We start from the raw sequence: 102947 nt of genomic DNA on the forward strand, positions 1-102947 counted from the left end.
GAAGTTCCGCCGTACGGTGGGCACTTCCGCCTACGAGGAGGACGTCGCGGCCCTCGGCGACGACCTCCCGGCCCGTCGGCAGGTCGTGGAGAACTGGCTGGGCGCCTACACCGAGGCGACCGGGGCCGACGTCACCGACCTCGCGGAGGCCGTCGCGATCGAACTGTGCTCCGGCCTCGCCCGGTACGAGTGTGCGGCGCGGCTCACCGAGCGGGTCGAGGGACTGCTCGGCAGCCACCCGCGTGTCGAGCGCCGGTCGATGACCGTACGGATCGACGAACTGCTGGCCCGCGCCCGGCACTTCCGTGCGGAGGTGGCTCCGGGGTTCCGCGCGTGCCAGCAGCGCAGGGCCGCCCTGGCGGCCGCCGAGCGGGACACGCTGCGGCTGGACGAGCACCGGCCGCGCGTGATGCCGGCGTTCGTGCGCAACCGCCTCATCGACGAGGTCTACCTGCCGCTGATCGGCGACAACCTGGCCAAGCAGCTCGGCACGGCCGACGAGTCCCGGCGCACCGACAGCAACGGGCTGCTCCTGCTGGTCTCCCCGCCCGGCTACGGCAAGACGACGCTCATGGAGTACGTCGCCGACCGGCTCGGCCTTCTCCTGGTCAAGGTCAACGGCCCCGCGCTGGGGCATGCGGTGACCTCGCTGGATCCCGAGGAGGCGCCGAACGCGACGGCCCGCCAGGAGGTCCAGAAGATCAATTTCGCCCTGGAGGCAGGCAGCGACGTCCTGTTGTACCTGGACGACATCCAGCACACCTCGCCCGAGCTGTTGCAGAAGTTCATCTCCCTGTGCGACGCGCAGCGCCGCATGGAGGGCGTGTGGCGGGGCGCGACCCGCACCTACGACCTGCGCGGGAAGCGCTTCGCGGTGTGCATGGCGGGCAATCCGTACACCGAGTCGGGGCAGCGGTTCCGGATCCCGGACATGCTCGCGAACCGTGCCGACGTGTGGAACCTCGGTGACGTGCTGACGGGCAAGGAGGACGTGTTCGCGCTGAGCTTCGTCGAGAACGCGCTCACCTCCCACCCGCTGCTCGCTCCCCTGGCCGGCCGCGACCGGGCCGAACTGGAGCTGCTGGTCCGCCTCGCGTCCGACGACGCGACCGTGCGTGCCGACATGCTCGGCCACTCCTACGCCCCGGCCGAGCTGGAACAGATCCTGGCGGTCCTGCGGCATCTGCTGACCGCCCGGCGCACGGTCCTCGCCGTGAACTCCGCGTACATCGCCTCCGCGGCGAGCAGTGACGAGACCCGCTCGGAACCGCCGTTCCGGCTCCAGGGCTCCTACCGCGACGTGAACAAGATCGTGGAGCGGATCAGCCCGGTGATGAACGACGCCGAGCTGGCGGCCGTGATCGAGGACCACTACACGGGCGAGGCCCAGACGCTGACGACAGGCGCCGAGGCGGCCCTGCTCAAGCTGGCGGAGCTGCGGGGAACGCTGACCGGGGAACAGGAAGCGCGCTGGGAGGAGATCAGGACGCGGTACGTGCGCGCCCAGGCCCTCGGCGGACCGGACGGCGACCCGCTGACAGGGGCCGTCGCCGCTCTCGGACTGCTCGCCGACCGGTTGGCGGCGGTCGAGTCCGCGATCACGCGGGCCGCCGACCCGCGCCACCTCCTGGCGCGGCCGCAGGGACGCCACGCGGCTTCCCCGCCGGGGCCGCCGGGGGCGTCGCCGTCCGACGGCTGGGCCGCGGCATCCGAGTGACCACCCACTGCGGGGCCGTGGCCGTCGGACGGCGGGCCAGGGCGGCGGAAGCCGCGTGACCGCCCGATGCCGGGGCTTTCCGGCAGCCCGGCAGCAGGCCGCGGGCGAAGTTGTCCACAGGCTGCGGAGGACGCGGGCGACATCCGCTTTCATTGAGGGCATGAGCGACGCACACACCACGCCCGACATGCCCGTCAGCCCTTCCGTGCCCGACTGGGAGAAGCGGTTCCGGGCGCCGCGCGTCTCGCTGCCCGACTGGGCGGAGGACGCACCGGACCGTTCCCTCTTCGTCTCGAACGCGACGGGGACGTACGAGCTGTACGCCTGGGACCGGTCGACGGGCGAGCAGCGCCAGGTCACCGACCGGCCGAACGGCACGACGGACGGGATACTCACCCCTGACGGCGAGGCCGTGTGGTGGTTCTCCGACACCGACGGCGACGAGTTCGGCATCTGGATGCGACAGCCGTTCCACGGCGGGGACGACGTGCCCGCCGCGCCCGGCCTGGAGCCCTCCTACCCGGCGGGTCTCGCCATCGGCCGGGACGGCACCACCGCGGTCGTCGGCCGTTCCACCGACGAGGACGGCACGACGATCCATGTCGTACGGGAGGGCTCGGCGCCCGTCGAGATCTACCGGCACCGTGAGTCGGGCGGGGTGGGCGATCTCTCGCACGACGGCTCGCTGCTCGCGATCGAGCACACCGAGCACGGCGACGCCATGCACTCCGCGCTGCGCGTGACCCGCCTCGACGGCAGCACGGTCGCCGAGCTGGACGACACCCGCGGCGGCACGGTGGAGCTGGGCCTCGAGGTCCTCGGCTTCGCGCCGGTCGACGGCGACAGCAGGCTGCTCGTCGGGCACCAGCGGCGCGGCCGGTGGGAGCCGATGATCTGGGACATCGCCTCCGGTGAGGAGACCGAGCTCGGCATCGAGCTGCCGGGCGATGTGAACGCCGAGTGGTATCCGGACGGTTCCGCGCTGCTGATCGCGCACAGCTTCGAGGCACGCGGCGAGCTGTGGCGCTACGACCTGGCGACGCGCGCACTGACCCCGATCGAGACCCCGCCCGGTTCGGTCTCCGGTGCGACGGCAAGGCCGGACCGCACCGTGGAGTATCTGTGGTCGTCGGCGGCCCAGCCGCCGAGTGTCCGCTCGACCGCCGGCGGCGTGGTCCTCGACCCCCCTGGCATGAAGGCGCCCGCCTCGGTGCCGGTCGAGGACGTCTGGGTCGAAGGCCCCGGCGGCCGTATCCACGCCCTGGTGCAGAAGCCGGCCGGTACGGAGGGACCGCTGCCCACCGTCTTCGAGATCCACGGCGGCCCGACCTGGCACGACAGCGACTCCTTCGCGGCGGGCCCCGCCGCCTGGATCGACCACGGCTACGCGGTCGTCCGTGTGAACTACCGGGGCTCCACGGGCTACGGCCGCGAGTGGACGGACGCGCTGAAGCACCGCGTCGGTCTGATCGAGCTGGAGGACATCACGGCGGTCCGCGAGTGGGCGGTCGGCTCGGGCCTCGCCGACCCGTCGAAGCTGGTCCTGGCGGGCGGCTCATGGGGCGGCTATCTGACCCTGCTGGGCCTCGGCACCCAGCCGGAGGCATGGGCGGTCGGCCTGGCGGCGGTCCCGGTCGCCGACTTCGTCACCTCGTACCACGACGAGATGGAGAACCTGAAGGCGCTGGACCGCACGCTGTTCGGCGGCAGCCCGGAAGAGGTGCCGGAGCGTTACGAGGCCTCGTCACCGCTGACGTATGTGGACGCGGTCCGGGCCCCGGTCTACATCTCGGCCGGCGTCAACGACCCGCGCTGCCCGATACGGCAGATCGACAACTACGTGGACAGGCTCGCGGCGCGCGGCGCGGTCCACGAGGTGTACCGGTACGACGCGGGGCACGGCTCCCTCGTGGTGGAGGAGCGGATCAAGCAGGTGCGGCTCGAGATCGACTTCGCGGAGAGGCATCTGAAGGGGGCGGCGACGCGGCGGTGACCTGACGGGAGCGGCCCGGTCGGCGGCCCCGGCACCAAGAACGGCCGAGGTGTTCCGTACCGTGGAGGGGTGTACCGATTCCTGCTGACGCCCCGCTGGTGGGGGATCAACGTCTTCGTCCTGCTGGCGATCCCGTTCTGCATCTTCATGGGCTCGTGGCAGCTGGGCAGGTTCGAGGACCGCGTCGACTCCCACCGTGAGGCGGAGCGGAAGCCTGGAGCGGACCAGCAGCAGGCAGCGCCGCTCGACGAGCTGCTGCCCGTCGACAAAGAGACGTCGGGCCGGCTGGCCACGGCGTCGGGCCGGTACGGCGAGCAGTTCCTCGTCCCCGGGCGTGAACTCGACGGCAGGCGCGGCTCGTACGTGCTGACGCTGCTGGAGACGGACAGCGGCCGGATGCTGCCCGTGGTTCGCGGCTGGATGCCCGAGGGCGGCCGGGCCCCGGCCGCTCCGGCGGGCGAGGTCACGGTCACGGGAGCGCTCCAGGCCTCCGAGTCGTCGGGCAGCGACGGGGTGCACGCGGCGGGCGGTCTGCCGGCCGGGCAACTGGGCATGATCAGCGCGGCGTCACTGGTGAACCTGGTGCCGGACAAGGTGTACGACGCGTGGGTCACTCTGTCGACGGCGGACAGCGGCCTGACGGCCGTGCCGGCGTCAGCGCCGGAGAACAGCGGCCTGGACCTCAAGGCCTTCCAGAACCTGGGCTACACGGGCGAGTGGTTCGTCTTCGCGGGCTTCGTGCTCTTCATGTGGTTCCGCCTGGTCCGCCGGGAGGCGGAGGCGGCGCGGGACCGGGCGCTCGGTCTGGATCCGGAGACCGCCGTCTGACGATCCGGTCGGCCGCATCGGCCGCATGGTCCCGGCCGGGAGGCCCGGGCCGCGCGATCCTGGCAGGTGCCGGACCATCGGGCCACCGGCGCCGAGCTGCCGACCTGCCGACCCTTGGACCACCGGGCCACCGGGCCACCGGCGCTGACCTGCCCGGCGGTCCTACCCGCCGAACCTGCGCACCGACCTGCCCGACTGCCCGGGCCCGCGACCTCCGGCGGATGCCCGGCCCACCGGCGCTGACGACCTGCCCGCCGCCCGGCCGGCGGCCCGGCGGACCCCGGTGGTGGCGCCACCTGCCCGGCCCGGCGGCCCGGTCAGCCCTGAGCACGTGCCCGGCCCGGCGACTTCTCCGCGCAGCCCGAGCGGGCCCGGCGGCACGGGCGTCACTGGCCCGTCAGCACACCTGTGTGGTAGATCGTTCCGGCACACGCGTTCGGGACGACCGACTGTCCGTACACGCCGCCGCCGAGCGCCGTGAAGGTGACCGTCACGCTGCCCTCCTTGACGCCGTCCTCCGTCACGAGTTGCGGCTCGACCGCGCTCCCGTCGCTGTCGCCGGTGCCACCGCCCTGACCGCCGCCGCCCCCTGAGACGTCACCTTCGGTGGGTGAGGGGTCGGGCGAGGGTTCCACGGTCGGGCAGGTGTCGGACGGGACCCAGGCGAACTTCATCGCGAACGACTCGGACGCCATCGCGACCGCCACGTCCGTGTCCGTCGGGGACGGGTCGGGCAGACCGCCCGCCGCGTCGCCCGCGACGTGACGCACCACGCTGATGCGCGTCTGGTCGGCCGCGCCGGACGCCTGGAAGCCGATCGTGGAGCGACCGATGATGCAGTCGGTGGCCGAGACGTTGGTGACGCGGAAGGTGCCGTACACCTTGCCCTCGCCGTCCGGTCCGCCCGTCTCCGTGGAGACGCTCAACTGTCCGGCCTCGCAGGTCTGCACCTCGCCCACGGCGGGCGGCTGGACCGCGCCGGAGCCGCCGTCACCACCGCCGGTGGGCTGCGCGACCGGCGGGTTCGCTCCGGCGCTCCGACCGGGCGGCACGGCCGGTCCGGTGCCCTGCGTGGGCCCCTTGGTGCCGTTGTCCCCGCCGGTGACGCCCGGGGCGTTGCCCGTGCCGCCCTGTGCCTGTTCGCCGTGCCCGGCGTTGACCGGGTTCGCGCTGTCGCTGCCGCTCGACTTCGCCACGTGGACGAAGGCGGGGACGGCTGTGCAGATCAGCAGTGCCGCCGCGGCCGCTCCGACGAGTGCCTGCCTCTTGCGGGCCCGCCGCGCCGGTACAGCCCGGCGCAGGTGGTCCAGTGCGCCGGCGGAAGGCTGGATGTCCTCGACGACGCCGTGCAGCAGCCGCCGCAGCGCGTCCTCGTCGGTCCCGATCTCCGCGCCGAGGTCATCGGTCGGCCCGTTGTTCACAATCTCGTTCCCAGTCCGGTCGTCAGACGGCCCGTCCGGCCCGTAATGCCCAGAGCTCTGTTCGTGCTCACGTTCGTGCTCGTGCTCGCGTTCGTGCCCGCTCATTTGGTGGCCTCCATGGCGACGCGCAGCGCCGCGATCCCCCGTGAGCCGTACGCCTTCACCGAACCGAGTGAGACCCCGAGGGTCTCGGCCACCTGCGCCTCGGTCATGTCGGCGAAGTATCGCAGCACCAGTACCTCGCGCTGCCGCCGCTGAAGCCCGCGCATCGCCTTGATGAGCGCGTCCCGCTCCAGCTGGTCGTACGCGCCTTCCTCGGCGCTCGCCATGTCGGGCATGGGCTTCGAGAGCAGCTTGAGGCCGAGGATGCGCCTGCGGAGCGCGGAGCGCGAGAGGTTGACCACGGTCTGCCGCAGGTAGGCGAGCGTCTTCTCGGGGTCACGCACGCGCTTGCGCGCCGAGTGGACCCGGATGAAGGCCTCCTGGACCACGTCCTCGCAGGAGGCCGTGTCGTCTAGGAGCAGCGCGGCGAGACCCAGGAGCGACCGGTAGTGGGCGCGGTAGGTCTCGGTGAGGTGGTCGACGGTGGTGCCCGTGGCCATGGTGTCGTCAGCACCCTGCCGCTGGGACGGGACGCGGGACGTCCGTGAAGCGGGCATGGGAGCGATCACCGGCATGCCGCCGGCCGGGCGGGGTCGGCGGAGCGGGCGCACTGCTGCGCCGCGTACCGGGACCCTTGCGATGTCGAGAACCTCTGCCACGCCAGTTGGACACGCTTCCCCCCGCCAGGGTTGTACGCGTACGCCACCGCTTTTGACGGTGGACCGTATGCCCGCATGCGCACCGCTCTTCCCCAATGCCCCATTTGTTGCAGCACCGCGCCGAGGTGCCCGCAAAGACGCTTCTCGCCCAACTACCGGTTGCAGTAAGGGAGAAGCGAACTATCAAACATGCCGATGCCCCAGTTCAAGTGGTACAGATTTCGACTTCCTCACAGGGCGTCCACAGATCCTACAAAGGAACCCCACGGAATCATGTCGTTTTTACTGCTGGGACCACGAGGTTACGAGATCGTCCCGGCGCTCCTGCGGCCGCCCGCCCCTGAGCCGTACTCGGCGGCCACGGCCTCCGCGATCTGCGCCGAGTTGAGGGCCGCGCCTTTGCGGAGATTGTCACCGCACACGAACATCTCGAGGCCGCAGGGGTCGTCCGGCGACCGCCGCACCCGCCCCACCCATGTCGGGTCCGTCCCCACCACGTCCGCGGGCGTGGGGAAGTCGCCCGCCTCCGGATTGTCGTAGAGGACGACACCGGGAGAGGTCGCGAGGACCTCGTGCGCCCGCTCCACCGTGATCTCGTTCTCGAAGCGGGCGTGCACCGACAGCGAGTGGGTGGTGATCACCGGCACGCGTACGCAGGTGGCCGCGACCTTCAGCCCCGGCAGATCGAGGATCTTGCGGGTCTCCGCCCGCAGCCCCAGCTCTTCGGAGGACCAGCCGTCGTCGGCGAGCGTCCCCGTCCAGGGGACCACGTTGAGGGCGAGCGGCGCCGGGAACGGCCCGAGGTCGTCGCCCACCGCCCGCCGCACGTCTCCGGGTCCGGTGCCCAGTTCCGTGCCGGCGACCATGGACAGCTGCTTGCGCAGGGAGGCCACGGCGTCCCGTCCGGCCCCGCTGACGGCCTGGTAGGACGAGACGACCAGTTCCCGCAGCCCGAACTCGGCGTGCAGCGCGCCGACGGCCGGGATCATGGCGAGCGTGGTGTCGTGCGGACCGGCGACGATGCCGCGCGGGCGCACCCGCACGGCATGCGGGTTGACCTCGGGAACGACCAGCGGGACGTCAGGGTCGGCCCGGAAGGCCGGCGACGCGTCCACGACGACCGCGCCCTTGGCGACGGCGACAGGCGCCCAGCGCTCCGACACGTCGCCGGGCACCAGGAAGAGCGCGACGTCGATGCCGTCGAAGACGCTCTCTTCGAGCGCCAGGACCTCGCACCGCTCCCCGCGCACGGCCAGCTTGCGGCCGGCCGAGCGCGGGGAGGCGGCGAGTCGGATCTCGCCCCAGACGTCCGCGTGCTGGGACAGGATCTCGAGCATCACCGCGCCGACTGCTCCGGTCGCACCGACGACCGCGAGCGCCGGCTTGCGGTTCATCGCCCGGTGCCGCCGTAGACGACCGCCTCGTCGGAGTCGGAGTCGAGCCCGAAGGCGCTGTGCACGGCGCGGACGGCCTCGTTGACGTCGTCGGCGCGGGTGACCACCGAGATGCGGATCTCGGAGGTCGAGATCAGCTCGATGTTCACGCCCGCGTCCGACAGTGCCTCGAAGAACGAGGCGGTGACGCCCGGGTTGGTCTTCATACCGGCGCCGACCAGGGAGATCTTGCCGATCTGGTCGTCGTAGCGCAGCGAGTCGAAGCCGATCGAGCTCTTCGCCTTCTCCAGGGCGTCCATGGCCTTGCGGCCGTCCGTCTTGGGAAGGGTGAAGGAGATGTCCGTCAGCGCGGTGGTGGCCGCGGAGACGTTCTGGACGACCATGTCGATGTTGATCTCGGCGTCCGCGATCGTGCGGAAGATGGCCGCGGCCTCGCCCGGCTTGTCCGGCACCCCGACGACCGTGATCTTCGCCTCGGAGACGTCGTGGGCGACTCCGGAGATGATGGCGTGCTCCACCTTCTGATCCCCTTGCGGTTCGTTGCTGACCCAGGTGCCCCGCAGTCCCGAGAAGGACGAGCGGACATGGATCGGGATGTTGTATCGGCGTGCGTACTCCACGCACCGGTGCAGGAGCACCTTGGAGCCGGAGGCGGCGAGCTCCAGCATGTCCTCGGAGGAGATCCAGTCGATCTTCCGGGCCTTCTTCACGACCCGCGGGTCGGCGGTGAAGACACCGTCGACGTCGGTGTAGATCTCGCAGACCTCGGCGTCCAGCGCGGCGGCGAGGGCGACGGCGGTCGTGTCCGACCCGCCCCTGCCGAGCGTGGTGATGTCCTTCTTGTCCTGGGACACACCCTGGAAGCCGGCGACGATGGCGATGTTGCCCTCGTCGAGCGCCGTGCGGATCCGGCCCGGCGTCACATCGATGATGCGCGCTTTGTTGTGGACCGAGTCGGTGATGACGCCGGCCTGGCTGCCGGTGAACGACTGGGCCTCGTGGCCCAGGTTCTTGATCGCCATGGCCAGCAGGGCCATGGAGATCCGCTCTCCCGCGGTCAGCAGCATGTCGAACTCACGCCCGGCAGGGATCGGGGATACCTGCTCGGCGAGATCGATCAGCTCGTCCGTCGTGTCACCCATCGCCGACACCACGACGACCACCTGGTGGCCGTTCTTCTTGGCATCGACGATTCGCTTGGCGACCCGCTTGATGCCTTCGGCATCGGCTACGGAGGAGCCTCCGTACTTCTGCACGACAAGGCCCACGTGCGCTCCTCGTTCGGTCTTGTGCAGTCACTACTGCGGTCGGCTCAGTCTATCGAGCGGCCGCGGATCGCCCCTGTGATGTCACATGGTGAGATGTCCCGCTCACCAGGTGATCATCCGGAAGTCCCGGAGGGGCGCCCGCGGCCGTTCGGACTGGCTACTGCCCAAGGGGCGGGGAGCTACGCGAAGGTGTGGGCCGGCTCACACGCGCCGGGGGAGGATGCGGCTGCCGAGACCGGACAGTGGGCCGGGCCGAGGCCGGTCAGTGGGCCCGGCGCAGCTCCGGCGGGCCGAGGATCTCCTCGACCATGACGCGGCCCGCCTCCTCGGCCAGCGCCTCCTCCGTCAGGTCCTCGTCGGTGTCGAGGCCGTCGAGCTCGGCGAGCGGCTGGTCGAGCCGGACGTGTGCGACCAGGGACTGGAGGGCGCGCAGCGTCGCCGAGGCGGTCGGCCCCCAGTTGGAGAAGTACGAGAACTGCCACCACCACAGGGCCTCCGAGGTGCGGCCCGCCCGGTAGTGGACCAGCCCGTGGCGCAGGTCCATGACGATGGCGGCGAGGCTGTCGGAGATCCGCGACGGGACCGGCGCCTTGCGCGGCTCGTAGGGGTCGAAGACCTCCGAGAAGACGTCCACCGGGTCGAGCATCGCCGCGAAGCGCATGCGCAGGTCGTCGACGTCGGCGTCCGGGCCGGTGTCCGGCTCGTACCGCTCGTCCGGGACGATGTCCTCATGGGCGCCGAGACGGCCGCCGGTCAGCAGCAACTGGGAGACCTCGAGCAGCAGGAACGGCACCGCGCTGTCCGGTTCGTCGCCCTTCGCCACCTCTGTCGTGGCGACGATGAAGGACTCGATCGAGTCGGCGATCTGAACCGCGAAGTCGTCCGGGTTCTGGTCCACGGCGTGCAGCATGGCGTCAGACATCGAGCAGTCGTCTCCCCTCGAAGGCACGCCCGAGCGTGACCTCGTCGGCGTATTCCAAGTCTCCCCCGACAGGGAGTCCACTGGCCAGCCTCGTGACCTTCAAACCCATCGGCTTGATCATTCTGGCGAGGTACGTCGCCGTGGCCTCGCCCTCCAGATTGGGGTCCGTGGCCAGGATCAGCTCGGTGACCGTGCCGTCCGCGAGGCGGGCCAGCAGCTCACGGATCCGCAGGTCGTCGGGGCCGACGCCCTCGATGGGGCTGATGGCCCCGCCCAGGACGTGGTAGCGCCCTCGGAACTCACGCGTGCGCTCGATCGCGACGACGTCCTTCGGCTCCTCGACGACACAGATCACCGAGGGGTCGCGACGCGGGTCGCGGCAGATGTTGCACTGTTCCTGCTGGGCCACGTTCCCGCAGACCGCGCAGAAGCGGACCTTGTCCTTGACCTCGAGGAGGGCGTGCGCGAGCCGGCGCACGTCGGCCGGCTCCGTCTGGAGGATGTGGAAGGCGATCCGCTGCGCGCTCTTGGGACCGACGCCGGGCAGCCTGCCCAGTTCGTCGATGAGGTCCTGAACCACGCCTTCGTACAACGGAACGCCTCTCCTTGGAGTGCTTGCTGCTTACGGTAGTTGGTGACCGAGAGGTAGGGGAGACGTATCTCCGGACGTCTCAGAAAGGCATGCCCGGCATGCCGCCCAGGCCCTGGGCGAGCGGTCCGAGCTTGTCCTGCTGAAGCTGCTGCGCGTTCTCGTTGGCGGCCTGGACGGCGGCGACGACGAGGTCGGCCAGGGTCTCGGTGTCCTCCGGGTCCACGGCCTTGGGGTCGATGACCAGGCCGCGGAGTTCACCGGAGCCCGTGACGGTCGCCTTCACGAGTCCGCCGCCGGCCTGGCCCTCGACCTCGGTCCGCGCGAGCTCTTCCTGGGCCTTCGCCAGGTCCTGCTGCATCTTCTGGGCCTGCTGGAGCAGCTGCTGCATGTTGGGCTGGCCACCACCGGGGATCACGGTCACTCCTGGCTGCATCGACGACTGGGAATCCCGTACGTCCGGACGCTCCGTACGTTTCGGTACACCTGAGCCTACGTGCTCGCCCAGCAGGGTGCCCTACCCGCTTCCGGCAACTCTTTCGAGTGAGCGGCGGAGGCATTTCGGGGGCTCCTCTACCTGACCAGGACCCCCGTGTGGGCGGCAATCCGGGGATCGGGAGCCCATAGCCCTCCATTCGGCGGTATGAAGGGGCTGCGCCGCATCGGGACGCATGCGCGCCACCAACGTCACGCGGTGTAGCGTCAGCACCTTTTCAGCACCTTTTCGGACCTGATAGTCAGTCCTGGTCGTCAGTCCTGGTCGTCAGCAGAGCGCAGAGGAGTGCACCGGTGAGCCAGCCGGAGATGCAGCCCGGGGGGCCGGCCCGCGGGGAGGGCGGCGAGGTGCCGCTGGGTGACCTGACGGCACGGCCGTTCCCCCTCGGGGACTGGGGCGAGCCCGCGGCCCGCCTCGACGAGCTCTACCGCTGGGTCGAGGCGGACGCGCTGCGCACCGTGGACTGGTATCTGTCCGACCGGGTCCGCAAGCGCCGGGCCGCGCGTCTGCTGCGCCTGGGCACGGCCCTCGGCGCCGTCGCCGGAGCCGCCCTGCCCCTGCTCGACCTCGCCGGCGCGCTGGGCCGGGCGGCGCCCTGGGGCTACCTCTCGCTGCTCCTCGCGGCGGCATGCCTGGCCTGTGACCGGTACTTCGGCCTGACCGCCGGCTGGATGCGGAACGTGGCCACCGCGCAGGCGGTGCAGCGCCGGCTCCAGGCGCTCCAGTACGACTGGGCGTCGGAGAGCGTGCGTGAGGTGCTGGGCCCGGCCGAGGGCACGGCGAGCGAGGCCGCGGAGCGCTGCCTCGGCGTGCTCCGCCGCTTCTCCGAGGACGTCTCCGACCTGGTCCGCTCGGAGACCGCGGACTGGATGACGGACTTCCGGCCCGGTCCCGCCCCGCTGCGGCTGCACTCCGCGCCGCCGCGCGCGGCGACGGACGCCCATCCGGCCCCCGGCGTCATCCAGGGCCGCTTCCCGCTTCCCCCTGTCTCCCGCCCGAACATGCCGCGACAGCGTCCTCCGGAGCCGCCGCGCTGACGCACGAACTCACCGGCGTTCTCCTGGGCGCGGGTGAGGGGCCACGGCGTGCGGCCCTGCCGGTACGAGGTGCCCGACAGTCGTCGGGCACCTGTCCGGCGTCCTGGCCGTCCGGGGCCGCGGACGGTCGCTCAGCTGAAGATGATCATCGAGCCTTGTCCGAGACTCCGCGTCGCCGCCGCGTGGAGCCCCAGCCACACATGCCGTTCGCGGGCGAACGGGCTCTCGTCGTACGGGATCGGGCCCGCAGGCTCCTCCAGTGCCGTGGGGCGCTCCGGCGGCTCCGGCGCGGCCGGCGGGTTCGCCGGGTCGATACCGATGGACGGGGCCACGTACTCCAGCTCGCGCAACAGGCCCTGTGTGGAACCCAACGGGCCGCCGCCCTCGAGGAGTTCGTCGTTGAAGAGCGGGTTGGCGAAGTCGACGGGGACGTAGGCGCCGGCGTGGTCGTAGTGCCACACCAGGTGCGACTGCTGTGCCGTCGTCTCGAACATCTCCAGCAACTGCTCGTAGTCGCCGCCCAGTTCGTCGACCGGGGTCACTGCGAGCCCGCACAGCTGCAGCAGATAGGCGCGCCGCAGGAAGTGCAGCGCGTCGTAGTCGAAGCCGGCGACCGGCGCGACATCGCCGGACAGGCCCGGCATGTAGGCGAAGACGGGCACCGTCGGCAGGCCCGCGCCGGTCAGCGCCTTGTCGTAGGCGGCGATCTCTTCGGCGAAGGGGTTGTCGGGGCTGTGGCACAGCACGTCGACAAGGGGGACCAGCCACAGGTCACAGGCCAAGGGAGGGCTCGCTCTCAGCAGTTCGGGCACGGGTGGTGCGGTCGAGGGTCGTGGACGGGAGGAGGCGGGGACGGCGGCTCCGAGGTGGAGAAAACGTGAAGAAGGACGATTGTCGGGACAGCGTAGTGCCGCCGGCGCGGCGCGCGAAGGGTGCCGTTCGAGACGGTTCGGTACGTTCCGGTACCCCCTTGTCACTCCTCTCCCACGACCCATACCCACACCCCGGCCGCCCTCTCCCCCGGCCGGCCCGGCAGTTTCCGCACGGCTTCGCACAGCGGGGCGCTCATCCCTCGCGCCGCGTCTGCCTCTTTCGTTGCTCCATGCGCTCCGCCCAGGCCAGCGCGTGGTCGTCGTAGGCCCGGATCTCGGCGCGGACGCCGGCCGCGTCGCCGCGGGTCACCGCGTCGACGATGTCCTGGTGGCCGCCCCAGAGCCGGTCGGGCAGCTCCGCTTCCACGCGCAGGAACGGTACGGAGAACACCCACGCCTGCACCCGCAGCCGGTGCAGGAAGTCGCAGAGGTAGCGGTTGGCGACGAGTGCGCCGAGCTCACGCCAGAAGCGCAGGTCGTAACCGATGAGGATGTCCAGGTCGCCGGAGCGGGCCGCCCGCGCGGCCTCCTCCGCCCGGCGCCTTACGGACAGCAGGGCCTGCGGCGCCGGCGGCGAGGGCCTGCTCCGCGTGACATGGCCGAAGATCGCGTCCACGATCAGCGACCGGGTCTCGACCATGGTCCGGAAGTCGTCGAAGCTGAACTGGTGCACCTTGAAACCGCGGTGCTGGTCCGAGTCGAGGAGGCCTTGGGCGGACAGATCGACGAGGGCCTCACGCACGGGGGTCGCCGAGACGCCGTACTGGTCGGCGATCTCCCTGACGGTGAACTCCTGCCCCGGCTGCATCCGCCCCGCGAGCACCTCGTCACGCAGCGCGTCGGCGATCTGTTGCCGCAGGGTGTTACGGGTGACGGCACTCGGGTTGCCGTTCCCGCCACCGCCGCCGCTGCCGTAGCCGGGCATCGTGGGCTTCTCCTTCGCCTTCGGTCCCGGACACGATAGGCCAGGGGTGAAACGGCCGGTACGCGAGCGGCGTACGGTCCGGAGCGGGAGGGGAGGCGAGGTCCGGGTGCGCGAGATGTTCGAGGCGGCCACCGGCGACGGCCCGCCGGTGTCAGGGCACGGCAGGGCGGCTGAGGTGCGGACGGCGTTCGAGGGGCTGCTCCAGATCCGGCGGGTGACGAACACCACGGGCGGCGAGGCCGTGCCCGCGCCGTGGGAGCTGATCCGAACGGTCCGCGCGGTGGCGCTCGCGCTGGAGGCCTCCGGCTTCCCGCCCTCCGCCGTCCACGACGAGCGGCGCACGGCCACGGGCTACCGCGTCCGGCCCGGCGAGCGCCCGCAGACGGTGTACGTCGAGTGGCTCGGCCCGCCGGGCAGCGGTGCCGTCCATGAGGAGGAGGACCGGCTCAAGGCGTGCGCCGAGGTTTTGGCGGGACTGGGCTGGGAGGGGCTGCTGTACCGGGGCCCCAAGAAGCGGAGGTTCCTCGAGGTCGAACCGGCGGCGTGAGGGGCTGGTGACGGGTCACGGCCGGCCGCGGCAGGCCCTGCCTGGGCGGGCAGGGGCCACCGGGGTGCCGAGCCCCCTCCGGCCGGCCGTGGCCGGCCGGAGGGACGCAGGGCGGGCCTCAGACCGTCCACTCGTCGGCGACCGACAGCGCCGCGTCCAGCGCGGCCAGGCCCTCCTTCGCCTCGGCCTCGCTCACGTTGCACGCGGGGACGGCGTGCGTGCGGTTCATGTTGATGAAGGGCCACAGGCCGTTCTTCTTGCAGGCCGCGCCGAACGCCGCCATTGCCGCGTTCGCCTCGCCGGAAGCGTTGTAGGGCACCAGTGGCTCGCGGGTCCCGCGGTCGCGGACCAGTTCGAGCGCCCAGAAGACGCCCAGGCCGCGCACCTCGCCCACCGAGGGGTGGCGCTCTGCGAGCTCGCGCAGGCCCGGACCGAGCACGGTCTCTCCGACGAGCGCCGCGTTCTCGACGACCTTCTCGTCCGCCATGACCTGGATGGTGGCGACGGCCGCCGCGCACGCCAGCGGGTGGCCGGAGTAGGTGAGTCCGCCGGGGTAGGGGCGCTTGTCGAAGGTCGCTGCGATCTCGGCGGAGATCGCCACACCGCCGAGCGGCACGTATCCCGAGTTGACCCCCTTGGCGAAGGTGATCAGGTCGGGCACCACATCGAAGTGGTCCGCGGCGAACCAGGCGCCCGTGCGTCCGAAGCCCGCCATGACCTCGTCGAGGACGAAGACGATGCCGTACCGGTCGCAGATCTCGCGGACGCCCGCCAGATAGCCGGGCGGCGGCGTCATGATGCCGGCCGTGCCAGGGATCGTCTCGAGGATGATCGCCGCGATGGTCTGCGGGCCCTCGAAGGCGATGGTGTCCTCCAGGTGCGTCAGGGCGCGGGCGCACTCCTCCGCCTCCGTCGAGGAGTAGAACGGGGACCGGTACAGGAACGGCGCCCAGAAGTGGACGACGCCCGCCGTGCCGTTGTCGCTGGCCCAGCGGCGCGGGTCGCCGGTGATGTTGACCGCCGTGGCCGTGCCGCCGTGGTACGAGCGGTAGGCGGAGAGCACCTTCGGACGGCCCGTGTGCAGACGGGCCATCCGGATCGCGTTCTCGACGGCCTCCGCGCCGCCGTTGGTGAAGAAGATCTTGTCCAGGTCACCGGGGGTGCGCTCGGCGATCAGCCGGGCCGCCTCCGAGCGCGCTTCCACGGCGAACGCGGGCGCGAAGGTGGCGAGCTTGCCGGCCTGCTCCTGGATCGCCGCGACGACCTTGGGGTGCTGGTAGCCGATGTTGGTGTAGACGAGGCCGCTGGTGAAGTCGAGGTAGCGGTTGCCGTCGTAGTCCCAGAAGTAGGACCCCTCTGCGCCGGCGACGGCGAGCGGGTCGATCAGGCCCTGGGCGGACCAGGAGTGGAACACATGGGCGCGGTCGGCTGCCTTGACGGCAGCTCCGGTCTGCGGGTCGGCATGAGGGGTCATGCGGCTCAGCGTAAGGAACCGCCGGTCGGAGCCGACATGGCCACGTTGTATGGCCCCGGCCGCTTATCTGGGCAGGGTGTCGCCCCTTCCGGGCACCTGCGATGATTGACAGCATGCTGTCGTCATGACAGGCTGCTGTCACACACAGAGGAGCAGGACACGCGTCAAGGAGGGCACCATGACCCGCGGGACCGTTCATCTGGCCGTCTACGACACCTACGCCGACTGGGAGACGGGGCACACCACCGCCCATCTCACCCAGAACGGCTTCACCGTGAAGACGGTCGGCCTCACCACGCACCCCGTCACCACCATGGGCGGTGTCCGCATCCAGCCCGATCTGGCGCTCGCGGACCTCGACCCGGCGGACAGCGAGCTGCTGATCCTCACCGGAGCGGATTTGTGGGACACCGGCGACGTCCTCTCGCCCTTCGCCACCAAGGCCCGCTGGTTCCTCGACGCGGGCGTCCCCGTCGCGGCGATCTGCGGCGCGACCGCCGGTCTCGCCCGCGAGGGCCTGCTCGACGACCGCGCCCACACCAGCGCCGTCTCGTTCTATCTGGCCGCCACGGGCTACAAGGGCGGCGACCGCTACGTCGACACGGACGCCGTCACCGACGGCGACCTGATCACCGCCGGCCCGACCGAGCCCGTCGCCTTCGCCCGCGAGGTCTTCGCCCGCCTCGGCGTGTACGAGGGGGAGAAGCTGGACGCCTGGTACCGGCTGTTCCACGACTCGGACCCGGCGGCCTTCGAGGTCCTGAACGCATGAGGCCGGCCCACCACCCCCAGGACCTGCTGACCCGCACGGCCCTCGGCGTCTTCCGGCTGAACGGGCAGTTCATCACCGTCTCCGACCGCCTCGCCAGGGAGGCGGGGCTGACGGCGGCCCGCTGGCAGGTCCTCGGCGCCGTGGTGCGCGAGCCGCAGTCCGTGGCCGGGATCGCCCGCACGATGGGCATCACACGGCAGAGCGTGCAGCGCATCGCCGATGTGCTCGCCGAACAAGGGCTGGCCGAGTACCGGCCCAACCCGGCCCACCGGCGCGCGAAGCTGCTGCACGCCACGGAGGACGGCCGGGCCGCGATCAAGCAGATCGACCCCGGTCACGCACGGCTGGCGAACCGGCTGCTCGATGCCCTCGGACCGAAGGAGTTCGCGGAGACCGTGCGGGTGCTGGAGCAGCTGTCACGGGCGATGGACATCATCGACGCCGAGGACACGGCCGGCGGCGCGGCCGTCCTTGCGCCCGGTCCTGAAGCCTGAAAGCCGGAAGCCTGACAGGAGCGCGCCGGGCCGGGGCCCCTCCGAACCGCCCGGCGGCGTTCCGCGCGGACCGCTGACCTGTGTGGCCCCCGGCGCGCCCACTATCCTCGATCCGTCGAGCATTTCGGTACGGGGGAAGGGCCGCGCGGCGATGGAGCAGCTGGCACCAGGGGATCCACATCACATCGGCGAGTACCGGATCCTGACCCGGCTCGGCGCGGGCGGCATGGGCACGGTGTATCTCGCCCGCTCCGACCGCGGACGCACCGTCGCGGTGAAGCTCGTGCGGCAGGAGCTCGCGGAGCAGGAGGAGTTCCGTAACCGCTTCCGGCTCGAGGTCCGGGCCGCCCTGCGCGTCGGCGGGAGGTGGACGGCGCCCGTCCTCGACGCGGACACGGAGGCCCCGGTCCCCTGGGTCGCCACCGGTTACATCGCCGGGCCCGCGCTGCACACCGTCGTCTCCGGCGAGCACGGACCGCTGCCGGAGCGCAGTGTCCGCCTGCTGGCCTCCGGCCTGGCGCACGCGCTGACGGACATCCACACGGCCGGCCTGATCCACCGCGACCTCAAGCCGTCGAACATCCTGCTCACCATCGACGGGCCGCGTGTCATCGACTTCGGCATCGCCCGCGCGTTGGAGACGGTCGCCGACGGCGGCCTCACCCGCACCGGCGCGCTCGTCGGCTCGCCCGGTTTCATGTCGCCCGAGCAGGTCCGGGGCGACCGGATCACCCCGGCGTGCGACGTCTTCTGTCTGGGATCCGTACTCGCCTACGCGGCGACGGGCCGGCTCCCGTTCGGCTCGGCCGCGAGCGGCGGCCACGCACAGATGTTCCGTATCGCCCAGGAGGAACCGGACCTGACCGGGGTCCCCGAAGCTCTGCTCGACCTGATCCGCGACTGTCTGCGCAAGGAGGCGGAGGAACGGCCGACGGTGGAGGAGATCCTTCGCCGCACGGCCGCCGACGCGGACGGCGAGCCGTGGCTGCCGGGGGCACTGATCGCTCAACTCGGCCGCCACGCGGTTCAGTTGCTGGACGCCGAGCAGCCGCAGGCGCCGGCACAGCCGCCGACGATGACGGCGCCGCCTCGCGCGATACAGACGCCCCCGCCCGCTCCGGCGCCGATGCCGGCCGCGGTGCCGCACACACCGCCCGGACCGGTGTACGGCTATCCGCAGCCGTACCACGCCGCCCCGTACCACCCGGGCCCGTACCCGCCCGGGCCCCATGCCCCGACTCCGCCTCCGGCGCCACGGCGCGGCTCCCGTGGCGGGACCCTGGCCCTGATCGCCGTGGCGCTGGTCGTCGCCCTCGGCGCGGGCGGCTCGGTGTACGCGTTCATGTCCAAGGACAAGGGCAAGCGGACGACCGCGGACCCGAAGCCCTCCTCCACGTCCTCGGCCCCCACCTCTCCCCCTGCCTCCTCCGGCACTCCCGCGCCGACCGGCACGCCCACGACCGCCCAGAGCGCGGGCGACGTGCCGCAGGAGTACGTCGGCACCTGGCGGGCGTCCTTCGAGACGTCGGACGGCACCAACACCCGGATCATGACGATCACCCAGGGCGCGACGGGCGAACAGGTCATGACCCTGAGCGGAACGGGCCCCAACTACGACTGCCGCTGGTCGGCCGCCCTCCGTGCCCCGGGCCCGCCGCTCGAACTCGCCCCCACGGTCGTCACGTTCGGCGACCGCGTCTCGTGCGCCCCGGGCCAGTGGAGCCGGTTGAACATGCCCGACGACCGCACCGTCGTCCGCGAGCTCGTCGGCTCGACCGGTGAGCCGCTCACCTACACCAAGACCGGCTGAGAAGGGCACCACGACGGCCGCGAAGGGCTACGGCGCGGTCCTGCGCCGGGCCCGCAGCGGCCGGGGTCAGCCCCAGCTCGCGCTGTGGAAGTTGCGGTACTCCCTGCGCTCCTGGGCCGACACGAGCCACCGTGCACCCAGCAGTCCGGTCAGGCTGAGGCCGATCAGACCCGCACCCAGGGCCGGGTTGCCGAAGTCGACGATCGAGCTGACCGCCCGCGATCCGAGGCCCTCCACGGACCGTGGCGGCGGTGCGGGTGCCGGCGGGGCGCCGCCCTCCGACTCGTTGCCCGCCCCGCCGGGGGCGGGCGGGCCGCCCGTCAGGTCGACGCCGAGCTTCTCCATGGCGGTGGTCACCGGCTGGAAGTAGGTCGTGCCGCCCGTGGTGCAGTCCCCGTCGCCTCCCGAGGTGACGCCGAGCGCCAGCCCCTCGGAGAACAGCGGCCCGCCGCTGTCCCCGGGCTCGGCGCAGACCGTGGTCTCGATCAGTCCGGTCACCGTGCCCTCGGGGTAGTTCACCGTCGCGTTGACGGCAGTCACCTCGCCGGAGCGGAACCCGGTCGTGCTGCCGCTGCGGAACACCCGCTGCCCGACGGCCGGTTCGCCGGCCCCGACGATCTGTACGCCCCTGCCGCCGCCGATGTCCACGACGTTGGTGCGGTCCACGACGTCGACGTCCTCGTAGCGCACCAGGGAGTAGTCGTCGCCGGGGAAGCTGGCGGCCGTGGTGGTACCGACGAGTTCGTCGCCCTGACGGTCCCGGAACCAGGTGGAGTCCTCCGGCCCGCAGTGCCCCGCCGTCAGGATGAAGATGTCCTGGCCGTTGGTGACGTTGAACCCGGCGGTGCACCGTCGCCGGTCCCCGAAGACCGCGGTGCCGCCGCTGACCCTGGTGGTGAAGGTCCCCGTGGTGCGTTCCATGCGGACGAAGCCGCCGATCTCCTCCGCGAGGCCGGACATGCGCGACCAGTCGCCGGCGGAGACGGTGCTGTCCGCACGCACGGTGATGCTGTTGGCCGCGTAGTCGACCGCCCATGCGGTACCGGGCACCCGCGGTGCGGAGCGCAGGGTCTCGGTGGCCGAGCGGAGCCGCTCCATGCTGTGGCGCACCACTTCGGCCTCCGCGCCGGCCCGCCGTACCTCCTCCGCGGCCTCCTGATCGGTGACGGCGACGACCGTCTTCCCGTCGGGGCCGGTCCAACTGCCCGCGGTACGGGCCGGGCCGAGCCGAGACACCAGCCCGGCCGCCGGGTCGTCGGCGGCCCGTGGATCAGCGGCGGGCGGCGGTCCGGCGGCAGGCGGCTCGCCCGCCATGGCGCCGGAGACCATCAGCCCGCCGCTGAGCAGCCCGACCACGGCGGCCAGCCGCACGACCCGCTGGAGTTTCCGTCGTACGCCCCTCCGTCGTGCGTGCATCATGCGCGGCCCCAAGGTCGTAACGAACGGCTTCGCCAGTGCCATGGGGCCCCGGACGCCGAGGCCCCCGTCCTCAGTACGTGCCGCGGTACCGGACCGTTCAGCCGACGCCGCTACAGGGTCATCGAGTACACGTAGCGGTTGCTCTCGTACTCGTTGACCGACCACAGGACACCGGCCCGGGCGTCATGGCTCAGATCCTCCGGTCCTTCGGCCTGGTGCCAGGCGAAGGCGGCCGGCGGGTCACCGACGGCCTGCTTGCGCCAGGTCCGGACGGTCCCGTACCGATCCGGCCCGTCACTCGCCGACAGGTAGTAGGTCCCGGAGACGCTCACCGCGCCCTGCACCTGACCGCCGTGCCGGATCCGGTCACGGGCGACGGACCTGATCAGCCCGCCCGGACCGGCGGGAGCCAACGCGCCCGTGGCCGGGTCGAGGTTCCAGCGGACCACGCGCGAAGACGTCTCGAGCGGGCTCCTGAACTCACTCACCACGAGGGAATGCGGACGGGTCGTGACATCCACCGCCACCTGCGAGTAGCGCTGCTGCACCTCTACCTGGTTCGGCGCCACATGGTCGTAGGCGCGGCTCTGCGGCAGGACGTACTTGTAGCGACAGGCGTAGTACTTGCCCTTCCAGTAACCGCACGTGTCCCTCCGGCCGCCCGTCGCGACCTCGAGCATCTCGTCGGTGTTGAAGACGCGCAGGCCCTTGACGGTGTCCGCGATGTAGAGGCGGTTGCCGTACCAGGCGATACCGCCGGCGTGCAGGGTCGCGGGCCGGAAGGTGAAACGGCGCCCCTGCACACGAGGTTCGACGAGCAGCACGTGCCGGTACTTCGGCGCGGTGGGGTCCGACAGATCCACGATGCTGATCCGCGCCCCTTGGTCCTGCTCATCCGCGCGGGCGTACCAGGAGACCATGAGGACGTTCGGGTCGGTTCCGCCGGCGGCGGTGTAGCGGTTGCTGATGCCCTGGGGACGCCAGTACCTGGTCTTGAAGTCGTTGGCGATGCTGTCCTCCTCACCCGCGCCCTGCCACTGGAACGAGGTGCGCAGCCGGGGCAGGCTCGCTCCCGGCCAGTCCGGCCGCGCGGGCCGGCCCTCTCTGTTGGTGTCGGCCAGGATGTCGTCGAGCGATGCCCTGCCCAGTCCGTGGCGCTCCTCGGGGCGTTCGCTGTCCGCCATGAGGAGGAGTCTCTTGATCACGTCCGGGTAGCTGGTGCCGGATCCGTTGGCGCGGGTGCGCATGCGCAGGTCGAGCGGCATCGGATCAGCGGCTTCCGCCGCCTGGGCGCCGTGCGGCAGCAGCAGGCCGCCGACGGTGGCGGCCACCGGTGCCGCTGCCATGCCCCGCAGAATGGTTCTCCGTGTGGTGTCCATGACGATGGACCGTAGGAGCGGACGGGCGGGGCCGTCCCGCCTGTGGCTGTCCGGGACATGTCCCGGACAGCCGGAGCCCACCCAGGTTCTCCGGCAGCCTCAAGCCCGTGGGCACAGAGGGGAGTTGACCATGGCACGGGCCGCGTGTGCCTCGTTGTGGGAAAATCCGGGCGTGGATGCCCTGTTGCCCGAAGACCCCACCCAGATCGGCCCGTTCCGGCTGCTCGGACGGCTCGGCGTCGGCGGGATGGGCCGGGTCTACCTCGCCCGCTCCGCGGGCGGCCGGACCGTGGCCGTCAAACTCGTGCGGGCGGAGCTCGCCGCGCAGGACGAGTTCCGGCGCCGGTTCGCGCGTGAGGTCGAGGCGCTGGAGCGGGTCGGAGGGGCCGGGACCACGCCCGTCATCGCCTCGGACACCGCGGCAAAGTCGCCCTGGGTGGCCATCGGATACGTACCGGGGCCGTCGCTGAGGAGCGTCGTCGTCGACCAGTACGGGCCGCTGCCGGCGCACTCCGTACGCGCCCTGGCCGCCGGACTGGCCGACGCGCTCGGGCACATCCACGCCGCCGGGCTGCTGCACCGGGACCTGAAGCCCTCCAACATCCTGCTCACGGTCGACGGCCCCCGCATCATCGACTTCGGCATCGCACGCGCCGTGGACACCGTCACCGACGGCGGGCTGACGACGACCGGGGCGGTCGTCGGATCACCCGGTTTCATGTCGCCCGAGCAGGTTCGGGGCGAGCGGCTCACGCCCGCGTCGGACGTGTTCTGCCTGGGCGCCGTGCTGGCGTACGCGGCCACCGGGCGCCCGCCGTTCGGGTCCGCGGACAGCGGGGTGCACGCCGTGCTGTTCCGTATCGCCCACGAGGAGCCGGACCTCGCCGGGCTCGCGCCCGAGCTGGAGCCGCTCGTACGGGGCTGCCTGAACAAGGACCCGGCCGCCCGGCCGACGGCCGCTGAGCTGGCGAGTGTGTCCCTTCCTGACGAACCGTGGCTGCCCGCCGGCCTGCTGGCCGGGCTGGGGCGGCACGCGGCCCGGCTGCTCGACGCGGACGGGGACCCGACACCCCCGACGCCGGTGACCGTGCCGGCCGCGCCGCGCAAGCGGCGGCGTGCCCCGCTGGCCGCCGCGGCCGCGGTCGTCGTCCTCGCCGTCGCCGGCACGTTCGCCGCCCTGCAATGGAAGGACCGCGGCGGGACGGACGACGGGGCGGGCGGCGCGGGCGGGACCGGCACCCCTGTCGCGTCGGGCGGCGGCACCGGCGATTCCGGCGGCATCGTTCCCGACGACTTCCTCGGCGCCTGGGAGGGTGTCCTGAGGGGCAGTGCCGACGCGCCGTACGAGACCGGACGGATCGAGATCACCCAGGGCCGGGCCGGCGAGAAGACCGGCGTGTACGTCCACGTCACCGGCGAGCGGCTGTGCATGGGGCGCTCCACGCTCGTCTCCGCGGACGCCGACCGGATCGTGTTCGGCGAGAGCGACGTCACCACCAGCGTGCCCGAGAAGCGCTGCACCCCCGCCGCGCACCAGACCCTGACCGTACGGTCGCCCGAGGTGCTGGAGTGGACGTCGGGGGACGTCAGTGCCACGTTCCACCGGTCGAAGAACGGTCCGAAGGCCGTGCCGTCCGCCTTCGTCGGTCACTGGCGGCAGAAGTTCGACGTGCTGGACGCCCCGCCGGACTACGAGGACCCCCGTTCCTTCGAGATGACGGTCACCCAGGGGCCGGTCGGCGCCCCGCTCGTACGGTTCAGCGAGAACTATCCGCGCACCGACGACGAGACCGGCGAGGAAACCGGCGGCCTGGTGCACTGCGAGAGCACCGCCGTGCTCGGCGGCGTCGGCGACCTCGTCGTCCTCGGGCCGCCGCAGTTGGAGGAGGGTTCCGACCCGGAGTGCACCCCGTCGGAATCGGCGCAGAACCTGCGCGCCGACCGCTTCGAGGGCAAGGAGCGCCTCCTCATGTACGGGATGAGCGCCGACGGAGAACCGGCGGAGTACGTCCGCAGGTGAGCCATGGGCGGGCTCACCCCTCGTACGGGTACACCCGGGTGACCTTGCCCTTGAGGTCGGCGTCCAGATACCCGCTCGCGCCGTACTCGTCGGACAGGTAGACGCCCAGGCCGAGCGGTGTGCCGAGCGTCGTGCTGGGCTCCCGGGCCACCAGATAGCGGGTGGTCGGGTCCTTCACGTTCAAATCCTTGCGGGCCCGCTCGAGCAGGGCGGGCACCACGTCCCAGTCGAAGTCGTCCAGGCTGAACGGACGGTCCCCGCTGGAGAGGGTGCCGCTGATGATGCCCTTCTCCGCACCCTTCCCGACGCGGTAGATCCAGCTCTCGTACCGCCTGTCGTCGCCGTCGACCATCACGTCGGCCGACACGTGCTCCGGGTACACGGTGAGGCTTCCGACCCGGTCCGTACCGGTCTTGGCCTTGATGTCCGCGACCGCCGTACGGATACCGTCCGGCGTCAGCAGGTCGACCTGCTCGGCGCTCTTCGACGGCGTCGGGCTCGGAGGCGTGGGCGTGGGGGTCCTCTTCCCCGTGACGGCCGGCCCCGACGGCTTCGCCCCCGCTTCCCCGCCCTTATCGCCGTCGGGCAGCAGCGCCCACACCAGTACGCCGGCGAGCACCGTCGCGGTGATCGACGAGCCGATCGCGATCCGGCGGCCCAGCCGGGCCCGCCGCACCTCCTCACGGCGGGCGGTCTCCTCACGTTCCACCATCCCCAGCGCGTGCTGCCGCAGCGCCGACACCGCGGCCCCCCGCGGCGGGACGGCGTCATGGGGCCCTGGGGTGGCAGGAGGGGACAGCCGGTACGAGGTGGGCACCGCGTCCACAGGCTCCGCGACCTCGGGCCCCGCGGCTACGGGTTCGGCGTCCACCCGCTCCGGCGGACGGCCCTCCACCACCTCGGCCAGCATCCGGTCCACCGCCTCCGGGCCGGGACGCGCGGCCGGGTCCTTGACCAGCACCGCGGCCAGCACCGCCGCCAGCGGGCCTGCCTGACGCGGCGGCGGAAGCTCGTCGTTGAGGACGGCCGCGAGTGTGGCGAGCGTCGAGCCCCGGCGCAGCGGGTGGTGCCCCTCGACCGCGACGTACAGCATCATCGCCAGCGACCACAGGTCCGAGCCGGGCCCGCCGTCGTCCCCGGAGATGCGCTCGGGGGCCATGTAGTCGGGCGTGCCGATGACGGACCCGGTCACCGTCAGGGCGGTCGACTCCCGGATCGCCGCGATCCCGAAGTCGGTGAGCACGGGCCGCCCGTCGGGCCGCAGCAGTACGTTCGCGGGCTTCACGTCCCGGTGCTGGATGCCGGCGTCGTGCGCGGCCCGCAGCGCCGCCAGTACCTCCCGCCCCAGCCGGGCGGCTTCGGCGGGCGCCATCGGCCCCTCCGCGAGCCGCTCCGCGAGCGACCCGCCGGTGACCAGTTCCATGACGAGCCACGGATAGGTGTCCTCGCCGCCGTCCACGACGTGGTGGATCGTCACCACGTTCGGATGCTCGACCCTGGCCAGAGCGCGCGCCTCCCGCAGCACCCGCGCCCGCAGCATGCGGGCCGCCTCCGGGTCGTACTCCGCGAGCCCTGGATCGGGCGGCCGCACTTCCTTCAACGCCACGGCCCGGTCCAGCACGACGTCCCGCGCCCGCCAGACCGTCCCCATACCGCCGCCGCCGAGCCGCCCCTCCAGCTCGAACCGCCCGTCGATCACCCGTCTGCCGGGCCCCCCGTCGCTCATGGCGGGAGCATAAGGGACACCGGTGACGCCGGACGGCGTGGCACCGCACCGGCCACGTGCCCCGGCTGGTGCGACGCGGCCGGGCACGGAAAACCCCCGGACGCGGATCCACGGCGAAAGCGCTCGGCCCTCGCCGCGGATCTGCCCCTCGGGGGTTTCCCAGTGTCCCGCGAACGTCCTACAGGAACGAGTTGATCTCGATGGTCTCGGTCCGGCCGGGGCCGACGCCGATCGCCGAGATCGGGGCGCCGGACATGTCCTCCAGCGCCTTCACGTACGCCTGCGCGTTCTTCGGCAGGTCGGCGAAGGTCTGCGCCTTGGTGATGTCCTCGGACCAGCCCGGCAGCATCTCGTACACCGGCTTCGCGTGGTGGAAGTCGGTCTGGCTGTACGGGAGCTCCTCGACGCGCTTGCCGTCGATCTCGTACGCCACGCAGACCGGGATCTGCTCCCAGCCGGTGAGGACGTCCAGCTTGGTGAGGAAGAAGTCGGTCAGGCCGTTGACCCGGGTCGCGTAGCGCGCGATGACCGCGTCGAACCAGCCGCAGCGGCGGTCGCGGCCGGTGGTGACGCCCCGCTCGCCGCCGATGCGGCGCAGCGCCTCGCCGTCCTCGTCGAACAGCTCGGTCGGGAACGGTCCGGCGCCGACACGGGTCGTGTACGCCTTGAGGATGCCGATGACCCGGCTGATCTTCGTCGGGCCCACGCCGGCGCCGGTGCAGGCGCCGCCCGCGGTCGGGTTCGAGGAGGTGACGAAGGGGTACGTGCCGTGGTCGACGTCCAGCAGGGTGCCCTGGCCGCCCTCGAAGAGGACGACCTTGCCCTCGTCGATGGCGTTGTTCAGGATCAGCGTGGTGTCGGCGACGTACGGCCGGATCTGCTCCGCGTACTGGAGCATCTCCTCGACGATCTTCTCCGCTTCGATCGCGCGGCGGTTGAAGACCTTCGTCAGCAGCTGGTTCTTGGTGTCGAGGGCCGCCTCGACCTTCTGCATCAGGATCGACTCGTCGTAGAGGTCCTGGACGCGGATGCCGACGCGGTTGATCTTGTCGGCGTACGTCGGGCCGATGCCGCGGCCCGTGGTGCCGATCTTGCGCTTGCCCAGGAACCGCTCGGTCACCTTGTCGACGGTGACGTTGTACGGAGTGATCAGATGGGCGTTTCCGCTGATCAGGAGCTTGGACGTGTCGACGCCGCGGTCGTTCAGCCCGCTCAGCTCGGAGAGCAGAACCGCCGGGTCCACGACGACGCCGTTACCGATGACCGGAGTACATCCCGGCGAGAGGATTCCGGAAGGGAGGAGATGCAGCGCATACTTCTGGTCGCCGACGACAACCGTGTGGCCGGCGTTGTTGCCGCCCTGGTAGCGCACCACATAATCCACTGATCCACCGAGCAGGTCGGTGGCCTTTCCCTTGCCCTCGTCACCCCACTGAGCACCGAGCAGCACAAGTGCGGGCACAGGCGTACACCCCTTCCGGGCGGGGCAAGACCAAGGTCAGGGGGCCGGAGCCGTGCCTGAGTCCTGGGACAGGTTGCCCCGGAATAGACGAAGCCCCTGGCGCAATAGCGCAAGGGGCTCTTGCACAAAGATGCTACCCGAGGAAGGACCGAGGTGTCGGATCCCGACCAGCTGCTGGTGGTCATCGACCCGGTCGCCCGCCGAATGGACGGCGAGTCCGTGCGCATCGCGAAAGATGTGCTGTGCGGCGGGTCGGAGGCGAAAATCTGTCTTCCCCAGGGCCCGGAGGAATTCGCCCGGGCACTCGCCCGGAGGGGTTCGCGCAGGCCGGTGGTGGTCGGCGACGACCGGGCACTGCTGAGGGCCGTGGCCCTGCTGCACCGGGACCGCTCGCTGGGCGACGGCGTGCTCGCGCTCGTCCCCGTGGGTGCCTCCGTACGGCTCGCGCACTCCCTCGGCGTCCCCGCCGGGGCGGTCGCGGCGGCCAGGGCCGTCCTGGACGGGACACCGCGGCGGCTGGACCTGCTCGTGGACGAGAGCGACGGGGTGGTCCTGGGCGACCTGGCGATCCCGGCGGCCCGCCCGGCGCCGCTTGTGGACGGCGCCTCGGTGTGGACGACGGCCCGCTCCCTCGTACGCACCCTGGTGCGCCCCGCCCCTTCCGCCGCGCCGGTCCGCACCCACCGGCTGCGCGTGGAGGCGGACGGGGTCCTGATGTGCGACTTGGACCGCCCCGTCGAGGACGTGACCGTCCGTGCCGGCCCGGGCGGCCGCGCGGAGGTCGTCGTACGCCACGGCGCGACCGCCGAGCCTCTGCGCGCGAGCGCCCTCTCCATCACGGTCTCCGGCCCGGACTTCCGCTACCGGGCCGACGCGCACGTCACCGGCCCGGTGAGGACGCGGACGTGGACGGTGCGGGCGGGGGCGTGGGGGCTGACGCTGCCGGTGGCGGCCCCGGCGGGCTGACCCCGGCGGACCCCGACGGGAGGAATGGGACCGGCCAGGTCCGCGGGCGCCCGGCCTGCTGACGCCGGCAGCCGACCGCGGGCAGACGTCGGCCGACAGCCGATGGGCCAGCCTCGGCGGACGCCCGTCGGGCTCGGTACACAGGCGCCCTGCGGGCCGACGTCGGGCGGACGGGCGGGTGTCGGCGGGCCGACGTCGGGCGGACGCGCGGGTGTCGGCGGGCCAAGGTGCGCGGGCGCCCGACCAGACGGACGTGGGCGGGCCGAGGTGCACGGCCCGGCGGAACGGACGTCGGCGGGCCGGGCAGGGGCGGCCACCCGCCCGCGCCGGGTCAGGCCGCGCCGTAGAGCTGGTCGCGGTGCTCGCGCCAGCGCTCCATGAGCAGGGCGAGCTCCTTCTCCAGGAACTGGAAGAACTCCAGCGTCTCGGACATCCGGCGACCCGCGCCCGTCTCGGGGCCGAGGCTCACCACACCCTCCCGCAGGGTGTGCTCCCAGCGCTTGAGGATCTGGTCCCGGTTGGTGAGCGCCTCGTACCACTGGTTGCTGTGCACGCGGTAACGGTCGCGGCGGGAACCCGGTTCCCGCTCGCGGGAGACCATGTTGACCTGGGCGAGGTAGCGGATCGCCCCGGAGACCGCGGCAGGGCTGACCTGGAGCTGCTGCCCGAGCTCGGCCGAGGTCATCACGCCCGAGTCCGAGGAGAGCAGGGCGGCGAAGACGCGGGCCGGCATCCGGGTCATGCCCGCTTCGACGAGCTGGGCGGCGAAACGCTCCACGAATGCGGACACCGCGTCGTCGTCGCGCGGCCGCTGCGCTGCCGTGGTCTGTTCGGTCACCACCGGATCATCTCCCCTTGTCACGGTCCTGACCCGAGTTTATACGCTTCCTTAACTTCACAAATTTGTGAATTCAACGTACGTTCTGAACCATGACGAAGGCCATCACCGTCTGCGGACTCCACAAGTCGTTCGGGCGGACACGCGCGCTGGACGGCCTCGACCTCGCGGTCGAGACCGGTGAGGTCCACGGCTTCCTCGGGCCCAACGGCGCGGGGAAGTCGACCACCGTCCGGGTTCTGCTCGGGCTGCTGCGCGCCGACTCGGGCGCGGCCCAGATGCTCGGCAAGGACCCCTGGCGCGACGCCGTGGAACTGCACCGGCGCCTCGCCTACGTCCCCGGTGACGTCGAGCTGTGGCCGGGGCTCACCGGCGGCGAGGCCATCGACCTGCTCTGCCGGCTGCGCGGCGGCATCGACAAGCGGCGCCGCGACGAACTCGTCGAACGGTTCGACCTGGACCCGACGAAGAAGGGCCGGGCCTACTCCAAGGGCAACCGGCAGAAGGTGGCCATCGTCGCCGCGCTCGCGTCCGACGCCGAGCTGCTGCTGCTCGACGAACCGACCGCCGGTCTCGACCCTTTGATGGAGGTCGTCTTCCAGGACGTCATCTCAGAGGCGAAGGCCGCGGGCCGGACCGTGCTGCTCTCCAGCCACATCCTGGCCCAGGTGGAGAAGCTCGCCGACCGGGTCAGCATCATCCGGCAGGGGAAGATCGTGCAGTCCGGGACGCTGAGCGAGATGCGGCACCTGACGCGTACGACGGTCGAGGCGGAGACGGCCCGCCCGGTCAGCGGCCTGGCCGAACTGCCGGGCGTGCACGACCTGCGGACCGACAGCGGGCGGGTGAGGTTCGCCGTCGACGGCGATCAGCTGGACGGTGCGATCCGCAGGCTCTCCGAGTTCGGCGTCCGCAGCCTCGTCAGCCACCCCCCGACGCTCGAAGAGCTGATGCTGCGCCACTACGGCGACGAGCTGGGCGCGAACGGACACGGCGCCGCAGCCGACGGCACGCCCCGCCTCGCCGACGACGGAGCAGCCCGATGAGCACGGCCACCGCCACCGAGGCGCCCACCGCCTCCCGCACCGCGGACGGCGGCAACGCGCTCGCCGGCACGATCGGCCTGCTCCGCTTCGGTCTGCGCAGGGACCGCGTCCGGCTGACCGTGTGGATCCTCGCGCTGGTCGTCGGCACCGTGTCGACGGCGAGCAACTACAAGACGCTGTACGCCGATCCGGTGGACCGTGCCGCGGTCGTGACGACGATGGACGGCCCCGCCGGGCTCGCCATGACAGGACCGCGCCACTACCTGGACGACTACAACTTCGGCGCGATGCTGGGCCACCAGATGCTCGGCTTCATGGCCGTGATGGTCGGCCTGATGAGCGTCCTGATCGTCACCAGGCACACCCGCAACGAGGAGGAGACGGGCCGCGCGGAACTGGTGCGCTCCACCGTCGTCGGACGGCACGCGCACCTGGCCGCGGCGCTCGCCCTCGCGGTCCTCGCCAATGTGGTCCTCGCCCTGCTGCTCGCGTTCACCCTCGGCGGCATGGGCATCGAGGGCATCGACACCGGCGACTCGCTGCTCTACGGCTTCGCGCACGCCGCCGTGGGCATCACCTTCGCCGCCGTCGCCGCCGTCACGGCGCAGATCACCGCGCACACCCGAGGCGCCTTTGGCATGGCACTCGCCGTCGTCGGCGTCGCGTACGTCCTGCGCGCGGCGGGCGACGTGGGCGGCGACGGGGCGCTCGCCTGGCTGTCGCCGATCGGCTGGGCACAGCGCACGTACGTGTACGTCGACAACCGCTGGTGGCCGCTGCTGCTGTGCCTGGTGCTCGCCGTGCTGTGCGCCGCCGCGGGCTTCGTGCTGTCCACCCGGCGGGACGTGGGCGCGGGCCTGCGGGCGTCGCGGCTCGGCGGCGCGGTGGCGTCGGACGCGCTGGGCCGGCCGTTCGGCTTCGCCCTGCGGCTGCACCGCGGCATGCTGACCGGGTTCGGCGCGGGCCTGTTCCTCATGGGCGTGATGTACGGGTCGATCCTCGGCGACGCGGAGGACATGCTCAAGAACATCGACCAGATCCAGGAGGCGCTCAAGGAGGTCGGCGGCGCCTCGGTGGCGGAGTCGTTCGCCTCGATGGTCATGGTCGTGCTCTCCGTCGTCGCGGCCGTGTACGTGGTGATGGCGGCGCTGCGGCCGCGCGCCGAGGAGACCGCGGGCCGGGCGGAGCCGCTGCTCGCGACCGGGCTGTCCCGTACCCGCTGGGTGAGCAGCCACTTGGCCGTGGCCATGGCGGGCGGCACCGCGCTGCTGCTCCTGGCCGGGGTCGGCTTCGGGATCGCGGGCGCCGCGTCGGCGTCCGACGCGGGGCTGTTCCTCGACCTGGTGACCGCGGCGCTCGCCTACGCGCCGGCGCTGTGGGTCACGGTCGGCGTCGCCGTCGTGCTCTTCGGCTGGTTCCCGAGGGCGAGCGCGGCGGCCTGGATCGTGCCGGTGTACGCCTTCGTGGTCGGGTACCTGGGGCAGTTGCTGCAGTTCCCCGGCTGGATGAGCGACCTGTCCCCGTTCGGGCACGTCCCCCAGCTGCCTGCCGCACCGATGAGCTGGACCCCGATGGTGGTGCTGACGCTGGTCGCGGCGGGACTGGTGGGGGTGGGCCTCGAGGGCTTCCGCAGGCGGGACCTGGAAACGAAGTAGCGGCGCCGGCGGTGGCGACGACCGCGGCGTTTCCCCACCCCGCCCCTCCCCGAGACCGGGGCGAGCCCCGGGCCCCACCGGCTCCGCCCGGACCCGCCACCGCGCTCCGCGCGGTGTTTTCGGGGGCTCTGACCCCGGACCCCGCGCCTCAATCGCCGGCGGGGCTGGAAATACCTCCGCCCGGCGAGGCTGATTTCGTGCAGCGAAATACAGCCCGCCTGGGGGCACCTTCCACGGCCGCCAGGCCGAAGGGGGAGATCGAGGGCACCGGGCGAAGCGCGGTAATGGGGTCTGCCCGCCACGCGGCGGAGCCGCACATCGGCACAGCGGGAAGGGGCGGGGAGGGGAACAGCCCCGCGCAGTGGTCGGCCCGACGTCACAGCTCGACCCGCAGGTCCTCCAGGCCTCGGATCACGAACCCGCCCTTCCACCGCGGCTCCGCCGCGAGGCGCATGGTCGGGCACCGACGCAGCAGTTCTCCGAACGACGCCGCCAGTTCGATGCGCGCGAGCGGTGCGCCCAGGCAGTAGTGGATGCCCGCGCCGAAGCTCACATGCGGGTTGTCCGCGCGCGACAGGTCCAGCGTGTCGGGGCGGTCGAAGCGGGCCCCGTCACGGTTCGCGGAGCCGAACAACAGTGCCAGTTCCGAGCCGCGCGGCACCACGACGCCGTCGATCTCGATGTCGTCGAGCACCCAGCGTTCGAAGAGCTGGAGCGGGGTGTCGTAACGCATCAGTTCTTCCACAGCTGTGGACAACAGTGAGTGGTCCGCCCGCAGCGCCGCCAGTTGGTCGGGATGGCGGAAGAGCGTCCACCACCCGTTGGCCGTCGTGTTGACGGTCGCCTCGTGGCCCGCGTTCAGCAGCAGCACACAGGTGGAGATCATCTCCTGCTCGCTGAGCCGGTCACCCTCGTCGTGGGCGGCGATGAGCGCGGAGACCAGGTCGTCGCCCGGCCGCTCACGCCGCACGGCGATCAGCTCCCGCAGGTACGCGCTGAATTCGGTAGAGGCCCGCACCGCCCGCGCCGCCGTCTCGTCCGACGGGTTCAGCTCGTACATCCCACAGATGTCGGCGGACCAGGGCCGCAGCAGCGGCCGGTCGGACTCCGGGACGCCCAGCATCTCGGCGATCACGCCCACCGGAAGCGGCTCGGCGACCTCGGCGAGCAGGTCGCCGCCGCCCGCCTCCTTGAAGTCGGCGACCAGGCCGGCCGCCAGCCGCTGTACGACCGGCTCCAGCGCCTGCACGGTCCGCGGGGTGAACGCCTTGGTCACGAGCCGCCGGATCCTGGTGTGGTCCGGGGCCTCGAGGTCCAGCAGACCGTGGTCGTTGAGGGTGTGGAACGGCTCGTGCGCGGCGGGCGGCGGAGTGCGGCCGAACTCCTCGTGGGTGAAGCGGTGCAGATACGTCCGCCCCAGCCGCCGGTCCCGCAGCAGCGCCGACACGTCCGCGTGATGCGGCACGAGCCACTGCCGTGTCGGCTCGTACCAGTGCACCCGGCCCCGCTCCCGCAGTTCCGCGAAGGCGGGGTAGGGGTCGGCCACGAACTGGGGGGACCAGGGTTCGAAGAGCGCGTCCATGCCCGGACGCTAACCCTCCCTACGAGGGTGTGACCAGCCTCGCCTCGTACGCGAAGACCGCCGCCTGGGTGCGGTCCCTGAGCCCCAGTTTCACGAGGACCCTGCTCACATGCGTCTTGATGGTCGACTCCGCGACGACCAGGTGCGAGGCGATCTCGGCGTTCGACAGGCCCTGCGCGATCAGGACCAGGACCTCGGTCTCGCGCTCGGTCAGGTCGGCGACCTGGGTCATCGCGGCGGGGCGCGGTGTCTCGGAGAGCTTGGAGAACTCGGTGATCAGCCGGCGGGTGACGGTCGGCGCGAGCAGCGCCTCGCCGGCGGCCACCACGCGGACGCCGTCGGCGAGCTGCCGGGCGGAGGCGTCCTTCAGCAGGAACCCGGAGGCTCCCGCGCGCAGCGCCTGGTACACGTATTCGTCCAGGTCGAAGGTGGTGAGCACGAGCACCTTGGCGCCGCCGTCCGCCGCGACGATCTCGCGGGTGGCGTCGATGCCGTTCAGCTCCGGCATGCGGATGTCCATCAGCACCACGTCGGGGGCCAGTTCGGCGACCTTGGAGACGGCTTCGCGGCCGTTGACGGCCTCGCCGACGACCTCGATGTCGGGCATGGCGTTCAACAGGACCGAGAAGCCCTCGCGGACCATGATCTGGTCGTCGACGATGAGCACACGGATCGTCATGACGTCTCCTCGGCGGGGATGGCGGCGACGGGGATGAAGGCGGTGACCTCGTACCCGCCCTCTTCTGTGGGCGCCGCGGTCATCTCACCGTTCAGCATCGTCACACGCTCCCGCATGCCGGTGATGCCGTGTCCCGCTCCCGGCGAGGCCTTGACCGGACCCTGCGGCGGCGTGTTGACGATCCGCAGGCCCAGACCGCCGAGCACGTAGGAGACCTCGATCTTCGCGGTCGAGCCGGGTGCGTGCCGGAGCGCGTTGCTGAGCGCCTCCTGGATGATCCGGTACGCCGACAGCTCGACGCCCTGCGGCAGCTCGCGCACCGCTCCCGTGACCGTCTTCTCGGTCTCCAGGCCCGCCTCGCGGACGTTGGAGAGCAGGTTGTCGAGGTCGGCGAGGACGGGCTGGGGCGCGTCAGGGGCCTGGTAGTCCTCCGCCCGTACGACGCCGAGGATGCGGCGCAGTTCCGTGAGCGCGGCCACCGCGTTCTCGCGGATCGTGGCGAACGCCTTCTCCAGCTCCTCCGGCGGGTTCTCCACCCGGTAGGGGGCGGCCTCCGCCTGGATGGCGACGACCGACATGTGGTGGGCGACCACGTCGTGCAGCTCGCGGGCGATGGTGGTGCGCTCCTCCAGCAGGGTGCGCCGGTCCCGCTCGGTGGCGGTGACCGTCTGCTGGGCGGCGACCTCCTGCTTCGCCTCACGGCGGACCAGGATCATGCTCACCATCAGCAGCAGGACCGCGGAGGCGAACAGCATGGGCGCCGCGCCGGGACCGTAGCCCCGGCTGATCACCGTGTCGGCGAACATCCCGTACGCAGCGGTGACCAGCCACATCCAGCCGGCCGTCCGGGGGCGGGTCCGCAGGGCCACCACGATCATCACGGTCAGATGGGACAGGAACCCGGCGGGCGCCCAGGGCCAGTCGTTCCAGGAGCCCAGCACCGCCACGAACGGGGTGCTCACGATCGACACCCACCAGGCGCCCACGGGCCTGACCAGGGTCATCACGACAGCCGCCGCGGGGACGAACCCGCCGATGACGAAGGCGAGGCCGCCCTCGTCGTCGGCGTAGGCGAGCAGCAGTGTGAACAGGGCGAGGAACAGCACCACGGCGTGCGGCAGCCACACCGCGCCGCTGCGTATCCGCTCACCCGGCAGCCGGCGGACCAGCGGCCCTTCGGCGCTCAGCGGCGGCAGCGGCCGGTAGGCGAACGCGTCGTGGAAGAGGTCCTGGCGGAGGCCGCTGAGCGCTCCTTGGGCCAGGTCGTATTCGGGGCTGCGGGTCTTCTGGGTCACGTAATGAAGGTAAGCGGGCGTGATGGCCCCGGTCGTCAGCATCACTGCGGATCCTGGGGCGTCCGCCTTGAGTACTACCTGGTGGGGCCGGGGTTTCAGTAACCGGCGGGACGAACGAGGCCCGTCTCGTAGGCGAAGACCGCCGCCTGGGTGCGGTCGCGGAGCCCGAGCTTCACCAGGACCCGGCTCACGTGGGTCTTCACGGTCTGCTCTGCGACGACCAGCGCGCCCGCTATCTCCGCGTTCGACAGGCCCTGCGCGATCAGCGACAGCACCTCCGTCTCGCGCTCGGTCAGGTCACCGATCCGCTCCTTGAGGGGCGCGCGGGGTGCACCGGTCGTACGGGAGAACTCGGCGATCAGCCGCTTGGTGATGTTCGGCGAGAGGAGCGCGTCCCCGCCCGCGATCACTCTGACCGCGTTCGCCAGTTCGTCCGCGGATGCGTCCTTCAGCAGGAAACCGGACGCGCCGGCGCGGAGCGCCTCGTAGACGTACTCGTCGAGGTCGAACGTGGTCAGCACCAGCACTTTTACGCCGGGGAGGTCGGCGGTGATCCGGCGGGTGGCCTCGATGCCGCCGAGTTCGGGCATCCGGATGTCCATCAGCACGACGTCGGGCAGCGTCTCGGCGACCTTGGTGACGGCGTCGAGGCCGTCGACGGCCTGGCCGACGACCTCGAGGTCCGGCTCCGCGTTCAGCAGCACCGTGAAGCCCTGACGGACCATCATCTGGTCGTCGGCGATCAGGACCCGGATCGTCATGTCGGCTGCTCCGTGGGTAGAAGGGCGGTCACTTCGTAGCCACCGCCCGGGGTGGGCCCGGCGGCGAGGTCGCCGCCCAGCATGGCGGCACGTTCACGCATCCCGAGCAGCCCGTGCCCGGCGCCCGGGGACGGCGGCGCGGGTGCGAGCGGCGCTGCGTTGACGACCTTGACGCGCAGTCCGGGCGCGGTGTGGGCGAGCTCTATCCTTACGGCCGTACCGGGCGCGTGGCGGATCGCGTTGCTCAGCGCCTCCTGCACGATGCGGTACGCGGACAGTTCCACGCCCGGCGGCAGCGGACGCACCTCGCCGGTCGTGGCGCACCGCACGGTCAGTCCGGCGGCGCGGGCGTTCTCGACGAGGGCGTCGAGGCGGGCGAGGGTGGGCAGCGGGGCGTGTGGGGTGGTCTCCGCCGCTTCCGGGTTCTCCGAGCGGAGGACGCCCAGCACCCGGCGGAGTTCGGTGAGCGCGTCGAGGGCGTTCTGCCGTATGCCCGCCAGGTTCTCCCGGAGTTCGTCCGGCGGGTCCTGCACCAGGTGCGGGGCGACCTGCGCCTGGATCGAGATCACCGACATGTGGTGGGCGACGACGTCGTGCAGTTCGCGCGCGATCCGGCTGCGCTCCTCGAGGACGGTGCGGCGGGTGCGCTCCTCAGCGGTGAGCACCTCCTGCTCGACGAGCCGCCCGCGTGCCTCGCGCATCCCGCGCAGCGCGGAACCGAGGACGACGGCGACGGTGAAGACGACCGCGGAGAGCGGCACCGACGAGGTGTGCGGATGGTCCCCCGACATCATCTCGGCGGCGAGCCCCAGCAGCACGCTGAGCACCAGCGCCTCGACGGCCACCCGGGTCCGCACCCGAAGGGTCAGCAGCAGCAGCACCAGGGCGTGCGCCAGCATCCCGGTGAGCGGCCAGGGCCACGGCCCGTCGGGCCCGAACCCGTACGTCTTTCCGAACTCGGCGCCGAGCGCGGTGACCGCCATGGACAGCCACCAGCCGGCCACCGGCCGGAACATGGCGAGCACGACCGCACCGACGAGGGCGACCGCGAGCGGCACCGCGTTCGGGGGCGCCATGCTGTAGCCGCCGACGAGGTGGTCCCCGTGCGCGACGCCGAGGACGACCGCGACCCACACCACGACGACGTGCGGCAGCCGGCGCAGCCACCGTGGCCCGCGCATGGGAGGCAGCGGGTCATGCCCCTGGGCGCCCAGGTCGCCGCGGAGCGCACGCGCGGCGTCCGTCAGGGCGGTGCAAAGGACACGCCCGGCGTCCCTGAGGGCGGTGCGGGCGGCCGTCGTCTTCATCGGCCCCACCCTAGACATGCGTCCTGCTCCTCCTCGCGGGGGCCGACCTGCGCACCACGGTCGAACCGCGACCGCGCCGCCTCTGCTCGAACGTGCCGGGCCGCCTCTGCTCGTACGTACGGAACGCGGCCAGGCACACCGCGAGCGCCGCGGCGAACACCGGCAGCCAGGCCGTCCGGGCGGCCACCCACGCCGGGCCGTCGGGGACGGTGTGCAGTCCGGGCAGGGGCGCGCCGGCGAGCAGCCCGAGGGCGGTGACGGTCATCAACGCCGTCTGATGCCACAGGAAAACGGTCATCGCCGACAGGTTCAGCAGGGCGACGGCCGCCCAGAGCACGGGCCGCCGCATCGCCCGGCGCAGCGGGCCGAGCAGCAGCAGCGCCGCGCCGCACTGCGCGAGGCCGAAGGTGACGGCCGCGAGCGTCGGCGGGTTCAGGTTGGAGACGGCCGCTCCCGGAACGCCGACCATGGACGCCGGGTATCCGGCCCACGCCACGAGCCCGGCGGTCGCGGCGGCGCCTGCCCCGAGCAGCGCCCATCCGGTGGCCCGGCCGCGCAGTCCGCCGCGCGCCCACGTGGCGCCCAGGCAGTACGGGACGAGCCAGCCCGCCGCCACATTGATCCAGCCGAGCGAGGCGGGCGCGCCGAAGCCGAACCGGAAGAGGTCCACGTGCAGCACCACCGCCAGCGGCCACAGCGGATGCAGCCGCGCCACGAGAGGGGTCGCGGCGGTCAGCGCGGCGAAGACCAGCAGGAACCAGAGGGGCGACAGGACCAGCGTCAGCAGGGTCCGCAGCGTCCCGGGAGCCGTCCCGCCGGCGAGCATCGCCACCGCGGCGACCGTCCACAGGGTGAGGACGGCCACGACGGGCCCGAAGAGCCGGGCGAGGCGACTGCCGAGCCACTGCCGGTAGCCGGTCCCGAGGGCCCGCGCACGGGCGTGGCTGCGGGTGGCCACGTATCCGCCGACCAGGAAGAACACCGCCAGGGTCTGGAACGCCCAGGACACGGGGGCAAGTCGGGGCAGGTGCGCCAGAGGGCTCGTCCCCTGCAGCGCCCCACCGTCGCTGACGAGCGCGGTGACCAGCCAATGCCCGAGGACGACTCCGAGTACGGCGATCGCGCGCAGCGCGTCGACGGCCCGGTCCCGTCCTGGTGGGGTCGCCGCGTCGATGCGGCGCGCGAGTTCACGCACGGGTCACCTCGCCGGTGCGGCCCACGGCGATGAGCGCGAGGTTCCCCAGGGCGGTCGTGCCGGGCTTCAGATAGTCGCTGTGCCCGCCGTCGCCGGCGTCGAAGACCCGGGCGCCGAAGGCGGCGGAGACCGGGTCGGCGCCGAGACCTACGTCCGTGCCGGGAAGTTCGAGCCGCACATGGGGCACGTGCGCGATCCAGTCGTCGTCGCCCCGCCCGGCCCAGACGGTGGCAGGCGTCCGCAGGTCGCGCACCGAGTCGGCGCCCGTGCCCGGGCTGCCGTAGAGGGCGATGTCGTCGACGTCGAGCCGGTGCGCGGCGCGTGCGCACACGACGGAACCGTACGAGTGGCACAGCAGCGACAGCTCCGCATGCGGCAGCGCCGTACGCAACTGGCGGACGAACGAGCGCAGTTGTGAGACACCGTCGTCCGCCCGGCCGGTCGTCAGCACATCGGTGCCGACGGTCGCGGGGGTGGCGTAACCGAGCCAGGCGACGACCGCCGTGCGTGGCCCGCCCACCTGCCGTACTGCGTCGTGGAGCGCCACGGCCCCGGCGCGGAAGCGTGCGTAGGTGTCGAGGTCGGTGTCGGAGCCGGGGACGAGGACGGCGACCCGGTCGGCGTGGGCGAGATCCCCGAACACCTCGGCGCTGCGGCCGCCGTCCCGTCCGTCGAACGTCAGGAACTGCCGCCCGCCCGCCGCCATTTCCCGCAGCGAGGCCGCCCGTCCGCGGTCGCCGTGAGCGGCGGCGGCCCGCGCTGCCGCACGGATGTTGTCGCGGTTTGTGCTGAACCGGTCCTCCAGCCGCGGGAGTTCGCCGAAGGTCAGCCTCCCGACGGCGGCGGGCGGCGGCGCCGGGACGGCGGAGGGCCGGGCCGCGGCCGACACCGGAACGGCGACGGCGGCGGTGACGAGGCCGGCGAGCAGAGTGCGCCGAAGGCGGGACGCCATGGGGTTCCTTCCGGTCCGGATCGCTGTGTCAGGACCAGAAGTTATGAAGCGGGGCCCGTCACCCGCGTCCCGCCGAGGAGCGCACCTGCGGCGTAGCTCTCAGGTATGACGGGTACGGGCAGGGCCGCTCAGGAGACCCTGCCGTACCCGTGCCGCGTCAGCTCCGGAAGGTGTCCGCGTGCTCCTCGGCCCACTCGGCGAAGGTCCGGGCCGGCCGCCCGGTGACCTTCTCGACGGTGTCGACGACGGTACGGCCGACGGGCGGTGTGTTGCCGTACGCCTCCAGCAGGAAGCCGATGACGTCCTCCGGCTGCCCTGCCGCCTTCCACTGCTCGACCGCCTGCTGCTCGCTCAGTTCGACGAGCCGGATCTTCCTGCCCCGGGCGGCGGCGAGCGCGTCGACCTTGTCCTCCAGCGTCAGCACCTGGGGGCCGGTGATCACGTACTCCTGCCCCGCGTGTCCGTCCTCGGTGAGGGCGACCGCCGCGACCGCGCCGATGTCGGCCTCGTGGACCATGGCGCTGAGCCTGCCGGCGAACGGTTCGCGCACCTCGCCGTCGGTGCGGATGCCGTCGGCCCACTCCAGGGCGTTCGCCATGAACTCCACCGGCATCAGCACCGTCCAGGCGAAGTCGCTCTCCCGGACCGCGTCCTCCAGCAGGCTCGGGCCGCCGCCGTGCAGCACGGTGATCCGCCGCACGCCGGCCGCCTTCGCCAGCTGAAGGATGCGCGGGCCGGTCTCCAGCGGCGCGAAGTAGGGGCCGCCGAAGGTGATCAGGTGCAGGCCGGTGACGCCCTCCAGGGCGGGGGCCAGGGTCTCGGCATCGGTGAGGTCGCCCCGCACGACCTCGACGCCGTCGGGGAAGTCGGCCTTCGCGGGGTCGCGGGTCAGGGCACGGACGGACTGTCCACGGCGGAGAAGCTCCGCGACCACCTGGCGGCCTACTGTTCCGGTTGCTCCGGTCACGAGATTCGTCATGGGAAGAACGTATGAACCCTTGCGGTCAGCTTCTGTCCGCAAGGGTTCAACGAGCCCGGTCGGGCTCTTTCCACAGGCTCACCAGGCCAGTTGGGCGATCTCCTCGGCGACCACGGCGCACGCGTCGGCCGCCGGGTCGATCAGCGGGAAATGCCCGACCTCTTCGAGGAGCGTCCATCCGACGGTCTCGCCCGCCTTCGCCGCCGCGTCCACGAACGCCTCCGCGACGGCCGGCGGCACGACGACGTCCGTACGGCCCTGCACCACGACCGTCGCGATGCCGGTCGGCAGCAGGACGGCAGGATCGCCGTGCGGGGCGCGCTCGTCGTACTGCGCCTCGCCGCCCAGCAGTTGCCGTACGGCGCCGCCGCACACGCCCAGCTCCACGGCCGCGTCGAAATCGGCGATCGGGGCCAGCGCGACGACACCGCGCAGTGGCGGCGGCGCGGCCAGCCGCCACGGCGAGCCGGCCGGCAGGACGTGCCGGGCGGCGGCCCACAGCGCGAGGTGGCCTCCGGCGGAGTGCCCGGTCACGACGGTCCGCCGCGGGTCGGCCTGCGGCAGCGCCTGCCGCGCCAGGTCCGGCAGGGCGTCCATCGCGGCGGCCACGTCGTCGAACGTCTCCGGCCACCGTCCGGCGACCGGCCCGTCCCCGCGCTGGCCAGGGATCTCCCGTCCGCGGCGGTACTCGACGTTGGCGACGGCGAGCCCGCGGCGCGCCAGGAAGTCGGCGAACGGCGTCACATGCCGCCGGTCGTACGGCGCCCGCCAGGCGCCGCCGTGCAGCACGACCACCAGCGGCACGGTGGCGTGCCCGCTGCGCGGCGCGTAGAAGTCGACGACCTGGTCGGGATGCTCCCCGTAGGCGACGGATACGTCCGGCGCGACGGCAGGATGCGACATCGCCGACGCTTCCTCGGCGGCGTCACGGGCGACGGGGTCCGGCATGTGCTGCTCCAACAGTCCCGTGGGGGTGGCCTGTTCCACCTGACCAGCGCGGACGCTACCAGCTTCGCCCACGGCCGGCGGCGCCCCGCCCGCGGCGGCTCCGACGACCGGAGCCACCCCGGGAGACTGGGCGTCCCCCGGGGTGGACCGGGCTCAGCCGGCGAGGACCTCCGCCAGGACGCGCGCCGCGCGCTCCGTGTCGGCGAAGCCCACGTACAGCGGTGTGAAGCCGAAGCGCAGGACGTCCGGGCGGCGCAGGTCGCCCACGACGCCCCTGGCCGTCAGGGTCTCCATGACCCGCGGCGCGTCCTCGCACCGCAGCGCCACCTGGCTCCCCCGCTCTGCGTGCTCCGCGGGTGTCAGGGACGTGACCCGTCCGGCCGGGACGTAGGCGTCGACGCACTCCAGGAAGAAGTCCGTCAGCGCCAGGCTCTTCGCCCTCACCGTCTCGATCCCGATCCCGTCCCAGACCTCGAGCGCCGCTTCGAGGGCCAGCATGGACAGGATGTCCGGTGTGCCAACCCGGCCGCGGGTCGACCCGTCGGCCGCCTCGTAGCCGGGCGTCATGGCGAACGGGTCGGCGTGCGACGTCCAGCCGGGCAGCGGCGAGTCGAAGGACGCCTGGTGGCGCTCGGCGACGTACAGGTACGCGGGCGAACCGGGCCCGCCGTTCAGGTACTTGTAGGTGCAGCCGACGGCCAGGTCGACGCCGTGCGCGTCGAGTCCCACCGGCAGGGCGCCCGCGCTGTGGCACAGGTCCCAGACCGCGAGGGCCCCCGCGTCGTGGACGGCCGCCGTGAGACCGGGCAGGTCGTGCAGCCGGCCCGAGCGGTAGTCGACATGGTTGACGAGCGCCACCGCCGTGGTGGGGCCGAGTGCCGACGTCAGGTCGGCCGGATCGACGGGAACGATACGGCGACCGGTCATCCTGGCCGCCGAAGACGCTATGTACCCGTCCGTCGGGAAAGTCGTCGCGTCGACGAGGATGTCCGTCCGTGCCGGGTCTTCGTTCAACCGTACGGCGCCCACGACGGCCTTGAAGACGTTGACGCTCGTGGAGTCGCCGACCACGATCTGCCCGGGCGCCGCGCCGACCAGCGGCGCGATCCGGTCACCGATCCGCTCGGGCGCGCTCCACCAGTCGCCTTCCGTCCAGGAACGGATACGCAACTGCCCCCATTGCCGGTTCACCACATCGGCGACGCGGTCGGGGACGTGCGCGGGCAGCGCGCCGAGCGAGTTGCCGTCGAGGTAGACCGCCTCGTCGAGGGCGAACAGCTTCCGGGCACCGGCCAGTTCGTCTGCGGCGTCGAGCGCCGCGGCCCGCTGGGCCAGGGACTCAGACATGGCTGCGCGCCGTCCACAGCTCGGGGAAGACGTTCTTGCGGGCACGCTTCTCGAGCCACGAGACACCGGCGGAGCCGCCTGTGCCGACCTTCGAGCCCATGGCCCGCCGGGTCGCCACCAGGTGGTCGTTGCGCCATCGCCACACCAGCTCGCCGACGTCCGTCAGCGCCTCGCCGAGACGCACCAGTTCGGTGTCCTGGTCGTCGCCGCCGTAGACCTCGGCCCAGACGTGCTCGACCGCCTCCGACGGCTCGTACTTCTGCGCCAGGTCACGCTCCAGCACCTCGGCGGGCACCGCGTACCCGCGGCGGGCGAGGAGCCGCAGCACCTCGTCGTAGAGGCTCGGCTCGTGCAGGGCCTTCTCCAGTTCCGCGTGGACGCGCGGGGCGCCCCGGTGCGGCACCAGCATGGAGGCGGACTTGTCCCCGAGCAGGAATTCCATCCGCCGGTACATCGCCGACTGGAAGCCGGAGCCCTCACCGAGGGCGTCACGGTAGGCGTTGAACTGCGCGGGCGTCAGGTTGGCGATGGGCTTCCAGGAGGCGTTGAGGGCCTCCAGCTCCCGTACCGACCGCTTCAGCGCGTCCATCGCCACGGGGATCCGGTCCTCGCGCAGGGCGCGTGCAGCGGTCTCCCACTCGTGGACCACGACGGTGAACCACAGCTCCATGACCTGGGTGGTGACCAGGAAGACCATCTCGCCCGGGTCGTCCGACCGCGGATGCTGGAGGTGGGTGAGGACGTCCGCCTGGACGTAGTCCTCGTACGGCGTGGTGCCCGCGAAGTCCAGATTCGGGGCGGAGTCATGTGACATTGCTGTCTCCTCGACATCCGGGTAGCGGTCCGCCCCTTCCTGTTCGGTGTGGGCCCCGGTCCCCACTCGCATCATAAGCCGAGGATCACACCGGCGGTCCGGAGAGATATGTCCCGTCGTCGTCATAGGGCCACGCATTGGAGAGGCAGCCGTTCAGGCCCTTGATCTGCTGCATCATCACCGGGGCGGGTTCACCGGGGCCGGGACAGCCCATGTGCTGCCGGATGCCGATCTCGTGCCCGACCTCGTGGTTGATGATCAGGTGCCGGTACTCGGCGGGCGTGCCGGCGAACGTCGGGGAGCCCAGCAGCCAGCGCCGCAGGTTCACCACGACGCCCTCGGTGGTCTCGCAGTTCAGCTCACCACGGGTGTTCAGACCCACGGCGAGGCAGAGCTTGTCCGCGGTGGCCGGTGTGGCGATCCTGATCACGAAGTCGGCGTTCGAGGACACCAGCTGGAAGCGGCCACGGCCGTTGCCGGCCCAGCCGCGCGGATGGGCCAGGATCTGCTGGATCTCGGCGGCCGCCTGCTGGGCGGACACGTCGATGCCGTCCTCGACCTCCACCTTGTAGCGGCGCAGCGTGCCGGTGCCGGTCGCCGTCCCTGACGACTGGGCGACGGTGAACGTGCCCGGCCCCGACGCCGGCACGCTCGGCGGCTTGTTCTTGGCCGAGGGGGAAGGTGACGGCTTCGGCTTCGGCTTCGGCGAACTGCTGGGGCTGCGCACCGGCGAGGGCGAGGCCGACGGCTCCGGTGCCGGGTCCTTCGACATCAGCGGCGCGAGCTCGGCCTGGTCGGCCGCCTGGGCGGGGGGCGGCCCGCCGCTCCAGTGGGCGAGGGCGGCACCGGCGCCCACCGACATGAGGGCGAGGCAGACGCCCAGCAGAAGTATCGGTCCGGTCGGACGGCGTCGGCCCGTGTTCCGGCGGCTCCGTCTGCGGCTGCGCCCGTTGCGGGCGGCGGCACGCTGGCCCAAGACAGATCTCTCCCCTGGTCGGCCGGTGTTGGGGGGAGAGGAAGGTGGGGGCCTCTCACCGGCTGTGATCCCTGAATCGGCAGTGTGTGCGATCGTACCGGCCGCGGGCCGGCGACCCTGGTTCCAGGTCGCCGGCCCGCGGACCCGGTCACGGCGGGGGCAGGCCCCTGCCGTGACGGTTCAGCCCAGCGTGTCCGCGGCGGTCTGTGAGGAGTCGCGCAGGAACGTGGTGCAGCGCTCGTGCTCCTCCTTCTCGCCGATCGCCCCGGCGGCACGGGCCAGCGCGTTCAGGGCGCGCAGGAAGCCGCGGTTGGGCTCGTGCTCCCACGGCACCGGGCCGTGGCCCTTCCAGCCGTTGCGGCGCAGCGCGTCGAGGCCGCGGTGGTAGCCGGTGCGCGCGTAGGCGTACGACTCGACGACGCTGCCCCGCTCGAAGGCGTCGTCGGCCAGCTGCGCCCAGGCGAGCGAGCTGGTCGGGTACTGCGCCGCGACCTCGGCGGCGGGGGTACCGTCGGCCAGGAGTTCACGCGGTCCGGGCTCGTCGGGCAGGTGGGTCGGGGGAGGTCCCCCGAGCAGGTTCTCGTGGATCGACATGGCCCCCAGTCTCACAGGTCGGGCGGTGTTCCGTGGCCACCGGCCGAAGGACGGCCGCGACGGGTCCGAGAGCGGTTCAGCGCCTCTGCTGTGCCTGCGGCTCGAGCGGCGGCGCCGCGACCCCGCAGTTGACCTTGCACTCCGGGTGGCACACGTCCGCACCCTTCGGCGGCACCCGCACCGTCCCCCAGGCGATCAGCGCCCCGGCCACCAGGACCCCCGCGCACATCGGGATCGCGAGCCGGAACGCCTCGTCGAACGCCGTCGCCGAGCGGTACGCCTCGGGGCCCATGCCGGCGAGCAGCGGCAGGGCGGCCACCGCGATCAGGCCCGCGGCACGGGCCGCCGCGTTGTTGATGCCGCTCGCGATGCCCGCCCGGCCGATCTCCACGGACGCGAGGACCGTCGAGGTCAGCGGGGCGACCAGGGTGACCATGCCCAGGCCCATGACCACCAGGGCGGGCAGCACGTCGACCAGGTACGACGCGTCCTCGCCGACCCTGAGCATCAGCATCATGCCGACGGCGCAGAGCAGCGGGCCGACGGTCAGCGGGATACGCGGGCCGATGCGTTCGCCCAGCTCCCCGGAGCGGGCGGACAGCAGCAGCATCAGCGCGGTGGTCGGCAGCAGTGCCGCGCCCGCGCCGAGGGCCGTATATCCGGCCACGACCTGGAGCTGGAGCGCGACGAGGAAGAAGAAGCCGCCGAAGGCCGCGTACACGCACAGCGTCACCAGGTTCACGGCGGTGAACTGGCGGATCCGGAACAGCGACAGCGGCAGCATCGGCTCCGCAGTACGCCGCTCGACCAGCACGAACACGGCTCCCACGCACACGCCGGCGAGCCCCGCCCACACGCTCTCTTCGATGAGCGCGTAGGTGACGAGCCCGAGCGCCGCCGCGCACAGGGCCGCGCCCAGGACGTCGAACCGGCCGGTCGCCCTCGGGTCGCGGGACTCCGGTACGTGGCGCAGCGCCACCGGGACACACAGGACGGCCAGCGGCACGTTGAGCAGGAACACCCAGCGCCAGCCCGGCCCGTCGACCAGCCAGCCGCCGACGAAGGGTCCGATCGCCGCGCCGACGCCGCCGAGCCCCGACCACAGACCCACGGCCCGCGAACGGTCGTCGGGATGGAAGCTCGCCTGGATGAGGGCCAGCGACCCAGGGGTGAGGAGGGCGCCTCCGATGCCCTGGAGGGCGCGGGCGGCGACCAGCACGCCGCCGCTGGGCGCGATCCCGCAGAGCAGGGAACCCACGGCGAACCAGACCACGCCGAGGACGAAGATCCGGCGGCGTCCGTAACGGTCGCCGAGTGCCCCGCCGAGCAGGATCAGCGCCGCCAGCGTCAGCATGTAGGCGTTGACGGTCCACTGGAGGACGCCCAGGTCGGCGTCGAGGTCCCTGCCGATGCGGGGCAGTGCCACGTTGACGACGGTGGAGTCGAGCAATGCCATGCCGGACCCGAGGACGGTCGTCAGGACCACCCAGCGGCCGGTGGCGGATGCCAGCCTGATGTCCCCCGGACTCGTGCCCATACGGGGATCATCGCAGCCGCTTCACGACGCTACGACCCGGAGACCCGTACCCCCGCCGTGGCCCCGCGGGCTCCCTGGGGCGTCAGGTGACGCGGCCGAGCGCCCGGATCAGGGCGTCCGCGCCGCGTTCCGCCTTGCTGCGCGGACAGCCGACGTTCAGACGGACGAAGCCCTCGCATCCGTAGACCGCTCCCGGCATGATCGCGACCTTCTCCCGTTCCACGAGCTCACGCTGGAGCACCGCGTCCTCGGTGCGGGAGCCGATGCCGAGCGGGCGAAGGTCGATCCAGGCGAGGTAGCCGGCCTGCGGCGGTTCCCAGCCGAGTTGCGGGAACGCCGCGTCGAGCCGGTCGGCGAGCATCCGCAGATTGCCGGCCACATAGGCGTTGAGGTCGTCCAGCCATGGTCCGCCCCGGCGGTAGGCGGCGATGTGGGCGGTCAGCGACAGCACGGCGGGCGACGCGAGGCCCTCGCCGGTCTCCATCCGGCGCACGAACTCGGCATGGTCGGCGGGGTCGCCGACGATGCCGTACGAGCCGCTCAGGGCGGGGAAGTTGAACGCCTTGGTGCCGGAGGTGATCAGGGCCCAGCGGCCGGTGCCGTAGCGGGTCCAGGGCAGGTGCACCCCGTCGCGTACGAAGTCGGCGTGGATCTCGTCGCTGACGACCGCGACACCGTGCCGTGCGGCGAGCTCGGCGGTCCTGCTGAGCTCGTCGTGCGTCCACACCCTGCCGGTGGGGTTGTGGGGCGAGCAGAGCACCAGGACCTTGCTGTCGGGCCGGGCGAGCTGCCGTTCCAGTGCCTCGTCGTCCCCGACGGGCACTGGGCGCAGATCGCGGCCGAGGCCGGTGATCGCCTTGATGAAACCGTCGTACGTGGGGGTGTGGACGACCACGCCGTCGCCGGGTCCGGTCCACATCCGCAGCAGCTGGGAGAGCTGGTTCAGCACGGAGGGCGCGTACACGACCCGGTCGGTGTCGATGTCCGTGCCGTACCGGACGGCGAACCAGTGACGGATCGCGGAGAGGAAGTCCTCGTTCCGCCAGTCGGTGTAGCCGAAGACGCCGTGCTCGACCCGGTCACGGAGGGCGTCGAGGACCACGGGAGGGGAAGCGAAGTCCATGTCGGAGATGGTGAAAGGCAGCAGGCCGTCGGTTCCGAACCGGTCGGCGACACCGTCCCACTGCACGCTCCAGGTGCCCCGGCGGTCGACGACCGCGTCGAAGTCGAAGCTCACGATTCCCCTCCCCTGTGGACACACCACGGGCCCGGCGCCCGCGAGGGGGTACCGGGCCCGTGGCGAGGCAGATACCTACTTGATCTTGGTGCCGGTGGAGCGCAGGGCCGCGCAGGCCTCCGTGACACGGGTGGCCATGCCGGCCTCGGCCAGCTTGCCCCAGGTGCGCGGGTCGTAGGTCTTCTTGGAGCCGACCTCGCCGTCGACCTTCAGGACGCCGTCGTAGTTCTTGAACATGTGGTCCGCCACCGGACGCGTGAAGGCGTACTGGGTGTCGGTGTCGAGGTTCATCTTCACGACGCCGTTCTCCAGGGCCGTGGCGATCTCCTCCGCGGTCGAGCCGGAGCCGCCGTGGAAGACGAAGTCGAACGGGTCGGCCTTGCCGTACTGGGCGGAGACACCTGCCTGGAGGTCCTTCAGCAGCTCCGGGCGGAGGACGACGTTGCCCGGCTTGTAGACGCCGTGCACGTTGCCGAAGGACGCGGCCAGCAGGTAGCGGCCCTTCTCGCCCAGGCCCAGGGCCTCGGCGGTGCGCAGCGCGTCATCGACGGTGGTGTAGAGCTCGTCGTTGATCTCGTGCGAGACGCCGTCCTCCTCGCCGCCGGTCGGAGTGATCTCGACCTCGAGGATGATCTTCGCGGCGGCGGCCTGCGCCAGCAGCTCCTGGCCGATGGCCAGGTTGTCGGCGAGGGTCTCGGCCGAGCCGTCCCACATGTGGGACTGGAACAGCGGGTTGCGGCCGGCCTTCACGCGCTCGGCGGAGATGTCGAGCAGCGGACGTACATAGCCGTCCAGCTTGTCCTTCGGGCAGTGGTCGGTGTGCAGCGCGACGGTGATGTCGTACTTGGCGGCGACGATGTGCGCGAACTCGGCCAGGGCGACGGCGCCGGTGACCATGTCCTTGCTGTACTGGCCACCCAGGAACTCGGCACCGCCGGTGGAAATCTGGATGATGCCGTCGCTCTCGGCCTCCGCGAAGCCACGCAGTGCGGCGTGCAGGGTCTGGGACGAGGTCACGTTGATGGCGGGGTAGGCAAACTTGCCTGCCTTCGCCCGGTCAAGCATCTCGTTGTAGACCTCGGGAGTCGCGATGGGCATATGTCCGCTCCTTGTGATGTGCGGGTATGTGGTACGGGGGGCCGGGGTGCGTCCCCGGTGAACCCAGTGCCCTGACCTTGGGCGACGTCATCGTCGCGGCCTATCTTTCCAGACTCCCGCCCCGGGTCCACCATGCCTGCCCTGCCCGCATGGCGAAGGGGCGTGCTGTTTCACGTGAAACAGCACGCCCCTCGGAATCTCCGCAGCTCAAGCCATGATCAGGCGAGATCGAGCTCATCGAGCGAATACGCGTTGATGTACGTCAGGCCCGCCTCCGCGATCTTGGGGGCGGCGCCGCGCTCCACGATCACGGCCACAGCGACGACCTCGCCGCCGGCCTCCCTGACCGCCTCCACGGCGGTGAGCGGGGAACCGCCGGTGGTCGACACGTCCTCCACGACCAGGCAGCGCCGGCCCTTCACGTCCGTGCCCTCGATCCGGCGCTGCATGCCGTGCGCCTTGCCCGCCTTGCGGACGACGAACGCGTCCAAGCGCTTACCGCGCGCGGCGGAGGCGTGCAGCATCGACGTGGCCACCGGGTCGGCGCCCAGCGTCAGACCGCCCACGCAGTCGTAGTCCAGGTCGGCGGTGGCGTCGAGCATCACCTGACCGACCATCGGCGCGGCCTCGCCGTCCAGCGTGATCCGGCGCAGATCGATGTACCAGTCGGCCTCGATGCCCGATGAGAGGGTCACCTTGCCGTGCACCACGGCCTTGTCCTTGATCTGCTGGAGCAGCTCAGCACGCACGTCAGTCATGGGGCTCAGCTTAAGGGCGCCGGTCCCCCGGCTCAGAGCCGCCGCCAGCTCCAGGTCGTCGCGATCTCCAGCGGCTCGATCGGGGTGACGAGCAGCGGATGGGTGTTGAGACCGTTCGGCGGGCCGGACTGCGGCTCGACACAGACCGCCTCGGCCTGCTCGTCGTAGATCACGACCCACTCCGCCGGGCTGCGGACGATCAGCTCCAGCCGGCCCGGCCAGGTCAGCGTGACGTCGACGCCGTCGGGCATACCGAAGCAGTCGTCCCACGGGCCCGGGAGCGGCGTGATGCGCTTGCCGGTCGGCAAGTGGTCCTCACCGCGCTCCTCCTGCCACTCGGGCGTGAAGTCGATCCGTACGTCCTCGCCCCCGTCTCCGAGGTCGCGCAGGAACCAGGGGTGCCAGCCCGCCTGCGCGGGGAACGACGTTCCGTACGTCTCCACGCCCATCCTGATGGTGACGGAGTCGTCCGCCAGCTCGAACGTCTGGGTGACGCGCCCGGTGTACGGCCACGGGTCGGCGAGGTCGTAGGTGAAGGCGGCCTCGCTCGCGCTCGCCCGCGCGGTACGCCAGACGGTGTCCCGGCCGGTGCCGTGAATGGCGTGCGGCGGCGCGTTGAGCGGCAGTTGGTGCGGTACCCCGCCGTTGCTGAACTGCCCGTCCCGGGTGCGGCCGCACCACGGCACCATGGGGAACGAGCCGTACCGCTCGCCCTGTCGCAGCACTTCGGTGCCGCCGATGCGCAGGCTTCCGATGCGGCAGCCGTTTTCCGGATGCACGGTCAACTCGACGTCACCGGCGGCCAGCCGGATACTCTGTTCGCTACTCACACCCCGACATTACGGCGTGTCACCTACGGCGGCGCAGCGCCCTGCCGACCACGACCGCCGACGCCAGTGCGAGGGCCGCGGCGGGTGCGAGCCACCGCAGGGTGTCCCCGGCTGAGGAGGCGTCGGGAGCCGGGGTGGGTGCGTAGCGGCCACGCGGCGGCGCGTGGTCCACCTCCTCGGCGCTGCGGCCGATCATGGTGCGCCGCGCGTGGGCGGCCTCGGCGGGCCCCGCGTCCGGCAGGCCGGACAGATCGTCGAGTTCCTCGATGCCGTCGATGTCGTCCACACCGTCCAGGTCGTCCGCGCCGTCGACCTCGTCGAGGTCCTCGAACTCGTCGTCGGCGTCGGCGTCGGCACCGAGCGACGGTGGCGGTACGGGTGCCTCGAAGACCGAGCCGCCGGCGGCGGGCGCGTCATCCGCACCGGCCAGGTCCTGCACGTCGCGCCCGGCGGCGTCCGCGGGGTCACCGGTGGCTTCCTGAGGTTCCGGGGCCGGAGCGGCACCGTCGCCCGCGCCTTCGGCGCGCTCCCCGGGCTGCGGGTCCTCGAAGGCCGCCGCGGCCAGCGCTTCCGCGAAACGATCGAGAAGCCGGTGGGCCGCCGACACCTTCGCACCGGCCGCGAGGTCGGCCAGTCGGCCCTCGGCGCGCGCGGAGCCGGTGAACGTCACCGTCGTGCCGCCGTCGGTCGGCGCGGGACGGATCGTCAGCGTGACCTTCACCGAGCCGCCGCCGCGTGCCTCCGCGCCCTCGCCCTCGACGGCGAAGGCACCGCCCCGCTCGTCGTCCTGCTCCGTGATGTGCAGCGCGCCGCGGTAGGTGATGGTGTGGCCGGCGACTCTGACCTTGAGCCGCCCCGACAAGGGGCCCGCCGACTCGTCTGCGTCCTGCTGGAGCCCAGGGACGCAACGGGCGACCCGGGCGGGGTCCCGCAGCGCACGTCGGAGGGTCTCAGCCGGTACCGGAACGAACACCTCATGCTCCATGGAAGCCGAGCCTACTCAGCACGGCCCGTCACGTCTGCCTTTCCCGCGCGCGCCCGTCACGTCCGCGTCTTCGCCGGCCCCCGCGAGCGGCCCCCCGGTCCCGTCCGCGACGGTGACCGTCAGCGCGTGTAGCGGGGGTGGACCAGCGTCGAGGGCATCAGACCCGTGAGCCGGGTCCGCTCCGCCGCGAACGTGTCCTGTGCGAGCGTGTCCTCGACCTCCGAGCGGAGCCGTGGCGCGTCCGCGCCGATACCGAGCCGGGGTGCGCTGCCTTCGGCCGCGATCAGCAGTCCCCAGTCGGTGGCCGCTTCCGCTCCCGCCCTGAACCGCGCCGGGCCGCCCGCCGCACCGGTCTCCGCCCCGCGGACCCGGTAGGCGGTGGTGCCGAAGCCGGCCGCCCGCAAGGTCGTCTCGACCGTCCAGTACGTACGGGGCCGCGCGGTCGGCCCTGCGTGGACCACGAGCCGACCACCGTCCGCCAGGACCCGCCGGGCCAGCCCGTAGAACTCGAGCGAGTAGAGCTTGGTACTCGCGGTGATGCCCGGGTCGGGCAGGTCGGAGACGATCACGTCGTACGTGCCCTCGTGCTCACGCAGCCAGGAGAAGGCGTCCGCCGTGACGACCCGCGTCCGTGGGTCGTCGTACGCGTGGTCGTTCAGATCGGTGAGCGCCGGATCGCTCCGGGCCAGTTCGACGACTCCGGGGTCGAGCTCGACGACGGTCAGCACCCGGACATCGGCGTACCGAAGAACCTCGCGTGCTGCCAGCCCGTCGCCGCCGCCGAGGATCAGCACCCGTTCGTGCGGACCGCGCATGGCGGGGTGGACGAGCGCTTCGTGGTACCGGTGCTCGTCCTGGCCCCGCACCTTCAGCCGGCCGTTCAGGAAGAGGTCCGGCGGCCGGGACGGCCCGCCGGTGACCACCACCTCCTGGACGCCGGTGCGCACGGCGACCCGCACATCGGCGCCGTAGACCGCCCGGCGGGCCGCCCGCTCGAAGTCGTCGACCATCACGGTGGCGGCCGCCAGCACCGCCAGCACGAAGACGTTGATGGTGAGCATCCTGGTGCGCCAGCGCGGTGTGAGGTCACGGCGGAACAGCCACAGCACCACCGCCCCGCCGGCCACGGCGTTGACCGCGCCCGTCACCAGCGCCCCGGTCAGTTCCCCGAGCCACGGCAGCAGCAGGAACGGGAACGCCAGCCCGCCGACGAGCGCCCCCACGTAGTCCGCGGCGAACAGATCGGCGACGGTGCCCTCCGCGTCACGCCGGGAGATGCGCTGGATCAGCGACATCAGCAGCGGTATCTCCGCCCCGATCAGGACGCCGATGGTCAGGCTGAAGATCACCAGCGGTACTCCGGACCCGCCGAACCAGGCGAAGGACGCGTAGAGCACCATGGCCGAACTGCCGCCGACCAGGGCCAGCGCCGCTTCGAGCAGTCCGAAGCCCACGGCGGCCCGGCAGCGCATCCGCTTGGCGAGGAGTGATCCGATGCCCATCGCGAACACCATCACGGACAGGATCACGGACGCCTGGGTGACCGAGTCCCCGATCAGGTACGTGGCGAGCGCGACGAGTTCCAACTCGTAGACCAGGCCGCAGGCCGCGCAGACGAAGACCGCGGCGAGCACGAGATGGCGGCCGGACTCGGGACGCACGGGCAGCACCATGTCCTGGGGCGGCGAGGTCTGCGGCCGGTCGATCATCCTCGACACGCTACGTCACAGCTTTCACACGGTGTGTCACCCACAGGTGTCGACTATCAACTACAGCCCGGAAGGCTCGGGGTGGCGATCGGGTCGGCCCATGCTCCCCTTGCTCTGCGACCCGTGCGCCGCGAAGCCGACGCGCGTACGCGTGACCACGAGCCGGCCCTCCTGTGGGTACGCGTGCCAGGTGCGCCACCGCGCCTGCCCCTCGCCGCTCTGCGCCACCATCGCGGTGAAGGCGTGGGGGGATCCGGGGAACGTGCCGGCGAGACCGTGGGGATGGTCCGCGACGAGGGCCAGCAACTCCTGGGCCCGGCCCGCGAACGAGCGTTGGGAGAGCGTCTCGACACGGGCCGCGAACTCGTACTCCCAGTCGCCGAGCCGCTTCGCCACCCCGAGGGGCAGCGGTGTGCTGCTGCCGGGGATGCAGGCGACGGTCTCCGAACAGGTGCCCTGTTCCTCCTCGAGCAGCACTTGGTGGGACGCGCCCAGCAGCCTCAACTGCAGTTTGGCGCCGGAAAGTTCGAGGTCGAGGACGGCCAGGGCGGGGAGCGGCTCCCGGCCGAGCGCCCAGGCGAGGTCGTCGGCACGGGTGTCGGTATAGGCGGTATCGATGGTCGTGAGCATGGGTCGGCTCCGCAAGCGCGCTTCGGCGGGTGGACGCGTGGACCTGGCACTCCAAAAGGGTGCGCAAGACGTGTGGGGGGTGGCCTGCTTCGGTCCACGTGAGGTCCGAGGGCTGGATGGATCCAACAGGTTCCGACAGTGAGAAAATCATGAAGTGGACGTCGCCCACAGCGTTTTTACCCAACTTCGCGCGGTTTCCATCCCCTCGGGGGCCCATAGGTTCAACTGTTCAACGGAACACGAGCGGCTGAAGTCAACACATCCGCCGGACTTTCTGCCAACAGGAAGGTGCCCGGCGGGTGTTGGCGTCCTCCGCCCACCCCGCCGGGCACCTTCATGCCGCGGACCAGCTGCCCCGTGTCAGCTGCCTCCGCCGCATCCGCCCCCGCCCCCGCCGCACGACGAGCTGCTGCCGCACGATGATCCGGAGCCCCCACCGTCTCCGCCGCCCCACCACGCTCCACCGCCGCCCGCGGCGCCGGTGCCGCGACGACGCCGGCTCCTGCGGCTCGCGCCGGACGCCGCCGACACGGCGAACACGATCACCAGAGCGAACAGTGCGATCCCGAGAAACATCATGATTCTCCCCGTCCTTCTCGTTCCCCCGAAGCAGGACCCCCGCGACACTGCGTGACCGCTTCTCCCGCACCTGCGGGACGCTTACCTGCGTGGCAAGGGAATGCCCTCGGCCACTCGGAGCCAAAGCAGACTTGAGCAACTCCAGAGGTTCCGCGCAGGATGACCGCCATGACGACGCACAGGACAGCAGGCGAAGAGGGCCCCCGGCCGCTGCTCAACCGCAGGCTGGCGGAGTTCGGCACCACGATCTTCGCGGAGATGTCGGCGCTGGCCCTGCGCACCGGCTCGATCAATCTCGGCCAGGGCTTCCCCGACACCGACGGCCCCGAGGAGATCAGGGAGGCGGCGGTACGGGCCCTGCGCGACGGCCGCGGCAACCAGTACCCGCCCGGTCCGGGTGTCCCTGAGCTGCGCACCGCGATCGCGGAGCACCAGCGGCGCTTCCACGGCCTGACCTACGACCCCGACACGGAGGTCCTGGTCACGGCGGGCGCCACGGAGGCGATCGCGGCCGCCCTGCTCGCGCTGGTGGAGCCGGGCGACGAGGTGATCGCGCTGGAGCCGTACTACGACTCGTACGCGGCGAGCATCGCCATGGCGGGCGGCGTAAGGGTGCCCGTGACGCTGCGCCCGCACGAGCTCGCCTTCCGCCTCGACCTGGACGAGCTGCGTGACGCGGTCACCGACCGCACCCGTCTGCTCCTGATCAACACGCCGCACAACCCCACCGGCACGGTCCTGACCCGCACGGAGCTGGCGGCGATCGCCGAGCTCGCGGTCGAACGCGACCTGCTCGTGGTCACCGACGAGGTCTACGAGCACCTGGCCTTCGACGGCGAGCATGTGCCGCTGGCGTCGTTCCCGGGGATGCGCGGGCGCACCGTCACGATCTCGAGCGCCGGCAAGACATTCTCGTTCACGGGGTGGAAGGTCGGCTGGGTCACCGCCTCCCCCGAGCTGATCACGACGGTCCGCTCGGCGAAGCAGTTCCTGACGTACGTCTCGGCGGGCCCGTTCCAGTACGCGATCGCCGAGGCGCTCCGCCTCCCCGACGCGTACTTCGACGGCCTCCGCGACGATCTGCGGGCCAAGCGCGATCTGCTGAGCGAGGGCCTGACCGCGGCCGGGTTCGCGGTGCACCGCCCTGCCGGGACGTACTTCGTCACCACCGACATCCGGCCGCTCGGCGAGGAGGACGGCTTCGCGTTCTGCCGTGCGCTGCCGGAGCGCTGCGGGGTGGTGGCCATCCCGAACGCGGTCTTCTACGACCACCGCGACGAAGGGGCCCCGTTCGTGCGGTTCGCGTTCTGCAAGCGGGTGGACGTCCTCGAGGAAGCCGTCGCCCGGCTGAAGTCGCCGGCGTCCTGAGAAAGCGGCAGGCCCGGCGGGCCGTCGATCACAGGGATCGCGGACCTGCCGGGCCTCACGTGTGCGTGACGTGTCAGGCGTCGTCGGCCGGCTTCTCCTCCTCCGGGACGGCCAGACCGAACTGCTCCGCGAGCCACTTGTCGAACTCGATCGAGGCGCGCACCCAGCTGACCGTGGACGAGACGAAGTGCTCGAGGCTCACGCCCGTGCCGATGAGCATCTGCGCCTCACCGATGAGGCGGATCGTCGGAAGCTCCGCACCCTCCTCCTCGTGGAGGTGGGTGTAGACCTTCGGCCACAGCGTGCGGCGGTTCCAGTCGTCGACGGCGTCGAGGATCTTGGCCTTCTCGGTGACCGCGTGCGGGCGGTCGTAGAAGGTCCGCACCGAGAAGACCTGCTGCTCGCCCTCACCGCGGAACATGAAGTACGTGCGGAAGTCCTCCCACGGCGCCGCGAGGTCGCCCTCGTCGTCGACGACGTACTTCAGCTCCATCTGGTCGAGAAGCTGCTTCACCAGGTCCTGGTCGGGAACGACGGGGCCCGCCGGTCCTGCGGCCTGAGGCTTGGGCTGGCCCCCGAAATTCGGAATCGAGGACGGGTCGATGGTCACCGTGTATTTCCCTTCGTACGGATGCCGCCATCCTCTCCCATCCCCGGCGGGGGCTGGCAAGCCCCGCCACCCGCGATCCGCTGCGGGCTGACAAGATCTGCCGCTCGGGCGCCCGGCACGCCGCTGTCCGGGTGAACAGCGGCGGACGAGCACAGTGACACGGCCCGGGCAGGAGGACGGGGGCACCGCCCTCGTCCTCCTGCCCGGGCCGCCGGTGCGGCCGTGCCACGCGGTGTCAGGTCGCCGCGCCCACGATCAGGCCGTCCTCGAAGCGGTCCACCCGTACGGTGTCGCCGTCGTTGACCTCGCCCGCCAGGATCTCCTTCGCGAGCCGGTCCCCGATCGCCGTCTGGATCAGCCGCCGCAGCGGACGCGCGCCGTACGCCGGGTCGTTGCCCTCCTCCGCGAGCCAGGCCAGCGCCTCGGGGGTGACCTCCAGCGTCAGCCGGCGCTCCGCCAGCCGCTTGGCCAGCCGTCCGATCTGGAGCTCGGCGATGCGCTCCAGCTCCGCCTTGGACAGGGCGGAGAAGACCACCAGGTCGTCGAGCCGGTTGAGGAACTCGGGCTTGAAGGAGGCCCGCACGACCTCCAGCACCTGCTGCTTCTTCTGCTCCTCGCTGGTCGTGGGCTCCATCAGGTACTGCGACCCGAGGTTGGAGGTCAGGATCAGGATGGTGTTGCGGAAGTCCACCGTCCGGCCCTGGCCGTCGGTGAGCCGCCCGTCGTCGAGCACCTGGAGCAGGATGTCGAAGACCTCGGGGTGGGCCTTCTCCACCTCGTCCAGCAGCACCACGCTGTACGGGCGCCGGCGCACGGCCTCGGTGAGCTGGCCGCCCTCCTCGTAGCCGACGTAGCCGGGAGGCGCGCCGACCAGGCGGGCCACGCTGTGCTTCTCGCCGTACTCCGACATGTCGATGCGGACCATCGCCCGCTCGTCGTCGAAGAGGAAGTCCGCGAGCGCCTTCGCCAGCTCCGTCTTGCCGACACCGGTCGGGCCGAGGAACAGGAAGGATCCGGTGGGCCGGTCCGGGTCGGCGATGCCCGCCCGCGTCCGGCGCACCGCGTCGGAGACCGCCTGCACGGCCTCGGACTGGCCGATCAGCCGACGGCCCAGCTCCTGCTCCATGCGCAGCAGCTTCTGCGTCTCGCCCTCGAGGAGGCGTCCGGCCGGGATGCCGGTCCAGGAACCCACGACGTCGGCGATGTCGTCCGGGCCGACCTCCTCCTTGACCATCGTGTCCTTGGAGGCCTGCTCGGCCTCGGCCTGCGCCGCCTCCTCCAACTCGCGCTCCAGGCCCGGGATCTCTCCGTAGAGCAGCTTGGAGGCGGTGTCGAAGTCGCCGTCGCGCTGGGCTCGTTCGGCCTGTCCGCGCAGGTCGTCGAGGCGTTCCTTCAGCTCACCGACGCGGTTGAGGCCCTGCTTCTCCTTCTCCCAGCGGGCGGTGAGTCCGCGCAGCTCCTCCTCCCGGTCGGCCAGGTCCCTGCGCAGCTTCTCCAGACGCTGCTTGGAGGCGGGGTCGGACTCGTTCTTGAGCGCCAGTTCCTCCATCCGCAGCCGGTCGACGGCGCGCTGGAGCTCGTCGATCTCCACAGGCGAGGAGTCGATCTCCATGCGCAGCCGCGACGCGGACTCGTCGACGAGGTCGATGGCCTTGTCGGGCAGGAACCGGGAGGTGATGTACCGGTCGGAGAGGGTGGCGGCGGCGACGAGCGCGCTGTCGTTGATCTGCACCTTGTGGTGGGCCTCGTAGCGGCCCTTGAGCCCGCGCAGGATCGCGATCGTGTCCTCGACCGACGGCTCGGCGACCAGCACCTGCTGGAAGCGGCGCTCGAGGGCCGGGTCCTTCTCGATCCGCTCGCGGTACTCGTCGAGCGTCGTCGCGCCGACCATCCGCAGCTCGCCGCGGGCCAGCATCGGCTTGAGCATGTTGCCCGCGTCCATAGCGGAGTCGCCGCCGGCGCCCGCGCCGACGACGGTGTGCAGCTCGTCGATGAAGGTGATGATCTGGCCGTTGCTCTCCTTGATCTCGGACAGCACGGTCTTCAGCCGCTCCTCGAACTCACCGCGGTACTTGGCGCCCGCCACCATCGCGCCGAGGTCGAGCGCGACCAGCCGCTTGTTGCGCAGCGACTCGGGCACGTCGCCCTTGACGATGCGCTGGGCGAGGCCCTCGACGACGGCGGTCTTGCCGACGCCTGGCTCGCCGATGAGCACCGGGTTGTTCTTCGTGCGCCGCGACAGGACCTGCACGACGCGGCGGATCTCCTGGTCCCGTCCGATGACCGGGTCGAGCTTGCCCTCGCGGGCCGCCGCGGTGAAGTCCGTGCCGAACTTCTCCAGTGCCTTGTACTGACCCTCAGGGTCGGGTGTGGTCACCCGGCGCCCTCCCCTTGCCTTTTCGAAAGCGTCCAGCAGTTCCTTGGCTCCTGCGCCCTGCCGGTCCAGCACCTCACCGGCCGCGCCGCCCTTCGCCGCGATGCCGATGAGCAGATGCTCGGTGGACAGGTACTCGTCGCCGAGTTCCTTGGCGCGCTGCGAGGCGTCGGCGATGACGGCGAGCAGTTCGCGGTTGGGCTGGGGCGGGGCGACCGTGGAGCCGGTCACGCTCGGCAGCGACGCGAGGATGCGCTCCGCCCCGGAGCGTACGGCGGCCTGGTCCGCGTCGACGGCGGCCAGCAGATCGGTGATGTTCTCGTTGTCCTGGCCCTCCAGCAGGGCGAGCAGAAGGTGCGCCGGGGTCAGGTCCGGGTGTCCGCCGGACACTGCCCTGCTGGTGGCGGCGTTGATCGCGTCCCGGCTCTTGTTGGTCAGCTCGGCGTCCACGTGCGCATCTCCTCCTTGCCGAATGGACCGGTTGCCTCAATTATGACTTGGACAACGTGCATAAAGTTGAGTCTATTCCACTCAGGGTGCTGTCCGACAGAGCCCGGAGGTAGGTTCCGCCCCATGGCCATCGACCCTCGCAACCCCGGCGCGTCCTACCTCAGCTTCTGGCGTGATCACCACATGTGCACACTGACGACCCCGCGGCCGGACGGCACTCCGCACGTCGTCGCGGTGGGAGTCACCTACGACCCCGAGGGCGGCTTCGCCCGGGTGATCACCAACAAGAACAGCCGCAAGGTCGCGAACGTGCTGGCCGCCGGCCCGGAAGGGGCGCGGGTCGCGGTCTGCCAGGTGGACAGAGGCCGCTGGGCGACGCTGGAGGGCGTCGCGACGATCCGCACGGAGGCGGAGGTCGTGGCGGACGCGGTGAGCCGTTACGCGGAGAGGTACGGACGCACCCCGGCCCCGAATCCGGACCGGGTGGTCATCGAGATCGCTCTCACGCGCGCGATGGGCCGGGCATAACCGGGCCGGGCGCCGGACATGTTTCCGGGCAGCACAACGGCGCCATCGTGTTTCAGGTCCACGATGGCGCCGCTGTGTGGGGGAAGCACCTGAGCGATTTGAAACGACGGGGGAATCGCTCAGGCACTGCGGGGGGTGGCGGTGGTGTCCGGCTCGGCCAGCTGATGCTCACGCTGGTCGAGATTGACAAAAATCATGCCGTACCGGATGGCACAGCGGACTGGCTGAGGAGCCCCTCGGGGCCGGCGAAGACAGCGGTAGGCACGGACATCCTCGTCCTCCTCGCGCGCGACGACGATCGGCTCACCGAACAGGGTGACCATCAACGAGTCGCCACGGTGCGGAATCGCCGTGACGAGGTCGATGAAATGCCACCCGGACCTGTAAGCCGTCGCCATCTCCCGCCGGAACACGCGATCATCCGGCGGGATGGTCATGCGCCCGCGCCCGCGTCCACGGGAGCGGTCTCCCACGTGAGTTCGTCGGCCCCCGCGATCACCGCGCCCGCCGGCTCCGACTCCCAGGTCGGCTCACCGGCGATCACCGTGTGCGCCGGCTCGGACTCCCACGTCGGCTCACCACTCGTCCCTAGAACACTGAACGCGGCTGCGGCAACAGCAAGTGCGCCAAGTATGCGAAGCGTCCTGTTCATGGAGGATCTCCACCCCATTCTGTCCAATACCCTCCCCCCGCGTCTAAGACGATGTCTCACACCGAATGCTTCCACCAGCGACCACAGGCATCATGTTCCTGTAATTCAGGACCCTGAGGGGGTGTCAAATGGCGTCGAACAAGAACAATGTCGGGCATAGCCACAGTGCAGGCGAACTATGCGAAGCAGGGAAGAATCTCTACGCAACGGCACTGCGTACCGGCCAGGTTTCCCGGTCAGAGGCCGAGAGCGCACCCTGCCTGCTGGATCTCGCCCTGCTGCGCCCCGATCCCGACGACGCCGGCTGGCTCCGCCCGGTCCCGCCGTCACTCGCACTCAACCAGCTGATTCACCCCATCGAAAGGGAGATCCAGGAGCGCCGGCAGCTCGCCCTGTCCATCGTCGGCACGTTCGAGCCGTTCATGACCCTGACCGCCCAGGACCTGTCGACCAGACACGCCATCACCGTGCTCGAGGGCCTGGGCCTCATCAACGCCGCGCTGGACCGGGTCACCGCCGAATGCGCCGAGGAACTCCTCACCGTCCAACCCGGCAGCGGACGGCGCCCGGACACCCTGGAACACGGTCTGCGCCGGGCCGAGCCGCTGCTGAAGAACGGCGTGAAGATGCGCACGCTGTACCAGCACACGGCCCGCCACCACCCCTCGACATTGGCCTATGTCGAACGGGTCAGTCCCTACGGCGTGGAGGTCCGCACGCTCGAGGAGATCATCGACCGTCTGATCATCGTCGACCGCAAGGTGGCCTTCGTCCCCGCCCGCAGCGACCGGCAGGTCGCCCTGGAACTGCGCCACGAAGGGCTCGTGCGCTACCTCGTGGGCGTCTTCGAGCAGTTCTGGCTCCACGCCACACCGTGGGAGGAGCAACTGTCGTACGCGCCCGAGCTGGACGGCATCACCAGCGTGCAGCGCTCCATCGCCAAACTGCTCGTCGAAGGGCACGTCGACGACTCCATCGCCCGCCGCCTCGGGATGAACGTGCGCACCTGCCGCGCCCACATCGCCAAACTGAACGCCACGCTCGGCAGCGGCAGCCGCGCCCAACTCGGCTACCTGATCGCCCAGTCGGGAATCCTGGACGAGAGCCGCTGAATCCGCCCGGGCAGACGTGAAGGGCCGGGAGGCGCTTGCCTCCCGGCCCTTCAGGCGTCCGTGACGGCCTGGGCCGCCCCGGACGCGGGGCGTGCGACTACTCCGACCGCTTGGGCCGCCAGACGACCAGCGCGCTCGCCTGCTGGACGTCCTGGTACGGCACGAGATCACGCCGGTAGGAAGCGTGCACCTGCGCCTCGCGCTGCTGCATCGCCGCCGCCGCGCCGTCGAGGGCCGACGACAGCTCCGCGACCCGCTGCTGCAGAGCCGCGACCTGGTTCTCCAGTTCGATGATCCGCTTGATGCCGGCCAGGTTGATGCCCTCGTCCTGCGACAACTGCTGCACCGTACGGAGCAGTTCGATGTCGCGGGCCGAGTAACGCCTGCCGCGGCCGGCCGTGCGGTCGGGCGAGACGAGACCCAGCCGGTCGTACTGCCGCAGCGTCTGCGGGTGCAGGCCCGACAGCTGCGCGGCGACCGAGATGACGTACACCGGAGACTCGTCGGTCAGTTCGTACGGGTTGCGACTGCGCCCCGACCGGTCCATATCAAGCTCCCTTCGCGGCCTGGAACAACTCCGCCCGCGGATCCTCGTCCGCGGTGGCTTCGCGGTAGGCCTCCAGCGCTTCCCTGGCCTTGTCGCCGAGCTCGCCCGGCACGGCAACCTCGACGGTCACCAGCAGGTCGCCGCGGGTGCCGTCCTTGCGGACGGCGCCCTTGCCGCGGGCCCGCATGGTGCGCCCGGCGGGCGTGCCGGCCGGCAGCTTCAGCGTGACCGGCGGGCCGCCGAGCGTGGGCACCCTGATCTCGCCGCCGAGCGCAGCCTCGGTGAAGGAGACCGGCACCGTGACGGTGAGGTTGTCGCCCTTGCGGCCGAAGACCGGGTGCGCGTCGACGTGGACGACGACGTACAGGTCGCCGGCCGGGCCGCCGCGCTCGCCGGGAGCGCCCTTGCCGCGCAGCCGGATCCGCTGCCCGTCGGAGACACCCGCCGGGATGCGGACCTGCATGGTGCGCGACGAGCGGGCCCGTCCGCTGCCCTTGCAGACGTCGCACGGGTCCTGGGCGATGAGCCCGCGGCCCTTGCAGTCCACGCACGGGTCGGTCAGCGAGAAGGAACCGCTGCCGCCGCGGGAGACCTGGCCGGTGCCCACGCAGGTCGGGCACACCCGGGGCGTGCCGTTCTTGTCACCGGTACCGGAGCAGGCCTTGCACGCGGCGGAGCTGGACATCCGCAGCGGGACCGTGGCCCCGTCCACCGCCTCGGTGAAGCTGAGCGTCACCTCGGACTCGATGTCCTGGCCGCGGCGCGGCTGGGTGCGCGTGCCGGGGCCGGCGCCCCGGTTGAACAGGCCGCCGAACACGTCCCCGAGGCCGCCGCCGAAGCCGCCGGCCTGGCCGCCGGGGGCGCCTCCGAAGAGGTCGCCCAGGTCGAAGTTGAAGGTGCCGCCGGGACCGCCGGCGCCCGGAGCACGGAAGCCGCCGTTGCCGAACAGGGCGCGGGCGTCGTCGTACTCCTTGCGCCGCTTCGGGTCGCCGAGGATGTCGTTGGCCTCGGAGATCTCCTTGAAGCGCTCCTCGGCCTTGGCGTCACCCTTGTTGGCGTCCGGGTGGAACTCGCGGGCGAGCTTCCGGTACGCCTTCTTGATCTCGGCCTCTGTGGCGTCCTTGGGGACGCCGAGAACCTTGTAGTAGTCCTTCTCGACGAAGTCCTTCGTGCTCATCGACGTCCCTCCTTCCGGACGTTTCCTGCGTCAGCCCTCCTCGGGGCCACCGCTCTCCTCGTCGGCCGACTTCTCTTCCTTCTGTGCCGCGGGGGCCGCGCCCGGCTGGGGCTCGGCCACCGCGACCCGCGCGGGGCGGATCGTGCGCTCGCCGATGCGGTACCCCGGCTGGAGCACGGCGACGCACGTGGTCTCCGTGACATCCGGTGCGTACGAGTGCATCAGGGCCTCGTGGATGGTCGGGTCGAAGGGCTCGCCCTCCTTGCCGAACTGCTGCAGGCCCATCTTGGCGGCGGCCGTCTCGAGAGACTCGGCCACCGACTTGAACCCGCCCACCAGCTCCCCGTGCTCCCGGGCGCGGCCGATGTCGTCGAGCACGGGCAGGAGCTCGGTCAGCAGCGTCGCCGTGGCGATCTCCTTGACCGTGACCCTGTCGCGCTCCACGCGCCGGCGGTAGTTCTGGTATTCGGCCTGGAGCCGCTGGAGGTCGGCGGTCCGCTCGTTGAGGGCGGTACGCGTCTGGTCCAGCTGCGCCGTCAGGCCGGCGATCTTTGCTGCGTCCCCTGCCGGGGCCGCCGGGCCCTCCTGCTCGGAGGAGGTCTCGGCGGACTCGGCGGCGTCGTCAGGTGTGGCGCCGGAGGGGACGTCGGGCTTCTCCTCGAAGCCCGGGGTCTCCTCGGTCACGCGGCACCGTCCTTCTTCGGCTTGTCCTCGTCGACGATCTCGGCGTCGACGACGTCGTCGTCGGCCTGGCCGGCACCGGCCTGGCCCTCGGCGCCGGCACCCGCGGCTGCGCCCTCGGGCGCGGCGTTGGCGTACATGGCCTGGCCGAGCTTCTGGCTGACCGCGGCGACCTTCTCCGTGGCGGTGCGGATCTCGGCCGTGTCCTCGCCCTTGAGCTTCTCCTTCAGCTCGGTGAGGGCCGTCTCGACCTCGGTCTTCACCTCGCCGGGGACCTTGTCCTCGTTGTCCTTGAGGAACTTCTCGGTCTGGTAGACGAGCTGCTCGCCCTGGTTGCGGCTCTCGGCGGCCTCGCGGCGGCGGTGGTCCTCGTCCGCGTACTGCTCGGCCTCCTGGCGCATCCGGTCGACCTCGTCCTTCGGCAGCGAGGAGCCGCCGGTGACGGTCATCTTCTGTTCCTTGCCCGTGCCGAGGTCCTTGGCGGTCACGTGCATGATGCCGTTGGCGTCGATGTCGAAGGAGACCTCGATCTGCGGCACCCCACGCGGGGCCGGCGGCAGACCGGTCAGCTCGAACATCCCGAGCTTCTTGTTGTACGCCGCGATCTCGCGCTCGCCCTGGTAGACCTGGATCTGCACGGACGGCTGGTTGTCCTCGGCCGTGGTGAAGATCTCGGACCGCTTGGTCGGGATCGTGGTGTTGCGCTCGATGAGCTTGGTCATGATGCCGCCCTTGGTCTCGATACCGAGGGACAGCGGGGTCACGTCGAGGAGCAGGACGTCCTTGACCTCACCCTTGAGGACACCGGCCTGGAGGGAGGCGCCGATGGCGACGACCTCGTCCGGGTTCACACCCTTGTTGGCGTCCTTGCCGCCGGTGAGCTCCTTGACGAGCTCGGCGACGGCGGGCATACGGGTCGAGCCGCCGACCAGGACCACGTGGTCGATCTCGGACAGCGCGATACCGGCGTCCTTGATGACGTTGTGGAACGGGGTCTTGCAGCGCTCGAGCAGGTCGGACGTCAGCTGCTGGAACTGGGCGCGGGTGAGCTTCTCGTCCAGGTGCAGCGGGCCCTCGGCGGAGGCCGTGATGTAGGGCAGGTTGATCGACGTCTCGGTCGAGGACGACAGCTCGATCTTCGCCTTCTCCGCGGCTTCGCGGAGACGCTGGAGAGCCATCTTGTCCTTGGACAGGTCGACGCCGTGCCCGCCCGCGAACTGCTTCACCAGGTAGTCGACGACGCGCTGGTCCCAGTCGTCACCACCGAGGTGGTTGTCGCCGTTGGTGGCCTTCACCTCGACGACGCCGTCGCCGATCTCGAGCAGCGAGACGTCGAAGGTGCCGCCACCGAGGTCGAAGACGAGGATCGTCTGGTCGTCCTTGTCCAGGCCGTAGGCCAGGGCGGCCGCGGTGGGCTCGTTGACGATGCGCAGGACGTTGAGGCCCGCGATCTCACCGGCCTCCTTGGTGGCCTGGCGCTCGGAGTCGTTGAAGTACGCGGGGACGGTGATCACCGCGTCGGTGACCTTCTCGCCCAGGTAGGACTCGGCGTCCCGCTTCAGCTTCTGCAGGATGAACGCGCTCATCTGCTGCGGGTTGAAGTTCTTCCCGTCGAGCTCGATCTTCCAGTCCGTGCCCATGTGGCGCTTGACGGACCGGATGGTCCGATCGACGTTGGTGACCGCCTGACGCTTGGCCACCTCGCCGACCAGCACCTCACCGTTCTTCGCGAAGGCGACGACGGACGGCGTGGTCCTGGCACCCTCGGCGTTGGTGATGACGGTGGGCTCGCCGCCCTCCAGAACGCTGACGACGGAGTTAGTCGTGCCCAGGTCGATGCCGACCGCACGTGCCATTTCGATTCCTCCAACAACTGACTTGAGTGGAACTGGCTCAAGGATGCCCCACCCGTTGGAACGAGTCAACCAACCTGAGTCGAGGCGGCTCAAGTTTTATCCCGCCCTTACATGCAGCTCTTGACCCACGCGCGTGGCGCACCCTGCGGCAGACGTGCATCTGGGAGAGTCATATCCGGAAAAAGCGGTCAAGAACTGTCAAGGCGGTCAAGAGCTGCCAGGAAGCGACCGCCGACCACGGACGAGGAGGCGCTCCCATGTCGGCAAAGCGAGCCGTCGACCTGACGGGCGCCCTGCTCCTGTCACTGATGCTGTCACCGGTCCTGCTGGCCGCCTCCGCCGCCGTGGCGCTGACCTCTGCCGGCCCTGTGTTCGAGCGCCGCCAGCGGGCGGGGCTCGGCGGCCGCGCCTTCACGATGTTCACGTTCCGGACCAGGCACGCGGGCCGCGTCACAGCGGTGGGCCGGGCGCTGCGCCGCCACTTCACGGACCGGCTCCCCCAGCTGTTCAACGTGATCCGCGGCGAGATGTCCCTGGTCGGGCCGCTTCCGCTGGCCCCGGACACCGTCCGCGACGGGCTCTGGCCCGAACGCGCCCGGCTCGCCGTACGGCCCGGAATGACAGGGCTGTGGCAGGTCGGCGGGCGCTCGGAGCTGCCCTGGGAGGAAATGACCGTCCTGGACCTGCATTATGTGGAGCAGCACTGGCTGGGACTCGACCTGGTGATCCTGGCCCGCACGGTGCCCGTGGCGGTCGCCGGACGACGCGTCGCCCATGCCGCCCCAGTGACCCCGGTCAGGGTTGCCTGAGCGACACAGATCACCGCCTACGTGGCTACAGTGCGGCGGAATAAGTGGGTAGTCTCAGCTCGGACTGAATAAGTTACCGCTTAGTAGTAGTGCTGGACCACCCACCCTCGCAGGCCCGAGGAGCCCCGAAATGCAACTCGCCGCGATCATCGTGTCGCTGACCCTGAGCGTGGTCGGCGTTGCGCTCATCTCCCGAGCGGTCGCGCAGATCTACCGGTTCGTGAAGCTCGGGCAGCCGGTGCCTGCGGGCAGCCGCACCGACGACCCCAAGGCCCGCACGATCACCCTGGTCAAGGAGTTCCTCGGCCACACGCGGATGAACCGCTGGGGCATCGTCGGCTTCGCGCACTGGTTCGTCGCGATCGGCTTCCTGACCCTGCCGCCCACGCTGGCTCAGGCGTACGGCCAGCTGTTCCAGGCCGACTGGACGTTGCCGGTCCTCGGCGGCTTCCTGCCGTTCGAGATGTACATCGAGTTCATCGGCCTGATGACCGTCGTGGGCATCGTCGTCCTGATGGCGATCCGCCTGATGAACCTGCCCTCGCGGGCCGGCCGCAAGTCCCGCTTCGCGGGCTCCAAGGCCTGGCAGGCCTACTTCGTCGAGTACATCATCCTCACCATCGGACTCGCGATCCTCGCCCTGCGCGGGCTCGAGGGCGCGATCCACCACGTCGACGGCTACGACGCCGCGTACTTCGTCTCGTACCCGCTGGTGCTCGCCTTCGACGGCCTGAGCGTGCCGACCCTGCAGACGCTGATCTACTTCGTCGCGATGATCAAGATCGGCACCTCGCTGATCTGGATGATCACCGTCGCGCTCAACACCAACATGGGTGTGGCCTGGCACCGCTTCCTCGCCTTCCCGAACATCTGGTTCAAGCGCAACGCGACCGGCGAGTCCGCCCTCGGTGAGCTCAAGCCGATGACGTCCGGCGGCAAGGAGATCGACTGGGAGGACCCGGGCGAGGACGACGTGTTCGGCGTCTCCCAGGTCGAGCAGTTCTCCTGGAAGGGCATCCTCGACTTCTCCACCTGCACCGAGTGCGGCCGCTGCCAGTCGCAGTGCCCCGCCTGGAACACCGGCAAGCCGCTCTCCCCGAAGCTCCTGATCATGTCGCTGCGCGACCACGCGCACGCCAAGGCCCCGTACCTGCTGGCCGGCGGCGGCAAGACCATGGAGGGCGAGGAGAAGGCCTCCGCCGAGCAGCTTAAGGACGTCCCCGCGGCCGCCCTGGCCGAGGCCGAGCGCCCCCTGATCGGGACGCTCGAGGAGAACGGCGTCATCGACCCGGACGTCCTGTGGTCCTGCACCACCTGCGGCGCCTGCGTCGAGCAGTGCCCGGTCGACATCGAGCACATCGACCACATCGTCGACATGCGCCGCTACCAGGTCATGATCGAGTCCTCGTTCCCGTCCGAGGCGGGCACGATGCTCAAGAACCTGGAGAAGAAGGGCAACCCCTGGGGGCTCGCCAAGAAGCAGCGCGTGGAGTGGACCAAGGAGGTCGACTTCGAGGTCCCGATCGTCGGCAAGGACGTCGAGGACCTCACCGAGGTCGACTACCTGTACTGGGTCGGCTGCGCCGGCGCCCTCGAGGACCGCGCCAAGAAGACCACCAAAGCCTTCGCGGAGCTGCTGCACATGGCGGGCGTCAAGTTCGCGATCATGGGCGGCGAGGAGAAGTGCACCGGTGACTCGCCCCGCCGCCTGGGCAACGAGCCGCTGTTCCAGCAGCTCGGCCAGGAGAACGTCGCGATGCTGAACATGGCGTTCGGCGAGGACGACGAGGACGAGTCGACCAAGAAGCCGAAGTCGGCGAAGAAGATCGTCGCCACCTGCCCGCACTGCTTCAACACGATCGCGAACGAGTACCCGCAGCTCGGCGGCGAGTTCGAGGTCATCCACCACACGCAGCTGCTGCAGCACCTGATCGACGAGGGCAAGCTCGTCCCGGTCACGCCGGTCGACGGTCTGATCACCTACCACGACCCGTGCTACCTGGGCCGCCACAACAAGGTCTACACGCCCCCGCGCGAGATCATGTCGGCCGTCCCGGGCCTGCGCCAGCAGGAGATGCACCGCCACAAGGAGCGCGGCTTCTGCTGCGGCGCCGGCGGTGCGCGGATGTGGATGGAGGAGCGGATCGGCAAGCGCATCAACACCGAGCGCGTCGACGAGGCCCTGTCCCTCAACCCGGACATCGTGTCCACCGCCTGCCCGTTCTGCCTGGTCATGCTCACCGACTCGGTCAACGGCAAGAAGAACGACGGCAAGGCCAAGGAGTCCCTCCAGGTCGTCGACGTGGCCCAGCTGCTGCTCGACTCGGTGAAGACGCCGCCGTCCGACCCCGCACCGGAGACGGAGTCCGAGGGCGCACCGGAACCGGAGCCCGTGAAGTAGCCGTCTCCTCCCAGGAGAACGATGAGCGGCCGGACCTGCCTCGGGGGCAGGACCGGCCGCTCGCGCGTTACGGGCGCGGCCGGCGGCCCGGTCCGGCGGCGGACCGCGGGCATCAACCCTTCGATCGGCCTCTTCCCCTGGACGCCTCATAACCTTTGCCCTTCGATCAAACCCCGTCCATTGCCCTCACCGGCCCGCTCGCACGACCATCGTGGGGCGAGGGGGACAGCGGATGACGCGGGTGACAGCGATACGGGGGTGGGTCGTGCGGCGTACACGAGCCGGCACGGCGACCGCACTGCTCTGCGTCTCCGCGGTGCTGACGGCAGCCCTCACCGGCTGCGACAGCGATCCCGCACCCGCCGCCGAGGAGCCCGCCGCCAAGAACGGTGACGCCGCTCCCCTCGCGGGCCCCACCACCGCGCCCTCCCGCCCCGTGCCGCGCGGCGACGGCAGCCGCGTCCCGGCCGACTTCAACGGCGACGGCCACCGTGACCTCGTGCTCGACGACCTGGTGAAGTCCCCGAAGGACAGCCATGGGGACGACGCGGGCATCGGCATCGTCTACGGCATCGGCAGCGGCAAACGCCTCGACCCGGCCGTACGGCAGCTCCTCACGCCCCGTACGCACGGCGCCGAGGTCCAGGGCGTCCTCCCGGCCGCGTTCGACGCAGAGACCTCCTGCGACCTCGACAAGGACGGCTACGCGGACCTGGTCGTGACCACCGACCCCCCGTACGACGGCATCGGCCGCCCGCCCGTACCGCTCCAGCTGCTCTTCGGCTCCCCCCGGGGCATCACCGGCAAGGCGGTCGTCCTGCGGATCCCCGACAAGGCCCGCTACGGCAACGACTGGCCCGGCCATCCCGTCTGCGGCGACTTCGACGGCGACGGGAGCGCCGACCTGGCCGTCACCGCCTCCGCCGGGCGGGTCAGCTTCCTGCGCGGCCCGTTCTCCCGTACCGGTGCGCCCCGCACGGCCGGCGCGCCCGTCCCCGGCGGTGGTCCCGCCCTCGCGGCGCCCGCCGGAAAGGCCGACACGAACGGTGACGGCGCCGACGACCTGGTCGTCCTCCCCGGTACCCGTACGGCGGGCACCGCCGCGAAGGGCACGCTCCTGCTCGGCGGGCCCACCGGTCCCGGCCGCCCCGGCGGGAGACACGTCTTCGACGCGGTCCCGGTGCCGCCTGCACCTGAGCTCCCGGCCGGCGAGACGCAGCCGGTGACGGACGTGCTCGCGCACGCGGACTTCGACGGCGACCGGCGCCCCGACGTGGTGACACGGACACACCACGGCGAACGGGCCGACGTCGTCGCGCTGTACCCGTCCGGGGCGCAGCCGGCCGGCACCCGTCCGCTGATCACCTTCAGCACGTCGGTCTTCCTGCCCTGACCAGCAGTTGGGCGTCTGCCGGGCGTCCTGGGGACGGCCCCCCGGGGTTCCCCTAGGGGATGTCACAGCTCGGCCGCAAAGGCCCCCTTGTCCCCGGTCCGCCGCCACCTCGCGCTCGCGGACCGGGTACGTTCGATTACGTGGCTGGATTCAGGATCGGACGCGGCCGGGACAACCGCACCCCGCAACGGCAGCAGGCGCCGCAGGCGCCGCCCTACCAGGGCGGTGGTCGGCCGGCCCCGCCGCCGTACGGGCATCAGCAGCAGTGGCCGCCGGCCGGGGGCGCGCCCCGGCAGGGCGCGGCGCCCCAAGGGGGCGGCGGGTACGGCGAGCCGGAGTACTTCGGCGATCCGCACCCCCAGTACGCCCCGCCCCAGGACCCGTACGCGGCCAACAACCCTGGCCACACGCAGATGTTCAGCGTGAACGACGACCCCTACGGTGACGGCGGGGCCTACCGCGCCGGTGCCGTGCCGGCGGCCCCGGCTGGCCCGCGCCTGCACTGGAAGCAGCTGCTCAGCGGCATCGTGCTGCGGCCCGGGCCGACGTTCCTGCAGATGCGCGACTACGCGGTCTGGGGCCCGGCGCTCGTCGTCACCTTCCTGTACGGATTGCTCGCGATCTTCGGCTTCGACGAGCCGCGCCAGGAGGTCATCAACGCGACGCTCTCCAACGCGATCCCGTACGTGCTCATCACCGGCGTCGCGTTCGTGATCAGCGGCCTGGTGCTCGGCGCCGTGACGCACACCCTGGCCCGCCAGCTCGGCGGCGACGGCGCCTGGCAGCCCACGATCGGCCTCTCCATGCTGATCATGTCGGTCACCGACGCGCCGCGCCTGGTCTTCGCCCTGTTCCTGGGCGGCGAGAACTCCCTGGTGCAGGTGCTCGGTTGGGTGACCTGGCTGGCGGCGGGCGCGCTGTTCACCTCGATGGTGAGCAAGTCGCACGACCTGCCATGGCCGAAGGCGCTGGGTGCGTCGGCCATCCAGCTGATCGCGCTGCTGTCGATCATCAAGCTCGGCACGATCTGAGACGCGTACGTACGAGGAAGGGCCCGCCGGCTGCCGGCGGGCCCTTCCTCGTACGCACCGTCCTGACCGGTCCCTACGGTCCCCGGCGGTCCCTCGTGACGGACCGCTGGGCCGTCAGGCGTCCAGCACCTGCCCGCTGCGGCGCACGACGGGCTTCTCCACGCTCCAGGGGAAGTTGATCCAGTCGTCGGTCCGCTTCCACACGTACTCGCACTTCACGAGGGAGTGCGACTTCTCGTAGATCACCGCGCTGCGCACCTCGGCGACATGGTCGAGGCAGAAGTCGTGGACGAGCTTGAGCGTCTTGCCGGTGTCGGCGACGTCGTCCGCGATGAGGACCTTCTTGTTGGAGAAGTCGATGACGTTGGGCACCGGCGCCAGCATGACCGGCATCTCCAGCGTGGTCCCCACACCGGTGTAGAACTCGACGTTCACCAGGTGGATGTTCTTGCAGTCCAGCGCGTACGCCAGCCCGCCGGCCACGAACACACCGCCGCGGGCGATGGACAGCACGACATCGGGCTCGTACCCGTCGTCGGCGATCGTCTGCGCCAGCTCGCGGATCGCCCCGCCGAACTTCTCGTAGGTCAGGTTCTCGCGTACGTCACTCATGCGCTGAAGGTCCTCACACCTGCGTCCGATGGAAATTCATGAACGACCGCGAAGCCGTCGGCCCGCGCTGCCCCTGATAGCGCGAGCCGTAGCGCGCGCTCCCGTACGGCTCCTCCGCGGGAGAGCTGAGCCGGAACATGCACAGCTGCCCGATCTTCATGCCCGGCCAGAGCTTGATCGGCAGCGTGGCGAGGTTCGACAGCTCGAGCGTGACATGCCCGGAGAAGCCGGGGTCGATGAAGCCGGCCGTCGAGTGCGTCACCAGACCGAGCCGCCCGAGACTGGACTTGCCCTCCAGCCTCGACGCGAGGTCGTCGGGCAGCGAGATGACCTCGTAGGTCGACGCCAGCACGAACTCGCCGGGATGCAGGATGAACGCCTCGTCCCCCTCCGGTTCGACGAGCCGCGTCAGGTCGGCCTGCTCGACGGCGGGGTCGATGTGGGGGTAGCGGTGATTCTCGAACACCCGGAAGTAGCGGTCCAGCCGCACATCGATGCTCGAGGGCTGCACCATGGATTCGTCGTACGGATCGATGCGCACGCGCCCGGCGTCGATCTCGGCCCGGATGTCCTTGTCTGAGAGAAGCACGCCCCGAGGATACGCAGAGCGCGCGGGCCGTCCCCAATCGGACACCTGCCCGCGCGCCCCTGGCACCGCTGTCGCCTGCCCTTATCGGCCGTCCTGCTGCCCCTGCTGCCCTTGCACCACGGGCACGGCGCTCCTCAGCCGAGCGCAACGCGGACACCGGATGAGCCGGCCCGGCCCGATCCGGTCCGCCCCGAGCTGCTGCATCGGAAACGAAGCGGTACTGAACACATGCCCCTCGGCACAGCGGACGACCGTGCGCTCCATCAGGTCCATCAGGCCCCTTCCCCAACGAATGCGGACGAACCTCACATTAGGGGATACCCGGGACACCGCCGCACGCGGCACTCCGCCCGCCACGGTACGCCTCAACTCCCGCGCCCCGCACCCGCGTCCACGGCCCGCGGAACACGAACGCCCCGCGGCGAAATACACCGTGGGGCGAGCGATGGGGTAGAGTGTGCGACGATGCGGCACCGATCACCGGTCCGCTGTGCGGGTGTAGTTTAATGGTAGAACATGAGCTTCCCAAGCTCAGAGCGCGGGTTCGATTCCCGTCACCCGCTCCATACAGAAGGCCCAGGTCATAGCCCCGGGCCTTTCTTGTTGTCTCTGGTTGCCGGACCTCTCCAAGCGTCCCGTGCCACATCCGTGCCCGATCCTTGGTCATCCAGTGCATTACGCCGCTGCCGGGCGAGCCTGTCGGGGCCGGCCGCGACCTCCCACTGACGCTGGGCGTCCGAGTGCTGGTAGATCAGCGCAGCCCGCTGTCGACGCACCGGCAACCTCCGCCGTCCCAAGCGCTACAGCCGACGCCTGCGGCGGGTCTTCTGCCTGTCCGTCCAGAACAGCATCATCCGCGAAGGGCCCAACCGCGACTACTACCTGAAGAAGCGAGGCGAAGGCTGCAGGCACGTCCAAGCCGTCCTCGCCCTCGCCCGCCGACGCGTCAACGTTCTCTGGGCACTGCTACCGGACGGACGGCTCTTCTCCACGCAGCCACCATCCGTCCGCCTGGCCTGACAAGGGCATCAGTAGGCTGCGGTCGGACCAGGAGGCACAGCCAGTGAGCATCGGACCAGAACGATCAGCCCGCATCGCAGCCACGATCGAATCGGCCCGATCCGTCTGGGAGGCAACGCACGACACCGACAGGCTGCTGCAGTGGCTGAAGGATCACAACTGCCACGGGACGGACGCCGTGTTCGTCACCATGGGCCTCTTGAACTGCGGACTCGGCGAGGCTGGACGCATGTTCTTCGACGCCCCCTGCCGCCAGGCCGAGCGCGAGTTCCACAACCAGGTCATGGAAAGCCTCGAGGCCGACAGCGAAGCGCTCTGACAGCGGCCGGGCCGCCAGCAGCTCCCCTTGGCTCGGCCATTAAGACTCCACCGACCTCAGCTGATCTCTGCCCAAGGGCCGGTGGTCTCGTCCTTGGGCACCCAGAGCAGTGGTTGGCTCACACGGCAGTGCTCGTTCACTCCCTCGTCCCAGGGGAACCGCCCGGCCTTGTCCGGCCAGAACAACTGAGTGATCGGCAGTGGCGGGGTCTGGTAGAAGTCGATACCCGCGCCGAAGAAGTCGTGGTACCAGCTGGGATGCACGGGCCGGACCACCACGTCGTGGCCATTGAGGACGTCCCCCCGGCACTGGTCGGACTCGAGTGGGTTCCCGTCCCGGATCGCTGCCCCGGCGGCGTTCGCCACGTTCATCGCCGTCTGCGAGGGCAGGCCGAACACGCTGACCTCTGGACTGCGCAGTGTGTGCCAGAGACCGATTGAGTAGCCCCAGTCGCCAGGGGCATCACCGCCGGCCACGCCCATGACGTGCCAACCGTAGTCCGCGACGTTCTTCGCGATGTGACGATCGCGTTCCTCCGACACAGGGCCACCCCATTCGGTCGGGGCACAGAGCAGGCAGAAGCAAGGGGACTCGTCCATCCGAGGAGACTAGCCTTGGCCCGCTCACCGGGTTGTCTGGCCATGACCTGGCCACGTGCCCCTTGCGTGCCCGATCAGCCGGAGGGGAACGGGGGAACCACGGGGAAGCGGCCAGTCGGCAGCTCCCCTGCACGTCAGCGTTTTCCCAGCTCATCAGGCATCCGCATACGGCGTCTTCCAAGTAAGTGCACCAGGACCCGGCACCGGCACTGACTGCGCCGGATGCACGCAGCCCGCGTCTGGCGAGGTCTGCATGCCGCAGGTGAAGCAGCAACTCGCCCCACCACGCTCCTAATGCGGTGCAGCCAGCCGTGGACTATCCGTGGACTCGTCCCAGCTGATCTGCTTTGTGCGGGCGTTGACTGCCGCGGTGCCCGGTTACCAAGGGGCCTCGGGAGCCGCGGGCACAGGTTTGGGTTCGTCGAAGGGTGCTCAACATGTAATGGGTCGCAGTCACGCCCGTCGGGGAACGCACAGCCCCGACGATCAACGTTGCGCTTCTCGGGAGCCGCTACCTTGCCTCTACTAACGATCATAGGCCCTGTCGTCGGCGCCGTAGTCGTAGCGATTGTCACGTACCTCACCGCACGGCCTCGGATGAAGGCGGAGGTTCGCAAGCTGGAGGCCGAATCGGAGCGCACCAGAGCCGAGACAACCAAGATTCTTTCGGAGTTCCAGGCACGCCCGTCGAGCGCCGCTGGAAGTGACGCCCTGCCAACAGGTTGGTACGTGACCGGGGCACGGCCTGAAGACTACGAATTCGGCGTCGACACACAGGTCTTCCACAGCGGTCGCGCGAGCGCCTTCATTCAAGCTCGCCCCGGGGCCAGAGAGTTCGCATCCCTCGCCCAGCGGTGCAAGGCAGCCTCCTACCGAGGCAAGCGGATGCGTCTCTCCGCGATGCTCAAAACCAGCGACGTTGCCAACTGGGCTGGACTCTGGCTCCGCGTGGATGACGCCTTACACAATGTGTTGCAGTTCGACAACACCATGGATAGTCGAAGCATTTCGGGTACCCAGAGTTGGAGTCGACGCGATGTCGTACTCGATGTGCCAGGTGAAGGCGCGACCATCTACCTCGGGTTCATTCTCACCGGTGAAGGACGTGTCTGGTGTGACGGCATGGTCTTCGAAGAGGTGGGACTTGACACACCGGTTACCCGTAACGTCGCCGATTTGCGCGACCATCCGGAGAACCTTGACTTCGGGTCTGGCACTGACTGATATGGCATCACCATGTCTGGACCGCGCTGAGCACATTGCGCCAGATCCGCACCAGAAAGCTGCTCCTCGCCCTTCTGCCGGGGCGGCGCGCACGAGCAACTTCCTGCTGACGGTACAAGGTGGCTCGCTCCGGGCGCCGGCTTCGCCGGCCGCATGGCCAGAGTGAGCACACCAGATGCAGTGAGGCTGCGAGGTGAACCCGCGAAGGCGGATCGAGCGTTGATCCTGAACGAGCTGCGCTTCGACTCGGACCTGATCTACCAACTGGACTGCCCGTTGATGCTCCTGCCGGGTGATCAAGTAAGCGTGCTCAAAGAGCAGCAGGTCGTCGTCAAGCGGGCCTCTGGGCGAGAGGAGAGGCCCGCCAGCCACTGGCAACCGTGGTGCTGGGCCTGGCGCCTTCTCTGACTCGTTGTGCCAGATGCGGGTCACATGGACCGGTGAACCACGTCAAGCGTCATACGCGCTCCACACCGGGTCTGCTGGTTCCGGACGACCCGAGAGGCGCCGGAGACCATCTCCCGCCACTGAGAGTCGGCGCCGCGCGGCGGCAGGCGCTTTCACACGCGGCTGTCAGGCTGCGGTCCGAGGGTGCCGGTCGATTGCGGAGCGACGGTGTTCGGCGTTGAGTCGCTGTGCTTCCTCGAGTTGGTCTTCGAGGATCACGATCCGGCATGCGGCTTCGACGGGGGTCCCCTGGTCGACGATCTCGCGGGCTCGGGCGGCGATCCGCAACTGGTAGCGGGAGTAGCGGCGGTGGCCGCCCTCCGAGCGCAGCGGAGTGATCAGCCTTGCCTCGCCGATGGCCCGCAGGAAGGCGGGGGTGGTGCCGAGCACTTCGGCTGCTCGCCCCATCGTGTAGGCGGGGTAGTCGTCGTCTTCAAGACGGCTGAGCGAGTCGTCTGTTGTCATCTCACCTCGTTGTGGAGCGCATCGGGGGCTGGGCAACGCATGGAGGGGCCCTGGTGCCGTACGGCACCAGGGCCCCGAAGGAATTGCTGCACCATCCGCCGGCCCTAGTGCTGCGCCGGCCTACTGGGTCCGCGGGACCGGCCCACAAGTGGGCGGGTGCGCGGGGATCGCGGCTGCGTGACCGGGGACCACCTGCCTATCCGGGGTCTTGCGGTACCCGGACTCGATCCTTCCTGTCCGGGCGATCCTTATGGTGCTCGACTCCTCCGTTCTTCCCTCTGAACCAACTACTGGTACTGCGAACCGCGGTACTGCTTGTACTGCGACCTGCTGGCGGCCTCAAGATGCCACTCCGTCCGGCAGCCGGCCCCGTCGCCCGTCCTGCGTCTGCTCCGGCTTCGGAACCCCACTGCCGAACCTCTCAGCACGCGCGCCTGCAGCCCGGCGCCTTTACTGAGTACCACTGTGTACCGACTGCCTACTGCACTTACTGAGGTACTGCTCGGTACTGCTCATGGCAGCCCCTGTCGAGCCACCCGGTACGGCCGTCAGCTCCGTCGCCATCCTGCGAACAACCCCGGCTCCGGAACTCCACCGCCGCACCGCACAACGAACTCACTACTACTGCCCGCCAGTTCATCTCTGGCCGGGCCCTTCGTCCTTGACTACGAGAGAAAACATAGCCACTCGACCACCCAATGTCTACTCTGGCGGGAACAGATTTTGGCGGGCGTGAAGGGAAACTATTCTGCAGAGCTGAGACAGACCTGGGATGAGGCCAGCGTCGAACGCTGCCTAGCATGACCGCATGGCTGCCCAAGATCCCCACGTCCCCGCACATGACCCTGCCTCCCCCGGCCCGCCGCACTCCGACAGCGACGCGGCATGCCCGGCCGGGTCGACCGGTGACCAGGGGGGAGAAGAACCTGGTCCTGTCGGTGCTCTCGTGGAACGGGCAGCCGACATCGTGGAGCCGATCAAACCGAAGTTGCGCGGCTGGCTCCACGCGGGGATGGTCCCCGCTTCGCTGATCGCAGGCGTCTTCGTCATCCTTGTGGCCCGCACGCCGCAGGCGGCCCTTGCCTGCACCGTGTACGCCGTCACGGCCTGGCTGCTGTTCGGGACGAGCGCGGTGTACCACCGCGGCACCTGGGGCCCGCTCGGCGAGGCCGTCCTGCGGCGCCTCGACCACGCCAACATCTTCCTGATCATCGCCGGCACCTGCACTCCCCTGGCCGTACTGCTGCTCCCCTCGGGTCAGCGGACGGTCCTGCTGTGGATCGTATGGACGGGCGCGCTGGCCGGCGTCGCCTTCCGCGTGCTGTGGGTGGGGGCTCCCCGTTGGCTCTACACGCCCTGCTACCTCGCCCTGGGTTGGGCACCGGTGCGCTACCTGCCCGAATTCCTGCACACCGGCGGGGCAGCCGTACTGACACTGATCGTGGCCGGCGGCGTCCTCTACAGCGCCGGCGCAGTCGTCTACGCCCTGCAGCGCCCGGACCCCTCACCCCGCTGGTTCGGGTACCACGAGGTCTTCCACGCGTTCACCGTGACGGCCTTCGCGGCGCACTACGCCGCCATCTGCCTCGCCGCCCTCTGACCCGGCCGTCTCAGGGCGGGGCCCCATCACCCCCTGTTCCGGAGGCCGGAGCAGACAGCTGCCGGCGCGGACCGTCTCGATTTCCGTCTCGCCCGGCCGCGTTCGCCGCTGTTCGGCCGAGGCCGGGACCGGCTCGAAGGAAGGCTGGTGGCCGACGACCCAGGGGAACGGCCTCGTACCTGGCGCGTGCACGGATCCGGTGCCGTTACCGCCCCGCCTTCCGGCGGGGGATTTCGTACCGAGGGATCGGGGAGGCGTCGGGGCGTACGCGCTCGGCGCGTCGGACCGCAGGGGTCATGGCCGTCGCGGCAACCAGGAGGACCGCTCCGAGGAGCAGCCAGCCCGCCGGGCCGAAGGTGACCAGCAAGGTGGTGGCCAGGGCCGGGCCCAGCGTGCGGGCCACCGGGATGCCGGAGCCGAAGAAGCCCTGGTACTGGCCGATCCGGTCGGGCGGTGCGAGGGAGAAGCTGATCTGCCACGCGCCGGCCGAGTGCTGCATCTCTGCGGCGACCTGGAGCACCGCCCCAAGGGCCAGTACGGCGAGCGCCGGCCAAGCGGAGAGGCCGGACAAGGCGGTCGTGGCGAAGACCGCGCACGACGCGAGCATCACAAGTCCCGATCGGCGGACGGCGCGGGTCGCCGACGCGGTGTCGGTCACCTTCCGGGCCACACGGACCTGGCAGAGCGTCACCGCCAGGGTGTTGAGGACGAAGAGTGCCGAGACGGTCCACTCCGGCGCTTCCGTGCGCTGGGCGATCCACAGCGGCAGGGCCAGACTGAGCAGCGGCAGCCGCAGCAGCAGGATTGCGTTCAGCAGCGTGACCAGCACGTAGGGGCGGTCGCGCAGCACCGCCAGCCTGGGCTCGCCCGGCGTGGTGCCCGTGCCCGGCGGTACGTGCGGTACCCGCGGCAACCGGTGCAGGATCAGCGCACAGGCCAGGAAGCAGGCCGCGTCCAGGGCGAAGACGGTGAGGTAGGCCCCGCGGGTGCCGGCGTGCAGGGCGAGCCCGCCGAAAGCGGCCCCTACGGCGAGACCCGCGTTGAGCGTCGCCTGGAGCCGGGCCAGAACGCCCGTGCGCTCCGACGGTTCGACCAGCCCTGCGAGCAGCGCCTGCCGGGCAGCCGCGAGTCCGCACTGTGCGGTGGTGTACAGGCAGGCGGCGACGAGGAACGGCACGAAGGAGCGTATGAAGAGGAACGCCACGACCGTGGCGCTGGTCGCCAGGGCCAGCAGTAACGCGGTACCGCGCGGCCCCCGGCGGTCCGCGAGCTGCCCGAGCGGTACGCCCGCCAGGGACCCGACGCCCCAGGCCGTCGTCAGGCCGAGGCCGATCTGCTCGGCCGACAGCCCGACGACCTGGGAGAAGTACAGCGCCGAGCAGGTGTAGAAGGCCCCGTCCCCGACGGAGTTGGCCAACTGTGCGGCGGCGAGCACACGAGGCGCGGCTCGGTCCGTGGGCGTCGGACGCGGTGGCGAAACAGACATGCCCATGACGCTAGATGCGTGATCACGAACAGCCTTGGGCCAGTTCTTGTGCCGGTTCGAGGGCCATTCACGCGGAGGGGCCCTCGGCCCCGGATCTACGCGGTGCGCCTGCTCCGGCGTCCGTCTCGTGTCAGACAGGCGATCACCGCGGCGACGCCCGCGGTCACCGCGAGGCTGCCGACCATGACCATCACCACGCCGACCATGAAGAGGCCGCTGGAGTCGTCGGACCAGTCGTAATAGGCGGCGGCGGTCAGGCCGACCGGTATGCCGGCCACAGCCGCGATGTAGTCCCGGGAGACCGCCCCGTACACCAGCGCCAGCAGGGTCAGCACCAGCCCGATCACCTGCCATGCCTCGTACGGGCCGGTCGTCGTGCCGTCGGGCTGCACGTCGCGCTGCTGGTCCCAGCCCAGCCAGGCGGCCCACGCCCCGGCCGTCACCGTGGCCAGTACGAGGCCTGCCGCAAGCTGGGGAAAGAGTTTCACAAGTCCTTGTCGCATGGTCCAAGCGTCCTGGCTAGCGTCATGACCGGCCAGGGCGCACGTACTCATCTCTGCCCAGGTACTTCAGCCACCCGCGTGAACTGCTCCCCGGCTCGAGCCCGGTCCCGGCCGCCGGGCACGAGGAGGACCGGCGTCCCGGCGGACAGGTGACGTGCAAAGGGCCGGCACCGGCGGATCCGGGCCCCCGTCCAGGAAGTTGCCCGGTCTTACACCCGTCAACGAACCGCCGACCGGAGTACGGTGGGGGTACCGGGAGTACCTCGTACACCAGCTCCCCTGCTGGTGCCGTTCTCGGCGAGCAACAACACCGGGACGTCGAAGACGAGCCCGGGGGCAGGTCCGCGTCATGACCGCGACCATGGAACGCACAACCATCACCGAGCGGCTCGTGCCGTCGCCACCGGTCCGTCTGTCACTGGTGCGGGCGGGCTCGGTCCCAGGGCTCCTGGACGGTGCCTGGTGGCCCCGCTCCCGCGACCTCTACCGTGAACTCCCCGCTCTTACGGACGCGCTGGACACCGCCTGGGGCCGGGTCACTCGTGTCACGGTGAACCCGACCCACTGGCCCGTGATCCCGCGCAAGGTGCGCGTGACCGGGCACACCGTGCACGTGGGCTGGTTCGCCGACGAGCAGGACCAGAACAAGCTGATCGTCCTCTCCTACACCACAGGTCGCATGGACCTCCTGGTGATCCCGCCGGAGACCGATGCGGCCGCAGCCGCCCGGCTCATGTCCGCCGCTGCCGCTCCGGGGGGCCTTCTCACCGCCAGCAGGCTGATGGCCGACGACGAGGTCCGGGACGGGACGGAGACCCGGATCCGGGAGGAAGACTGGGAAACCGACGGCGGCGCCGGCTCGGCGGGCAGGAGCCCGGTCGAACTCCTCGACTCCTCCCGAGGGAGGTGAGGACATGGGAACCATCATCACAGTCGCCCTGATCATCGCCATGATCGGCGTGGGAATGTTCCTCATCCACCGGCTCAACGCACAGCACGGCGCCAGGATCGCGGCCTTCCACTACAGCGATGCCCTGCCGGGAACCGGCCGGTCGCGCGGTAGGAACCGACGATCGGCAGAACCCGCCGGAGCGCCCACCGTCGACGCCCGCGAGCAAGGTGCCGGGGCCGCGGACGACATCGGCCCTTCCCGACCGGAGACGCCGGGTACGGCGGGACGGCCATCCACCCCGCGCACGTCTTCCTGATGAGCGCGCTCCCCATGAAGTCACCGGAGGCCCGATGCCGGAAAGTCGCACGAGGCATAGCATGAATGTGGGTCGGCACACTCTCACGTGCGACCGACCCGGAAGGGCGGCCCCGGTGTGTATACGCCGGGGTCGTTGCGCCGGTGCCGTCCCGCCCGCAGGGAGCAAGGCATGATCCATTCAGCCGATATTCGCGAGTGGCGCGACCAGGACGTCGTCGACCCGAAGGGGCACAGGATCGGCGCCCTCGAAGCGATCTACGTCGACACCACCACCGACGAGCCGGCCATGGCCACCGTCCTCACCGGATTCCCCTCCCGTCGGCGCCTGGTCTTCGTCCCCCTCGACGACGCGATTCTGGGACCGGGCTACGTGAAGGTCGCGCACTCCAAGAGCCTGGTGAAGAACGCTCCTGCCATGGGAACCGACGACGTCCTGCCCGCCGAGGAGGAGGAAGCGGTCTTCAAGCACTACGACCTGGCCTACCGGCCGGGCGCCAACGGCGAGCGACAGCTCGCGCGCCGCTGACGGCGCCGGGCCGGCACCAAAGGAGGTGTTCTCGGTATGGCGTTCATCCTGTTCCTGCTTCTCGTGGCCGTGATCCTGGGCATCATCGGCGTAGTGGTGGAGGGTCTGATCTACCTCTTGATCATCGGCATCGTGATCGTCGTGGCCGAGGTCATATTCATCGCCGTGCGATCCAAGAGCTCCGGGCGACGCCGCGTCCGCTGAACACCGTCAATCCCGTCGAAGCACGGTGAGCCGAGGCCACCGGGACGAGGCGGCGCCGCCCCTGGTCAGCGGATACGCCGAGCGAGGGGCGCCGGGTGCGCCCCCGGGGCGGGGCTCGCGACGGCCGGTTACGCGAGGGGACCCGGCTCGGAATGAGCGTCCGTACCGTGGCGACCCACCTGAAGAAGGTGTCCGACGCGCTGGGCAGCACGAGCCGGGCCCGACTCGCCTGTCTGACCGCCGAGAGCGGTCTGCTGCACGGGTCCCCGAGCCCGGACCGCCGCTGCGGCACCGGTCAGCACGACTCACGGCACGACTGATCACGGCGGACGCGGGGGCACGCCGGTGACCCCGTGCGGAGGGCTCGTCGGCGGCCGCCACGTCAGCCGAGCGCCGCGAACGTCTCCACCGCACGGGTCTTGCCGGTGACGACGATGACGTCGCCCGACTCGACGACCGTCTCCGCGGTGGCGTACGTGAAGTCCTGGCCAGGCCGTTTGATGCCGACCACCGTCACCCCGTACTTGGAGCGGACCGCGCTCTCGCCGAGCGGGATGCCGGTGGCGATGTCCGGCGCGACGGTCTTCACCAGGGCGTAGTCGTCGTCGAACTGGATGAAGTCGAGCATCCGGCCGGTCACCAGGTGCGCCACCCGCTCCCCCATGTCGTGCTCGGGCAGCACGACATGGTGGGCACCGAGCCGTTCGAGGATCTGGCCGTGCTGGCGGCTGATCGCCTTGGCCCAGATGTTCGGCACGCCCGCCTCGAGCAGGTTGGAGGTGATCAGGATGCTCGCCTCGATGTCGCTCCCGATGCCGACGACCGCGCTGGTGAACTCGTGCACGCCGAGCTGCTCGAGCACTTCGGGGTCGGTGCAGTCGGCGACGGCGGAGTGCGTGAGCGCGTCGCTGTGGCGCTGGACGAGCGTGGCGTCGGTGTCGATGCCGAGAACGTCCCAGCCGCGCCGGGTCAGTTCGTGTGCCAGGGAGCTGCCGAACCGGCCCAACCCGATCACGGCGACCCGCTGGTCGCTCAGTTCGGGGCGCCGGCCGGCGTGGCCCTTGCGGCTGCGACGGCGAAGGGCGTTCAGGTACTTACCCAATGACAGGTCGCTCCTCGGGTAGCTGGTAGCGGCGGGTCCGCTCGCGCAGCGCGAGTGCCGACACCAGGGTGACCGGCCCCAGCCGGCCGACGAACATGAGCAGGACGAGCACGAGTTGTCCGGAGACGGGGAGGCCGGCTGTGATCCCGGTGGACAGGCCGACGGTCCCGAAGGCGGAGACCACCTCGAACAGCACGGCCTCGAAGGGTGCTTCGACGAGGGTGAGGAGGGTGAGGGTGGCCGCCATCACCAGCCCCACGCCGAGCAGCGCCACGGTCAGCGCCTGGCGCAGGACGTGCGGCGCCAGCCGCCGTCCGAGGATCCCGGAGCTGGGCTCGCCCCGCACTTCGGCCAGGATCGCGACGCCCAGCACCGCGAAGGTGGTGACCTTGATGCCGCCGGCCGTGCCCGCGCTGCCGCCTCCGATGAACATCAGCGCGCAGGTCATCAGCAGCGTGGAGGCCTCCATCGCACCGATGTCGAGGGCGTTGAAGCCTGCGGAGCGGCTCATGGCGGAGTGGAAGAAGCCGTTCAGCAGCTTCTCGTCCCAGTCGAACGAGCCGAGTGTGAGCGGGTTGGTCCACTCGAGCAGGCAGGTGAGCACGGTCCCCGTCAGCAGCAGGACGGCCGTGGTCATCAGCGTCAGCCTGGTGTGCAGCGACCAGCCGCGGCGGCCAGTCCTGCGGCGCCGCTCACGATGGCGGAGCAGTTCCAGCAACACGGGGAAGCCGATGCCCCCGAGGATGACGGCAGCCGCGATCGGAAGGGTCACCCAAGGGTCCTCCGCGTAGCGGGTGAGGCTGTCGGCGTGGAGGCTGAAGCCCCCGTTGTTGAAGGCGGCCACCGCGTGGAAGAAGCCGAGGTACACCGCGTCGCCGACGGACTCGTCGTACCCGAACCCGAAGCGCAGGGCGAGTACGGCACCGACCACGAGTTCGACGGCGGCAGTGGTGCCCGCGACGCCGATCAGCACGCGACGCACGTCCCCGATGCCGAGGCTCTTCGTCTCCGCCTGGGCCGTCAGCTGCATGCGCAGCCGCAGCTTCCCGGAGACCAGCAGCGCCAGCAGGGAGGCCATCGTCATGATGCCGAAGCCGCCGACCTGGATCAGGGCGAGGATGACTCCCTCACCGAATCCGCTCCAGTAGCTGCCGGTGTCGACCACCGCGAGCCCGGTGACGCACACGGCCGCGGTCGCCGTGAAGACGGAGGTCACGAACCCGGTGGCGCCGCTCTGCTCCGAGGACAACGGCAGTGACAGCAGCGCCGTCCCGAGCAGGATCACCCCCGCGAACGCCGCGACGACCGTGCGTGCGGGATGGACGGTCGTCAGCGAGTGCCACAACCGTGTCGCGCGTCCTGCCACGGCGGTCACCCTTTCGCGTGTCCCTGCCACGACCGCTCTTCCCGCGCGCGGCCGGTTGCGCGGCACGCCGGGCCGGTCGCCCCGGCGGCGGTCACCCTACCCGCGGCGGGACGCTCGGTACGTGAGCGTCCGGGCGCCTCGGCGAGCCGTGCCCCGTACGCCGGAAGCACGCCGGCAGGAGGGCACCGGCAAGGGCCCGTACACACCGGATGGTCGGTGTGCACGGGCCCTTGGCCGTGCCCCGTTCCCGCGCGGGCGGGAGCGGGGCGGTGTCGCGCGGTCAGACGGAGGTCTTCACCGACTCCGCCTCTTCGTCGTCCTCCGGGCTCTCGCCGGCCTTGCGGGCGCGGACGAACTCCAGGCCGACGACCGGCTCGGTCCGGCCGTGTCTCATCCACAGGGACGGGCGATGATCACAGTGCGTGGCGAAGGCCGCTCGCCGGGGAAGTCAGGGCCGCAGGGATCCGCGGCGCACACCGTCCGTCCGGGTGCCGGTCATGACCGCCCCGTCGGTCCTCGCCCCGATGAGCACGGCGGAGGACAGATCCGCGTCCGTGAGGTCCGCGTCCGTGAGATCGGCCGCCAGGAGCTTGGCCCGGCGCAGCGACGCGCCGCGCAGTGTGGTGCGCACCAGACGGGCGCGCGACAGCACGGCGTCGTCGGCCCGGACGTCACGGAGGTCGGCCCCCGTGAGGTCGCTGAGACCGGCGTTCACCCCGGTCAGCGTCGCGCCCCTCAGGTCCGCGCCGGTGAGGTCCGCGCCGGTCAGTGACGCGTCGGAGAGGTCGCAGCCGCGCAAGGAGCACTCCCGCAGGTCCGCGTAGCCGAGGTAGACGCCCTTGAGGTCCGTGCCCGTGAGGTCGGTGCCGGCGAGCGGGATGCCTCCGAGGTCGTTCTCGGTGCCCCACGGCTGCGACCACTCACGCAGCAGGCCGTGCCAGTCGCCGCCGCCCACCAGCGCCGCACGCAGACCGGCGAGGACGTCGGCGTTCTCCGGCCGGGCCCACCGGTCCCGCAGCTCTCTCGCGTGGCTGTTGTCGTCCGGTGGTGTGCTCATCGCCTGGCGCTCCCGGGGGCGGCTTGGTCACCGTTGACCGATCTGATGGAGGAACCCCTTCACACGGTCCAGGTGGTAGACGGTCTCGTCGTGCTTCTTGAGGAGGACTTCCAGGCCCCGTTCGGTCATACCGTCAGGCAGCCGTTCCATCTCCTTCCACAGTATCCGACGGACGTTCTCCAGCCCTTGCTGTGCCTGCGTCAGGTCCTTGACGTGGTCGAACGGCGTCCCGTCCGGTTTGCGTGCCACGACCTCGCCCGCCGCCTCGCGTCTGGCCGCCGAGTAATGGTTGTGATTCGGCTCCGAGTTGATACGGCCGATCGGGTCGGCCTTGATGTTCTCCAGCTTGTTGATGGCGTTCATCGCCTCGTCGCTGAGGCCCAGCCCCCGGTAGGGCGAAAGACCCAGCGGGTCGGACCAGGTGAACGGGTTGTGGACGTAGGCGGCCGGGTTGGGTGCCGGGGACAGGCCGAGCGGGTCGGGCGTGAGGTAGCGGGCCGTCTCCGGGTCGTACTGCCGGAAGTAGTTCTGGTGGAGGCCGGTCTCCGGGTCGTAGTACTGGCCGGGGAAGCGCAGCGGGGTGTAGGCGGTGGCGGACCTGGTCCAGGTCGTGGTGCCCCAGAGCGTGGCGCGGGTGTGCCAGGCCACGTCACCCGATTCGTCGACGAGTTCGGTGGGCGTGCCGACGATGTCCGTGACGATGGCGAAGAAGCGTTCGTCGACGGCCTGTTGGGACGCGTCCGCGCCGAGCATGCGCTCGGTCTGGGCGAGCGGCTGCGCACCGTGGTGGTCCCAGGTCAGGACGACGGGGCGCGGCAGTTCGGGGGCGGTGGTGGTCTGTTCGCACAGCGTCGCGCCGTCCCAGGTGAACAGCACCTCCTCGACCACGCTCTCGCCGTCGTCGGCCATGCGCTGCTTGGCCGTGCGGCGGCCCAGCGGGTCGTAGCGGTAGCGCCAGCGCGTCCCGTCGGGGGTGGTGACGGCCGTGAGGCGGTCCTCCGCGTCCCAGGTGTAGTGCCAGGTGTCGGCCTTGCGGGACAGCCGGGTCTTTCTGCGCAGGGTGATGCGGCCGGCGGCGTCGTGTTCGTAGTGCACAGACCCGGCACGGGTGATGGTGGTGCCGGTGTAGTCGCGGGGGCCGGTGGCCTCGTGGCCCGGGTGGCCGGCGGGCCAGGAGGCGGAGGTCTGGTTCCCTGCCTCGTCGTAGGCGTACGTCTCCGACCAGCCTGCGGCCGTCACCGCAGTGACCCGGCCGGCCGGGTCGAGGTCGAAGCGGAAGGAGCCCCGGAGGGTGTCGTCGAGTGCGGTGAGGTGACCGTCGGCACGGTAGGTGTAGGCCCGGCGGTTGATGGTGCGGGCGCCGGTCGTGAGGTGCTGGCCGGCCAGGCGGCCGGTCTCGTCCCAGATCGACGCCAGGGCGAGGGAGTCGCCGAAGACGCGCCGCAGCTCGCGTCCCGCCGCGTCGTGGGTGAAGGAGACGCGATGCGTGCCGCTGGTGAGGTGCGTGGGCCGGCCGGCGGCGTCGTAGCCGTAGGTGGTGACACGGCCGGTGGGAGTGATGCGGCGGACCCGGCGGCCCACGGAATCGTAGGTGTAGGTGAGGGGGCGGCCGTCGACGAGCTCGGCCTTGAGATCCCCCCGGCGGTCGTACTGCTGGATCAGCTCGCTGTCCGGGCCGGTGGCCCGGACCATCCGCCCGGCGCGGTCGTAGGCGTAGGTGGTAACGGCGCCCGCCGCGTCCTTCCTGACGACCCGGTCGAGTTGGTCGCGCTCGTAGGAGACCGTCTGGCCGAGGGGGTTCGTACGGGCCGCGACCTGGCCGACGGGGTCGATCGTGTAGCTGACCGTCCGCCCGTCGAAGTCGGTCTCCGAGACCATCCGGCCGGCCGCGTCGTAGCTGTAGGACCAGGTCAGGCCCTGCGGGTCGGTGACCTTGGCGAGCCGCAGCGAGGCGTCGTGCTCGAATTCGTGGCGCACGCCGTCGGGGCCGGTGCGGGCGGCCGGCAGGTCGAAGTGGGTGTACTCGAAGCGGGTCGTCCGCCCGGTCGCGTCGGTGTGGCCGGTGCAGTTCCCCTCCCCGTCGTACGTCCACGACTCGCTGCTGCCGTCCGGGCGGGTGCGCCGGGCCAGCTCGCCGTCGGCGGTCCACTCGAGGGTGGTGACCGCGCCGAGGGGGTCGGTGATGCGGACGAGCCGGCCGAAGGCGTCGCGTTCGCACCGTGTGGTGCCGCCGAGCGGGTCGGTGACCTCCAGCGGCATGCCGGCCGCGTCGCAGCGGAAGGTGGTGACGGCGCCGAGCGCGTCGGTGGAGGAGACGAGATGCCCGCGGGAGTCGTACGCGTACCGGGTGGTGCGGCCCGAGGGGTCCGTGACCAGGACGCGGTTGCCCCGGTCGTCGAACTCCTGGAGCCAGCGCGTCCCGTCGGCCTCGGTGAACTCCACGGGCAGGCCCCGTTCGTCGCGGACCGTGCTGATCGTGGTGCCGTCAGGGTGCATGACGGCGAGCAGCCTGCCCGCCTCGTCGTACGTGTAGGAGGTGGTCCGCCCGAGGGCGTCGGTGCGGGTCAGTCGGTTCCCGCGCGCGTCATGGGTGTAGCGGGTGGTGTGGCCGAGCGGATCGGTGGTGGCCACGACCCGGCAGGCGCTGTCGATCAGATGGCGGGTGGTGCGGCCGTCGGCGGTGGTCAGCTCGGTCACCCGGTGTCCCGTGGCCGGGTCGGGAAGGCCGTAGGAGAGGGTGATCTGTACGTGGCCGGCCTGGCCGCCCTCGCCGATCACGCGGTCCTGGTCGTCGTAGGCGTAGTCGTACCGGCTGCCGTTGGAGTCGATCCAGGCGATCACCCGCCGGCGCTCGTCGTACTCGAACGTGAGCGTGGCCCCGGAGGGTTTGGTGACGGCGGTGAGGTTGCCGTCCGTGTAGCCGTAGGTGGCGACCGGCTGCTCGCTGCCGTCGGGGAGGACCAGGGACAGAGCGGTCACCCGGCCGTCCGCCGTGCCCACCGCGAGCCGGCGGCCCGCCGAGTGGACGAGCGCGAGCGGCGTGCCGAGCTCGTCGCGGTCGACGGTGACGCTGTGGCCGTTCCGGTCGCTGATCCGCTCCAGCCAGGCGTCCCCGTCGTCACCCGGTTCGGCGCCGGACGGAGCGGTGAAGTGGCGGGTCAGGCCGCTCTCCGGGTCGGTGACGGTGTAGTCTCCGCTCTCCTCGCGGGTGAGCAGACGGCGCCCGGTACCCGACTCGGGAAGGGTGGGGACCCCGGGCACCGGGTGGGGGTAGGTGAGCAGCAGGCCGTCGTCGGTGACGTGGACGACGCCCTTGGCGTCGATCTCCAGGCGTTCGTCGACGGTGGAGGACCAGGACGGCCCGAAGAAGCGCCCGACGTTGTAACCGGACTCGACACGGCGGGTGAAGGCGAGCGGCAGCGTGCCGGGGACGACGGCGTCGGTCTGCGGCAGGAACATCCGGCCGGACGCGAGGTCGACGGGGTCGGTCTCGTCGATCAGACGCCGGCCGTCGGGACGGTCGTGGGTGCCGTTCGGGACATCGTCGATCAGCCTGCGGGCACGGTTGGCGTCACTGGCCAGGTCCGCCGCTTCCGCGGCGACCCGGACTCCCTTGACCCCGGCCCCCGCGCCGCCGGTGGCCGCGGTGAGCAGCAGGTCGGGGACGAGCCGGCCGAAGCCCTCCGCGGGGTCCTTCATGAAGTTGTCGAGCATCTGCTTGCCCGCGCCCCACGGGTCGTTGGCGACCAGCACCAGCCCGGAGGCCAGGTTGTTCAGGTTGGTGAGGTACTCGGCGGGGTGGGTCAGGTTGTACGGGTCGGTGGGGTTGATGCCGCGTACGAAGGTGACGAGGCCGGCCGTTCCCTTGACGATGCCCGCGCCGAAGTGGGTCTGCATCACCTGCAGTTCCTCCAGGCCGTCCATGGCCTGTTCGGCGTACGACGGCTTGGGGGGCGCCGCGTCCCTGGCCGCCTGCACGGCGGTGCGCGCGGTGTCCGCCGCCGCGTTCCGCTGCTTGCGGGCCTCGGCCAGGATCTCCTGGGCCTCCTCCATCTGCGCCTTGCCCGGATCGCTGAACGCGCCCGGTTTCGGCGGCAGGGAGGAAGGGTCCCGCTGGTCCTCGGGCTGGGCGTTGTAGCGGTCGGCCGCGCTGTTGTAGTCGTCGACCTTCTTGTTGTGCGCGTCCAGCGCCTCCGACGACGCCTTGGTGCCGGCCTTCCACTTGTCGATGGCGGTCTGCGCCTGCCGCTGCGCCCACTCGACCGTCAGGGCGAAACTCGCCAGCGCGTCGGCCGCCTTGCCGAAGGCGTCCGCGCCCTTGAACCACTTCGGCGGCTCGATCGAGACCGTCTCGCGGAACGCGTCCGCCGCCTCACCCTTGATCGCGGAGGAGTCCAGGCCCTTCAGCCCCTCGCCCACGAGGTCGAACGACGTCTGAAGATCCCGCAGATGGGAGGCGGTCGTGCGCAGTTTGTCGGGGCTGCCGTAGATGAGCTTGGTCTTGTCCTCGGTCTGTCCGAGGTCCATCTCGTCGACCTCTGCGCCCATCCGGTTGGCCAGCGAACGGGACTGCTCGCGCACCCAGTCCGCGCCCGACTCCCAGCCCACGTCCTCGAGCCGATCGGCGGTCCAGTCACCGGCGTCCTCGACGCGGTCGCCGAGCCACTCGGTGCCGTCCTCGACCGCGTCCTCGACGACGTCCGGAGTGATGTCGCTGACGAAATCCCCGATGCCCACGGCTCAGTTCCCCCCGGTACCCGGCTGTTGCTGCTGGGCGGCCCGCTCCTCGGGAGACGGTCCGAACGTGTCGTCCACGGCCCGGTCGAACGCCCCTTGGTCCACGCCCAGCATCTCGTTCAGGATCTGCGACTGGCGCCCGCCGTTGCCCTCCGTCAGCACCGCCCGCCCGGTGTCCTTCCAGGTCTGCGCGGCGTCCTCACCCGCACGCTGGAAGGATTCCTGGCTCCAGTCGGGGTTCAGGTAGTCGGGTGTGAACACATCGCCCCAGTTCTGCTTGACGATGTCCTCCTCGGAGGCGTGCGGGTTGCCGACGGCGGCGTTCACCGCGATCTTGAAGGTGCCCTGGAGGTACTGGTCCTCCTCCCAGACCATCCCGGCGGCGAGTCCGAGCGTCGCGGCGATGGTGTTGGCGTCCTGGATCAACGCCCGCACGCCCCACTCCCAGCGCTCGCAGTAGTCCTCGAAGTCCACCGAGAGGCCGTGGTGTCCGGCCTCCATGCCGGTCATCGCCAGGTCGGAGAACCCCTTGCCGAGGACGGCCCCCGTCCCGGTGCCGACCTCCCGCAGCTCGGCGATCGCCGACCGCAGGCCCTGGGTGATCCGCTGGACGCTCTCCGGGCCGACCCGCAGGTCCTCCGCCCCGCCGCCCATCAGGCGGCCCCTTCCGCGGCCGGCGCGTCGACCGCGACGGCGTCGGGCACGATGCCGAGGGCAGGCGGGAAGACCATCGCCCCGTCCGGGTCGGCGACGTCGACGGCCACCCCGGCCGGTACGCCCATGGCCGGGACGATCTCGTCGAGCAGCCGTGCCCCGCGGATCTCGGCGAACTCCCAGGACCGGCCCGTCTCCTGGCCGTCCCCCGCGTCACGGGCGCGCGCGAACCGGGCGAGTGCCTCCTCGCTGGTGAAGGCGCAGATCCAGCGCACCCCGCCGAGCTGCGCCGTCCACAGGCCGCCCGCGTCGACAGGGACGAGGACCAGGGCGCGCCGCAACTCGCCCACCATGGCCATCGGATCGCCGGAGCCGTCCCGCCGCTCGGCGATCCGCTCCGCGAGTGCCGTACCGTCGCCCATCCGGAACTCCTTCCAGCCGCCAGGTGTCTTCCCGTCCCGTGTACGCAGGACACCACGCAGTCCTGAGGCCGGGCGGTTCCCCCGGGGCGCGAAGGTACCGGGCCCGGGCGGAGGCGCCCGGGCCCGGTACCCCGGTCAGCGCAGGAGGTGGAGCGGTACCGCCGCGGCCATCGCCTCGGCCCCGGCGTCGCCCGGGTGCAGGTGGTCGCCGCTGTCGTAGCGGGCGAGGAGGCGCTGCGGGTCGGCCGGGTCGCGCAGCGCCTTGTCGAAGTCGACGACCCCGTCGTACTCGCCGCTGGTGCGGATCCAGTGGTTGACGGCCTGGCGGGCGGCCTCGTTCTCGGGGCTGTAGAAGCCGAAGGTGTCGTTCTTGAACGGCAGGATCGTGCCTCCGTGGACCTTCAGGCCGCGCTCGTGCGCGCGGGCGATGAGCCGGCGGTGCCCGTCGATGAGGTCCGCCGCGGAGACCTTCTCCGACGGGGGCGCGACCGTGCCCGGGTGGCCGAGGTCGTTCACGCCGAGGAGCACGATGACGTGCCGGACCCCGGGCTGCGCGGCGACGTCGCGGTCGAAGCGCCGCAGCGCGCTCTGTCCGAAGTACGCCGCGAAGTTCTCCGCGTCCGACCCGGCGGGTGGGTTCGGGTCGTGGAGAAGACGGTTGCCGCTGATGCCCTGGTTGAGCACGCCGACGGTGTACGGCCCGGGGGCCGCCTCCAGGCGCCGCGCCAGGAAGTCGGGCCAGCGGTGGTTGGCGTTCACGTCGGTGTCGGAGCCGTCGGTGATGGAGTCGCCGAACGCGACGACGGCCGAGGAGCGCCCCGGCCGGCCGCTGCTCACACTCACACCGGTCAGGAAGTACCAGCGGTCGACAGTGGCGGAGGCGTCGATGTCGGTCCGCCCGGTGACGTTGCCGGACGCGACGTAGTTGTGCTGGAAGGCGAACGCGTGGACGGTCGAGCCCGGGGTCCGCTCCGGCAGGTGGATGCTCACCACGAGGTCGGATCCCGCGGACACCCGCAGCGGGATCGGGTCGCTGACCGCCGGCGCGCCCGCGGGGATCGTCACGGACGTCCGGCCGCCGAAGGTGAGCGGCCGGTCGGTGCGCGGATCGATACGGGAGGCCGGTCCGTCGTGGGCCCGATGGGCGACCCGCGCCTCGCCGATCACCAGAGGCCGTTCGCCGAACTCGTTGGACAACCGGACCCGGATCCGGTCACCGCCGATGCTCGTGCGGACGGTCTGCCGGATCGTCTGGTTCTCGAACGCGGTGGTGTCCGAGGCCGGCACCGCTGTGGGAGTCGTCGACCAGGTGCCCGTCCAGGCCCCGCCGGCGGCGTGCCCGTCCGGCGCCGGCGGGGCGCCGGCCAGGGCGGAGGTGGCCGGGGCCATGGCCAGGAGCAGGGCGCCGGCGAGCAGGCCCAGCAGGTGACGGCCGGCTCTTCGTGCGCGGCCCCGGGCAGGGGACCACGTCGGTCGTGCTGTCATTCGCTGCCTCCAGGAGCGTCGTCGGAGCGGGTCAGCCTCGGCGGGCCGGCTTGTCGAAACGCCAGCCGTCGGCCCTGAGCACGGGGATGATCCGGTCGACGGCCGCCACGCTCTGGCTGCGGTCGCCGCCTCCGTCGTGCAGCAGCACGACCGCCCCCGGCGTGACGCCCTCGAGGACCCGGCGGACCAACTCGTCGGTGCCCGGCGGTTCCCAGTCGCCGATCGCCAGCCGCCATCCCAGCGGCTGCATGCCGAGCGCGGCCGCCACCTCCGGGCTCTTGCCCCAACTGCCGTAGGGCGCGCGGAAGTAGGGGATGCGTACGCCGGGGGCCGCCCGGCGGATCTCGGCGTCGGTGCGCTCGAGGTCCGCGCGGATCTCCTCCGGCGTCCGGCCGGCCAGGTCGTCGTGGTGCATGGAGTGGTTGCACAGGGTGTGGCCGCCGGCGACGATCGCGCGCACGAGTTCCGGATGCTCCCGGACGTGGTCGCCCCAGAGGCAGAACACCGCCTTGACGTGGTGCCTGCGCAGCACCTGGAGAAGGCGGGGGGTGTCGTCGGGGTCGGGTCCGTCGTCGAAGGTGAGGGCGACGCTCCTCCCGCCGTGCCGGGTGGACTCCACGATCGTGGCGTCGGCCCGCGCGGCGTGGGCCGGCGCCGTCGCGGTCAGGGCGCCCAGGCACACTCCGCCCGCGAGCAGCAGGGGCACCAGCCGGGGACGGTGAGGGAGGCGCGTGCGCGGTGGGACGGCGCCGGGGGTGGTGTTCGCCGAAGTGGTCAAGGTGGTCCCTCTCTTGGTGCCGGATGTCCGTGCGCCGGGTGGTGTCCGGTGTCCGTACGCGGGTGGTGTCCGTTGGCCGTCCCCTGCACGGGTGGTGTCCCGGGGCCGCGCGCGTCGTATCGCGGTCCGTGGAAGGAGCTGCGGCCCGGCGGCCTGGCGGGGGAGAACGTAGGGATCCCGCCGAGTGGGCGTCAAGAGCGGCCGGTTCCGCCGCCTCGAGCGCATTTGCGCAGGTGGGACGAGGTCTACGGGGCTGTTGAAGGCCGGCGGCGACCCGCAGGACGCCCGAAGAACGGACGGCTGTCGGTCCGGTGCACCCGTTGTCCCGACACACGTCTGATGACCTGGGAGAACGTGCGTGACACCGTCTCAGCACGGCGCCACGGAGTCGCGACCCCTTCAAGCCGCAGAGTCGCGCAGGCGCGGAGCCACGGAGCCGCGCGTGCACCGCGGCGTCACGGAGGACCGACCGGAGGAGGGGCATGCTCTCGCGCCACCGTTTCGATCCCGAGCTGGCCGCGGCGCTGCCGATGATGCCCGAGGTCGACATCACCGACATCGGCCGCGCCCGTGCCGCCCAGGCCGAGCAGCTGGCGGTGGCGGTCGCGGCGACGGACACGAAGGGGGTGGAGGTCGGCGAGGTCCTCGTCCCCGGAACGGACGGCGCACCCGCGGTGCGGCTGCGGACCTACCGGCCGCAGGGGTCAGGGGCCGGGCCGCTGCCCGCCGTCTACAGCATCCACGGCGGCGGTTTCGTCCTCGGGTCCCCGGACGTCGACCACGACTGGAACCTGCTGCTGTGCCGGGAGCTCGAGGCCCTGGTGGTCTCCGTCGACTACCGCCTCGCCCCCGAGCACCCGTTCCCCGCGCCGCTGGACGACTGCTACGCCGGCCTGCGCTGGCTGGCCGGGAACGCCGGCCGGCTCGGCGTCCGTCCCGACCGGATCGCCCTGTGGGGCGACAGCGCCGGAGCGGGTCTGGCCGCCGCGCTGACGCTGCTCGCCCGCGACCGCGGCGGGCCCGCACTGTGCTTCCAGCACCTGTGCAGCCCCGCGCTGGACGACCGGCTCCGGACCGCGAGCGCCCGGATGTTCACCGACACGCCCGTGTGGAACCGGCGCAGCGCCGCCCTCAGCTGGGAGGCGTATCTCGGGCCCGGCCTGCGCAGGAGCGCCGGGGTCTCCCCGTACGCGGCTCCCGCCCGCGCCACCGTCTCCGCTCTTCGCGGGCTGCCGCCCGCGTACGTCTCCGTGATGGAGTTCGACCCCCTGCGGGACGAGGGCGTCGCCTACGCCCGCGCCCTGGCGGCCGCCGCGGTGCCCACCGAGCTGCGGCTGATCCCCGGCACCTTCCACGGCGCGTGGGCCGTGGAGCACGCCGGTGTCATTCAGGGCGCGACCGCCGAGGCGGTCGCCGTGCTGCGACGCGCGCTGGACCGGTGAAGCCGGTGACCGCTCATCCGCCGCCGAAGCCCTCGCCGCCGTCGGCCAGCCGTAGGGCGTACAGCGCCAGTTGTGCGCGGAACCGGTCCTGCGGGTCGCGCAGCCGCCACCCGAGTTCTTTCTCGACGTGCGTGAGGCGGGCGGCCACCGAGCTGTGGTGCAGGTGGAGTTCGCCGGCCGCCTGCCGCAGCGAGCCCGTGCGGCAGAACGCGGCCAGGGCCGCCAGGAGTTCGCCGCCGTGGCCGGCCCGCTCGCGTTCGCCGCGTTCGCCGCGGGCCAGCCTCCCCAGCCGCCGTACGTCCTCCTGGGCGCGCAGCCGCTCCACCGGAATGTCCGCCAGCAGCGCGACGGGGCCGAGTTCGTCGTGGTCCACCACCGCCTCGCGCGCGCTGCCCGGCACGGCGAAGCGCAGCGCGGAACGCGCCTGTGCCCAGGAGGTACGCGCGTCCAGCGGGTCGGCGCCGCCGCCGACGCCCACCCGGATCCCCTGCGCGGTGCCGTGGGCGGTGCCACGCTCACGGACGCGTTCGTGCAGGGCCGACCGCAGCTCACAGGCCGTCGAAGCGGACCCGTCCCGGGACGTGCCGCCGTCCGGGAAGCCGCCCGCGGCGTCGCCCGCACGGCCAGGGCCCTCCAGGCGCTGCACCAGCACCGCCCCCAGCGACCCGGCCCGCGCCACTCTGACCGTGCCCCGCAGACCCCCGCGCCCGAGCAGCGCCACGGCCTCCATCCCCACGTCCGTCCCCGCCCGCCCGGCCACGGCGATCACCCGCAGCGGCGCATCGGGCGACAGGCCCAGCAGACGCAGCGCCCGGACGCGGTCCGGTGCGTCCTCCCGGCCGGAAAGCACCAGCTCGACCAGCGCCGGATCGGCCGCCTGGGGCACCCGGGACTGCCAGGGGCGGCCCGCCAGCACCCGGGCGGTGATGGCCATCCATTCAAGGACCAGTTCGTCGAACGGGCCCGGCGCCCCGGGCCGTTCCAGCCAGACCCCACCGGCCGGCTCCAGCTCCACCCGTCCGGAGACGTGCTCGGGCACGCCCCGGAGGGCGACGCCGTCAGGTCCGGACCGCGCCGAGCGGCCGTCGGGCAGTTCGAGTCCGGCCGGGCATCCGGCGAGTCCGGCGGTGGACCGGGCCAGGGACGCCGGTTCGAGACCACCGCCGAGCAGCGCCTCGAAGTGCGCGATCACGCGTACGGCGGTGGCGGCGTCCGCGTCGAGCGCGGACAGCCGCAGCAGCAGTCCCTTCACGGCAGGCAGTCTAGGAAGGACAGGTACATGACCGACAGATCCCCGCACGTGCCGACCACGGCCGGACGGCCGGTGAGAGCACTGCTCACAGCGCTTGTGGCCGCCGTCTTACCCCTGTTGTCGGCGCTCCTCGTCGCCGTAGCCGCGCCCCCGGCGTCGGCCGCCTCGCTGACGGAGGTGACGGCCTTCGGCACCAACCCGAGCAATCTGAGGATGCATCTTTATGTACCGGACAGCGTCCGCGAGCGTCCGGCCGTGCTGGTGGCCGTGCACTACTGCACCGGATCCGGCCCGGCCTTCCACTCGGGCACGGAGTTCGCGTCGCTGGCCGACCGGTACGGATTCATCGTCGTCTACCCGTCGGCGACGCGGAGCGGCAACTGCTTCGACGTCTCCTCGCCGCAGGCGCTGCGGCGCGACGGAGGCAGCGACCCTGTGGGCATCAGGTCCATGATCGCCCACGTCCAGCAGCGGTACGGCGCCGATCCGGGCCGGATCTTCGTGACCGGCGCTTCGTCCGGCGCCATGATGACCAACGTCCTGCTGGGCAACTACCCCGACGTGTTCCGGGCGGGCGCGGCCTTCATGGGCGTACCGCACTCGTGCTTCGCCACCACCGACGGCTCCGGCTGGAACAGCGCCTGCGCGAACGGCGCCGTCGACCGGACGCCGCAGGAATGGGGCGCCCTGGTCCGTGCCGCGTACCCCGGTCACACCGGGCCGCGGCCCAGGATGCAGATCTGGCACGGCACCGAGGACAGCACCCTGCGCCATCCGAACTTCGCCGAGCAGATCGACCAGTGGACCGACGTCCACGGCGTGAGCCGGACACCCGCGTACACCGACCGTCCGCAGCCCGACCGGACCCGCACCCGCTACGGCGCCACCGGCAGCCAGGCGCCCGTGGAGGCCATCAGCGTCCAGGGCGCCGGCCACACCCTGCCGACCGGTGGCATGGCGGCCGGCGCCGTCGCGTTCTTCGGACTGGACGGCACCACCCCGCCGCCGGACCCCGGTCCCAGCCCTGACCCCACCCCGGGGGCGTGCCGGATCGGCTGGACGACCAGCGCGTGGAACGCCGGTCTGACGGCGACCGTGACCATCACCAACACGGGCACCGCACCGGTCAGCGGCTGGACGCTGGCCTTCACCCTGCCGGCCGGCCAGACCATCACCTCCGGCTGGGGTGCGAGTTACAGCCCGAGCAGCGGCGCCTTGACCGCGAGGAACCTGACGTACAACGGGACGCTCGCCGCCGGGGCGAGCACGCAGATCGGCCTCCAGGCGAGCCACACCGGGAACACCGCGAAGCCGGCTTCCTTCACTCTGAACGGGGCCCCCTGCTCCACCGGTTGACGGCACCCGGTCCCGGCGGCGCCACCCGGGTACTGCCCTGCGGGACACCGGGCAGCCGGGGCGGGGACGACACCGGACACCGTGGACCGGTGGTCTTCTCGCGCGGGTCAGCGGCCGGCGGTCCAGCGCTGGTCGCTGTCCCCGTCGACCGGATCGAAGTCGAGGGTGCCGCCGCCGGAGTCCCCGAGCGGTTCGAGCGCGAAGTCCGGCGCGATCCGGGGGCGGACGGCTCCGGCGGAGTCGACGATGAACAGCAGGTTGAGACCGTTACTGCCGTGGACGGAGGAGCAGGACCAGATGCCCACACCCCGGTCCGTGGCACCGCGCGAGTCCAGGCAGTAGTCGGGGTCGGCGCTGCTGCGCAGGAGACCGACGGGCTCCAGCTTCCACCGCTGGCTCGGGGTTCCGTCGCACGGGGCGGTGAGGACGTCGGTGCGGTCCTCCATGACACCGCCCGCGATGTCCAGGCACAGGCCGGAGGCCGCGTTGACGACCTGGGTGTACCCGCTGCCGGCGGCGATGGGCACGGGCCGGGGCGGCGCGCTCTTGGAAGGAGCGGGCGGCGGGGGCTCGGGCGCCGGGGCCGCCGTCGTGGGTGCCGGGGTGGTGCGGCTCGGTGACGCCGAGGGCTTCTTCGACGGTGACGGCGACGGCGCGGCGGTCGCCGAGGACACGGCCGTGGGCAGGGTGGCGGGCGGCCGTGCCTCCCATCGCGAGGGCTCCTCCGCGCCGGCACGGTCACGGTCCCGTGCGGGAGCCGGGTCCCCGGACCCGGTCGTCACCAGGGTCCCGATGACGACGGCCGCCACCGCGAGCGCGACGAGGACGGTGAGCCGGGACGGCCGCCGCGCACCGTCGCCCACCGTCCCGCCGCTCAGTCGCAGGCGGCCGGCGGAGGCGTGCGGCACGGGCAGCGCCGCCGTCCTGGTCTCCCACCGTTCGATGGTGGCGGGTGCGTCGGCGAGCCGGGCCCGTACGGGGCCACCGGCCGCGTAGGCCGTGCCGCCCCACCGGAGCAGGCCCTCGGCGAGCACGGCCCGCGGGCCGGCCGCCATCCGGCTCAGCTCCCCGGTCAGCCGGGCGCAGCCGGCGCACTCGGCGAGATGAAGGGCCAGGTCGTTGCTGCGCCGCCCGTCCCCCGGCTGCGACGCCGCCTCGATGATGCGACGGAAGCCCTGGCACTTCCTGCTGCCGCTGTGCTCCAGATACGCCTGGATGTAGGCGCGGCGCAGCGCCTCCAGTGCCTTGGCCCGCAGCTCGGGGACCGTGGCCGGGCTCACCCCGACGAACGTTCCGACCGTGGCGTCCGGCTCGTCGTCGACCACCGCGTACCAAAGGACGCCCCTGGTCTGCTCGGGCAGCCGCTGAAAACCGGTCAGCATGGGGGACGTCGCCCGGAGCCGGGGCCGCGGGGAATCCGGCGGATACGGCGGCGCGACATCGGTGTTGTCGTCGAGCCACGCGGCGAAGCCGGGTTCGAGCCGGGCGCGGCGGCTGCCCGCCGCCCAGGTGAGCCCGATCCGCTGCAGCACCGTCAGCAGGTGTCGGCCCCAGCACCCTTCGGGGCCGATGCCCCGGCACGCCTCCTGGGTGGCGAGGTCGAAGGCCTGCACCGCCAGCTGGTTGCCTGCGAGGGTATTGCGACCGCAGAGCATGGCGTAGCTGCGCAGGGCCGGCATGTGGCGGCGCCTGAGCTCCTGGACGGCGGGATACGCGGACGGGGCGCCGGCGCGGATGCGTTCGGTCAGTTCCCCGTCGGGCAGAGCGGTGCAGCCGGCGTTCTCGGCCGCCGCGTCCACAACGGCCTTCTGGAGCTTCGGCTTGGACACCCTCTTGACTCCTCGTTCAGTGACGACGCGGCAGATCCGCCCGTCCGTGATCGGAGGGGCTCCCGTGTTACTGGCCGGAAACAGGACCCCATAGTGGAGCAGGGCCACCCGCCTGGAAAGTGTTCCCGCAGGTAACAACAGGGCCTGAACGGCCTTCTCCGGGGTCGTTCTTCCGGCCTTCTCCGGCCCGCGGCACGCGAGGCGGAACGAGCGGCGGAAAGGCCCGCGGCCCGGCCCGCGCCACCCACGCGGCACGCCGCCGGCACCCCCGTGGCGGCGATAGACCCCGCGCCGCGCGGGCAGGCATCAGCCCATGCCCATGTTGGTCGGAACCTCCGGTTGGCAGTACAAGGACTGGCGCGGCATTCTCTATCCGCCCGGCCTCCCGCAGCGGCTGTGGCTCGAGGAGTACGCCGCGCGATTCGCCACCGTGGAGAACAACAACGCCTTCTACCGGCTCCCCACCACCGAGATCTTCACGTCGTGGCGTGAGCGGACGCCGGACGGGTTCGTCATGGCGGTCAAGGCGAGCCGCTTCCTGACCCACCTGAAGCGGCTCCGGGAGCCCGCGGAGCCGGTGCACCGGCTGCTGGACCGGACAGCGGGCCTCGGCGACCGGATGGGTCCCGTCCTGCTGCAACTGCCACCGAACTTCAAGGCGGACACCGACGCACTGGACGCCTGTCTGAAGTGCTTCCCCCGCGCCGTCCGCGTGGCCGTCGAACTCCGGCACGCCTCGTGGTGGGAGGCGGAGCCCCGGCTCCGTACGGTGCTGGAACGGCACGGCGCCGCCCTGTGCTGGGCGGACCGCGGGTCTCGCCCCGTGACACCGCTGTGGCGGACGGCGTCATGGGGCTACGTACGCTTCCACGCCGGGCTCGCCCAGCCGCCGCCGCGCTACGGCCGCGCCGCGCTGCAGTCCTGGGCCGGCCGCATCACCGACGCCTGGCCCGACGAGGACGACGTGTACGTGTACTTCAACAACGATCCAGGCGGGGCCGCCGTCCTGGACGCGGCCCGGTTCGCGCGGGCCGCCGACGCGCTGGGCCGGACCGTGAGCCGTACGCCGGGGGGCCCGTGACCCCGGGCCGGACCATCACCCCTTGTGCCGCCCCGCCGGCCTGCCCGGCACAGGGTGCGTGCGCCGTTCGGCCGTGCCCGGATGGCGGCGGGCCGAAGGCCCGGCCGATCGTGGGCGACGACGGCAAGCGGGCGAGCGGGGAGGCACACGGATGGCGGACGACGGTGCGGCACGCCGGCCGGGGCGGGCCGGGCTGAGGCTGGCCGCCCTCTGTGTGGGCGGCCTCATGACCGTGGCGTACTTCCTTCTCCCCCTGGAGGAGCTCGGCCCCGACCGCCCCGCCGTCAGCTGGACCCTCTTCGCCCTGGCGCTGGTGTCGATCGCCCTGCTGCTCCTCTTCCAGGTCAGGGACGTGCTCACCCAGCGCCCCGGCACCCGCCCGGGCGTCGCCATCCCGCTGCTGATGTGCCTGTCCGTGCTCGTCTTCTCCGGCGCGTACCACACCCTCGCCAGGGAGTCGGGCGAGTTCACCGGCCTGAGCACCCGTATCGACGCCCTGTACTTCACCGTCGTCACCCTGGCGACGGTCGGCTACGGCGACATCCACCCGCGCGGCCAGAGCGCCCGCATGGTGACGGTCCTCCAGATCCTCTACACCTTCGTCTTCCTCACCGCCGCCGCCACCGCTCTCTCCCGCTGGCTCCGCACCCGCCTGACCTACCGCGGACAGGGCAGCGACCGGTCCGACGGCCTCGGCCCGCCGCCCGATGCGCCGCCGTAGCGGCTCCCCGCGCTTCGACCGGTTCGGCGTCCTCGACGGGCGGTACGGAGAAGGCCGGCCGGATACGGTCGGCCGTCCGCGGGGGCGAAGTAGGGTCGCCGCGACGTGGCCTGGCACACCGACAGCCCGGAAGAAGCGGGGGAACGCGCTGTGATCGACGAGCACCGGCCCGAGAAGGTCTCGATACCGTACGACGTGCCGACTTCCGCACGGGCGTACGGCTGGATGCTGGGCGGCAAGGACAACTACGAGGTCGACCGGGACTTCCTGCTGTCCACGCTGCCGGCCTTCCCGGAGTGCGTGGACATCGCCCGGCAGAACCGGCAGTTCCTTTTCCGCGCGGTCCGCTACCTGACCCAGGAGGTGGGGATCCGCCAGTTCCTGGACATGGGTTGCGGGCTGCCCACCGACGACAACGTCCATCAGGTGGCTCAGCGCTTCGCCCCGGAAGCCCGCGTCGCGTACGTCGACATCGACCCGATCGTGCTCGCTCACGGCCAGGCGCTGCTCGCCGACAGCGCGACGACCACCGTCATCACGGCCGACATGCGGGACCAGCAGTCGGTGATCGACCATCCCGACGTGCGCCGGCTGATCGACTTCGACGAGCCGGTGGCGGTGCTGTTCCTGTCCGTCGGCCACCACCTCGTCGACGCCGACGACCCGAGCCGGGTCCTGCGCACGGTCATCGACCGGGCGGCGCCGGGGAGCTACGTGGGCTTCTCCCATGTCGTCGCCGACGATCCCGCCCGTGGCGCGGAGATGACCGCCCACATCTCCGCCGGTGGCATCCCGTGGCAGACCCGCACCCCGGCGGAGGTCGACGCGCTGGTGGAGGGGCTGGTGCCGGTGGACCCTGGAATGGTCGACCTGGCCGACTGGCGTCCGGACCCGGATCAGCCGCCGCTGGCCCCGGTGCACCCGTCGCTGTCGCCCTACGTCGGGGCCACCAAGGACAACAAGGGCATCTACGAGTACGGCGGGATCCTGCGCAGGCCCTAGGTGTATTGATCACGAGCGTTGTTGACAGTCGCGGGTCTTGATCATGGCGAAGACCTCCGGTGTGGTGGAGGTGTCTAGGCTTCACACCACGCACGGAGGTCTTCGTGTCCCACCGTAATGCCCGGCTGACTGTTCACGGCAGGCGGCTGCTCGTCGACCGTGTCCGTTCCGGCCGCCCCGTGGCGCATGTGGCCGCGGAGATGGGCATATCACGCACGACGGCGCACAAGTGGGTGCGCAGGTTCGC

The 102947-nt window shown here is 71.4% G+C and carries 94 protein-coding genes, 1 tRNA gene and 2 pseudogenes (1 of these 97 cut by a window edge); 36 read left to right on the forward strand and 61 right to left on the reverse strand.

The window, feature by feature from the left end:
• The 3 genes and pseudogenes from ACIPJI_RS31880 to ACIPJI_RS31890 form a co-directional block, all read left to right on the forward strand.
• A pseudogene (locus ACIPJI_RS31880) lies at positions 1–1717 on the forward strand (ATP-binding protein); its annotated part reaches 335 nt to the left of the window's first position; the annotation flags it as partial.
• A gap of 160 nt (positions 1718–1877) precedes the next feature.
• Entirely contained in the window at positions 1878–3710 is a 1833-nt protein-coding gene (locus tag ACIPJI_RS31885; RefSeq protein WP_402250265.1) for a prolyl oligopeptidase family serine peptidase, read from the forward strand.
• 69 nt (positions 3711–3779) lie between these two features.
• Positions 3780–4538: an SURF1 family protein gene (locus ACIPJI_RS31890; protein WP_402250267.1), complete on the forward strand. Its 759-nt coding sequence runs from the start codon at positions 3780–3782 to the stop codon at positions 4536–4538.
• A 386-nt stretch (positions 4539–4924) separates the two neighbouring features.
• Here ACIPJI_RS31890 and ACIPJI_RS31895 read toward each other — a convergent pair whose 3' ends face one another.
• From ACIPJI_RS31895 to ACIPJI_RS31925, 7 genes are all read right to left on the reverse strand, one after another.
• On the reverse strand, positions 4925–6064 hold the full coding sequence (locus ACIPJI_RS31895) for a hypothetical protein (RefSeq protein WP_402250269.1): 1140 nt from the start codon (positions 6062–6064) through the stop codon (positions 4925–4927).
• Entirely contained in the window at positions 6061–6720 is a 660-nt protein-coding gene (locus ACIPJI_RS31900; RefSeq protein ID WP_307707539.1) for a SigE family RNA polymerase sigma factor, read from the reverse strand. The genes ACIPJI_RS31895 and ACIPJI_RS31900 overlap by 4 nt, the downstream gene beginning before the upstream one ends.
• Positions 6721–7022: 302 nt before the next feature.
• Positions 7023–8114 carry an aspartate-semialdehyde dehydrogenase gene (locus ACIPJI_RS31905; protein WP_402250271.1) on the reverse strand — a complete coding sequence of 364 codons (1092 nt, stop codon included), beginning with the start codon at positions 8112–8114 and terminating at the stop codon, positions 7023–7025.
• Positions 8111–9382, reverse strand: a complete 1272-nt coding sequence (locus ACIPJI_RS31910; protein WP_307707538.1) for an aspartate kinase — start codon at positions 9380–9382, stop codon at positions 8111–8113. Before ACIPJI_RS31910 ends, ACIPJI_RS31905 begins: the two co-directional genes overlap by 4 nt.
• Positions 9383–9644: 262 nt before the next feature.
• Entirely contained in the window at positions 9645–10304 is a 660-nt protein-coding gene (locus tag ACIPJI_RS31915) for a DUF5063 domain-containing protein (protein ID WP_356620787.1), read from the reverse strand.
• Positions 10297–10896: a recombination mediator RecR gene (recR, locus tag ACIPJI_RS31920; protein WP_005314484.1), complete on the reverse strand. Its 600-nt coding sequence runs from the start codon at positions 10894–10896 to the stop codon at positions 10297–10299. Before recR ends, ACIPJI_RS31915 begins: the two co-directional genes overlap by 8 nt.
• Before the next feature lie 79 nt (positions 10897–10975).
• Positions 10976–11311: a YbaB/EbfC family nucleoid-associated protein gene (locus tag ACIPJI_RS31925; protein ID WP_307707535.1), complete on the reverse strand. Its 336-nt coding sequence runs from the start codon at positions 11309–11311 to the stop codon at positions 10976–10978.
• Between the two features lie 371 nt (positions 11312–11682).
• On the opposite strand from ACIPJI_RS31925, the gene ACIPJI_RS31930 reads away from it, so the two are divergent.
• Complete coding sequence (locus ACIPJI_RS31930; protein WP_402250273.1) at positions 11683–12426, forward strand: SLATT domain-containing protein; 744 nt, start codon at positions 11683–11685, stop codon at positions 12424–12426.
• Between the two features lie 131 nt (positions 12427–12557).
• Here ACIPJI_RS31930 and ACIPJI_RS31935 read toward each other — a convergent pair whose 3' ends face one another.
• Both ACIPJI_RS31935 and ACIPJI_RS31940 read right to left on the reverse strand, forming a co-directional pair.
• Positions 12558–13208, reverse strand: a complete 651-nt coding sequence (locus ACIPJI_RS31935; protein WP_159695084.1) for a hypothetical protein — start codon at positions 13206–13208, stop codon at positions 12558–12560.
• 283 nt (positions 13209–13491) lie between these two features.
• Positions 13492–14223 (reverse strand): GntR family transcriptional regulator, encoded by a 732-nt coding sequence (locus tag ACIPJI_RS31940; RefSeq protein WP_402250274.1) that lies wholly within the window; start codon positions 14221–14223, stop codon positions 13492–13494.
• Between the two features lie 115 nt (positions 14224–14338).
• Here ACIPJI_RS31940 and ACIPJI_RS31945 point away from each other — a divergent pair, with 115 nt between their 5' ends.
• Positions 14339–14770, forward strand: coding sequence for a hypothetical protein (locus ACIPJI_RS31945; RefSeq protein ID WP_307710438.1), 432 nt, complete (start codon positions 14339–14341; stop codon positions 14768–14770).
• A gap of 118 nt (positions 14771–14888) precedes the next feature.
• On the opposite strand, the gene ACIPJI_RS31950 is transcribed toward ACIPJI_RS31945, so the two are convergent.
• Positions 14889–16244 (reverse strand): aspartate aminotransferase family protein, encoded by a 1356-nt coding sequence (locus tag ACIPJI_RS31950; protein ID WP_307707532.1) that lies wholly within the window; start codon positions 16242–16244, stop codon positions 14889–14891.
• Between the two features lie 178 nt (positions 16245–16422).
• Here ACIPJI_RS31950 and ACIPJI_RS31955 point away from each other — a divergent pair, with 178 nt between their 5' ends.
• From ACIPJI_RS31955 to ACIPJI_RS31965, 3 genes are all read left to right on the forward strand, one after another.
• Positions 16423–17016 carry a DJ-1/PfpI family protein gene (locus ACIPJI_RS31955; RefSeq protein WP_356620790.1) on the forward strand — a complete coding sequence of 198 codons (594 nt, stop codon included), beginning with the start codon at positions 16423–16425 and terminating at the stop codon, positions 17014–17016.
• Complete coding sequence (locus ACIPJI_RS31960) at positions 17013–17510, forward strand: MarR family winged helix-turn-helix transcriptional regulator (protein ID WP_402250275.1); 498 nt, start codon at positions 17013–17015, stop codon at positions 17508–17510. The genes ACIPJI_RS31955 and ACIPJI_RS31960 overlap by 4 nt, the downstream gene beginning before the upstream one ends.
• Positions 17511–17661: 151 nt before the next feature.
• Positions 17662–19320, forward strand: a complete 1659-nt coding sequence (locus ACIPJI_RS31965; protein ID WP_402250277.1) for a serine/threonine-protein kinase — start codon at positions 17662–17664, stop codon at positions 19318–19320.
• A 66-nt stretch (positions 19321–19386) separates the two neighbouring features.
• Here the strand turns inward: ACIPJI_RS31965 and ACIPJI_RS31970 are convergent, their stop codons facing one another.
• Together ACIPJI_RS31970 and ACIPJI_RS31975 are read right to left on the reverse strand one after the other, a co-directional pair.
• Positions 19387–20739 (reverse strand): S1 family peptidase, encoded by a 1353-nt coding sequence (locus tag ACIPJI_RS31970; RefSeq protein ID WP_402250279.1) that lies wholly within the window; start codon positions 20737–20739, stop codon positions 19387–19389.
• A gap of 110 nt (positions 20740–20849) precedes the next feature.
• Positions 20850–22085, reverse strand: a complete 1236-nt coding sequence (locus ACIPJI_RS31975; protein WP_356620794.1) for a hypothetical protein — start codon at positions 22083–22085, stop codon at positions 20850–20852.
• A 205-nt stretch (positions 22086–22290) separates the two neighbouring features.
• Here ACIPJI_RS31975 and ACIPJI_RS31980 point away from each other — a divergent pair, with 205 nt between their 5' ends.
• On the forward strand, positions 22291–24138 hold the full coding sequence (locus tag ACIPJI_RS31980; RefSeq protein WP_402250281.1) for a serine/threonine-protein kinase: 1848 nt from the start codon (positions 22291–22293) through the stop codon (positions 24136–24138).
• Positions 24139–24151: 13 nt separating this feature from the next.
• Here the strand turns inward: ACIPJI_RS31980 and ACIPJI_RS31985 are convergent, their stop codons facing one another.
• Positions 24152–25864: a serine/threonine-protein kinase gene (locus tag ACIPJI_RS31985; RefSeq protein WP_402250283.1), complete on the reverse strand. Its 1713-nt coding sequence runs from the start codon at positions 25862–25864 to the stop codon at positions 24152–24154.
• A gap of 178 nt (positions 25865–26042) precedes the next feature.
• On the reverse strand, positions 26043–27326 hold the full coding sequence (locus ACIPJI_RS31990; RefSeq protein WP_356620797.1) for an adenylosuccinate synthase: 1284 nt from the start codon (positions 27324–27326) through the stop codon (positions 26043–26045).
• Between the two features lie 153 nt (positions 27327–27479).
• Between ACIPJI_RS31990 and ACIPJI_RS31995 the strand changes: the two genes are divergently transcribed.
• Positions 27480–28292 carry a diacylglycerol kinase gene (locus ACIPJI_RS31995; RefSeq protein ID WP_356620798.1) on the forward strand — a complete coding sequence of 271 codons (813 nt, stop codon included), beginning with the start codon at positions 27480–27482 and terminating at the stop codon, positions 28290–28292.
• Positions 28293–28623: 331 nt separating this feature from the next.
• On the opposite strand, the gene ACIPJI_RS32000 is transcribed toward ACIPJI_RS31995, so the two are convergent.
• The gene (locus ACIPJI_RS32000; RefSeq protein WP_356620799.1) at positions 28624–29133 is read right to left on the reverse strand and encodes a MarR family transcriptional regulator; all 510 of its coding nucleotides are present in this window, start codon (positions 29131–29133) and stop codon (positions 28624–28626) included.
• Positions 29134–29222: 89 nt separating this feature from the next.
• Between ACIPJI_RS32000 and ACIPJI_RS32005 the strand changes: the two genes are divergently transcribed.
• Both ACIPJI_RS32005 and ACIPJI_RS32010 read left to right on the forward strand, forming a co-directional pair.
• Complete coding sequence (locus tag ACIPJI_RS32005; RefSeq protein ID WP_402250286.1) at positions 29223–30176, forward strand: ATP-binding cassette domain-containing protein; 954 nt, start codon at positions 29223–29225, stop codon at positions 30174–30176.
• Positions 30173–31831 carry an ABC transporter permease gene (locus tag ACIPJI_RS32010; RefSeq protein WP_402250288.1) on the forward strand — a complete coding sequence of 553 codons (1659 nt, stop codon included), beginning with the start codon at positions 30173–30175 and terminating at the stop codon, positions 31829–31831. Before ACIPJI_RS32005 ends, ACIPJI_RS32010 begins: the two co-directional genes overlap by 4 nt.
• 376 nt (positions 31832–32207) lie before the next feature.
• Here ACIPJI_RS32010 and ACIPJI_RS32015 read toward each other — a convergent pair whose 3' ends face one another.
• From ACIPJI_RS32015 to ACIPJI_RS32115, 21 genes are all read right to left on the reverse strand, one after another.
• A complete protein-coding gene (locus ACIPJI_RS32015) occupies positions 32208–33413 on the reverse strand; it encodes a cytochrome P450 (protein WP_402250290.1) in 1206 nt (401 codons plus the stop codon).
• Between the two features lie 19 nt (positions 33414–33432).
• The gene (locus tag ACIPJI_RS32020; protein WP_005314524.1) at positions 33433–34092 is read right to left on the reverse strand and encodes a response regulator transcription factor; all 660 of its coding nucleotides are present in this window, start codon (positions 34090–34092) and stop codon (positions 33433–33435) included.
• Positions 34089–35429, reverse strand: coding sequence for a sensor histidine kinase (locus ACIPJI_RS32025; RefSeq protein ID WP_402250292.1), 1341 nt, complete (start codon positions 35427–35429; stop codon positions 34089–34091). Before ACIPJI_RS32025 ends, ACIPJI_RS32020 begins: the two co-directional genes overlap by 4 nt.
• A gap of 53 nt (positions 35430–35482) precedes the next feature.
• Positions 35483–36148 (reverse strand): response regulator, encoded by a 666-nt coding sequence (locus tag ACIPJI_RS32030; RefSeq protein WP_402250294.1) that lies wholly within the window; start codon positions 36146–36148, stop codon positions 35483–35485.
• Positions 36145–37473: a sensor histidine kinase gene (locus ACIPJI_RS32035; protein WP_356620805.1), complete on the reverse strand. Its 1329-nt coding sequence runs from the start codon at positions 37471–37473 to the stop codon at positions 36145–36147. Before ACIPJI_RS32035 ends, ACIPJI_RS32030 begins: the two co-directional genes overlap by 4 nt.
• Entirely contained in the window at positions 37466–38650 is a 1185-nt protein-coding gene (locus tag ACIPJI_RS32040) for an acyltransferase (protein WP_402250296.1), read from the reverse strand. The genes ACIPJI_RS32035 and ACIPJI_RS32040 overlap by 8 nt, the downstream gene beginning before the upstream one ends.
• Entirely contained in the window at positions 38643–39602 is a 960-nt protein-coding gene (locus ACIPJI_RS32045) for an alpha/beta hydrolase (RefSeq protein WP_402250298.1), read from the reverse strand. Before ACIPJI_RS32045 ends, ACIPJI_RS32040 begins: the two co-directional genes overlap by 8 nt.
• 157 nt (positions 39603–39759) lie before the next feature.
• Complete coding sequence (locus ACIPJI_RS32050) at positions 39760–40581, reverse strand: NAD(P)H-binding protein (protein WP_402250300.1); 822 nt, start codon at positions 40579–40581, stop codon at positions 39760–39762.
• 78 nt (positions 40582–40659) lie between these two features.
• Entirely contained in the window at positions 40660–41529 is an 870-nt protein-coding gene (locus ACIPJI_RS32055; protein WP_307710436.1) for an alpha/beta hydrolase, read from the reverse strand.
• Positions 41530–41682: 153 nt separating this feature from the next.
• Positions 41683–42876, reverse strand: coding sequence for a kynureninase (gene kynU, locus ACIPJI_RS32060; RefSeq protein WP_402250302.1), 1194 nt, complete (start codon positions 42874–42876; stop codon positions 41683–41685).
• Positions 42869–43690 carry a tryptophan 2,3-dioxygenase gene (gene kynA / locus ACIPJI_RS32065; RefSeq protein WP_356620810.1) on the reverse strand — a complete coding sequence of 274 codons (822 nt, stop codon included), beginning with the start codon at positions 43688–43690 and terminating at the stop codon, positions 42869–42871. The genes kynU and kynA overlap by 8 nt, the downstream gene beginning before the upstream one ends.
• 85 nt (positions 43691–43775) lie before the next feature.
• A complete protein-coding gene (locus tag ACIPJI_RS32070) occupies positions 43776–44666 on the reverse strand; it encodes a DUF3152 domain-containing protein (RefSeq protein ID WP_402250304.1) in 891 nt (296 codons plus the stop codon).
• Between the two features lie 180 nt (positions 44667–44846).
• Entirely contained in the window at positions 44847–45260 is a 414-nt protein-coding gene (locus tag ACIPJI_RS32075) for a DUF3151 domain-containing protein (protein ID WP_307707510.1), read from the reverse strand.
• A gap of 76 nt (positions 45261–45336) precedes the next feature.
• Positions 45337–46797: an MFS transporter gene (locus ACIPJI_RS32080; protein ID WP_356620812.1), complete on the reverse strand. Its 1461-nt coding sequence runs from the start codon at positions 46795–46797 to the stop codon at positions 45337–45339.
• An 82-nt stretch (positions 46798–46879) separates the two neighbouring features.
• Positions 46880–48034, reverse strand: coding sequence for a MalY/PatB family protein (locus ACIPJI_RS32085; protein ID WP_402250307.1), 1155 nt, complete (start codon positions 48032–48034; stop codon positions 46880–46882).
• 75 nt (positions 48035–48109) lie between these two features.
• On the reverse strand, positions 48110–49132 hold the full coding sequence (fbaA, locus tag ACIPJI_RS32090; RefSeq protein ID WP_159689423.1) for a class II fructose-bisphosphate aldolase: 1023 nt from the start codon (positions 49130–49132) through the stop codon (positions 48110–48112).
• 218 nt (positions 49133–49350) lie between these two features.
• On the reverse strand, positions 49351–49890 hold the full coding sequence (gene pyrE / locus ACIPJI_RS32095) for an orotate phosphoribosyltransferase (protein ID WP_402250308.1): 540 nt from the start codon (positions 49888–49890) through the stop codon (positions 49351–49353).
• A 32-nt stretch (positions 49891–49922) separates the two neighbouring features.
• A complete protein-coding gene (locus ACIPJI_RS32100) occupies positions 49923–50720 on the reverse strand; it encodes an aldose 1-epimerase (RefSeq protein WP_356620814.1) in 798 nt (265 codons plus the stop codon).
• 19 nt (positions 50721–50739) lie between these two features.
• Complete coding sequence (locus ACIPJI_RS32105) at positions 50740–51705, reverse strand: CoxG family protein (protein WP_402250310.1); 966 nt, start codon at positions 51703–51705, stop codon at positions 50740–50742.
• Positions 51706–51824: 119 nt separating this feature from the next.
• On the reverse strand, positions 51825–53414 hold the full coding sequence (locus ACIPJI_RS32110) for a polyamine aminopropyltransferase (RefSeq protein ID WP_402250312.1): 1590 nt from the start codon (positions 53412–53414) through the stop codon (positions 51825–51827).
• Between the two features lie 60 nt (positions 53415–53474).
• On the reverse strand, positions 53475–54044 hold the full coding sequence (locus ACIPJI_RS32115) for a DUF2617 family protein (RefSeq protein WP_307707502.1): 570 nt from the start codon (positions 54042–54044) through the stop codon (positions 53475–53477).
• 747 nt (positions 54045–54791) lie between these two features.
• Between ACIPJI_RS32115 and ACIPJI_RS32120 the strand changes: the two genes are divergently transcribed.
• The gene (locus ACIPJI_RS32120) at positions 54792–55991 is read left to right on the forward strand and encodes a pyridoxal phosphate-dependent aminotransferase (RefSeq protein WP_402250314.1); all 1200 of its coding nucleotides are present in this window, start codon (positions 54792–54794) and stop codon (positions 55989–55991) included.
• A 73-nt stretch (positions 55992–56064) separates the two neighbouring features.
• Here ACIPJI_RS32120 and ACIPJI_RS32125 read toward each other — a convergent pair whose 3' ends face one another.
• On the reverse strand, positions 56065–56601 hold the full coding sequence (locus ACIPJI_RS32125; protein ID WP_189470816.1) for a YbjN domain-containing protein: 537 nt from the start codon (positions 56599–56601) through the stop codon (positions 56065–56067).
• Between the two features lie 235 nt (positions 56602–56836).
• Positions 56837–59425 (reverse strand): ATP-dependent chaperone ClpB, encoded by a 2589-nt coding sequence (clpB, locus tag ACIPJI_RS32130; RefSeq protein ID WP_356620818.1) that lies wholly within the window; start codon positions 59423–59425, stop codon positions 56837–56839.
• Between the two features lie 123 nt (positions 59426–59548).
• Here clpB and ACIPJI_RS32135 point away from each other — a divergent pair, with 123 nt between their 5' ends.
• Positions 59549–59953 carry a pyridoxamine 5'-phosphate oxidase family protein gene (locus tag ACIPJI_RS32135; protein ID WP_307707499.1) on the forward strand — a complete coding sequence of 135 codons (405 nt, stop codon included), beginning with the start codon at positions 59549–59551 and terminating at the stop codon, positions 59951–59953.
• Between the two features lie 119 nt (positions 59954–60072).
• Here ACIPJI_RS32135 and ACIPJI_RS32140 read toward each other — a convergent pair whose 3' ends face one another.
• Together ACIPJI_RS32140 and ACIPJI_RS32145 are read right to left on the reverse strand one after the other, a co-directional pair.
• Positions 60073–60390, reverse strand: coding sequence for a (2Fe-2S)-binding protein (locus ACIPJI_RS32140; protein ID WP_307707498.1), 318 nt, complete (start codon positions 60388–60390; stop codon positions 60073–60075).
• The gene (locus tag ACIPJI_RS32145) at positions 60387–60605 is read right to left on the reverse strand and encodes a hypothetical protein (protein ID WP_307707497.1); all 219 of its coding nucleotides are present in this window, start codon (positions 60603–60605) and stop codon (positions 60387–60389) included. Before ACIPJI_RS32145 ends, ACIPJI_RS32140 begins: the two co-directional genes overlap by 4 nt.
• Before the next feature lie 128 nt (positions 60606–60733).
• Here ACIPJI_RS32145 and ACIPJI_RS32150 point away from each other — a divergent pair, with 128 nt between their 5' ends.
• Positions 60734–61717, forward strand: a complete 984-nt coding sequence (locus ACIPJI_RS32150) for a helix-turn-helix transcriptional regulator (protein ID WP_356620819.1) — start codon at positions 60734–60736, stop codon at positions 61715–61717.
• A gap of 97 nt (positions 61718–61814) precedes the next feature.
• Here ACIPJI_RS32150 and ACIPJI_RS32155 read toward each other — a convergent pair whose 3' ends face one another.
• Genes ACIPJI_RS32155 through dnaK form a run of 4 tightly spaced genes read right to left on the reverse strand, consistent with a single transcriptional unit; the run spans position 61815 to position 65978 of the window.
• The gene (locus tag ACIPJI_RS32155; RefSeq protein WP_307707495.1) at positions 61815–62264 is read right to left on the reverse strand and encodes a heat shock protein transcriptional repressor HspR; all 450 of its coding nucleotides are present in this window, start codon (positions 62262–62264) and stop codon (positions 61815–61817) included.
• Position 62265: 1 nt separating this feature from the next.
• Positions 62266–63441 (reverse strand): molecular chaperone DnaJ, encoded by a 1176-nt coding sequence (gene dnaJ / locus ACIPJI_RS32160; protein ID WP_402250317.1) that lies wholly within the window; start codon positions 63439–63441, stop codon positions 62266–62268.
• Positions 63442–63471: 30 nt separating this feature from the next.
• Positions 63472–64125, reverse strand: a complete 654-nt coding sequence (gene grpE / locus ACIPJI_RS32165) for a nucleotide exchange factor GrpE (protein WP_189470828.1) — start codon at positions 64123–64125, stop codon at positions 63472–63474.
• A complete protein-coding gene (gene dnaK, locus ACIPJI_RS32170; RefSeq protein ID WP_356620821.1) occupies positions 64122–65978 on the reverse strand; it encodes a molecular chaperone DnaK in 1857 nt (618 codons plus the stop codon). The genes grpE and dnaK overlap by 4 nt, the downstream gene beginning before the upstream one ends.
• A 257-nt stretch (positions 65979–66235) precedes the next feature.
• On the opposite strand from dnaK, the gene ACIPJI_RS32175 reads away from it, so the two are divergent.
• From ACIPJI_RS32175 to ACIPJI_RS32190, 4 genes are all read left to right on the forward strand, one after another.
• A complete protein-coding gene (locus ACIPJI_RS32175; RefSeq protein WP_402250320.1) occupies positions 66236–66787 on the forward strand; it encodes a sugar transferase in 552 nt (183 codons plus the stop codon).
• Between the two features lie 130 nt (positions 66788–66917).
• Positions 66918–69188, forward strand: coding sequence for a heterodisulfide reductase-related iron-sulfur binding cluster (locus ACIPJI_RS32180; protein ID WP_402250321.1), 2271 nt, complete (start codon positions 66918–66920; stop codon positions 69186–69188).
• A 232-nt stretch (positions 69189–69420) separates the two neighbouring features.
• The gene (locus ACIPJI_RS32185) at positions 69421–70581 is read left to right on the forward strand and encodes an FG-GAP repeat domain-containing protein (protein ID WP_402250323.1); all 1161 of its coding nucleotides are present in this window, start codon (positions 69421–69423) and stop codon (positions 70579–70581) included.
• A gap of 140 nt (positions 70582–70721) precedes the next feature.
• Positions 70722–71612, forward strand: coding sequence for a YIP1 family protein (locus ACIPJI_RS32190; RefSeq protein ID WP_356620825.1), 891 nt, complete (start codon positions 70722–70724; stop codon positions 71610–71612).
• Positions 71613–71726: 114 nt separating this feature from the next.
• On the opposite strand, the gene ACIPJI_RS32195 is transcribed toward ACIPJI_RS32190, so the two are convergent.
• From ACIPJI_RS32195 to ACIPJI_RS32205, 3 genes are all read right to left on the reverse strand, one after another.
• Complete coding sequence (locus tag ACIPJI_RS32195) at positions 71727–72224, reverse strand: phosphoribosyltransferase (protein ID WP_005314570.1); 498 nt, start codon at positions 72222–72224, stop codon at positions 71727–71729.
• A 13-nt stretch (positions 72225–72237) separates the two neighbouring features.
• On the reverse strand, positions 72238–72813 hold the full coding sequence (gene dcd, locus ACIPJI_RS32200) for a dCTP deaminase (protein ID WP_005314571.1): 576 nt from the start codon (positions 72811–72813) through the stop codon (positions 72238–72240).
• 81 nt (positions 72814–72894) lie between these two features.
• The gene (locus ACIPJI_RS32205; protein ID WP_356620826.1) at positions 72895–73086 is read right to left on the reverse strand and encodes a hypothetical protein; all 192 of its coding nucleotides are present in this window, start codon (positions 73084–73086) and stop codon (positions 72895–72897) included.
• Between the two features lie 219 nt (positions 73087–73305).
• On the opposite strand from ACIPJI_RS32205, the gene ACIPJI_RS32210 reads away from it, so the two are divergent.
• From ACIPJI_RS32210 to ACIPJI_RS32220, 3 genes and pseudogenes are all read left to right on the forward strand, one after another.
• Positions 73306–73379 (forward strand) — tRNA-Gly (locus tag ACIPJI_RS32210).
• 202 nt (positions 73380–73581) lie between these two features.
• A pseudogene (locus ACIPJI_RS32215) lies at positions 73582–73833 on the forward strand (IS110 family transposase); the annotation flags it as partial.
• A gap of 43 nt (positions 73834–73876) precedes the next feature.
• Positions 73877–74152, forward strand: a complete 276-nt coding sequence (locus tag ACIPJI_RS32220) for a hypothetical protein (protein ID WP_402250326.1) — start codon at positions 73877–73879, stop codon at positions 74150–74152.
• Between the two features lie 56 nt (positions 74153–74208).
• Here the strand turns inward: ACIPJI_RS32220 and ACIPJI_RS32225 are convergent, their stop codons facing one another.
• Entirely contained in the window at positions 74209–74751 is a 543-nt protein-coding gene (locus ACIPJI_RS32225; protein ID WP_402250329.1) for a DUF4262 domain-containing protein, read from the reverse strand.
• A gap of 597 nt (positions 74752–75348) precedes the next feature.
• Here ACIPJI_RS32225 and ACIPJI_RS32230 point away from each other — a divergent pair.
• Both ACIPJI_RS32230 and ACIPJI_RS32235 read left to right on the forward strand, forming a co-directional pair.
• Positions 75349–75975 carry a hypothetical protein gene (locus ACIPJI_RS32230; protein WP_307707475.1) on the forward strand — a complete coding sequence of 209 codons (627 nt, stop codon included), beginning with the start codon at positions 75349–75351 and terminating at the stop codon, positions 75973–75975.
• 219 nt (positions 75976–76194) lie between these two features.
• Entirely contained in the window at positions 76195–76383 is a 189-nt protein-coding gene (locus ACIPJI_RS32235; protein ID WP_402250331.1) for a hypothetical protein, read from the forward strand.
• Positions 76384–76548: 165 nt separating this feature from the next.
• On the opposite strand, the gene ACIPJI_RS32240 is transcribed toward ACIPJI_RS32235, so the two are convergent.
• Positions 76549–76887: a MerR family transcriptional regulator gene (locus ACIPJI_RS32240; RefSeq protein ID WP_356620829.1), complete on the reverse strand. Its 339-nt coding sequence runs from the start codon at positions 76885–76887 to the stop codon at positions 76549–76551.
• A 946-nt stretch (positions 76888–77833) separates the two neighbouring features.
• On the opposite strand from ACIPJI_RS32240, the gene ACIPJI_RS32245 reads away from it, so the two are divergent.
• Positions 77834–78487 (forward strand): hemolysin III family protein, encoded by a 654-nt coding sequence (locus tag ACIPJI_RS32245; RefSeq protein ID WP_402250333.1) that lies wholly within the window; start codon positions 77834–77836, stop codon positions 78485–78487.
• 205 nt (positions 78488–78692) lie between these two features.
• On the opposite strand, the gene ACIPJI_RS32250 is transcribed toward ACIPJI_RS32245, so the two are convergent.
• On the reverse strand, positions 78693–79979 hold the full coding sequence (locus tag ACIPJI_RS32250) for an MFS transporter (RefSeq protein WP_402250335.1): 1287 nt from the start codon (positions 79977–79979) through the stop codon (positions 78693–78695).
• 89 nt (positions 79980–80068) lie between these two features.
• Positions 80069–80476 (reverse strand): hypothetical protein, encoded by a 408-nt coding sequence (locus ACIPJI_RS32255; protein ID WP_402250337.1) that lies wholly within the window; start codon positions 80474–80476, stop codon positions 80069–80071.
• Between the two features lie 349 nt (positions 80477–80825).
• On the opposite strand from ACIPJI_RS32255, the gene ACIPJI_RS32260 reads away from it, so the two are divergent.
• From ACIPJI_RS32260 to ACIPJI_RS32280, 5 genes are all read left to right on the forward strand, one after another.
• Positions 80826–81386, forward strand: a complete 561-nt coding sequence (locus ACIPJI_RS32260) for a DUF5994 family protein (RefSeq protein ID WP_402250338.1) — start codon at positions 80826–80828, stop codon at positions 81384–81386.
• Positions 81387–81390: 4 nt separating this feature from the next.
• A complete protein-coding gene (locus tag ACIPJI_RS32265) occupies positions 81391–81684 on the forward strand; it encodes a hypothetical protein (RefSeq protein ID WP_356620834.1) in 294 nt (97 codons plus the stop codon).
• A gap of 171 nt (positions 81685–81855) precedes the next feature.
• Entirely contained in the window at positions 81856–82212 is a 357-nt protein-coding gene (locus ACIPJI_RS32270) for a PRC-barrel domain-containing protein (protein ID WP_307707467.1), read from the forward strand.
• 36 nt (positions 82213–82248) lie between these two features.
• Positions 82249–82416 (forward strand): hypothetical protein, encoded by a 168-nt coding sequence (locus ACIPJI_RS32275; RefSeq protein ID WP_356620835.1) that lies wholly within the window; start codon positions 82249–82251, stop codon positions 82414–82416.
• Positions 82417–82568: 152 nt separating this feature from the next.
• The gene (locus tag ACIPJI_RS32280; protein ID WP_402250341.1) at positions 82569–82736 is read left to right on the forward strand and encodes a hypothetical protein; all 168 of its coding nucleotides are present in this window, start codon (positions 82569–82571) and stop codon (positions 82734–82736) included.
• A 62-nt stretch (positions 82737–82798) separates the two neighbouring features.
• Here the strand turns inward: ACIPJI_RS32280 and ACIPJI_RS32285 are convergent, their stop codons facing one another.
• The 8 genes from ACIPJI_RS32285 to ACIPJI_RS32320 form a co-directional block, all read right to left on the reverse strand.
• The gene (locus tag ACIPJI_RS32285; RefSeq protein ID WP_307707465.1) at positions 82799–83518 is read right to left on the reverse strand and encodes a TrkA family potassium uptake protein; all 720 of its coding nucleotides are present in this window, start codon (positions 83516–83518) and stop codon (positions 82799–82801) included.
• On the reverse strand, positions 83511–84884 hold the full coding sequence (locus ACIPJI_RS32290) for a TrkH family potassium uptake protein (RefSeq protein WP_402250343.1): 1374 nt from the start codon (positions 84882–84884) through the stop codon (positions 83511–83513). The genes ACIPJI_RS32285 and ACIPJI_RS32290 overlap by 8 nt, the downstream gene beginning before the upstream one ends.
• Before the next feature lie 448 nt (positions 84885–85332).
• Positions 85333–85941 (reverse strand): pentapeptide repeat-containing protein, encoded by a 609-nt coding sequence (locus ACIPJI_RS32295; protein WP_356620838.1) that lies wholly within the window; start codon positions 85939–85941, stop codon positions 85333–85335.
• Between the two features lie 27 nt (positions 85942–85968).
• On the reverse strand, positions 85969–90678 hold the full coding sequence (locus tag ACIPJI_RS32300; RefSeq protein ID WP_402250345.1) for a putative T7SS-secreted protein: 4710 nt from the start codon (positions 90676–90678) through the stop codon (positions 85969–85971).
• Between the two features lie 3 nt (positions 90679–90681).
• A complete protein-coding gene (locus ACIPJI_RS32305; protein WP_402250347.1) occupies positions 90682–91332 on the reverse strand; it encodes a hypothetical protein in 651 nt (216 codons plus the stop codon).
• Positions 91332–91754 carry an SseB family protein gene (locus tag ACIPJI_RS32310; RefSeq protein ID WP_402250349.1) on the reverse strand — a complete coding sequence of 141 codons (423 nt, stop codon included), beginning with the start codon at positions 91752–91754 and terminating at the stop codon, positions 91332–91334. Before ACIPJI_RS32310 ends, ACIPJI_RS32305 begins: the two co-directional genes overlap by 1 nt.
• 135 nt (positions 91755–91889) lie before the next feature.
• Positions 91890–93239, reverse strand: a complete 1350-nt coding sequence (locus ACIPJI_RS32315) for an SGNH/GDSL hydrolase family protein (RefSeq protein WP_402250350.1) — start codon at positions 93237–93239, stop codon at positions 91890–91892.
• 31 nt (positions 93240–93270) lie between these two features.
• Complete coding sequence (locus ACIPJI_RS32320; protein ID WP_402250352.1) at positions 93271–94017, reverse strand: polysaccharide deacetylase family protein; 747 nt, start codon at positions 94015–94017, stop codon at positions 93271–93273.
• A 482-nt stretch (positions 94018–94499) separates the two neighbouring features.
• Here ACIPJI_RS32320 and ACIPJI_RS32325 point away from each other — a divergent pair, with 482 nt between their 5' ends.
• Complete coding sequence (locus ACIPJI_RS32325) at positions 94500–95459, forward strand: alpha/beta hydrolase (RefSeq protein ID WP_402250354.1); 960 nt, start codon at positions 94500–94502, stop codon at positions 95457–95459.
• Positions 95460–95472: 13 nt separating this feature from the next.
• Here the strand turns inward: ACIPJI_RS32325 and ACIPJI_RS32330 are convergent, their stop codons facing one another.
• Positions 95473–96711, reverse strand: coding sequence for a helix-turn-helix domain-containing protein (locus ACIPJI_RS32330; protein ID WP_356620845.1), 1239 nt, complete (start codon positions 96709–96711; stop codon positions 95473–95475).
• 27 nt (positions 96712–96738) lie between these two features.
• Here ACIPJI_RS32330 and ACIPJI_RS32335 point away from each other — a divergent pair, with 27 nt between their 5' ends.
• Positions 96739–98067, forward strand: a complete 1329-nt coding sequence (locus ACIPJI_RS32335) for a PHB depolymerase family esterase (RefSeq protein WP_402250356.1) — start codon at positions 96739–96741, stop codon at positions 98065–98067.
• Positions 98068–98174: 107 nt separating this feature from the next.
• Here the strand turns inward: ACIPJI_RS32335 and ACIPJI_RS32340 are convergent, their stop codons facing one another.
• Positions 98175–99896, reverse strand: coding sequence for a ricin-type beta-trefoil lectin domain protein (locus ACIPJI_RS32340; protein ID WP_402250358.1), 1722 nt, complete (start codon positions 99894–99896; stop codon positions 98175–98177).
• A 313-nt stretch (positions 99897–100209) separates the two neighbouring features.
• Between ACIPJI_RS32340 and ACIPJI_RS32345 the strand changes: the two genes are divergently transcribed.
• The 4 genes from ACIPJI_RS32345 to ACIPJI_RS32360 all read left to right on the forward strand — a co-directional run.
• The gene (locus tag ACIPJI_RS32345; protein WP_356620848.1) at positions 100210–100977 is read left to right on the forward strand and encodes a DUF72 domain-containing protein; all 768 of its coding nucleotides are present in this window, start codon (positions 100210–100212) and stop codon (positions 100975–100977) included.
• A 151-nt stretch (positions 100978–101128) separates the two neighbouring features.
• Positions 101129–101698, forward strand: a complete 570-nt coding sequence (locus tag ACIPJI_RS32350) for a potassium channel family protein (RefSeq protein ID WP_402250360.1) — start codon at positions 101129–101131, stop codon at positions 101696–101698.
• Between the two features lie 105 nt (positions 101699–101803).
• Positions 101804–102700, forward strand: a complete 897-nt coding sequence (locus tag ACIPJI_RS32355) for an SAM-dependent methyltransferase (protein ID WP_402250362.1) — start codon at positions 101804–101806, stop codon at positions 102698–102700.
• A gap of 104 nt (positions 102701–102804) precedes the next feature.
• On the forward strand, positions 102805–102947 hold a 143-nt coding region (locus ACIPJI_RS32360; protein WP_402250375.1), incomplete at its 3' end, for a helix-turn-helix domain-containing protein.

The organism is Streptomyces sp. NPDC086835, assembly GCF_044745705.1.
In the GTDB taxonomy this organism is placed as follows: domain Bacteria; phylum Actinomycetota; class Actinomycetes; order Streptomycetales; family Streptomycetaceae; genus Streptomyces.

Bases quoted from the DNA above. Each gene is read 5' to 3' on its own strand.
- ACIPJI_RS32050 (WP_402250300.1), bottom strand. From the start codon at position 40,581: ATGACGAATCTCGTGACCGGAGCAACCGGAACAGTAGGCCGCCAGGTG.
- ACIPJI_RS32145 (WP_307707497.1), bottom strand. From the start codon at position 60,605: ATGAACAGGACGCTTCGCATACTTGGCGCACTTGCTGTTGCCGCAGCC.
- ACIPJI_RS32150 (WP_356620819.1), top strand. From the start codon at position 60,734: ATGGCGTCGAACAAGAACAATGTCGGGCATAGCCACAGTGCAGGCGAA.
- ACIPJI_RS32250 (WP_402250335.1), bottom strand. From the start codon at position 79,979: ATGGGCATGTCTGTTTCGCCACCGCGTCCGACGCCCACGGACCGAGCC.
- ACIPJI_RS32325 (WP_402250354.1), top strand. From the start codon at position 94,500: ATGCTCTCGCGCCACCGTTTCGATCCCGAGCTGGCCGCGGCGCTGCCG.
- ACIPJI_RS31945 (WP_307710438.1), top strand. From the start codon at position 14,339: ATGTTCGAGGCGGCCACCGGCGACGGCCCGCCGGTGTCAGGGCACGGC.
- ACIPJI_RS32115 (WP_307707502.1), bottom strand. From the start codon at position 54,044: ATGCTCACGACCATCGATACCGCCTATACCGACACCCGTGCCGACGAC.
- ACIPJI_RS31950 (WP_307707532.1), bottom strand. From the start codon at position 16,244: ATGACCCCTCATGCCGACCCGCAGACCGGAGCTGCCGTCAAGGCAGCC.
- ACIPJI_RS32025 (WP_402250292.1), bottom strand. From the start codon at position 35,429: ATGCTGACGACCGGGGCCATCACGCCCGCTTACCTTCATTACGTGACC.
- ACIPJI_RS31915 (WP_356620787.1), bottom strand. From the start codon at position 10,304: ATGTCTGACGCCATGCTGCACGCCGTGGACCAGAACCCGGACGACTTC.
- ACIPJI_RS32305 (WP_402250347.1), bottom strand. From the start codon at position 91,332: ATGGGCGGCGGGGCGGAGGACCTGCGGGTCGGCCCGGAGAGCGTCCAG.
- ACIPJI_RS32270 (WP_307707467.1), top strand. From the start codon at position 81,856: ATGATCCATTCAGCCGATATTCGCGAGTGGCGCGACCAGGACGTCGTC.
- ACIPJI_RS32315 (WP_402250350.1), bottom strand. From the start codon at position 93,239: ATGACAGCACGACCGACGTGGTCCCCTGCCCGGGGCCGCGCACGAAGA.
- ACIPJI_RS32035 (WP_356620805.1), bottom strand. From the start codon at position 37,473: ATGTCTAGGGTGGGGCCGATGAAGACGACGGCCGCCCGCACCGCCCTC.
- ACIPJI_RS32310 (WP_402250349.1), bottom strand. From the start codon at position 91,754: ATGGGCGACGGTACGGCACTCGCGGAGCGGATCGCCGAGCGGCGGGAC.
- ACIPJI_RS31895 (WP_402250269.1), bottom strand. From the start codon at position 6,064: ATGAGCGGGCACGAACGCGAGCACGAGCACGAACGTGAGCACGAACAG.
- kynU (WP_402250302.1), bottom strand. From the start codon at position 42,876: ATGTCTGAGTCCCTGGCCCAGCGGGCCGCGGCGCTCGACGCCGCAGAC.
- ACIPJI_RS31975 (WP_356620794.1), bottom strand. From the start codon at position 22,085: ATGGCAGCGGCACCGGTGGCCGCCACCGTCGGCGGCCTGCTGCTGCCG.
- ACIPJI_RS32295 (WP_356620838.1), bottom strand. From the start codon at position 85,941: ATGAGCACACCACCGGACGACAACAGCCACGCGAGAGAGCTGCGGGAC.
- ACIPJI_RS31955 (WP_356620790.1), top strand. From the start codon at position 16,423: ATGACCCGCGGGACCGTTCATCTGGCCGTCTACGACACCTACGCCGAC.
- ACIPJI_RS32350 (WP_402250360.1), top strand. From the start codon at position 101,129: ATGGCGGACGACGGTGCGGCACGCCGGCCGGGGCGGGCCGGGCTGAGG.
- ACIPJI_RS32015 (WP_402250290.1), bottom strand. From the start codon at position 33,413: ATGGACGCGCTCTTCGAACCCTGGTCCCCCCAGTTCGTGGCCGACCCC.
- ACIPJI_RS32120 (WP_402250314.1), top strand. From the start codon at position 54,792: ATGACGACGCACAGGACAGCAGGCGAAGAGGGCCCCCGGCCGCTGCTC.
- ACIPJI_RS31885 (WP_402250265.1), top strand. From the start codon at position 1,878: ATGAGCGACGCACACACCACGCCCGACATGCCCGTCAGCCCTTCCGTG.
- ACIPJI_RS32020 (WP_005314524.1), bottom strand. From the start codon at position 34,092: ATGACGATCCGTGTGCTCATCGTCGACGACCAGATCATGGTCCGCGAG.
- ACIPJI_RS32180 (WP_402250321.1), top strand. From the start codon at position 66,918: ATGCAACTCGCCGCGATCATCGTGTCGCTGACCCTGAGCGTGGTCGGC.
- ACIPJI_RS32045 (WP_402250298.1), bottom strand. From the start codon at position 39,602: ATGGCGTCCCGCCTTCGGCGCACTCTGCTCGCCGGCCTCGTCACCGCC.
- ACIPJI_RS32230 (WP_307707475.1), top strand. From the start codon at position 75,349: ATGAAGGCGGAGGTTCGCAAGCTGGAGGCCGAATCGGAGCGCACCAGA.
- ACIPJI_RS32075 (WP_307707510.1), bottom strand. From the start codon at position 45,260: ATGTCGATCCACGAGAACCTGCTCGGGGGACCTCCCCCGACCCACCTG.
- ACIPJI_RS32205 (WP_356620826.1), bottom strand. From the start codon at position 73,086: ATGGACCTGATGGAGCGCACGGTCGTCCGCTGTGCCGAGGGGCATGTG.
- ACIPJI_RS31965 (WP_402250277.1), top strand. From the start codon at position 17,662: ATGGAGCAGCTGGCACCAGGGGATCCACATCACATCGGCGAGTACCGG.
- pyrE (WP_402250308.1), bottom strand. From the start codon at position 49,890: ATGACTGACGTGCGTGCTGAGCTGCTCCAGCAGATCAAGGACAAGGCC.
- ACIPJI_RS32175 (WP_402250320.1), top strand. From the start codon at position 66,236: ATGTCGGCAAAGCGAGCCGTCGACCTGACGGGCGCCCTGCTCCTGTCA.
- ACIPJI_RS32255 (WP_402250337.1), bottom strand. From the start codon at position 80,476: ATGCGACAAGGACTTGTGAAACTCTTTCCCCAGCTTGCGGCAGGCCTC.
- dnaJ (WP_402250317.1), bottom strand. From the start codon at position 63,441: ATGAGCACGAAGGACTTCGTCGAGAAGGACTACTACAAGGTTCTCGGC.
- ACIPJI_RS31905 (WP_402250271.1), bottom strand. From the start codon at position 8,114: ATGAACCGCAAGCCGGCGCTCGCGGTCGTCGGTGCGACCGGAGCAGTC.
- ACIPJI_RS32335 (WP_402250356.1), top strand. From the start codon at position 96,739: ATGACCGACAGATCCCCGCACGTGCCGACCACGGCCGGACGGCCGGTG.
- ACIPJI_RS32105 (WP_402250310.1), bottom strand. From the start codon at position 51,705: ATGGAGCATGAGGTGTTCGTTCCGGTACCGGCTGAGACCCTCCGACGT.
- ACIPJI_RS32280 (WP_402250341.1), top strand. From the start codon at position 82,569: ATGAGCGTCCGTACCGTGGCGACCCACCTGAAGAAGGTGTCCGACGCG.
- ACIPJI_RS31960 (WP_402250275.1), top strand. From the start codon at position 17,013: ATGAGGCCGGCCCACCACCCCCAGGACCTGCTGACCCGCACGGCCCTC.
- ACIPJI_RS31940 (WP_402250274.1), bottom strand. From the start codon at position 14,223: ATGCCCGGCTACGGCAGCGGCGGCGGTGGCGGGAACGGCAACCCGAGT.
- ACIPJI_RS32195 (WP_005314570.1), bottom strand. From the start codon at position 72,224: ATGAGTGACGTACGCGAGAACCTGACCTACGAGAAGTTCGGCGGGGCG.
- ACIPJI_RS32260 (WP_402250338.1), top strand. From the start codon at position 80,826: ATGACCGCGACCATGGAACGCACAACCATCACCGAGCGGCTCGTGCCG.
- ACIPJI_RS32155 (WP_307707495.1), bottom strand. From the start codon at position 62,264: ATGGACCGGTCGGGGCGCAGTCGCAACCCGTACGAACTGACCGACGAG.
- dnaK (WP_356620821.1), bottom strand. From the start codon at position 65,978: ATGGCACGTGCGGTCGGCATCGACCTGGGCACGACTAACTCCGTCGTC.
- ACIPJI_RS32080 (WP_356620812.1), bottom strand. From the start codon at position 46,797: ATGGGCACGAGTCCGGGGGACATCAGGCTGGCATCCGCCACCGGCCGC.
- ACIPJI_RS32225 (WP_402250329.1), bottom strand. From the start codon at position 74,751: ATGGACGAGTCCCCTTGCTTCTGCCTGCTCTGTGCCCCGACCGAATGG.
- ACIPJI_RS32140 (WP_307707498.1), bottom strand. From the start codon at position 60,390: ATGACCATCCCGCCGGATGATCGCGTGTTCCGGCGGGAGATGGCGACG.
- ACIPJI_RS32005 (WP_402250286.1), top strand. From the start codon at position 29,223: ATGACGAAGGCCATCACCGTCTGCGGACTCCACAAGTCGTTCGGGCGG.
- ACIPJI_RS32030 (WP_402250294.1), bottom strand. From the start codon at position 36,148: ATGACGATCCGGGTCCTGATCGCCGACGACCAGATGATGGTCCGTCAG.
- ACIPJI_RS31970 (WP_402250279.1), bottom strand. From the start codon at position 20,739: ATGATGCACGCACGACGGAGGGGCGTACGACGGAAACTCCAGCGGGTC.
- ACIPJI_RS32275 (WP_356620835.1), top strand. From the start codon at position 82,249: ATGGCGTTCATCCTGTTCCTGCTTCTCGTGGCCGTGATCCTGGGCATC.
- ACIPJI_RS32055 (WP_307710436.1), bottom strand. From the start codon at position 41,529: ATGCCGGACCCCGTCGCCCGTGACGCCGCCGAGGAAGCGTCGGCGATG.
- ACIPJI_RS32265 (WP_356620834.1), top strand. From the start codon at position 81,391: ATGGGAACCATCATCACAGTCGCCCTGATCATCGCCATGATCGGCGTG.
- ACIPJI_RS32185 (WP_402250323.1), top strand. From the start codon at position 69,421: ATGACGCGGGTGACAGCGATACGGGGGTGGGTCGTGCGGCGTACACGA.
- fbaA (WP_159689423.1), bottom strand. From the start codon at position 49,132: ATGCCCATCGCGACTCCCGAGGTCTACAACGAGATGCTTGACCGGGCG.
- ACIPJI_RS32135 (WP_307707499.1), top strand. From the start codon at position 59,549: ATGGCCATCGACCCTCGCAACCCCGGCGCGTCCTACCTCAGCTTCTGG.
- ACIPJI_RS31985 (WP_402250283.1), bottom strand. From the start codon at position 25,864: ATGAGCGACGGGGGGCCCGGCAGACGGGTGATCGACGGGCGGTTCGAG.
- kynA (WP_356620810.1), bottom strand. From the start codon at position 43,690: ATGTCACATGACTCCGCCCCGAATCTGGACTTCGCGGGCACCACGCCG.
- ACIPJI_RS32240 (WP_356620829.1), bottom strand. From the start codon at position 76,887: ATGACAACAGACGACTCGCTCAGCCGTCTTGAAGACGACGACTACCCC.
- ACIPJI_RS32110 (WP_402250312.1), bottom strand. From the start codon at position 53,414: ATGATCGACCGGCCGCAGACCTCGCCGCCCCAGGACATGGTGCTGCCC.
- ACIPJI_RS32010 (WP_402250288.1), top strand. From the start codon at position 30,173: ATGAGCACGGCCACCGCCACCGAGGCGCCCACCGCCTCCCGCACCGCG.
- ACIPJI_RS32345 (WP_356620848.1), top strand. From the start codon at position 100,210: ATGCCCATGTTGGTCGGAACCTCCGGTTGGCAGTACAAGGACTGGCGC.